The following is a 115,343-nucleotide window of genomic DNA, read 5'->3' as shown; positions in this document are numbered from 1 at the left end:
GGGCCTGAAGGGTGGTTTACTAGAGGCAAGCATCCTGCTGAACCTGGACACTGAGGATGATCGAGAACTGACCATTGGCTGTGCTGGTAGCGTGGATGTAACGGCTAATGGGAAGTATGAGCAGGAGGCTATACCAGCCGGAATGGCTGGCTACAGGCTCACGGTAAAAGGCCTTACCGGCGGCCACTCCGGCATGGACATTATACTTGGCCGTGCCAATGCCAACAAACTCATGAACCGCCTGCTGCACCATGCTGGCAGGCAGTTTGACCTGCGCATCGGAAGTATAGACGGCGGCGGCCTGCGCAACGCCATCCCACGCGAGTCTGCATCTGTGGTAGCCGTGGCAGAGGCTGACAAGGCCGCTTTCGAGCAGTTTGTGGGAGAGCAACGCAACATACTTGCGCAAGAGTATAAAACCACGGACCCGAACCTGCAGCTGCAGCTGGAAAGTATAGCTGCCCCGGCACAGGTAGCCACAAAAGATTTTGCCGCTACCCTGCTGCGCGCCATCTACGCCACACCGAACGGCATCTACCGCATGAGCCCGGAGATAGAGGGACTAGTGCAGACATCGAACAACGTAGCGCGTGTGGAGCTGAAAGACGGCGCCTACAAGATCCTGTGCCTGACCCGCAGTGCGGTGGATACAGAAAAAGATGATCTGGCGGCAGCCGTACAATCGGCGCTGGAACTGGCGGGGGCTGAGGTTGTGGTAAGCGGCTCCTACCCTGGTTGGACGCCAGCCCCGGACGCCTCTATTATTAAGTTGATGAGCGACCTGTACCGCAGCAAGTTTAACAGTGAGCCGGATGTGAGCGCCTGCCATGCCGGATTGGAATGCGGTATCATTGGCGCCAACTACCCGGGTATGGAGATGATTTCCTTCGGACCGAACATCCGCGGCGCCCACTCCCCCGACGAGAAAGTACAGATCAGCTCGGTACAGAAGTACTGGGACTTCCTGCTGGAGACGCTGCAGCACATTCCGGTTAAGTAGTTGCTGGTTTTTAGTTGTTAGTTGTTGGGATGAAGTATACTTGCTTCATCTGCACTCCTCACTTAACTAAGTATAAACAGGAGAGCCGCCCAAAGTATGGGCGGCTTTTTTGGTTTGATGAAGACATTTGTAGCTCCGGGTCCAAGCATCCCTACCCCTCCTTGTCTAAGGAGGGGAGCTTTTCACCCCTCCCCTCCCTCTCCTAAAAACAGGGGAGGGAGTTTCTGAAGGCAATTAACATCCCCCTACCCCCTTCAAAGGGGAACTTTGGTTCCAGTTGCATTAGGAAAGGCTTTGGCTATCGAACTGAACCCAGTCCTTGGGTTGAGCGCCTTGTAGATTTCCGGTTTCGCTTCAGCGAAATTGCGGAGACCGCAGGTCAAGCAAAGGAAATGTACACAGCGCGATGCCCTTCATCGAGGGCCCCTACCCCCAGGACGAGGCCTCCCGGCCTGGGAGGGCAGAAAGGTAGAAATGAAACGATAGGTTGGTGGGAACTAGAGGATCAGCGGTGTTTTGAAAGTATAGCTTGTCTCCAGTTGCGGGAAGCGGTGGCTAGGAAAGTATAAACAGCGAAGGTAAAGTATAACTGAAGTATAAAAGGACACGAGCTGCAAGCTCGCGCCAACGGGGGTATGGCTTGAAGGACACAAACCTGATGATTGTGCCGGAAAGAAAAAAGCCTTCTGCTAGCATAGGCTGCCAGCAAAAGGCTTATACTTCCAACTCTATCTTTGCTCAGACCTAAAAGCCGAGCATCAACTATTAAACAGCTCCTCATAATACTGGTGCGCCATTCGGTTCGACTCGAAGTGCGGCACCACGTTGCGCATACTTTGCTTCATGATGTGGCGCCAGCGCTCCTGGTTATGGTAGTATACCGGCACGATCTCCTTCTCCAGCAGCCTCATCAGGTTACCGTGGTCCTCGTCGTCCTGCGCCTCGTTGGGCTGGCTGGTATCGGCTATCGGCAGCACGAAACTATTTTCGCCGTGGCGGGCGTACTCCGGCAGCCAACCGTCCTGTATCGACACGTTTACGCCACCGTTCATACTTGCCGTCATACCGCTGGTGCCGGAGGCCTCGCGCGGGCGGCGCGGCGTGTTCAGCCACACATCGCAGCCCTGCTTCAGCTTCCGCGACAGCTCAATCTCATAGCCTGTCAGCACGGCCACATTGTCCAGCTGCTGCGATAACTTCACGAGCTTGTTAAACACGTTGATCGCCCCAAAGTCAAACGGGTAAGGCTTTCCGGCCCAGATCACCTGCACCGGCATCTCTTCATTTGTCACCAGGTCTGCGAAGCGCTGTATGTCCCGTACGATGAGGTCGGCACGCTTATAGGCCGCAAAGCGACGGGCCCATACTATCGTGAGCACATCGGGGCGGAAAAGCTTGCCGGCCTGGTTAGCCACCTCCTTGAACAGCTGCCGCTTCAGCTCCTCCTTGCGCTGGCTCAGGGCCTGGTCATCATTGCGCTCCTGCGCCTGCCACAGCTCCATATCGGCCCAGAAATTAAAGTTCTGTGCGTTGGTGATGGCTTTGATCTCGCAAACGCCTTCATTTTCGTACCACATGTCGCGGGCTACCTCGCCGTGCAACTGCGACACGCCGTTGGCTACTTTTGCCAGCCGGAGCGCCGCCAGCGTATGGTCGAACATCTGCCCGTGCATCGCTGTAAGCTCCCGCACCTCCTCCAGCGAGACACTGTTGAAGAAGCTCATCCTGTTCAGCAAATGAATATCGTGCTGCTCGTTGCCGGCCTTCTCGGGGGTATGGGTAGTAAACACCAGGCGCTTGCGCACCTCATCCAGCTTTCCGTAATCTTCAAACAGCTTAAAGGCCAGCGGCAGCGCGTGTCCCTCGTTCATGTGGTAGATCTCAGCCCCACCCAGGGCCTCTACCACTTTAGCGCCTCCCACGCCCAACACGATGCTCTGGGCGATGCGGGCCTGCGGCTCGGGGTCGTAAAGGCGGTGCGTGATGGTGCGGGCCAGGTGGTCGTTGTCCGGTATGTCGGTGGTGAGGAAGTACATGGGCACGGTGCCGAATATCTCAGGTTTGAGCACCATAGCCTTCACCAGCACCGGATGCTCGTTTACCAGCACCCGAACGGTGATGCCTGAATCCTCCAGAAAAGAATAGAACTTCTGCTGGAAGTGGGGCCGCATGGTCTGGTCGTCGTTGCGCTCCTGGTCGTAGTAGCCGTACTTCCAGAGCATGCCGATGCCGATCATGTTCTGCCGCAGCTCGTAGGCGCTGCGCATGTGGGAGCCGGCCAGAAAGCCAAGGCCGCCGGAGTATACTTTCAGTGCCTGGTCAATGCCATACTCCATACAGAAGTAGGCCACGCGTTTCTTGTACTGCTCATTTATCTCGTAGGGGTGAAACCACCTGTTGTATTGTGAAACCATGTTTAGCCAGTATTTTTACTCTATAAAATCTGTTTTGACTCATTCCTCCAGCCTAGAACGATAATGGCCGGAAATATTGATATACCTAAACCAGGTACGCAGGTTTCAAATTAATAGATAGGAATCTTGAGATATGCCTGCACATGAGCATTTTAGTTCTTATTTTTGCGGCTCTTAAATTACAAGAGAGATTTAGTTCTTAAAATTAGGAACCAAAAGAACTATGTTCTACCTTTGTAGTGTTCTTACTCTAGAATCACAGGAACAAAGCAAACTAACATGAACCTAACAGACAAGCAGCGGGCATTGATAGAGCGTATCGGCGTTTTCCAGGAAAAGTTGGGGATGCAACCGGTGGCGGGTCGCATTATGGGCCTGCTTTACGTCTCTGATAAGCCAGAGCTTACGTTCGATGAGATTCGGGAGGCGTTAGGTATTAGCAAGAGTGCCACCAGCAACGCCCTGAGCATGCTGCAGCACCTCAACCGCCTGGAGTACATTACCTACAGCGGCGATCGCAAGCGCTATTTCCGCCTGAAACTGGATAAATGGCGTGACCTGGTACAACAGGGGGTAGAATCTATCACCGACTTTTCTGACACCCTGCAGGAGGTAGTTGCCATGCGCACTGATAGCACGCCGGAGTACAACCAAAACCTGTTGGATATAGCTGACTTCCTGAATTACCTGCACCAGGAGCTTCCTAAGCTGCTGACGCAGTGGGAACAGCAGAAAAGATAATTTTTTTTACCCTATTTAGTTCTTTTAATACAGAACAAACTATAACCAACTACACCATAATAAATAACTAAAAACAACGCAACCGTGATAAAGAAATATTTTTTAATCGGAGTGATGGCGGTTTTCCTGAAGCCGGCTTTTGCCCAGGAACCGGTCGTAACCGGTCAGGTGCAGGAGCTGACGCTGCAGGAAAGTATAAACTATGCCCTGGAGAACAACGAGGACATCCAGAAAGCATCTTTAGACGAGATCGGCTCCAAATACCAGGTAAAAGAGGCACGCAGCGCCGGCCTGCCGCAAGTAGATATAAAAGGAACGGCCGTGAGAACCCTGGAAAAACAAAGGATGGTGCTGCCCGCCGAACTTAACCAGGAAGGCACCGGGCCGGTAATCCTGCCTATTGGCTCAGATTATAATATGCAGGGAGGACTCTCCGTGTCGCAGCTGTTGTTCAGCCAATCCTACTTTGTGGGCTTAAAGGCAGCCAAATCTGCCGAGGACCTCTACCGCATCCGCAAGGAGATGACCGAGGAACAGGTGATCTATAACGTAGGCAGCGCCTATTACCAGGTACTGCAGACCCAGGAGCAGTTCCATAACATCAATGCCAACCTGGACAAGCTTACAAAGCTGGAGCGCATCCTGCAGCTGCAGTACGAGAACGACCTGGTGAAGAAGGTGGATGTGAACCGCATCAAGGTAAACAAGATAAACCTGGAGAACCAGAAGCAAAACCTGCTGACGGCTTACGAGCAGCAGCAAAACGTGCTCAAGTTCTTTATGGGCATGCCGCTGGAGCAACCCATAGCGCTTACCGGCTCAGCCGATGATGTGCTGCTGCCGCAGCAACCAACGCTGGCCGATGCGGCAGAACCGGCGCAGGGCCGTGCCCAGTACCAGGTGCTGCAAAAGCAAAAAGAACTCCGGTCGCTGGAAAAGGAAAGCATCAAATCAGGCTACTATCCTACCCTGTCGGCCTTTGGTAACTACAACTACCAGTCGCAGTACAACGACAAGCTCTTTAACCAGGACGCCATGTGGTTCCCGAACGCACAGGTTGGCCTGCAGTTAAACATCCCGGTGTTCGATGGCTTCCGCAAAAAGGCGCAGGTGCAGCAGCGCGAAGTGGAGTTGCAAAAGCTGGACGTGGATATACAGCAGTACAACAAAAACACCCAGGTGGAGCTAACCAATGCCATCGCGCAGCTGCAAAATAGCCAAAGCTCCATTCTAGCCCAGGAAGAGAATGTGAAGCTGGCACAGGAAGTATACGACACCACCAACGAACTCTACAAAGAAGGCCTCTCGCCGCTCACAGACCTGCTCAACGCCGAAACATCACTTCGCGAAGCGCAGACAAACCTGAATAACGAAAGGCTCAAGTATAAACTGGCCCAGCTGAACTACCTGCAGGCCTCCGGAGATTTAGAATCACTTACAAAATAAGACATACATCAAACACGAACATGAAGAAGGTAATTTATATCGTAGTTGTACTGGTTATCCTGGCTGCCGTTGGCTATAAGCTGATGGCCAATAAAGAGCAGATGGCGGCCAACGCAGCCATAGCAGAGATTAAAAGCGATGCCATTCCGGTAAGTATAACCGAAGTTAAAACAGAACGACTGGATAAGTCATTTACGGCACAGGGTAACTTTGCCCCGATTCAGAGCCTGACGCTTCTATCGGAAACACAGGGCCAGATACAGCGCGTGCTCAAGCGCAAGGGCGAGCAGGTGAAAGCCGGCGAGCTGCTGCTACAGGTAGAGAGTAACACCATGACCGCAGACCTGGCCACCGCCCAGACAAACGCCGAGAAAGCAAAAAAAGACCTGGAACGATTCGAGAAGCTGGCTGCCGGCGATGCGATCACGCAACGACAACTTGAAGACGCCCGTCTGGCTGCCAAGTCCACGCAGGCGCAACTGGTAGCTGCCCGCCAGCGCCTGACCAAAACCCGCATCACAGCCCCTATCAGCGGCGAGATCAATGAGATTTATGTAGAAGTTGGCTCCTACCTGAACATGGGTACTAAGCTGTACGACATCGTGAACGTGGACAAGCTGAAGCTGAAAGTAAAGGCCTCCGAAAGCGAAGTTCTGCTGATCAGCAAAGGTGATAAAGTAACGGTGAGAGCAGATGCCGGTGCAGGTCAGGAGTACGAGGGCGTGGTAACTGCCATCGCCGCGCAAGCCGACCCTACCCTGAAATTTGACGTGGAGGTAGAAGTAAAGAACGCAGCCAACAACAACCTGAGAGCAGGTATGTACGGCACGGCTTACTTCGAGGTAGCCGACCAGCGCGACGCCATGCTGTTGCCCCGCGAGACGATTGTGGGCAGTATTCAGAACCCGAGCGTGTACGTGGTGAAAGACGGCGTTGCTAACATGCGCAAAGTAAAAGTGGGCGTGGTAACACAAGACAAGGTAGAGATTCTGGAAGGTGTGCAACCGGGCGAGCAGATCGTCAGGAGCGGCCAGATCAACCTGCGCGAAGGCATGAAAGTAACCTTGCTGAAGTAAAATCTGCCCCGATTATCATCCCCCTACCCCCTTCCAAGGGGGACTTCTGGCTACTACTCTTCCATTTGTCCTCCTGAAAGGATCTTGGGAAAGGGGGTTTGAGCAAGAGCTATCAAGTAAAAGCTTTAGCCAAAGCAACATCAGAAAAGTCCCCCTTAGAAGGGGGCAGGGGGATGACTCACTTTAGCAAATGCAGCAAAGCAATAACTTCTTTTAAAAGAGAAACTATAAAATGAACATAACCAAATTATCGATACAGCGCTCAACCATAGTGGTGGTGGTCTTCACGGTCCTCACACTACTAGGTGTTGCGAGCTACCAATCGCTCAACTACGAGCTTCTTCCGAAGTTCAACCCGCCGGTACTCACCATCTCCACCATTTATCCGGGCGCCTCTCCTAACGAGGTAGAGAACTCGGTGACCAAGGAGATCGAGGAGGCCCTGTCGTCACTCGAGAACGTGAAAACGATGCGAGGCACCTCCCTGGAGAGTTTCTCGATCATTGTGGTGGAACTGAACCAGGGCACCGACGTGGACCTGGCCCTGCAGGATGCGCAGCGTAAGATCAATACCATCCTGGCCAATCTGCCGGATGATGCAGAATCGCCGACGTTGAACAAGTTTGACCTCGACGACCTCCCGATCATCAAGATGGGTGCCACGGCCAACATGTCGCCGACGGAGTTCTACGACCTGATCGACAAGAAGATCAAGCCGGAGCTGTCGCGCATACCAGGTATGGCCGCCATCAAAATTCTGGGTGGCCAGGAGCGTGAGATCAAAGTGAACATTGACGCCAACAAACTGGAGGCCTATAACCTCTCTATCCTGCAGGTTCAGCAGAAGATACGCAACTCCAACCTCGACTTCCCTACCGGAAAGATCAAGCAGGAAAGCGGCCAGACACAGATCCGCCTGGCAGGAAAATTTGCGTCGCTGGACCAGCTGCGTAACCTGATCATACGCGAAGACCAGAACGGCATTGTGCGCCTGGCGGACGTAGCCGAGGTGCAGGACACGCAGAAAGACATTGAAGTACTGACCCGCGTGAACAGCAACCCATCCGTGGGTATCACCATCCAGAAGCAGTCGGACGCCAACGCCGTAGAGGTAAGCCGTTTGACAAAAGAAGCCCTGGCTGACCTGGAGAAGACGTACGCTGACGTTGGATTGAACTTCAACATCGCCAACGACTCCTCTGACTTTACCCTGGAAGCTGCTGACTCGGTACTCCACGACCTGATGATCGCGATCATCCTGGTAGCGGTGGTGATGCTCCTCTTCCTGCACTCGTTCCGAAACGCGGTGATCGTGATGATCTCTATACCTGCCTCTTTGGTGGCAACCTTTATCTTCATGTACCTGTTTGGCTACTCGCTTAACCTGATGTCCCTGCTGGCTCTCTCGCTCGTGGTCGGTATTCTGGTGGATGACGCCATTGTGGTGATCGAAAACATTCACCGCCACCTGGAGATGGGCAAGAAGCCGGCACAAGCCGCTTACGACGGTATCCGGGAGATCATGGCGACCGTTACATCCATCACCCTGGTAATTACAGTAGTGTTCATACCTATTGCACTTTCCTCGGGACTGGTATCAGACATTCTGCGTCAGTTCGCCGTGGTAGTGGCCGTGTCTACGATGATCTCGCTCTTCGTAGCTTTCACCCTGATTCCGCTGCTGGCTAGCCGTTTCTCACGTTTGGAGCATATCTCGGATAAGAACATCTTCGGACGCTTTATTCTGGCATTCGAGCGCTTTCTGGACCGCATCATCGATGGCTTTACGGCCGCGCTGAAGTGGGCCTTTAACCACAAGTTCATTACACTGGGTGTGACAATGATCTTACTGGTTGCATCTTTTGCGCTGGTACCGCTCGGTTTTATCGGATCGGCCTTTATACCTGCCGGTGACCGTGGTGAGGTGAGCCTGCAGCTGGAGTTGCCTAAAAACTCTACTGTGGAGCAAACCAACTTTGCAACGCGCCAGGTGGAGCAGTACCTGGAGGGTTTCCCGGAAGTGTCAAAAGTGTTTACCACCGTAGGTACTACTTCTTCCGCACAGCAGGGCCAGAACACGGCTTATAAAGCGGAAGTATCTGTTACGCTGGTAGATGTAAAGGAGCGTACGTTCAGCACCGACCAGTTCAGCCGTCAGGCCAAGGCCGACATCGAGAGCAAACTGCCAAACGTGGAAGTGACGCCGGTGCCGGTAGGCCTGGTGGGTAACTCACAGGCCCCTATCCAGCTGATCATTTCGGGCTCTAACTTGGACAGTGTGATGGCATTCTCACAGCGCGTGATGGGTGTGGTAGAAAATGTATCAGGTACGGCCGACGTGGAAATGTCAGTGGAAGGCGGTAACCCGGAAATTGAAGTAGTGGTAGACCGTGACAAGATGGCCAACGTAGGCCTGTCGCTGGAGAACGTAGGTGCGAGCATGCAGCTGGCCTTCAGCGGTAACTCCGACGTAACTTTCCGCTCCGGTACCGAAGACTACGACATCAACATTCGTCTCGACGAGTTCGACCGCCGCAGCGTGACCGACATCGCCAACCTGTCGTTTGTGAACAACCAGGGGCAGCTGGTGCGCCTGGGTCAGTTTGCCGACATCCGTCAGTCAACTGGTCCGTCGCAGCTGGAGCGTTATAACCGCGTAACTTCCGTGAACGTGAACTCACAGGTAATTGGACGTCCGTCTGGCTCGATCGGTGCAGAGATTCAGGAGAAGCTTGCGGAAGTAGAAGCACCCAAAGGAGTAAACTACGAGTTTGGTGGCGACATGAAAAACCAGAGTGAAGGTTTCGGTACGCTGGGTGTTGCCCTGCTGGCCTCGATCATCTTCGTGTACCTGATCATGGTGGCCCTGTACGACTCGTACGTGTACCCACTGGTGGTTCTGTTCTCTATCCCATTGGCGATCATCGGCGCCTTACTTGCCCTGGCGCTTGCATCACAGTCGCTGAGCATTTTCTCTATCCTGGGTATCATCATGATGATCGGTCTGGTAGCCAAGAATGCCATTATGGTGGTGGACTTTACCAACAAGCTGAAGGACGAGGGCGTGGAAGTGAAGGAAGCGTTGATCGAAGCCGTTCGTATTCGTTTCCGTCCGATCCTGATGACGACGCTGGCAATGGTGATTGGCATGTTGCCGATCGCGCTGGCAGGCGGTTCGGTGGCTGCTACCAAGAACGGTCTGGCATGGGCTTTGATCGGTGGTCTGAGCTCTTCGATGTTCCTTACCCTGATCGTGGTGCCGATTATCTACTACGGCTTCGACCGCATCCTTGCTAAATTTGGCCTCGATAAGAAGACCAAGATCGAGTTGGAAGAGAAAACACTGGAAGAACTGGAGCACGAAACCAAAGTACTGGAAGAAAAGAAAATGGCGCACGAGTTCGCCCATTAAGAAAGTACCTGTTTTTCATACTTACCTGTTTAGTGATGATGAGCTTGCGTGGGGCCTTCGGTCCCATGCAAGTTTCTACTCGCCAGGCCAGCTGCTGATACGGCAGACTTTAGTATACCTTTTACCCTTATGCCATGACTAATGTAACTTCAAACACGCAGGCAATCCAGACTGAAGTAGTGAACATCATTACCTCCGTTACTAACATTAACCCTAACCGGCTGCTCAAGGTCCGCGACCTGACCCGGCTGGGCCTCGATATCATTGATGTGGTGGACATCATCCTGAAAGTGGAGAAAACCTACCAGCTTACGATCCCTGACGAGGTGCCGGTGTATACGGTCGATGACTTTGTGAACTACGTGTATACCCATACTTTTAAAGAGGCCAGCTAAGCCACGAAAAGTATAAAACCAGAAAAGGGAGCCGCAAAGTATAATCTTTGCGGCTCCCTTTTTTAGTTTCAGAAGTATAAAAACAGTCAGGATCTATACTTCAAAAATAAAAAACGCCGGGTCGTAGCCTTCTTTCACCAGGATGGGTTTGGAGACGTTGAACACCTTCACGCCCTTGGAGGTTTCGCCCGCCAGCGTGCCGATGTGTGCATGCCCGTGGAAGGCGGCGATCACCTCGCGGCGGTTGATCGGCTCTGCCAGCCTGGAGGAGCCCAGGTAAGGGAAGATCTGCTCCGGCTCCCCCAGCACCGTGGCCTTGATCGGCGCGTAATGGAGCACGGCGATCTTCTTCACATCCACGTTATCGCTGTCGATGCGGGAGAGGGCGCCGTCCAGCTTCAGGGCCTCATCCACCGCCTCCTGAACAAACTGCTTGATCATCGGCTCCCCGAACATGCCCAGCATGGCGTTGTCGAAGCCACCACCAAAGCCCTTCACCCCGGCAAAGCCCACGTCTCCGATCACAATGCTGTCGCCATCCAGCATGTGCACGTTCTGCTTCATGAGGATTTTACGGATAGCTTTCTGATTATCGCGCTCGTAGTCGTGGTTGCCCAGCACGGCCACGACCGGTATGCTACAGGACTTTAGCTCCTCCACCAGTACCTCAGCTTCGGCGGTGCGCCCGGTGTCGGTCAAGTCGCCGCACAGCAGCAGCACGTCCGCCTCTTCCGATGCTTTCGCAAAATAATCCTTCCATTTTCCATTGTCTGTCTCCCGCACATGTATATCGCCAACTGCCGCAATCCTGGTTTTTTTCTCCTTTTTTGTAGCCATGTTTTATACTGATCTGATGGTAACTACTTTAAAGTCCCATTCGGTGATGTCTATTTTGTACTGCGTCTGGTCGATGAGCGGACCGCGGCAGATTTTCTCTTTTGGTGCCGGCATCTCCAGCTCATCCTGCGCCCGTTTAAACAGTTCGTCTACCAGCCACTTCGGGATCATATCACGCTCCGAGGGGTATACGAACTGGAAAGACAGGAACTGGGCCAGCAACAGTTGCCAGTGCGTTTCCATGTGCTGCCACAGCCACTTCCAGTCCAGCCGCTCGCCGTAGCGAAGGATGATGTGGTTAATGTCGGCGCCATCGTAGCGCTCCCTGTTCTGTACGTACAGCTTCGACCAGATCAGGGTTTCGGCGGGGATCACCCTTACCTTCACGCCCAGCAGCTCGCTTAGGGTAGAGCGCTCGAACCAGCTGTCATCCACGGCGCAGTGGTTGCCGGGGTTGTTAAAGATGATGTCCATGAAGTGCTCGCCCTTGATGGCCTTAGCCAGCCAGCGCACGTCAGTCAGCTCCGTCTCAAAGCCGTTCTCTTTGAATGCCTTTAGCAAAGCGGGGGTGTCACTTCCCTTGCAAAATACATCCAGGTCTTTCGTATCGCGCATGATGTCGGTGTAGAGGCGCAGGGCAAAGCCCCCTCCCACCATAAAATCAATGTTGCTTTCTGTCATGATGGTCAGGGCCTCCCGGTAAAAATCGTGCGCAGCCTGGCGGTGAATCCCTTCCTGTAGTTCTATTACTTTAGCCATTATGGTTTTCTTTCTGATAGTAGATTTAAAGCAGCCGCCGGGGCAGGCTGCGGCTGGCTAAGGGGGCTACTGCTTTGGGAGCAGCTGGTTAACGTGTGTCCACCAAAGCAGCGTAAAAATATTGTACTACCTTAAGGCAGCGATGGTTGCCTGCTTTTGAACAAATAATGCGCTTTGGAGGCTATACCAGCGTGAAATAAAGTATAACAAGGAACTAAATTGTACTATAGCAAGTATAATTATTTAAGTGGCTCGTTCGTCACGAAGAAGGGGATGTTGGCCGTGGCCAGGTTGTTTTGCCCGTCGCGCAGGTAGAGGTACAGCCGGTAAGCTCCCTGCTGGCGTGGCGTACGCAGCCATACTTTGGTTCCCTCCTGCTTCACCAGCACATCATCTACGGGCTTTGGTTTTACCTGCTTGTCGGCGTTGCCATCCTGCTGCTCGGCCTCGGGCAGCACCTCCCACTGCACCTCCACCGTATCCTGCTCCGGGTCGAAGGTAAAGGCGGCTCCCTCAAAGGTCTGCTCCGGCTTCAGGTAAATCTGGTCGAAGGCGAACTTGTTGTCGAGAGTAAGATAGGCGATGTAAGGCGGCTTGTTTACGGTATGGGTGGTATCGCCCCAGAGCTGGCGCATCTCGTGCACCAGGCCTGTTTCCTCTCCCTTCTCGTTGATCAGGCTGAACCAGGTGGGCGTGGTTTCCTGCTTGTTGCCCCACATAAACACGTAAGCCCCCAGGCAGCGGCTGGTGTCGGCCAGCACCGACTGCTCATAGCGCGCACGGGCAAACTCGGCCTTCTCCGAACTGGTCTGCTCGATAGGTGCCATCCACCAGGTATAGTATGACTCCCAGTAACCGCGTGCGCCGAACTCCGAAATCACATAGGGTCCTTCCCAGTCTGTGCTGGCCAGTTCCTGCGGCAAGTTGTGCATCGCCCCGAACGAGTTGATGGAGAGGATGTCGAGGGCAGGCGCACGCTTGGCGATCAGGTTCACAACTTTGTGTGGCACGTTCATCACGGTGGTGGTGGTCGGGTGGTCGGGGTCCACCTCGTGGATCATCTCGGCGATCCCGTTCACGGCGTCCCATACTTTCACGTTAGATCCATCGGCATAGAGTTCGTTGCCGATGCCCCACATCAGCAGCGCCGGGTGGTCCTTATACTTCAGCACCACCTCTCGCAACTCCTCCCGTTGTTGGGCCACCAGCTTTTTGTCGTAGTAGTTAAAACCCTCCCGCTCACGGGCCATCCAAAGGCCCAGCGTAACGGTAAGGCCGTGCACATGGGCCGAGTCCAGCACCTGCTGGGCGTCATCCGTGTGCCATACCCGCACCGAATTGCCACCATACTTGCGCAGGCGGTCGTAATACTCGTAGCCGGCGGCGCCTTTGATGAAGTAGGGCTCGCCGTTGCGCATCAGCACGTATGTATCCCCTTTCTTTATCACCTCCACCTTGCGGCCCTGCGGTTTATACTTTTCCGTAATGTCGGGGGTGCTGCTGCAGGAGAACAGCAGCAGGCATAACAAGCCAGGCAGAATGGTACTGGGCAAGAGCTTCCGTAGCAAAGGGTGAAGCATAGGGTATAGGGAGATTTGTAAAAATTATAGACAGTGCTAGGGGTTTACGCAGAACATTTTCCCTTGTTTCAAGTATAAAGACACGTTTGAAGCACAGTCTATACGATCGGCCTACTTCTACCTATACCACCCTAACACTACCTGCAGGTGGCTTAAATGCCCCTTGATAACACCCTAAAAGTATAGATTTAACATGCGACACTTACTGTCTCCTTTTTATACACCCACCCATACTTCAGACCAATCGCCGCTCCGCCGGGATGTGCTTACCATCCGGTTCATGATCTGGATGGGCCTGGTTACAATGGTACTTTTCCTGTACTGGTTTCTGGATGAGGCACACATCGGCTACGAGCCGCTCTATTGGCTGCTGACCACGGCGCTGGTTTTCAAGCTGCTGCGCACGCTCCACGAGTGGTACCACTATTATGCCGTCAGCATACCCGTAAAGCCGGAGTTGCTCTCAGAATATAAAGTGGACATTCTAACCACTTACTGCCCGGGCGAGCCGCACAGCATGGTCATCAACACGCTGGAGGCGATCCAGAACATCCGCTACCCCCACACCACCTACCTCTGCGACGAGGGCGATGACCCGTTGCTGAAGGCGGAGTGCGAGCGGCTGGGGGTGGTGCATGTTACCCGCACCGAGAAGATAAATGCCAAAGCCGGCAACATCAATAACGCCCTGAAGCAGGCCACCGGCGACATCTGCCTTATCCTTGACCCCGACCATGTGCCCGTGCCCGAGTTCCTCGACGAGGTGCTACCTTACTTTGAGGACCCGGAGGTGGGCTTTGTGCAGGTGGTGCAGGGCTACAGCAACCAAAAGGAGAGCCTGGTAGCCTACGGCGCGGCAGAGCAGACCTATAGCTTTTACGGCCCTATGATGATGGGCATGAACAGCTACGGCACGGTACAGGCCATCGGCGCCAACTGTACTTTCCGCCGCAAGGCGCTGGATAGTATAGGTGGGCATGCGCCCGGCCTGGCCGAGGACATGCACACGGCCATGCAGCTGCACGCCAAAGGCTGGACATCGAAGTACGTGCCCAAGATGCTGACCCGCGGCCTGGTGCCGGGCACGCTGGCGGCCTACTACAAGCAGCAGATCAAGTGGGCGCGCGGCACCTTTGAGCTGCTCTTTGCGGTGTACCCCAAGCTGTTCCACCACTTCACGCTGCGCCAGAAGATTCACTACTTCACACTGCCGCTCTACTACCTGTTTGGCGTTTTCAACCTGGTGGATTTCCTGATCCCGGTGCTGGCGCTGGTGCTGGTGGAGTTTCCGTGGTATGTGTCACTTGGTGAGTTTGTGGTGATGTTTGCCCCATTCTTCTGTATCTCCATCTGCATCCGGCAGTTTGCGCAGCGCTGGTACCAGGAGAAGAATGAGAAAGGCTTCCACATGTTCGGCGGCATCCTGCGCACAGGCACCTGGTGGGTCTTCCTGCTCGGGCTGGTGTACTCCATCCTCCGCATTAAAGTACCCTACATCCCCACCCCTAAGGATGATAAACCCAAGAACAACCTGCTGCTGAGCCTGCCAAACATCTTGGTGATACTGCTGAGCTTTGGCGCCATTGCCTACAGCCAGCTGGAGTACGGCCACCTCTACGACAACCCTTATGTGCAGATGATGGCGCTATTTACGCTGACGAACGTGGTGATACTTGGCAGCATCGTGGTGATCGGCCAGGAGCGGTTTATGGAGTGGGTGCGCCGGTATTTGCTGCACGCCTCGCTGCTGCAACCCCTGATCATGCCGCTGCGCTACGCGGTGTGGCGCACCCGGCACGGCTTTTATGACGGCATCCGGCACGTGGCCGTGGTGATGGTGCTGCTGGCCACGGCAGTCTCTGCCAGCTATATTTTTGGCAAGGATGAGCTGATGCACTATTGGCAACAGCAGTCAGTGGAGGCAGCGCCTGCCTCACCGCCACCGGCACAAGCCTATAAGGTGCCCGGTCTTCTGCCTCAGGAGCCTGTAAGGTAATTCGCCTCAACCCCTGCCCCGCCCCTGCGTTAAGAGGATAGAAAGAATCGTTTTTAACCTAAATAGCAAAGCTATGAACACAGATTATTCTAACTACTCCGACAGGAACGGGAGTAGCGGCTACCGTACGCACCGCTCCGACCGCTACCGCTTCCCTGAGAGGGACAGCGGCTACCGCTTCGATGACTACGGCTCTTCAGCCCGCGGCGGCTATGGCAACGAGGGCCATACCGGCACCTGGGGCAACCAAGGCAACGAGATGGGCGGCTCCCGCAACACCAGCAACCAGGATATCTACGGCACCTACAGCACCTCGCGCAACTATGGTAACATGGGCAGCTATGGGGGAGCACAGGGCTTCGGCGACTACAGGGGTGGCCGGCACCCACAAGGAAACGACTACAATTTCTACAGCGGCATGGGCTCCGGAAGCGACAGGGGCAGGAGCTACGGCCAGGATCGTCAGCGCAGCCACGGCTATGAGAGCGATTACGACAGCCATGGCTCGACCTTCCAGAACGACTCCAACTCCAGGCTATACGGCTCCGACACCTCGCGCAGGTTTCAGGGATCAGGCCAGGGGCGCTACGATTTTGACCTCGACAACTACAACCGGGGCAGCGGCAGTTTCCGCGGCTCCGACCGCAACAGAAACAGAAGCTATGGAAGCTCTGAGGGAAGCTACATGGGCAGCGGCTACAGCCGCACTACCCGGGGCGACTACGACACCGGCAACTACGGTTCCATGGGCAGCTACGACCGTGGCAGTTCCAGCATGAACTACGGCACCCCCTACGACAGGGACGATACCATGGGAGGCTTCAGCGGCAGCCGCGGCCCGCAGTATCCCAACGACACCTACGCCCGCGACCGGGAGAATACCCGCATCCAACACCGCAACAGTGACTACGACTACGACCCGGACCGCAGCTTTGACGCCAGCCGCGACCAGGAGTATATCAGGAGCCACAACCGTGGCCGCACCTGGGACCACAGCCACGAAGGCAACCGGGGGTATGACAGATTCTGATTGAATTAGTGTATAAAGCCTGTATAAAGTATAAAAGCGCAGCGGAATAGCTGCGCTTTTATACTTTTGTAGCTACTGAAAATAGCTTTTGCCTGCTGTATTCCTTCTGCTTCTTTGTAGCCGCCGCTTTCTTCAGCCAGAAACAGTTTCGCTGGCGCGGGCTTGCAGCCCGTGTCTTTTTATTCGTTGGGTTTTCAACCCAACTGGCTCGCAGAGCCATGCGTATACTTGAGCTATATTTCATACTTCTCTGGCGCAAGCGTCCGCTTGTGCCTCTCTTTGCAGCTGCTTCCCGTAATTGAAAACAAGCTATACTTTATAGTTACTGCTGATCCTCCAGACTTACAGATCTATCGTTTCATTTCTGGCTTTGATGCTCTCAAGCCCGAGAGGGCTCGTCCTCGGGCATCGCACGGTGTACATTTCCTTTGCTTGACCTGCGGTCTCCGCAATTTCGCTAAAGCGAAACCGTAAATCTACAAGGCGCTCAACCCAAGGACTGGAATCAGTTCGATAGCCACCGCCCTTGCTGTCATCTCGACCTTGGGGAGAGATCTCTTTAGAATTCCCAATAGATCTCTCGCCCTGCTCAAGATGACAGGGAAAGGAGCAAGTATAAACTCCCTCTCCTGTTTTTAGGAGAGGGTTGGGGTGAGGTGAAATTCCCCTCCCGGGAGGGGCTAGGGGTGGGTTTATGCTTATAGGGACAAGTCGCGACCTGTCCGCGCAACGGCAGCTGCTATGAAATTTTTACTTTTAAAGTGGTAATTACAGGCTCCCCTCCTTGGCTAAGGAGGGGTAAGGGTGGTTGGACCCCATAGCGGGAAACCCCATCCCCTGCTCTTAGAGCAAGGTGAGGTTATCACAACTTCTAAGGAATACAGAGACTCTTCAAATCACGCATGCTGCCGTAGAACACGTTGCAGTCTACAGAAGCTTCGATGCCTCCGATGGAGCCGTTGTCGGTGTGCTGCCAGAAGGAGAGCTTGCGGGTGTTGGTCTTATTTATACTTAGCCGGGGCACCTCGTAGTGGGCGATCCAGAGCGGGTAGCTGTCGAAGTGGCCGGCCAGATAATCTTTATAGAAGTGATAGCCGGTATAGATAATGGGTTTGGTGCCGTAGGCGTTCTCCACGTAGTCCAGCCATACTTTCAGGTCTTTGCGCAGCTGCGCGATGGGCTTGCGGCCGCGCACCTCCACATCCAGCACGGGCGGCAGGTCGCCGCTTTGCAGCTGCACCGTGGCCGTAAAGTGCTTTGCCTGCTTCTCAGGGTCCAGGTAGGGCAGGTAGAAATGGTAAGCCCCCCGGATAATGCCCGCCCCGGCCGCTCCTTCCCAGTTCTCCTTGAATTTTCTGTCCTTCAGCGATACGCCTTCCGTGGCCTTCACAAAGGCAAAGGTGATCTCGCTCTCGCGCACTTTGGGCCAGGCGATCTCTTTCTGGTAATGGCTCACATCCACGCCGTAAATTGTATGCCCCTCGGGCCATACGGGCTTCGGCTTCACCACAAAATACTCCACATAAAAAACCAGCAGCGCAATGCCCAGTAACACAGCCACACCAATCCAGAAGCGTTTGGGCGGTTCGTTCACCTGCTGCTTGCGTGGCTGCCTGGGCTTGGTAACACGCTTGGCAGGAACCTTCACAGCAGGGGCTTTCTTAGGAAGGGGTAGTTTGGTAGTGGTGGCCATATCTCTCGCCTGCAAAAGTATAAACCCGGGGGCAATTTGCTATACTTTATACTTAAGAATTCAGCTCCCGCTGCGGCAGGCCCGTCAGGTGCTCGATCGGTTCGCCTTCTGTAGTCAGATAGCCCTGCATCAGGTCGGCGGTGAGGCAGGAGTGCACCGGCAACACGTACATCAGATCGCCTATGTTATACTTTTCAAAATGCTCCGGAGAGGTCCTCACCACCCCGTGCTCCTGCGACAGCGACACCACCTTGATTCCCTCCAGCGGCTCCGACCAACCTTTCTCCGTCAGCTCCACCACCCGTCCGAAGACCGTAGCGCCCTCTTCCTGCAGCAGCACATCCTTAGAGAAGTGCACGCTGCCCCCGTAAAGTATGATCTCGCCGCGATCGGGGTGCTTAGCCACCACCGGGCAGGCCATACACACGGCAATATCTTCAAAAGAGCAGGAGCCGATGTGCTGCTGCGTAAGGTCATAAAATACGAAATTGCCCGGGCGTATCTCATCCAATCCCTGCAACTCCTCCATAATGCTACAGGAAGGCGTGTCGCCGATGGAGCGCTGCAGGTCCGGAAAATCGGCCTTGTAACGCTCGCGCAGCTGGTTGAGCTGAGTCACTGAGTTGTTGAAAATATCCCGGATGGCATCCGTGTTGGTTTGCTTGTAGGTGTGGCCGTCGTGCACCACAAAGCCCACGAACTGCAGCTTCTCCTGCTCCTGAATCAACTGCAGCAGGGCATCCAGCTCGGCAAAATTTGTAGCCGGTATACCCGTGCGGTGATAGCCTGTGTCGATTTTGAGCGAAAGCTGCACCGGGTGCTGCAGGCCTTTCGCCAGCGCCGTTACGGTTTCCGCGTTCACGGCCACCAGGTGCAGTTTTACGCGCGAGGCCAGCTCGTTTATACCTTCCAGCTCGCGCACGTTGGCCGGGAAGGCGACCATGATGTCGCTCCAGCCATGGTTGGCAAAGTAGCGGGCCATCCGTACCGACGACACGGTGATGGCCTCCACCCCAAACTCCCGGAACCACTCCCCCACCTGCACCGACTGGTGCGTTTTGAAATGCGGCCGCAGCCGTACCCCGTTTCGCCGAGCCTTCTCCACCATGCGGCTAATGTTGCGCAGGGCTTTCTCCTTATCTATCAGTAGCGTGGGTGTCGTTATTTTCATCAGTATAAAGTATGCAAAAAGTAGCAGATCCTGTGAATTTAAGCACTTTTTGCAAAGAAACACAGCCTGTTATACTTTAAGGTGATAAATATCATTTCCTGAAACGCCCCTTCTGCTGACATTTGCATAGATCAAAGTAGAAGAGGAGAAAAAAGAATGCAAGACGTACTGAAAACCACCCCCGCCGAACTGCTGGCCAAGTATGATGTGCCATCGCCGCGTTATACCAGCTACCCAACCGTGCCCTACTGGGACGAGAAGCCGCTGACGCAGGCACAGTGGATGCAGCACGTAAAGCAGGCTTTTCAGAAGACAAACAGCTCGGAGGGTATCAGTTTATACCTGCACCTGCCCTTCTGCGAGAACCTGTGCACCTACTGCGGCTGCAACAAGCGCATCACCAAAAACCACGCGGTGGAGGAGCCCTACCTGCAAGCCATGGTGGAGGAGTGGGAGATGTACCTGGCCGAGTTCGATGAGAAGCCGCGCCTGACGGAGATGCACCTGGGAGGCGGCACACCAACCTTTTTTAGCGCACAAAACCTGAAAAAGCTGCTGGAAGCCCTGCTGGAGAAAGTGGAGGTTACGCCTGATGCGGCCTTTAGCATTGAGGTACACCCGAACGCCACCAACGCCGAGCAGTTGCAGGTACTCTATGACCTGGGCTTCAGAAGGCTGAGCGTCGGCATCCAGGACTTTAACCCGCGCGTGCAGTTCGTGATCAACCGCATGCAGACCTTTGAGCGCACCAAGGAGACTTTTGACATTGCCCGCGAGATCGGTTACACTTCCATCAACGCGGATATTATATACGGCCTACCGTTCCAGAACGCGGACTGCGTGCGCCATACCATTGAGCGCGTAAAAGAGCTGCGCCCCGAGCGCATCGCCTTCTACAGCTACGCCCACGTGCCCTGGAAGAGCAAATCGCAGCGCCGCTACTCTGATAAGGACCTTCCGGAGCCATCCGAAAAGCGCGGGCTGTACGAACTAGGCAGAAACATGCTGGAGGAAGCCGGCTACGTGGAGATCGGCCTGGACCACTTCGCCCTGCCGGAGGATGAACTATACATTGCCGCGCAAAACGGTACGCTGCACCGCAACTTTATGGGCTACACGCCGCGCCCCACGGAGCTGCTCATCGGCCTGGGCTGTTCCAGCATCTCCGACACGGGCACGGCCTTTATGCAGAACATCAAGGAGGTGGAGGCCTACGAGGAGGCTATCGAATCAGGTGTGCTGCCACTGCTGAAAGGGCACGAGTTGACCGAGGAAGACCTGATCATTCGCAAGCATATCCTGAACCTGATGTGCCGCCTGTATACTTCCTGGACCGAAGAGGAACTGCCCTACTTTGTGGACGCCCTGATTAGGCTGCAGCCGCTGGAGGAGGATGGCCTGCTGGAATACAGCAACCACGACATACAAGTGCTGGAGGCAGGTCGGCCGTTCCTGCGCAACATCGCCATGTGCTTCGACGCCAGGCTTTGGGAGGCACAGCCTACTACGCCGGTGTTTAGTAAGTCGGTGTAACGAATAGATTTTAGTGATTTGATTGGTTTTGGGATGAAGAGGCGCCGTAACAGGCGTCTCTTTTTTCTTTGCTGGTTTCTTTCCTGGCGCCAGTATCCGACTGGTGACGCTTGGTGTGCAGCGAGTCTGGAGACTCGCTTTGAAGTATGGAAGCACACCGTGTACTATGATCTCACCGCCCCTGCCCCTGCCCCTGCCCTTCCGAGGCTACGATTCGGACACAAGTATAAAAGCCATTTGCTCTTCGGGATTTGTAATCCCGAAGCCCTTACTGTGACGTTTTGCAATCCGGCTTTCAGCTTATAGCCGCAGCTCTACAGCCAGCAAAGTATAAACTTGTATTTAAAACTCTGGCAATAGCATACTTTCAGCATGTAGATCTGAATGAGTGGGGAAGAAAATAACTTATGTCCTAATCGTAGCCGTAGCAAAATAGGGGAGGGAGCTTTATAATACCGGGCCCAACCACCCCTAACCCCTCCTTAGCCAAGGAGGGGAGCCTGTAATTAACACTTTAAAAGTAAAAGTTTCATAGCCGCTGCCTTCGCGCGGACAGGTCTCGACCTGTCCGCGCGAAGTAGAAACCTACCCCTAGCCCTCCAGGGGCGGGAATCATACTTCGCCTCCCGCAATTAAACATTTCGGCTTACCTTTGCAGAAACACAACCTGCTGCTATGAGCTATTTCTATGTAAAGGCACTGCACATCATTTTCGTGGTAACCTGGTTTGCTGGCTTATTCTACATCGTGCGCCTGTTCATTTACTACGCCGAAGCCGCCGAAAAGCCCGAGCCGGAGAAATCGATACTTCAGAAACAGCTGGCCCTGATGCAGAAACGCCTGTGGTATGGCATTACCTGGCCCTCTGCCATCCTCACGCTCATCTTCGGCCTCACCATGCTGTACCTGTATGGCTCCGTACCCGGCTGGCTGATCTGGAAACTCAGCTTTGTAGTGGGCCTGTACGTGTACCACTTCCTCTGTCACGCCATTTTTAAGCAGCAGCAGCAGGGCCTCATCAAGTATACCTCCACCCAACTCCGCATCTGGAACGAGGTGGCCACGCTCTTCCTCATCAGCATCGTCTTCCTGGTGGTGCTCAAAAGCTCGCTTAGCATGCTCTGGGGCATTATCGGACTTATCCTTTTCTCGGCCATACTCATGCTGGCCATACGCATTTATAAAAGGGCGAGGGAAAAGAGTTAGAGAGTTGGGGAGTTTAGGAGTTAGAGAGTTATAGAGTTTAGGATTTAGAGAGTTAGAAAGGTATGCCGCAAGTTTAGCGGTAGCGCAACTGGTGGCTGGCTTTGACGCCAGTTTGCAACTGGCTTTCTGCGTGAGCAAAAATTATAAATTAGCAGAAGGGTTATACTTTCTTAACTATTGCCAAAGTATAAAGTATAGCTTCAGCCATTGTTGGTGTTACTAAAACAAAGCAGCTACATCCACTGCGTAGCAAAAGGCTAAACCTGCAGTATAGCATTAAAGCCCGCAAATTCATCCCTCCAACCCTTTAACGCCCCCACCTTCTAACTTTCTAACTTCCCAATTTTCTAACTTCTAACTATTCCCCTTACCTTTGTACCTATGAACAAAGCACTGAAGGCAAACGAGAGAGAGTTGATTAAACTCACGCGCTTTTTCAGCAAGCGCGCGGAGCAGTTGGCGGTGGATGGAGAGTTGAGCGAGGATCAAAAGCAACTGACACAGGCCTGTGAGAACCTGGAGCGCCAATTGCTGCAGCACGCCGAAAACCGAGAGGCGATTCTGAATAAGCGCACCCGCCTGGAGAAGCTGATCGAAGACAATGCACAGTGCCCCAAGTGCCGCAAAGCCGATATGCTGAAGCAGCAGGGCGTAACCACCAACGAGCACGGCTGGAAGTTGAACACCTACCGCTGCCGCCGCTGTAATACCTCCTTTACCTGGAACCGCCCCAACAACCCCTGGCACATGGTGGAGTTCCTGGAGCTTTACATTAAGGAGTTAGAGGAGTCTTTAAAAGCAGACATGGAGCCAAGCCTGCGCCAGCACACAGAGGCCGCCATCCCGCAACTGCAGGATAGCCTCTTCCGCCTGCGCCCCGTGCTGCAGGACTCTGACGAAGAAATAGAGGCCCTGACGGAGAAAGAGCGGGAGATGGACAAACTCATCCACCAGTTTAAGAACTATTTACTCATCGAGAAGATCAAGCTGGATACGTACCAGGAGGAATAGTTTTTAGTTATTAGTTACTGGTTATTAGTTTTTGTTGCCTACAAATTCCAATAACTAACAACTATTAACCAATAACGAAATTCAAAACCCAGTACCAAAAGGCGAGCGTGATAAAGGATAAGGGGATACCAAAGCCCACCATCATGCTGGCGAGCCGTGGCTTCAGGCCATGGGAAGCCGCAATGATACTGGCCGTGATCATGGGGGCCATGGCTGCCTCCAGCACGCAAATCTGCAGCAACTCTCCCCGGAGGCCAAACACCCCGTAATATAGCCCAAGTATAATGGCCGGTGCAAGTATAAGTTGAAATGTTAGCCCCAGCGCCAGGAAGCCCCAGTGCTTGCTGCGCCACTCGGGCCGCAACTGCAGCCCCACCGACACCAGCGCCAGCGGCGACACCGTGCTGCCCAACCGCTGAAACACCTCTTTGAGATCGGCGGGAAAGTGCAGGTTGAGCACATTAAGCCCTAATGCAAGCAGAAAAGCGATGAACGGCGGAAACAGAAGAATTTTGCGGGCGATAACGCTGGCGCTGGCCGAACCCCTGGAGAAACTCGCCGCCAGCGCGATGCCCGCCGTGGAAAGCACCACAAACGTCCCCGGCTGATCAATCAGAATCACCGTTTCCAGGCTGTCTGGCCCAAAGAGCGCCTCTATCACTGGCAGCCCGACAAAGGAGGTGTTGCCTAGCCCACCCGTAAGTATAAGGCAGCCGACAAGTTTGCGAGACCAGCCAAAGGCTTTGCCCAGGCCCCAGAAGAACAGGGCAGCAGCACCAAAGCAGATCCAGGCCAGCGCCACTGGCAGCAGCACCGTGCTGTTCAGCTTTACCTCAGGTATAAAGTACAGCGCCAGGGCTGGCATCGAAATGTAGATGATGAACTGGTTGAGCACCTGCGCGGAATTCTTCGGAAACTCCTTTACGCGCTGCAACAGCAAGCCCAGCCCCAAACATCCAAACAAAAGTATAAAACTGCTCATCTTAAAGCTTCTGGAAGGTGCAGCAATATGCTGCAACGCGCAAAGGTAAGCCGCCAAATCGGAAGAAGCATGATATGGCACCTGCACGTCATAAAAAAGCAGAGGTACTTCTTCAGCACCTCTGCCCTATCTTTACAAAGCTTTTTTACAGCAACACCACACGCCGCACAACCCTTATATCCCCCGAAATCACACTTAAAAAGTAAACACCTGCTGCCAGTTTATCGGTGTCTAATTGCAGGTTGTGTTCCCCGCTGTGTAAACGCCTGGTTACATCCAGCACGTTGGCCGACTGCGCGTTGGTAAGTATAAACCGTACCTCCGGATGCTTCAGGCCGTTTATTTTCAGTTTCAGGTTGCCGCGGGATGGCACCGGATATACTTGTACCGCCCGCTCCAGCTCCTCTTTTTCGGCAGAAGCCAGCGGCCCCGTGTACGTCAGCTTGTAACTGGCATGCGCGGCATCATCCGAAATAAAGAGGCTGCCCTCCTGGTCCACGGTAACGTCTACGGGGCGGGCATAGGCCTCTGTAGAGTCGCTGTTTAAGAAGCCGCCCACCAAGTCGATCTGCTTGCCTGGCTTATCGCCCTGCCACGGAAAATAGATGATCTTATAACCGGTAGCCTTGGAGCGGTTCCAGGAGCCATGCAGTGCGATCAGCGCCCCGTTGCGGTAAGGCTCAGGCATTTTTGTATCCTGCGTGAACAAAAAGCCCAACGGCGCTGAGTGAGCCTGTATGCCCTTGCTGATGCGGTCTACACTGCCGTTCGGGTTTAGCTGCACATCTTTGATGAAAGGCATGTTGTCCATTCCCTCGCGTTGGTCCGTGTTGCAGTAGGGCCAGCCATAGTTACCGCCGTCGCGCACCAGCGTAAACGCTTCCGGCGGATTGTTATCCACATAGCTCTGCACCACTTTGCCGTAGTTGCCGGTGGCATCCTCGAAAGGGTACGCCACATTATCGCGGTTGTTCACGGTTACCCACAGGTCTTTGGTGCCGGGCACAAAATCCAGCCCCTCCGCATTTCGGATGCCCTCGGCAAAAAGGCGGCCGTTAGAGCCGTCGGCGTTGTACTCGTAAATAGCCCCTCGCTTCGGGTTACTCTGGGTGTCCTCTATACAGGCGTTGCAGGTGGAGGCAATAGACACGTACAGCTTATCATTGCTGTCCAGGGCGATGTTCTTGAGCACGTGCCCATAGTTGCCCTTTAGTTCTGCCAGGCTCTCGTCCGGAAGGTTGTCCACCACAACCTCCAGGTTTTGCCCCTGCAGGTCGCCGTTGCTGTACTTGTAGCGGATGATCCTGTTCTTCTCGGCAATGTAGACGTACTGCTGGTCACCTATTTTGTGAAACACTATGTCGTGCGGCTTCTGCAGCCCGGTGGCAAAATCCCGCTCTTTAGGTGCGCCACCACTAGGTTCTGGGCGGAAGATTTTAACGTAGCCGTTATCTGGCTTCGACACGAGCAGGTCCCCGTTTGGCGCCACCGCCATAAAACGCGCCCCTCTCAGTCGGGTATATACTTCTAACTTGAAATTGGCAGGCACACTGGCAAAACGGTCGACATTGAAAGGCTCCTGTCGCATACTTTCCGTCACTTCTATTTTCACGGTTTCAGTGGCGGCGGGTGGAGCGCCCTGGGAAATAGCCACTGTCGGAGCTGTTAGCGCAGTTGCCAACAGGTATGTTTTGAGTAAATATTTTTAAGGCATTCAGGAAAAGTTTTAAAGTTTGAAAAGCAACTTCTTTTATTGATTTTGACACGAAAGGTTGCACCTCCAATGAAGAATCAATCCGCCTACTTTAGCCGCCATCTCATTTTCGTCTGCGCTTTCTCCGTCTCCTTTAACTGCAGACAAAGGCCCAGCCATAGAGTCCATTCTTCTGAGGAGACAGAGTAGACTATAAAAACACACCTTTCCACTATTAATATAAAACAATAAAATATTGCTTAGGTATAAATAATTACCTGCAGTACAGACTGTTCCATCCCTTTCACCCAGAAGAGATATCCTGTGCCTTGCGCAACACACCCGGCAGGAGGCGATGCATCTCCAGGGTTCGTCTACACCTGCCGCTCCCACTCTTTGCTACTGCCCACCACTACTGTTTTCGCAGTCAAACATACTTCACGACAAGCCTTTCCTATTTTTTACACACTTATAGCTTATACTATGAAAACAACTTTTATATGTTCAGTTGCCGCTACCAGGCAGCACCGCCGCAGCCGATGGCTTCTTTGTCTTGTCATGTTGGTTTCCCTTGCTTTACCTGTCTATGCGCAGGAAGTAGTGTGGGATCGGACGTATGGAGGGGATAATTGGGATCTGTTAAGCGATATGGATACAACCGCCGATGGGGGCTACATTCTTGGAGGCACATCCCTCTCCGGGGAAAGCGCCGACAAAAGCGACACTCTACGGGGAGATACAGACTACTGGATAGTAAAAGTCGACTCTACTGGCGCCAAGGAGTGGGATAAAACTTTCGGGGGCAGTGATCGTGATGAGTTTAGTTCCTTGGAACAAACCAGCGATGGCGGATATATATTAGGGGGTGCCTCACTTTCGGAGAGCAGTGGAGAAAAATCTGAAGACTCACGTGGAGAATTTGATTACTGGGTTATAAAGCTTGATGCACAAGGCAACATAGAGTGGGAGAAAACCTTTGGCGGTGAAAGCTCCGACTGGCTTAGAGACATTATTCAGACCTCAGACGGGGGCTATTTGCTAGGCGGCACTTCCAGTTCGGGAGTTAGCGGTGAAAAAAGTGAGCCTTCAAGAGGAGAAAATGACTTTTGGGTAATAAAGCTTGATGCTGATGGCAATAAGGAATGGGACCACACCTACGGAGGAGATAAATCTGACCTGTTAGCCCAACTTCAGCAGACCAATGACGGAGGCTTTATTTTAGGAGGTTCCTCTGAGTCAGGTATCTCTGGCGAAAAGAGCGAGCCAAGCCGTGGAAGTCAGGATGACTTTGGTATGGGGTACGATTACTGGATTGTAAAAATAGACGAAGAAGGAAATAAGGAATGGGACCGAACTTTTGGAGGACTCCTGGCAGATTATCTCTCTGACGTTATACAGACGGAAGATGGTGGTTATTTGCTTGGTGGATCATCTGGCTCAAGTATAGGAGCAGATAAGAGTGAGGAGTTCCGTGGTGGAGAATTCGGTGATTATTGGATTGTAAAAACAGATAGCAACGGGAACAAAGAATGGGACCGTACCTACGGTGGCACCGATTCAGACGAGTTATCATCCATCCAGCAGACTAGCGACGGAGGGTATGTACTGGGTGGCGTCTCTGAGTCTGATGCCTCTGGTGAGAAGAGTGAGGATAGCAAAGGCAGCACCGACTTTTGGATCGTGAAAACAGACGCAGAAGGAAATATTGAGTGGGATAAAACAATTGGGGGCAGCAGCGGAGAAGGCTTATCGAAAATTATAGAAGTCAATCCAGGTGACTATATAATTGCAGGCACTTCTTCGTCCGGTGTTAGCGGTGATAAAAGTGAGCCCAATCGCGGAGTTGCTATAGACTACTGGATCGTTAAACTCAACGTAGAAGAGCCCTGCACCTCCCCCACCCCTTCCATCTCCGTCGTCCCCACCTCAGATGTCTACACAGGCGGCGATCCTGCCACTCTATACCTGGGCTACGGCCCGCAGAGCGTGCAACTGGTGGCCTCCGGTGCAGAGCGGTATGAATGGAGTCCCGCTGAAGGCTTAAGCGATGCAACTGTTGCTAATCCTATTTTCACGCCCATGGCTGCCGGCAGTTATACCTTCACTGTTACGGCCTACAACGGGGAGTGTGCCGCCACAGCCTCCGTTACTATTACGGTGGTGGACGTGCGTTGCGGCAACGGAAAGGTAATCCTGTGCCACAAGGGCAAAATGCTCTGCATCCCTGCCTCGGCCGTGGCCGCACACCTGCGCAACCACTCTGAGGACCGGCTCGGAGCCTGTGGTGCATGTGCCGTAAATGATAAACCCGTGGCGATGCGCGTTTATCCGAACCCGCTCATTGATTGGGCCAGAGTGGAGCTTTCCCTATCTGCGGGTAAACCTTACCGGCTGGAGCTCTACAGTGCGGGGGGCAAGCTGCTAAAGGTAATTGCAGAAGGCACAGGAAAGAGCGATGAGCTGACGCTCCTGGAGCTACGGGCAGAGCAGCTGCGCAATGGGGTTTACTACCTCCGCCTTATCACGGCTGACGAAGTGCAGACACGCAGGCTCCTGATCGAGCACTAGACTCCCTTACCTTGAAAAAGGAACAGGCTATACCGCTCTAGTGGTATAGCCTGTTTTTTTATCCCAACAAGGAATTCGTGAACTTGAGTTTTATACTTGCCTGGAACTTGCCAATCGTCTTAAAGATCTCCTTCAGGGTTACTTGCTCAATTTTAGTCAGGCTGCGGATATCGATAAAGTTATCGGGGGCTGCCTTGTCCTGGATCATTTGCACAGCCTGCTTCTTCAGGCGCAGGCTCATCAGGTAGTAATAAGAATGCATCAGCTCGTGGAAATCCATGTCGTTGAACTCTCCCAAAGCTTTCAGGGCCTCCAGCCGCTCACCTGTGTTGGTCTTATATACCCTGTTCTTCAAGGCATACACGCGCACCAGGTCCACAATGGGAGTCATGGTTTTCTTGATGTCGAATACCTCCTGGCTCCCTTTGGTAAAGGTTTTGATGTTCTTGAAGAAGGTGAGCGGGGGCACGTACTGCAGCGCATTCTGCGCCATGTGGTAGAGGAAGCGACCTAGCGGTTTCTGCAGTTCCTCGTCCAGGAATACGCGCAGTTCCTCCATGATCGAGGCCTCGCCATAAATGTAGCGGCAGTCGAAGAAGGTGGAGAATTTCATTACCGTCTCCGGGTCGGGTTCCTGCATCCAGCTGCTGTAGTTGCGTTTCCAGTGCGAGAGCGAGTGCGTCCACTTAGGATTTTTGGCCATAAAGCCGCCCTTGCAGTAGCTAAAGCCAATCGTATCCAGTCGCTCCGACACCAGCTCGGCAAACCGGAGGAAATACTTCCGCACCAGTTCCCGCTGCTCGTTCGCCTTGTCTTCGTAAATAATGGCGTTGTCCTGGTCAGTGTTCAGCGTTTGCTCCTTGCGGCCCTCGCTGCCCAGCACCATGAACACGAACTTGGCAGGCGGGGCACCCATCTCCTCTATCACGCCCTCAATCACCTTGGTGGTGATGGTGTCCGACACGGTGGTGATCACCTGGTTCACGATCTCAGGCTTCACGCCGCGGTCCAGGAGTTGGTACACGATCTCGGGCACTTTCTCCCACTTCCGCTTCAGTTCCTCTGCCGACTGGGCCAGCTTTACCGATTGTATAAACACGAACGGTGACTGCGCCTGCTCGCTTAGCAGCTTGTTGCGGCTGATAAAGCCCACGTACTGCCCGTTCTGCTCTATCAACAGGTAGCGGGTCTTCGTACGGAACATCAAAAGTATGGCTTCATACACATAGGCCTGCGTGCTGATGCTCACGATCGGGTTATCCATCACCTGCTGCACCGGCTCCTGTACGTTTACCTGCCTGGCCACTACATTGTCGCGGATGCTGATGTCGGTGAGGTAGCCGATGATCTGCCCCTGCGCATCGTGCACGAACAGGCAGCTGACCTTTTTATCGGCCATCATTCTGGCTGCCACATAAATGGGCGTATCCCCGCTACAGGTAACCAGGTCGCGGTACACGAGCGTTTCAATTTTGCGGGAGTACAGCTGGTCGGAGGCAATGAAATTATCCTGAAAAGCAGAGGGCCGCTTCACAAAATGGGCAAACTCGTCGTTGAGCATACGGCGCCCAAACTCCGCCGTGAAGTGGTGGAAGAAATCCTCGTAGCCCAGGCAAAGCTGCCTGAAATCGCGGCGTGGCAGAAAGTATACTTTCGTGCCTTTTCTAGCGATAACCGACCGCAGCGACCTTTTGCGGTTCAGCAGCACCGAGATACCGCCGTAGCAGTAGCCACTGTGGTGATGCTCCAGCACCCGCTTGTTCTGTTCGCTGTCGTAAAAAAAGCTCTCGTATTCACCCTCCGCAATCAGGTCCACGCCCTTCATCTTGGTTATTTCCTGCAGATAGATGGCGGTGTCTTTGGTGTACTTCACCTCCTGCAGCAGATCAGCCACACTGAGCAGTACCTCTTCGGGCAGCAGGCTAAAGGGCTTTACCGTTTTTAGAAATGCTAGTTTGTCAGTCATAGAAGGGTGATAAGTATAACAGCAAGTATAAACAGTGCAAGCAGGAGCAGCAGAGACTCTTTTGCTTTAAAAAACGACCCCTTCGCCGGTTTCCGCTGCACCTGTTGCTGCTGCAGAATGGTTTCCGGGCTGATGTCGCCCTGCTCCATCAGCTTAAAGAAACAGGCAGCAGTGGCTTTTACGTCCACGGCGGCATCATGTTGGTGCTGCAGCGGCTCCTGAAAAAGGCGCTCATACAGTTCGCCCAGCCTCAGGAAGCTCTGCCTGCGCCCCAGCAGGAAATCGGCCGAGGCGTTCATGGTGCAGAAAGTGGGCAGCTGCGGCAGCGGGTTGGGCATGTTTGCCCGGTGGAAGCCCACCCCCAGCATGTGGAAATCGAGCTGCATAAAGTGGCCCACTACCAGCGGCTGGTACTGTTCCAGATCCTCGGCCAGCAGCGCAAGCACATCCTTTCTGGCTTTGCCATTGTCCTGCAGAAATTGCTTTGTGATGCCGTGAATTCTCTCAGATTCCTCTGAAATCTCCAGCTCCGGCTCATAGACATAATGATTCTCCGCCTTCAGCTCCTGCCCTTCTTTGGTATAAACGGCCCAGGCAATCTGCACAGAGTAGGGCCAGCTTTTCGCATCGGAGTAAGGGGCGTTCCAGTCCAGGGGGATGCCTGTCGTTTCGGTATCGATAAAAAGTATAAACTCCCGCATGGCTTATTCCGCTGTACTTGCGGCTGCCTCAGGAGTAGCTACACTTCCCTCCATCACCACGTAATCTTTCCCGCCCTTCCTGAACGTATGGCTTGTTTCCTGCAACCCGAAGCGCTTGTAAAATTCTGCTTTCTCCTGCCGCGCGTTGCACCAGAGCTGTGTTATACCTTGTGCTGATGCCTCTTTAAGCAGATGATGCAGCAACGCCGTGCCGTAACCTTTGCCCTGGTGCCGCGGCAAGGTGGCCAACTTGCGGAACTGCGCCCGCTGCCCCGCCACAAACAGCGACACCACCGAGACCAACTCACCGGATAAGTATAAACCAAAGTGCTGCCCGCTTTTATCCTCGGGCAGCTGCACATAGTTTATACTTTGCTGCGGCCACATCACGTCGCGCCTGAGCTGCCAGGTGTCTTCGGCTCTAATCTCTTTTATCTGCATCATCCATACTTATTCTTTCAACTTCATGGCGCAAGTCTTCAGGCTTGTGTCATGCTGTGGTATCGAGTTTGCAACTCGACTGGCTTAAAAAGCCATGCTTAATACTTGGGTTATACTTGCTGGTTTATACTTCATACCTATCGCTGGCGCGAGTTTGTAACCCGTGCCTTCTATGATGTCGGGTTTGCAATCTGACTGGCTCGCAGAGCCATGCTTCATACTTGGGCTATACTTTTATACTTACCGGTTTATACTTGCATAGCCTCTGCTTCCTTCAGCGTGAACTAAGGTATCTCTGCTAACTCCTGTTCATCCACGGCTTTACAACCTGCTCGTTTCACCTCTGGCTTTGGTGCTCTCCAGCCCGAGAGGGCCCGCCTTGGGGGTAGGGGCCCTCGATAAGGGTATCGCGCTGGGAGCTTTTCCTTTGCTCCTGACGTCGCAATGCCTCACTTCGTTCAGCACCGGAAAAACTTGCATAGGTGCTCAACCCAAAGACTGGGTTCAGATTCGATAGCCACTGCTATTACGACTGTCCCCTCCTCTGGACTAGCCAAAACGTGAGTTTTGAGGTAGCGAGCGTAGCTCTCAGGGGTGGGTTCATACTTAGTAGGGACAGGTCGCGACCTGTCCGAGCGAAAACAGCGGTTATGCAATTTATACTTCAGCACCAGCAATAACAGGCTCCCCTCCTTAGTCAAGGAGGGGCAGGGGTGGTTGGACCCGGTACAGCAAAAAGCTCCCTCCCCTGTTCTTAGGGGAGGGCTGGGGTTCACCCTAAATCGCTTTCGCTTTCTCTTTCAGCCAGGCCAGTTCATCTTCTGCCAGGTGTGGGCCGAGTTTCTCCACCACTTGCTGGTGGTACTCGTTCAGCCATTTGATCTGGTGCGCCTCCAGCAGCTCTTTCTTCACCGGTGTGGTGTCGATCAGGGTCAGCGTGAGGTGCTCGAACGTATAAAACTCGCCGAAGTCGTTTGTTTCGTCGGGCACGGTGAGCACCAGGTTCTCGATGCGGATGCCGTGCTTGCCCGGGCGGTAAATGCCTGGCTCCACCGAAGAGATCATCCCCAGCTCCAGGTCTACAGCCGTTGGCGTTGGGTTGAGCACGTGCGGACCTTCGTGCACGTTCAGGAAGAAACCCACGCCATGACCGGTGCCGTGGCCGTAGTTGCGGGCATAGTCCCAGAGCGGTTTGCGGGTGATGGCATCGATCTGGTACCCTTTCGTGCCCTTCGGGTAGCGGGCCGTAGAGCCGTCTATCATGCCCTTCAGCACCAAAGTATAATCTGTACTTTCCTCTTCGGTTAAATTGCCCAGCGATACCACGCGCGTAATGTCGGTGGTGCCGGAAGTGTACTGGCCGCCGGAGTCTACCAGCAGCAGGCCCTCTGGCTGCAGCTCCACGTCGCTTTCCTCGGTCACGCGGTAATGCGGCAAAGCACCATGCGCTCGGTAGCCGGAAATCGTATCGAAGCTTTCGCCTACAAAGCCGTCCTGCTGGGCGCGGAACTCGCGCACTTTCTCCACTACCGTCAGCTCCGTGATCCTGGTCTTGCCGATGTTTTCCTCCAGCCACTTAAAGAAGCGGGTCAGCGCCACGCCGTCTTTTACCATCGTCTGGCGGGTGTGCTGCACCTCCACCTCGTTCTTCATGGCTTTAAAGAAGGTGGTTGGGTTGGTATCCTGAATCACGCGCACTTCTTTTGGCAGCTCCTTATACAGGGCATAGCAGTTGCGGCGCGGATCAACCAGGATGCTGTTGCCAGGTATGGCCGACACGGCCCGTTCGATCATATCATAGGTCTCCAGCTCCACGCCCGCTTTTCTTAGCCTGGCCTGGTCTTCTTCCGTGAGTTTGGTTGTATCAATAAACAGCAAGGCTTTGTCCTGGCTGATGAGGGCGAAGCTCAGCACCACCGGGTTACACTTTACATCGGAGCCGCGCATGTTAAAGAGCCAGGCCAAATCGTCCAGCGAGGAGATCAGGTGGTACTCAGCTCTGTGCTTTTTCAGGGCATTACGCAGGCGCTCCAGCTTACTCTCCAGGCTCTCCCCCACTACTTCCTCACCCAGCAAAAAGGCCGGGGCAGCAGGCAAGTTCGGACGGTCCGTCCAGATCGGCTCCAGGTAATCGCGCTCGCTGTTAATTTTAAAACCGATAGGCGTTAGCTGCGACTCCAGCAACTGCGCCAGCGCTACCGAAATCAGCTTTCCGTCGAAAGCCACGGTGGCGCCCTCCGGCAGCCGCTCGGCCAGCCAGCCGATGTATTCCGGGGCGTTCTGCACGTGCAGCTTCGCCAGCTCAAAACCGGTGCCTTCCAGCTGCTCATTGGCCTGCACAAAATAGCGGGCATCCGTCCACAGGTGCGCTGCCTCCTCGGTAATTACCAGTGTGCCTGCCGAACCGGTAAAACCGGAGGCAAACTCAATGCATTTATACCTGTCTGGCACATACTCACTTATATGGGGATCAGCCGATGGAATGATATAGGCACTCACGCCCTCCCCTTTCATCTGGCTTCGGATGGCTGCTAATTTATCTCTGTAGGTCATGTAAAATCTGGTTTTCGGTTCGGGGCAAATTAAGGAAAGATGGGGAGAAATGCTCAGGAAAGCGGTTTTAATATACCTTGATAACCTGGCCGGTACAGATACCAAGTATACTTTTAAGGTAGCCGTTCACCACTCGCTCCATCGGCACCGGGTTATGACCGGGGAAGTAGCTACCGATGGCCTCTGCCGAGTCCTCCACTACGCCGGGGCTCACCACGTTAATGCGGATTCCCTGCTGCAGAAGCTCGCCCGCAGCCCCTATCACAAAGCCATTCACAGCGGAGTTTACCGTACTCAGCACCGCACCCAGCGCAATCGGGTCTTCTGCCAGAATACCGGAGGTAAGGGTTATACTTCCGCCGGGGCTCAGGTGCTTCTGCCCGATGAGGGCCAGGTTTATCTGCCCCATCATTTTGCTGCGGAAGCCTTCCTGGAAATGCTCCTGCGTCAGGTCTTGTACTGGCGCCATGGGCGCACTACCGGCGGCCACCACAAGGGCATCTACCTTGCCTACGGCGTTAAACATTTCCTCAATCGAGCGCGGGTCTGTCATGTCTACCTGCACATCGCCGCTCTTAGAGCCGGCCGTTACGATTTCGTGCTGGTCCTGCAGGCGCCAGTAGATGCGTTTGCCAATGGTGCCGGTGCCGCCGACGAGTAAAATCTTCATAGTTTTTTAGGTTTAGGTTGATGAATAAAGTATACGGTTGTACTTCCGTTTTTATAGGAAGTATAACAGATAGGAAGTATAGAGGTTTTAGATGGTAAGTATAAAGCCGGAACGGTTACCGAAGCTCGAACCGATGCAGCACCTGCACATGCTTTTCGCGCTGGTACCAATCGTTGTAGACCAGCTCCAGGGCCTGTGCCCTGAACGTACCGAAATCATGGTTTCTGTACTTCTCCAGCACCTGCAGGAAAGCTCCCAGGTGGGTGATTTCTTTTCGGAACCGGACAACGGTGGCATGCGCTGTTTGTATGGTATAACGCTTGTCTATACTTTGCTCCAGCCCGGAATGCTTAAAGTTTACCCGCAGGTTTTCCCGCAGCTCGTTCAGCGTAGCATCCAGCATAAAACCCTGCACCATCGCGCAGGATGGGGAAGCCGTAATGCCTTTAAAGCTGATGTTGATCTCCCGCCGAGTAGGTATACTTTCCCGGATTAGCTCCACATAGGCCGGAACAGAAATTTGCCCCAACGCAAAGCCGCTGTAGCAAGAGATGATTGACATAACCGTGATGTGGATGTCTGAGGCCGGGTAATAGTACTGCGCCGGATCTACGGCTTTCAGCTCACCGAGGAATGCCTGGATGTGCTGCTTTGTCTGCTCGTCGGGCCGCAGCAGCAGCGTGATACCGAAACGATTATCGTTGGGCGAATCCAGCAGCGGGTCGAGCTGGTATTGGCCGGAGCTGATTTTCTCTATCGAGGCTTTGTAGAGGGTATCGTAGTGATCCGGGAGATTCATGGGGTGGTGGATCAAATATAAAAAATCAAATCTGGCTTAGAAAAGGTAAAAATCTACATCATCTTGTTCAACATCCTTGAATACTGTATCTGCACAGTGCTGGAGCACCTTACTCTTTTTTGACTCAGACCAAGTACTAAAATGGAGCGGACTGATAAAGAAATTATCTGAGTTTCGAATTATCAATTTAGAAATTTCATAGTTGCGTACAGATACATTATTGCTTCTTAAGCATTTGAATAAGTAGTCATTGACTTGCGAACTCTCATCTTTAGTAGAGGAAAATATCGCATAGGTTAACTTATTGTTAACGGGAAAAATATTCATCAAAACTCTCGGTACAGTGTCTCTAAACTGGAAAGAGTCGATTGAAAATAACTGACTACAAGCAACTGTTGCCCTATCTGTTTCTATTTTGAAAATTTGATGAGTAAGATAGTCATAGTTTCCAGCCAGAAAAGCATTATCAAATCCAATCTTATATTCATAAGTATCGAAAGCATCCATAATGTTTTGCAATGCAAACTCCCCTTCCATTGAAGGTGCGTCTTTTGCACATAAACCTAAATGTGCTTTACTGAAATAGCCTTCTTGTATCTTAATTGCTCTTGTCATACTAGCATGAAGCTCCTTAAGAACAGATCTATATGCTAGCAGAAAAAGTTGTTCTTTATCATCTACTTCAAAATCAGAATCATCAATTGGTTTAAAGAGGCTCTTGTCATGGTGCTGACATAGGCCTTCAAACACTGATGCCTTATTTCGACCGATCAAACCAAATGAAGGTACTGGAGCATGACTTTTATTGGTGATTTGTTGGATACTGACTAGATGATCTTTATCACTGAGTAAATCAAAAACTTTTGAGTTCTGTATTGAATGAGCTCTTATAGGTTTTTCAGAGCATGTCATTCCTGGATATAGGCAGATGAATGCTTTTGTGTTGAAGGAGTTGTAGTAAGATTTCAGCAACCTTTTATCTATCATGGTTTACTTGATAAGGATGACAAACTCACTGATATAGTTATCAAATTTAAGCATAATCTTTGGTAAACCCTCCCCCTCCCAAAACCGAACAAACTGTTCAATACTGAACACATCCAAATGCCTAAAAACCAACAATTTTCAACACAAATACCTGTAAATCAAAATTTTAAATAACTGGCACCTAAATTGGCTATACCCTCACGAGCAAGTATAAAATAAAACTATGGATCGTGAATTATCAGCCGCTACCAAACAAGCTAACCGCCGCAAGCGCATCTGGCAGATAAGTATAGCCGCGGCGCTGGTGCTGGCAGCCATCTTCGGGTTCAGAAGTCTGCTGGCACCCGGCATCAGGCGCAGCGAGGTACGAACCGCTGTGGTGGAGCGGGGGCCAGTAGTAGCTACCCTCACCGCCTCGGGTGTGGTGGTGCCGGAGCATGAGCAGGCCATTACCAGCCCCATTCAGGCGCGCATCGAGCAGGTGGTGCGTAATACCGGCGAGCAGGTGCAACCCGGTGAACAGGTGCTCCTCCTCGATCGCTCCTATACCCAACTCGCCTACGATAAGCTGAAGGACGAGCAGCAACTGAACCAGCACAAGAGCGTGCAGATGCGCCTGGAACTGGAGAAAAAACTGAATAGCCTGGAGTCGCAGCTGGCCATTAAGCGCATGAACGTGAAAAGCCTGGAGGCGCAGCTGGAAGACGAGCAGTACTTGTTAAAGATAGGCGGCGGCACACGCGAGCAGGTAAAGCAGGCAGAGCTGAAACTGAAAATAGCCCAGCAGGAACTGGCACAACTGGAGCAGGACATCGAAAGCGAGCGCAAACTGCTGAAAGCCGACGAGCAGGAGTTAAGTTTTACCCTGGCGATGAACGGCCGCTCGCTGGAAGAACTGGAGCGCAAGATGGAACAGGCCGAAGTACGTGCCACCCGCCCCGGCGTGGTAACCTGGGTGAAGAACGAGATTGGCAGCAGCGTGAACGCCGGCGAGGTGATCGCCCGACTGGCCGACCTGAGCAGCTTCCGGGTACAGGCCAGCATTTCGGATGCCTTTGCAGACCAGTTGCATGTGGGTGGCGAGGCCGTTGCCCGCATCAACAACACCGACCTGAAAGGCAGCATCGTAGCCATTGAGCCTTCGGTAAAGAACGGCACCGTCACCTTTTACGTGGCCCTGCAGGAGAAGAGCCACCAACTGCTGCGCCCCAGCCTCCGCGTGGACCTCTTTGTGACCACCACCACCAAAAACAACACCCTGAGAGTGAAAAACGGCCCCTACTTTAACAGTGGCTCCCTGGATAAACTGTTCGTGCTGCGCGAGGATGAGCTGATACAAGTACCTGCCCGCACCGGCGTCAGCAACACCGATTTTGTAGAGTTGGAAAATGGCGTGGAGCCTGGTGATGTGGTTGTGATCTCAGACATGAAGGACTACGAGCACGTGCAGAAAGTGAGGTTGAAGTAGAGCCCGAATCAAGTATCAAGACACACGTAGCGAGACCTTTCTATACACCTGTTGCTGGCGCGAGTTTGTAACTCGTGCCTATAAGACGCTGAATGACCACCTTCGGATTTATACTTTAAAAGTCGTGATTCCTGATGCGTGCTACCTGATACGCTTAAACTAAAACTATGAAAAAGCATTACCCATACTGTTTGTTGTTTGTACTCTTTGCCCTGCACTGTGGCCAAAGTATAGCACAGCCTGGCACGCGGCAACTGAGCCTGCAGGAGGTGGTAACTTTGGCGCAGGCGCAGTCGGCAGAGGCGCTGCAGGTGGAGACTAGCCGGGAGAACAGTTATTGGAAATGGCGCAGCGTAAAATCGGAGTACCGGCCGCAGCTCAGCCTGGAGGGAACGCTTCCGGATTTCAGCCGCACCATCACCCCGGTTACCCAACCCGACGGCACCACCGAGTTCCGGCCTGTTTCCATCAACAATACAGACCTTGGACTTACGCTAAGCCAGGTGATCAGCCCGACCGGCGGCAAGGTGTTCGTTACTTCTCTGATGCAGCGTTTCGACGATTTTGACCGCGAACAGACCCGCTACAACGGCAACCCGGCCATTATCGGGCTGGAGCAGCCGCTATTTGCCTACAACGCCCTGAGCTGGAACAAGAAGATAGAGCCGCTGCGCTACGAGGAGTCGCAGAAGCAGTATGTGGAGGACCGGGAGGAAATAGCCGTAAAAGCCACCGGTTTATACTTCGACCTGCTGCTGGCCCAGGTAAACCAAGGTATAGCCGCCAAGAACCTGGCCAACAACGACACGCTCTACCAGGTGGCCCAGGAAAAGTATAAACTCGGCCGCCTCTCTAAAAACGACCTGCTGCAGCTGCGCCTGGCAGTGCTTAACTCTGATCTGGCGCTGGCCCAGGCCAACCTGGATGAGCAAACGGCCGCGCTGGCCCTGCGCAATTACATCGGCCTGAAAGACAGTAACCGCTTTAGCCTGCACGTACCGGAAAGTATCCCTAATGCTGCTGTGGCAACAGACCTGGCACTAGCCGAGGCCAGGAAGAACCGCAAGGAAAGTATAAACTTCAGGCGCAGGATGCTGGAGGCTGAGAGTCTGGTGGCCAAAGCCCGTGGCGACAATGGATTTAACGCCAGCCTTTTCGCCACTTTTGGCCTCACAAACCAGGGCGCTGTTTTGAGTGATATCTACAACCGCCCCGATAACCAGCAGCGTGCGCGCATCGGCTTTACCATGCCTATACTCGATTGGGGCCGGCAGCGCTCCGTTACCAAAGTGGCGCAGTTGAACCAGCAGTTGGTGGAGTATACCATCAGCCAAGAAGAAACCAACTTTGAGCAGGCCGTGGTGACGCAGGTGAACCAGTACAACACCCTAAAAAACCGCATCAGAACCACTGCCGAGGCCGATGCCATCGCCGCAGAGCGCTACGAGATCGCGAAGAACACGTTCCTGATTGGCCGCATCAGCATTACCGAACTAAACATCGCTCTAGCTGAGAAAGACCAGGCCCGCCGCGCCTACATCGCCTCGCTCAGCGAGTTCTGGGAAGCCCATTATACTTTGAGACAGCTAACACTTTATGATTTTGAACGACAAGAACCGATTGTGGCGGAGGCGCAGGAGGGGGTATGAGAAATTATACATCTCCCCAACCCTACCCTAAAAACAGGGGAGGGAGTTTTCGGCAGTACCGGGTCTAACCACCCCTACCCCTCCTTGTCAAAGGAGGGGAGCTCTGTTGAAGCTCTGTCAGCGGCGGCTATTGAGATTTGATTCCAGTGCTTGGGTTGAGCGCCTTGTAGATTTACGGTTTCGCTTCAGCGAAATTGCGACAGCAAAGGAAATGTACACCGCGCGATGCCCTTATCGAGGGCCCCTACCCCCAGGACGAGCCCTCTCGGGCTTGAGAGAGCCAAAACTGGAGGTGAAACAACTCATGTTGTAAAGCCAGAGGGAAGAACGGAAACTAGTAAGGATAGCTTGGTTCCAGTGGAAGGAAGCAGTGGCTAAGAAAGGCGCAAGCGGACGCTTGCGCCATGTAAATGAGGAAAGTATAAAGTATGGCTTTTCAAGCCACCCGGATTGCAAAGCCGACATCATAGCAGGGCACGGGTTGCAAACCCGCGCCAGCGATAGGATAGGAAAGCACGAGGTGCAAACTCGCGCCAGCGGTTGGGACTCAAGTCTGAAGACTTGCGCCATGAAGTTAGTAGCAGCTAAAACACTGAATCACCATAAAAACCAAAAGACATTAAATTTAAAACTATGATCACGCTATCAAACATCGAAAAGGTCTACCAAACCAAGTCCATCGAGACGGTAGCCCTGCAGCACGTGAACTTGCGGGTTCCAAAAGGCGAATTCCTCTCCATCATGGGCCCTTCGGGCTGCGGCAAATCCACGCTGCTCAACATCATGGGCCTGCTGGACGTGCCGACCCAAGGCACGGTGGAAATTGATGGACATACCATCACCAGCTATAAAGACAAAGAATTAGCGCACATCCGCAACGAGAAGATCGGCTTTGTTTTCCAGAGTTACCACCTGGTAAACGACCTGAGCGTGCTCGACAACGTGGAGCTGCCCCTGCTCTACCGCAGCGGCATCTCTGCCTCCGAGCGCACCAGGCGCGCCAAAACCGCTCTGGAGAAAGTGGGCCTGAGCGCCCGCACCAAACACTACCCCACGCAGCTCTCGGGCGGACAGCGCCAGCGCGTGGCCATTGCCCGCGCGCTGATCGGCCAGCCGCAGCTTATACTTGCCGACGAGCCCACCGGCAACCTGGACTCGGTGATGGGCGAAGAGATCATGAATATCCTGCTGAACCTAAACCAAGTGGATGGCACCACCATCGTGATGGTGACGCACGACGAGAACATGGCCCAGAAAACCGAGCGCCTGGTGCGCTTCTTCGACGGGCAGCAGGTATCTGACGCCAAGGTGTTCGCGAACCTACAGCAAGTATAGCCATGCTGAAGAACTACCTGAAAATAGCCTGGAAGGTGCTCTTGCGGCGCAAGTTCTTTACCTTCATCAGCCTCTTTGGCATCAGCTTTACCCTGATGGTGCTGGTGGTGGCCACCTCCCTCTTCGACCACGCCTTCGGGCCGCAAATGCCTGAGCGCGACACAGATAAACTGCTTTTCGTAAACATGATGCGCGAGCAGATAAAGGATGGCCATACGAGAGGCGGCCCTCCCAGCTACCACTTCCTCGACCGTAACGTGCGCACGCTGCAAACCCCTGAAAAGGTGTCCATCAACACCATGTTTTTCCAGGTCAACAGCTACATCAATAACCGCAAACTGGCCCTCGACATCAAGTATACCGATCAGGAGTTTTGGGATATCCTGGATTTTAACTTCGTGGAAGGAGGTCCTTTCGGGCAGCAGGAGGTGAAGAGCGCCAGCCGCGTAGCCGTGATTAACGAAAGCACCCGCAAAAATTACTTTGGTGAAGACGAGGCCCTGGGGCAGTACATAGAAGTAGACCAGGTAAAGTATAAAGTAGTGGGTATTGTGGAGAATGTGTCTGTGCTGCGCCTGCACTCCTATGCCGATGTGTGGGTGCCCATCTCGCTCAAAAGCCAGGACTTTAATAAGCCGGGCCTGCATGGTACTTACTTTGCCACCATCAAAGCGGCGAAGGCCTCGGATATCCCTCAGATCAAAAAGGAGTATGCCACGATGATGGCCGAAGTGGAGCGCCAGCACCCTGAAAAAGAAGTAGAGTTAAGTTCTTTCCCCGACACCTTCCTGGAGAGCATTGCCCGCACTTTCCTGGGCAATGGGAAGGAGCCGGGCGTGGGCATCCTGTATGCCCTGCTGATGGCGCTTGCCTTGCTGTTCATGCTGCTGCCTGCCATCAATCTGGTAAACATCAACATCAGCCGCATCATGGAGCGCTCCTCCGAGATAGGGGTGCGCAAGGCCTTCGGCGCCTCTTCCTCCACCATCATCGGGCAGTTTCTGGTAGAGAACATCTTCCTGACGCTGCTGGGTGGTTTACTGGGTTTTGTACTGTCGGCCCTGGTACTGTGGCTCATTAACGATAGCGGCATTATCGTTTACGCAGACCTGAGCCTGAACCTGCGCATATTTGGGGTGGGCTTGCTGCTCTGCCTTGTTTTTGGGTTGGTTTCCGGGGTATACCCCGCTTTTAAGATGTCACGCTTACAAGCCGTAGAGGCACTGAGAGGAGGTTCAAAATGATACGCCATCTGTTTAAACTGATCTGGAACCGGAAGAAAAGCAACTTCCTGCTGATCACTGAAATTTTCATTTGCTTTTTAGTGCTGTTCGGGGTACTTAGCCTGGTAGTTTATAACGTACGCAACTACAACAAACCCTTGGGCTTTGAGCACGAGCAAGTGTGGCTGCTGACCATGCGCCCTGACCTTGACTCCGCCTCGCTAAATCGCCGGAACATGGAGCAAGCACTGCAGCTTGTAAAAAGTATGCCGGAGGTAGAGGCCGCTTCGCTTACCAGCAGCAATGCGCCGTTTTCTTTCAGCCAAATGAACAATGGCGTCTCTTACAACAATAAGCGGATTGAAGCCAATATCTACGAGGTGCAGGATGATTTTAAGGACGTGATGCAGGTACAGGTAAGCGAAGGACGCTGGTTCGGTGCGCAGGACGACGCCTCGCACCATGTGCCGATTGTGATCAACGAGGTGATGCGCCAGCAACTGTTTGGGGATGAGAACCCGCTCGGGAAACTGTTCCCTCAGAACGACAGCACCAACTTTCAGGTGGTGGGGGTTGTGGCCAATTTCCGCCCCGCCAGCGAATATGCGGCCGAGGAACCAGGCTATTTCGAACGTATACTTCTCGCTAAAAAGGAGCACGCGTTCTGGGGAGAGATGCTGATCCGGGTAAAGCCTGGAACCGGGGTAGCCTTCGAGGAGAAGATGATCAGGCAGCTGGGGCAGGTTGCCAAGAACTGGACGCTGGAAGTCTCGACGCTGGAGAAAATGCGGCAGAATAAATCCAAGCTCGCCCTGGTACCTCTTATCGCACTGGGTCTGGTCTGTGGCTTCCTGATCTTTAACGTGGCGTTGGGCTTGTTTGGCGTGCTGTGGCACAACATCAGCCGTCGTAACAGCGAAATCGGCTTGCGCAGGGCCCTGGGGGCAGCTTCTTCTCAGATCTACTGGCAGTTCATCGGCGAGGTACTGGTGCTGGCAACGTTCGGCTTGCTGCTGGGCGTGTTCTTTGCCGTGCAGTTTCCGCTCCTGCAGGTGTTTCAGGTAGAGTCAGAAGTATACTTCATAGCACTTTTCAGTGCTGTGTGCGTCGTGTACCTGCTCACCGCCATCTGCGCCTTTTACCCAAGCCGGCAAGCCGCCAAAATACATCCTGCCGTGGCGTTGCATGAAGAGTAAGTCTCTTGTCAGGGGAGGGAGATTTCACCCCTCTCCTAAACACAGGGGAGGGAGATTTAGCAATGCCGGGTCCAACCACCCCTGGCCCCTCCTTATCCAAGGAGGGGAGTTGTTTGCATACGATTACATCCCCCTACCCCCTTCAAAGAGGGACTTAGTTCATGTTGCATTAGTAGCGGCTATCGAATCTGTTCCCAGCCTTTGGGTTGAGCGCCTTGTAGATTTCCGGTGCCGCAGGCAGCCCGAGGCACGAGGGCAGGAAATGTACACCGCGCGATGCCCGAAGGCGAGGCCTCCCGGCCTAGGAGGGAGCCAAGTTGGCTATAGAAAGGTAGGTTGGTGGGAACTAGAGGATGAACGGAGGTTAGAAAGGATAGCTTGGTTCAAGTGGAAGGAAGCGGTGGCTCAGGGAAGTATAAGCTGCAAAGTATTAAAGGACACGAGCTACAAGCTCGCGCCAGCAAAAGTATAAATCAGCAAGTATAGCTCAAGTATAAAAGCACAGCTAAAGTATAAAGTAAGGCTTTTCAAGCCAGTCGAGGCACAGACTCGATACCATTGTAGGACACAAGTCTGAAGACTTGAGCCAGAAAAGAGAAGTATAAAAGTATAGCCCAAGTATAAAAGCATGATGTATGAGGCCCTGAGAAACCACAGCAAAGAACAAGAAAGAAAAGTATAACCAACAAAACCAACAACCCTTTACACACTACCTATTTATACCTCAAACCCTTATCTTTATACTTCAAACGCAAACCATGATCCTGATAATCGACGATGACGTAGCCGTACGCGCTTCCTTGAGCCTGCTGCTCAAGCAGAACGGGTACAAGACCAACGAGGCTGCCAACCCGAAGGAGGCGCTGCAGCTGGCGGAGCTGCATCCATTCGACCTGGCGATCATGGACATGAATTTCTCTATCAACACCACAGGCCACGACGGCCTGGACCTGCTGAGCAAGTTCAAAAGGCTGTACCCGAAATTGCCTGTTATACTCATCACCGGCTGGGGGTCCATTAATCTGGCCGTAGAGGGCATGCGGCTGGGCGCGGCCGACTTTATCACCAAGCCCTGGAGCAACGACTACCTGGTGCAGGCGGTGCGTACGGCACTGAGCTTGTCGCAGCAGGCGGCAGACGTGGGAGGAGCCCTTACTCGCCAGAAGCTTGACCAGCAGTACGACTTCAGCAACATCATCGGGCAAGACCCGCAGCTGCTACAGATTCTTAAAAAGATCGGGCAGATTGCCCCGACCGATGCCTCAGTGCTGATTGAGGGCGAAAGCGGCACCGGCAAGGAACTCATCGCCGAGGCCATCCACCGCAACAGCCTGCGCAAAAGCCAGCCTTTTGTGAAAGTGAACTTGGGCGGCATTTCCTCCACCCTCTTCGAGAGCGAGATGTTCGGCCACAAGCGCGGCGCCTTCACCGATGCCAAGTCAGACCGCACGGGCCGTTTCGAGATGGCCAACAAGGGTACCATTTTTCTGGATGAGATTGGCGAGCTAGACCTGGGCAGCCAGGTAAAACTGCTGCGCGTGCTGCAGGATCGCACCTATGAGGTACTTGGCGACAGCCGCTCCCGCAAACTCGACATCCGGGTGGTGTGCGCCACCAACCGTGATCTGGCAAAACTGGTGGAGGAAGGAAGGTTCCGGGAGGATTTATACTATAGAATTAACCTGATAAAGGTAAAGCTGCCGGCCCTGCGCGAGCGCGAGGGTGATGTGCCGCTGCTGGTGCAGTACTTTGTTAGCAATCTCAAAAAGACCTATAACCACCCGCAACTGGAGGTGAGCCAGCGGGCGCTGGAGTGGCTCAAGGAGTTGCCCCTGCCCGGCAACATCCGGGAGCTGAAGAACCTGGTGGAGCGCACGGTACTGGTGGCGGAGCGGGATGTGCTGCAGGCCGAGGACTTTCAGGCGCAGGCGCAGCAGAGCCCTGCCAAGCCCGGCGACAAAAACCTGCCCGCCGTGGGCACCATGACGCTGGAGGAGATGGAGGCTTCCATGATTCGCAAGTCGATGGACTTCTACCACAACAACATTAGCAAGGTGGCCCGCGCCCTGGGCCTGAGCCGCGCCGCCCTGTACCGCCGCCTCGACAAGTTCAACATCCCGTATGACGCTGCGGACTAAGTTTATACTTTTCGCCGTGTTTATACATGGCCTGCTGCTGGCATTGGCCTGGTTCCTGCTGCAACAGAACAAGTTCCTGTTCCTGGGCATTGAGCTTCTCATACTTGCTTCCGCCTATATCACCTTTCAGCTTTACCGCTCATTCTTCAAACCCCTGCAGCTGATCCGCTCGGGCATAGAATCCATCCGCGACAAGGACTTCTCCACCAAGTTTATGGCGGTGGGCCAAAAGGACCTGGACGAGCTGGTGAACGTGTACAACCGCATGATAGACCAGCTGCGGCAAGAGCGCGTGGCGCAGGCCGAGAAGCACTTTTTGCTCGACAAACTCATCCAGGCCTCCCCTGCCGGCATCATACTGCTGGGGTTCGATAACCAAGTGGAAAGTATAAACCCCGCAGCAGAGCGTTTTCTGGGGCAACCGGCCGCCACGCTCACCGGCAAGCACGTCAGCCAGCTGCCGGAGGCATGGGCCAAAGAACTGAAGGACCTGCCCACCGGCCAGTCCACCACGTTCCGCATCAGCGGCATCTGGACCTACCGCTGCCACCGCGCTCACTTCCTGGACCGCGGTTTTCAGCATTACTTCATCCTGATCGAGGAGCTGACTAAGGCCATCCTTCAGAACGAGCGCCAAGCCTACGAGAAGGTGATCCGGGTGATGTCGCATGAGGTGAACAACACCACTGGAGCGATCAACTCCATACTGGACTCGCTGGGGTTTTATACGTCGCAGCTGCGGCGCGAGGACCAGGAGGACTTTGCCCATGTGCTGCAGGTAGCCACCGAGCGAAACACCAACCTGAGTCGCTTTATGGCGAACTTTGCCGAGGTAGTGCGCCTGCCGCAGCCTAAAAAAGTACCAACAGACGTACATGCGTTGCTGCACAGCCTGCACCGCCTGCTGCAACCTGAACTGCAGCGGCGCCACATACAGTTGCAGTGGCAGTTGGCGCCCCGTCCGCTGGTGGTACCGCTGGATGCGCAACAGCTGGAGCAGGTGCTGCTCAATATCCTCAAAAACGCCATGGAGGCCATTGATGCAGACGGAGAGATCAGTATAAAGACCAGTGCTGACCCGCCGCAGCTAAGTATAACCGACTCCGGCGGCGGCATTTCGGAGGAGGTGCGGGCTCACCTGTTTACCCCGTTTTACACAACCAAGGCCAGCGGCCAGGGCATTGGCCTTACTATGGTGCGCGACATCCTGGTGAACCACGGTTTCTCCTTTTCCCTCCACTCAGACAACAGCCGCCACACCACCTTTCTCATCAGATTCTAGCCCTGGTTTCCTGCTCCTTATATACTTTTAGGCTGTACTTCATGATGTGGAGCCTACCTGGTTCGTACAACTGCAGCTGCGGGTAATTATAATTAATAAATAGGATTATAACTATAAAACCAGCAGCCTTACCCGCCTAAAACAATACAATTTCAAGCCGAATATTTATTATCAGAAGAATGTAACCTAATTGAAAGTAATTTCGTAGCCGCGCCGTGCGTCCTGTGTTTATTTTTTCTACATTGGACCCTCACTTTTAGCCAAACTAAACACATGGAGTACAACATTATCATCGCGCCAGACCTGGAGGGCCTGGCATCGGAGGTGGCGAGTTTCCTGCCACAGGGATGGAGATTGAAGGGCAGCATTCTGGAGCACGGCGAGGGGTACGCCCAGCAACTGGTGCGCAACACCAAAGACAAGTTCAGGGTACAGCAGCAGCAACAGCAGAATAGAAAGCCTACCAAGCAACGCCGCACCAGGTGGATTGAGTAGCAGCAGCACGTAATTTCTAGAGTGCACCCTTTCAGTTAAAAACCATTTCCGGGGCCTTGCCGAGGCAGCTCCGGAAATGGTTTTTCTTTTTGCCCCTCTCCTTCCCCCTGCACACTTTAAGCTCCAAGCCCCTCTTGCACTATGCCAACCCCCGCCTGCACTTAAAGCAAGCTTTCTGACAAATATCCAAAATTTTGGGGCGATTAGGTATCCTTTTATGCAAGCAGAAGTATATATGCCTGAACCGGAATTCCGGTACGCCTAAGCTTATACTTTAACACACAAATGCAACGCTTACAGATGCAGGATCAAGCTGCAGCCCTGTAAGATCACCCTTAACCCTTTATTATGAGAAATATAGTATACCTTCTCCTGCTTGTGCTAGGTGTCAGTTCCTGCATGACGAAAAAAGAACTCGTATACATCCAGAATTCCAATCTTAAAGAGAACGTCCCCACTGATTTCCAAACAAAGTATGCGGCCTATCAGCTGCAGACAAACGATGTCCTGTCTATAAAGGTGCTGAGCGTGGATCCGGACATGTCCAACCTGTTCAACATCACCAACCCCGTAAATGGCATGGGTATGTCGGAGCCGGCCAGCCTTTACCTGAGCGGCTACGCCATCGACACGGAAGGCTTCATAAACCTGCCCACCGTAGGCAAGCTGAAAGTAGAGGGCCTTACCACCTTGCAAACGCAGGAGATGATCCAGAAAAACCTGGACCGCTACATCACAGATGCTACGGTAGTAGTGAAGCTTATCAGCTTTAAGGTGAGCGTATTGGGCGAGGTCCGTAACCCGGGGTACTTCTACATCTACAACGAGCGCGCCAACCTGCTGGAGGGCCTGAGCATGGCCGGCGACCTAACCTTGGGCGCTGACCGCGAAAACGTCAAGCTCATCAGACAGAAAAAGGATGGATCCTCTGAAGTGGTATTGTTAGACCTCAAAGACCCGAACCTCGTACAATCCCAATACTATTACCTGATGCCCAACGACATGATCTATGTCGAGCCCCGAAATACACAATTAAAGCGCGATAACCTAATCGTATGGAACGCTGTGTTAGGGGTAATTTCCACCGGGGCATTATTGTACAATTTGTTTAAATAACGATGAGAAGAAATAAACAGGAGCACGAAATAGACATTAAGAGCTGGTTGTTCAAGTTCCGGTCTAACTGGTATTGGTTTGCCTTGAGTGCTGTGATCGCCCTGGCTGCGGGGTACGTGTATGTAAAAAGCTCCCCGCGCGTTTTCGAGTTTAAATCCACGCTGCTGCTCGGCGACCAGCAGACCGGCTCTAAAAAGGCGCAGGAACTGCTCGAGGTGCTGGATGTGCAAAGCAGGGGCATCAAGGTGGAGGACGAGATCGGCCTTTTGTCATCTGCCGAGATGATAAAGCAGGCCCTGCAAAAACTGGACTTTACCGTCGCCTACTACCGTGTAACCGATCACTGGCTCAATAAGATAAGCGACCTGGTGGTGGAGGAAGAGTACAAAACAGCCCCATACGAGGTAGACCTGGACACAAGCTCCATTCAGGTGGTGGATGTCCCGATTACGGTGCGCTTGCTGGACCAGAACACCTACGAGCTGGAGATTAACGCCGAGAACGCCCCGCGCTACGACTTCCGTACCAACGCCATCGTGGGCTCTATCCCGCAGCTCAGCTTTAAGAAGACGCTTAAGTTCGGCGAACCCTACAAGGATGAGAACCTGAGCCTGACGCTGGAGCGCAGCGACATGGAGAACCTGCCCCCTGCCAAGAAGTATTACTTCGTGATCAACAGCCTGGAAAGCCTCGTAAAGCAGCAGCAGGCTTCCTTGGGCATTGCCCCGATTGACCGTGAGGCGCGCGTGCTGGTGCTAGGCAGCAAGGGCAGCATTCCGGATAAGCAGGTGGCCTTCCTGAACACGCTGATGGCCGAGTACGTGGCCAACGACCTGAAGGATAAGAACGAGAACGGCATGAAGACGCTGGAGTTCATCGACAGCCAACTGGCGACCCTTTCGGACTCGCTGCGCCAGAGCAAGAACGCACTCTCTTCGTTTCGCTCCAATAACCGCATTGCCAACATCAACGTGCAGTCTAACCTCAACTACGAAAAGCTCTCGCAGCTGGAGGCCGAACGGGCGCGCCTGAACACCGACAAGACATACTATGAGAACATCCTGGACCAGATCAGAAACGGGAATGGTATCGCGCAGTCGGTGTCGCCTACCGTAGGTGGCATCCAGAGCCCGATCCTCAACAACCTGTTCCTGCAACTGGCTGAGCTGAACCAGAAGAAGGCTGGCTATAGAACCACGGCTACAGAAGAAAACCCGATGCTGCGCAAGATCGAGGGCGAGATTGCCAACACACGCGGCGCCATCGAGGCGAACCTGCAGAACCTGGTGGAGTCGGCTAACATCTCTATTGCCAACGTGACCGAGCGTATTAATAAGATTGAAGCCACGCTTGCCTCTTTGCCGGAGAACGAGCGCAGGCTGATGGACCTGCAGAGCCAGTCTGAGTTTATCGACAAGAAGTATGACTTTTTGCTGGAGAAGCGTGCTGAGGCGGCTATTGCCCTGGCCACCAACGCCACCGATAAAAAGATAGTGGATAAGGCCTCCATGGTGGGCACCACGCCGGTTAACGTGAAGCCGAAGATGATCTACCTGCTGGCGCTGATCATCGGCATGGCCATCCCTGCCAGCGTAATTGTGCTGCTGTCTAACGTAGACAACACCATACAGGGCAAGAACGATCTGAGCAACCTCACCAACATACCTTTCCTGGGCGTGGTGGCGCATGGTTCCAAGTCCGAGAAACTGGCCGTGCTGAACAACCAGCGCTCCGCCATCGCCGAGTCGTTCCGGTCGATACGCATTAACCTGCAGTACCTGATGGCGGATCAGGAGTTCAAGGTGATCGGGCTGACATCGTCCATCTCGGGAGAGGGCAAGACGTTCTGCTCCGTGAACCTAAGTTCCGAGATTGCCATGTCAGGCAAGCGCGTGGTGCTGATCGAGTCGGATATGCGCAAGCCTACCTTCAGCAAGTACTTCCCGGTGGCCGAGTCGGTGGGCCTCTCCTCGTACCTGACCCAGGGGTTACCGTTGGAGGAAGTGCTGCAGAAAACCTATATCGATAACCTCGACATCATCCCATGCGGGCCGATTCCGGACAATGCACTGCACCTGCTGGAGGCGCCGCGGATGCAACAGCTGGTAAACCAACTAAAGGAACAGTATGACTACATCGTGATCGACACGCCGCCAGTCGGGTATGTGTCAGAGTACTTCGTGCTCATGCGCCACATGGACGTGAACCTGTATGTGGTGAAGCACAAGTATACGAACAAGGATATGCTGGCGGAGATAAACGAGCTCTATAACGCCAAGCGGATCAAGAATATCTACATGATCATGAACGATCTGAACTACAACAAGACCTACGAGTACGGCTACAAGAAAAACGCCAAGTACTATTACGCCTAACGTCTTTACCAAACCAACAGGCTGGGTGCAGCTCTAACGGCTGCACCCAGCCTGCTTCTACTATCTTAGCGTTTCACACATGAGTAAAAACCTAGCCTCCAAAGCTGTCAGCGGCCTGAAGTGGGGATCCGTCTCTACCATCGCCAACGCAGTGATGCAGATCGGCTATACTTCGGCCATGGCCCGCCTGCTGGCCCCGGAGGCTTTCGGCCTGGTGGCTATTGCAGGTGTTATCATCCGGTTTGGCAGTTACTTCGCCCACCTTGGCCTTTCTCAGGCGATTATACAGAAGGAAGAGTTATCAGAGGATAACATTAGGGCGGCCTTTACATCGTCCACTCTATTAGGGTTAGCATTCACGCTGCTGGTGTGGGCACTGGCTCCTCTTGCTACCATGTTCTTTGACAACGGCACATTCGAGAGCGAGGCCGTCACCCCGATTGTCCGTGTCATGTCGCTTGCTTTTCTGATAGCTGGCCTCTCAGCCACAGCTTTTAGCCTGTCTGAGCGAAACATGCGTTTCAAGGAACTAAGTATCGTCGAGACGCTCTCTTATGTCATTTCGTATTTAGGTGTGGGGGTGCTGCTCGCTTACCTGGGCTATGGAGTTTGGAGCCTCGTTATCGCCACACTCACACAGTCTGCCCTTGTAGCAATTGGGGCTTACGTGATAACAAGGCATAACGTCCTGCCCCATTTTAAGTGGGAGTCTTATAAGCCATTGTTTAGCTATGGCAGCAAAATGTCTGTCATCAGTTTCCTGGAGTTTATCAGCCAGGACATGGCCACCATCCTTATTGGAAAGACACTCGGCCCCTACACGCTTGGCATATACGACAGGGCACACCGGCTGGTGAACCTGCCCATGTATATGCTTACACGCACCATCAGCCGTGTTATTTTCCCATCTTTCAGTAAGTTACAGGCAGAAACAACCAAGCTGGCCAGTGCCTATATTTCCAGCACGACGCTCCTGGCCACCATTATCATCCCCACTTGTCTGGGGTTGTTAGTGGCAGCGCCCGAAGTAGTATATGTCCTTTTAGGAGACCAGTGGGGCGAGTCGATCCCAGTGCTTCAGGTTCTCTGCCTGGCAATACCTTTGAGCTTTATAACCATGTTTGCCGGTATCGTGTGTGACGCCAAGGCCGTGCTCAACGCAAAGATAGTGCTCACACTGCTCTTTATAGGCGTGATCACGGGCTTCTTCTTTCTTTTCAGGGATCAGGGTTTGATAGGTTTCGCCTTTGCCATACTTGCCGGGGAACTGGTCCGTACCCTTTTCTACCAAACGGTACTTAATCGCATCCTGAAACTCAGCTATTCAAAACAACTCCTGGTATATGTGCCAGGTATAGTCAACGGAATGGTGATAGCTGCCGTGATATACGTTCTAAGCACCATGCTGCGAAGCGTTGGCCTGCCTCATCTACTTGTACTTGGCGCCCAGATCAGCACAGGGGCTGTTCTCTTTTTAGTCTTGACATTATTTTTCCCCCACAAGACCCTAAAGAACCAAATCAACGCGCTTCTCTCCAGGCTCGGGTTAGAGGATAACCCGACAAGTTACGTTGGCAGGCTCGTTTTGAAATACAGGAAAACTGTCATAAATAGTACAGAAGGATAAATTTTAGCTTATGGTTATTGGAGTATCAGGACCGGTAGATGTTGAGTTGTTGGAGTGTGACTTTGGAAATGTGCCTATACCCTCCACCAGCACTTTCCCACTGGTATCCTACTACATTAATGGATTAGTAAAAAGAGGGTATCATGTAATAGTGTATACAAACTCTGCGGAGCTGACTGAGCCGACTGTGTTACGTAGCAAGCAAGTAACCTTGTGCATCAGCCCCGCCAGGCCACAGCCTGGCAGAAGGATCTTCAAGTATGAGCGGGAGCAGCTTAAGGCCATCATGTGCCAAAACCCCTCCGATGTTATTTATGCTTTCTGGACCTATGAGTACGCCTGGGCCGCACTCGAAAGCGGCATTCCTACTGTTGTTAGTGTGCACGACAATGCCTTCAAGATCTTACTAACCCAACCAGACATGTTCAGGCTAGTAAGGTATCTGATGAATACGATAGTACTGCACAAAGCGAAATGGATCGTTGCAAACTCAGCCTATACCTACCATAACCTCTCTGCCAGCAGCAAGAAGAAGGCGGTTATTATCGACAACTTTTACACGCCATACTTAGGGGAACTGATACCTGCGGATACTCCCAAGGAAAATTTTATAGTATCAGTAGTAAATGGGTTTACCAAGCGAAAAGGCATTCCCAAGGCGCTTCACGCATTCGCTAAGCTCAGGGAGAAGTTCCCGGCGCTGGAATACCACCTACTGGGCGTAGACATGGAGCCAGGAGGGGCTGCACAGCAATATGCCCAAAAGCATGATCTGCAGGAAGGTGTCCGGTTTATAGGCCCCTCTTCACAAGACGAACTTATGCAACATGTAGCCAAGGCAAAAGTTCTTTTACACCCGTCTGTCGAGGAATCATTCGGGATGGCTGTCCTGGAGTCGATGCTGGCGCATACCCCGGTGGTTGGAGGCAAGAGCAGCGGCTTTGTACCATACCTGCTGAACCACGGCGAAGCAGGGGTGCTTTGCGATGTGGTATCAACAGCAGACATGGCTGCAGCAGTAGAGAAACTCTTGCTTAACCAGGACCTGGCCGATGAGATAACTAAAAAGGCAAACGCTTTCGCGAAAGCGAATTTTTCTGAGGAAGTAGTCATAAATAAGCACTTAGAGTTATTCGACTCGATCCTTAACACAGGGAATGCGAATCCACCTTTGCTAACCAAAGAGAAGGCCGCTGGCACCCTCTTTAACTCCTGAACAATTTCTTGACTGACAACATGAAGGTAAACTACAGCATCATATTCGCAATTCCGCTACTTATGGTCATGTTCCTTGACCCTATGTACCTGGAGTTAATTTCTGGGGATGATGAAAACACGCTGGGCGCCATACTTAGTATCCTGGTGAAGTTGAACACAGGGATAGCTTTCCTGTACAGTGCCTACCGTTTTCAGACCATGTCTCCATTTATGCGGTTTGTGTTTGCGCTGGTTACAATTTACTTATTTGGAATGGTCATGGAGTCCTACTATAAGTATGATAGTTTCTTCATTTACCCCCATGTGTTCCAGCGGATCCTGCTCTTCTACTTTGTGTTTTTTATTTACACCTTTTATAAAAACAACGACTATCTGCAGCTGCGGCATATCATTAACATCATATTGATTGGCTTTGTACTAAATGTCGTCCTAATTCATCCAGAGGCACTTAGCATAGCCTCTTTTACAAACCATGAAAGGGGGGTTAATGCCAGTACGATGTACATGATTGTGATACCGTTCCTGTACTTTGCGAGCAAATATTTATTCGAGGGCGGAGCTTACAACCTGATGATGAGCTTTGTGGTGATACTTGCCATTATATTCTTCCAGCACAGAACCATATGGGTTTGCATGACGGGTATAATTGTAGTTTATGTATACCTGGTCAAATTCAAGGCGGCCAAACCGGTAAACTTCGGAAAGCTTTTGCCTATTGCCTTCGTCATCGCTGTAATGGGTATTGTAAGCAGTGCTTTCCTGTTCTCTATGCACCCTGAGATCCTAACAAAGTTCCAGGAGAACTTTTCTGATATCGAGAATGCCAGCGAGCAGGGGACCGGCGGCTGGAGATATAACCAATTCCTGTCATACCTCCCTTTCATACAGGACAACTTCCTGATGGGGATGCGGTTTGAGGGCTTTGAGTTGCCCATCCAATTTTACCGCGATGATATTGACGCCCCTGTTTTTGAAGATGGCAACGGCCACCATTTCCACAGCTTCTATGTAGATGTTCTATTTTACATTGGCTTTGTAGGCATGGCCTTGTTTATGATGATGAAGATTTATGCCTTAAGGAAAGGTTTTACAAGTAATACACTCGATGAAAAGCAGATTGTAATCCTGGCCTTTATAAGCAGCGGCTTCGTTTACGGCATCTCCTACATTCTACCCTTCTTCTTTTATGCTTTCCTGGGTTTAGCCCTAGCCTACATGGAGCAACACCCAGAGAACTACACGTTTATCCGGGAATCAGGCATGCGGATGAGGGCCCGCCGCAGAGCCCTCCAAAAAACACTGCATTCTGTTTAAATCTTACATAACCTCTTCAACAGAATAGCAGTACATGTATATACCAAAACCCTTATTACTTGTATGAGTACCGCTATACCGCAAGAACCATTGCACACTCCGGTGTTGCTGATCATATTTAACCGCGCCCATACCACCCAGAAAGTATTCGACCGCATCCGGCAAGTAAGGCCCAGCAAGCTCTACGTGGCCGCCGACGGTCCAAGGCCGCACGTGGCCACGGATGCCGAGCGCTGCGCCGAGACACGCCGCATTGTGGAGCAGGTGGATTGGGAGTGTGAGGTGAAGACGCTGTTTCAGGAACAGAACATGGGCTGCGGCGTGGCCCCTTCCCGCGCCATCTCCTGGCTTTTCGAGCACGAGGAGTACGGCATTATCCTGGAGGATGACTGTATTCCGTCGAAAAGCTTTTTCTGGTTCTGCCAGGAGCTGCTGGAGAAGTATAAAAACGACACCCGCGTGATGCACATCAGCGGCAACAACTACCTCGATGGCTGGCGCCGCGACTCCGACTACTCCTACTACTTCTCCGACAAGGTGAACAGCTGGGGCTGGGCCACCTGGCGCCGCGCCTGGCAGCTCTACGACTTCAACCTGGGCAACTATCCGGAGCTGAAGGACAAAGGCTACCTCAACGGTATTTTCCTGAACAAGCTGGAGGAGACGTATCGGTTAAGCAAACTGGAGGAGACCTTCACCAACATCCAGAAAGGCGACGTGTGGGACTACCAGTGGGAGTTCACCGTCTACAGTAACTCCGGCCTCTGCATTGTGCCGGAGGTGAACCTGGTGCGTAACATCGGCTTCGGCGAGGATGCCACCCATACCTTTAACCTGCACGACAAGAAGGCCAAGGTATACGAGGAGGAGATCGCCTTCCCGCTGCGCCACCCCAAGTTCGTGATCCGCGACGTGGAGTCGGACCGCCGCAATTTCAACAAAATGATGCGCGACAAGGCTAGCGCCAAACTCAAAGCCTTGTTCAGCCTTAGTCTTTAATGAGCTTATGAAGTTACTTTTATCTGCATACGCCTGCCAACCAAACCGTGGCACCGAACTGGGCAACGGCTGGAACTGGGCGCTCAACAACGCCAGGCTCGGCCACGAAGTATGGTGCCTGACCACCGTGGAAGGCAGGGAAAGCATTGAGAAGGAAGTTGAAAGACTAGCCCTGCCTAACCTGCACGTAGTTTTTGTGGAGCTTCCGGCCTGGGTAGACAAGCTGTTCGAATACCACCTGGGTTTTTACCCGCACTACATGTACTGGCAGCACCGCGCCTACCTAAAGGCAAAGGAACTCGACAAAGCCATTGATTTCGACCTGGTGCACCACGTAACGATTGGCAGCCTACAGATGGGCACCGCCCTGTGGCGCCTGAACAAGCCGCTCATCTTCGGTCCTACCGGCGGGGGCCAGGAGGCGCCTTCCAGGTTCAAAAAATACTTTTACCGTTGGTGGAGAATGGAGGTTGTGCGCAAGGTTATCAGCGAACTACTGCTGGCCCTGAACCCAAACGCCCGCAGAGCCATGCAACATGCCTCGCTGGTGCTCACCACCAACCAGGACACCTACGACATGGCCCAGCGCATCGGCGCACTCAACCCGAAGATGTTCCTCGACACCAGCCTGCCAGAGGAATTTTACCCAGAGGCTTACCCCGAGCGCATTCCGGAGGAAACACTGAAGATCCTGTGGGTGGGCCGTTTGTTTGCGCGCAAAGGGCTGCCGCTGGTGTTGGAGGCCCTGAGCAAGGTGCGCCCGGATGTAAAGTATGAGCTAACCATATTGGGCGATGGCCCCATGCACGATTACGTCCCGCGCTGGATAGAGGAGTATCAGCTGCACGGCAAGGTGAACTGGAAAGGCCAGGTGCCGTGGGATGAAGTAAAACGCGCCTACACCAGCCATGACCTGTTCCTGTTCTGCAGCCTCCGCGACTCCAGCGCCGCCCAGTTCCTGGAGGCCATGGCCTACGGATTGCCGATCATCACCCTGGACCTGCACGGGGCTCAGAACCTGGTGCCCGACGACGCAGGTATAAAAGTGCCGGTAAGCACACCCGGTCAGACGGTAAAAGCCATAGCCGCTGCCGTGGAGAAATTACATGACCAACCCCTGCTGCGCCGCCAAATGGGCATGAACGGCTATAAATTCTCCAAATCACAAACCTGGACGCTAAAGACACAACACATCAACGAGTTTTACAGTAAGTATACCCAGGCCAAGCCTGCCGAACTAACCGTTCAACCTTAGATTAGCCCTTACTAGAAATGATATACATTGTTATCCCTGTTTTTAACAGAAAGAATTTCACCAGAGAATGCCTGCTTTCGCTAAAGCGGGGCACCAACCAAGACTACAAAGTAATTGTGGTGGACGATGGCTCCACCGACGGCACCGCCGACATGCTGCGCGAGGAGTTCCCGGAAGTAGAGACCCTCTTCGGAGACGGCAACCTTTTCTGGACCGCCAGCGTGAACATGGGTATCAAGCACGCCCTGCAATTGGGCGCTGACTATGTGATGACGCTGAACAACGACCTGGAGGTAGCCGAGGATTACATCGAGAACACCTACAGGTGGATGGCTGAGAAGCCAAACGCCATACTTGGTGCGCTGGAGATGGATGCCGGCACCCGCGAGCCTGCCTTTGGGGGCGAGATCGTGGACTTTAAACTCAACAAGGTGCGCCACCTGCTGCAGGAACTGCCTAAAGAGCAACAGGTAGGACTTCATGCGGTATCACAGCTGCCGGGCCGTGGCCTGCTTATCCCCCGCGCGGTGTTCGAGAAGATCGGCCTGCTGGACCAGGATCGCTTCCCGCACTATGTGGCCGACTACGATTTTACCCACACTGCCCTGCGCAACGGGTTCGAGCTGTACGTGAACTACGACGCCAGGCTCTATACGTACCCGGAGGAAAGCGGAGAGCGCAAGAACCGCCAGAGCAAAACGCTGCAGAACTTCTACAAGCACCTCTTCGATATCAAGGGGGGTGGCAACCTACGTGACTTCACCCGTTTCACCTTAAAGAACTGCCCACCACCGTATATCCCGTACTACCTGGCGAATGGCTATGCCCGCCGTATTTTCGGGTATATGCTGAAATAAATGCAGCTGTTTACAGATAATAAAGCCACCCTCCGGCCCCGCAGCCACACACTGCGGATAGGCAAAGGGTGGCTTTTTGCTGCTGTAGCCGTTCTGCTTGTAGTGCCGGCAGGGCTCAGCCTGTTGCGCGTGCTGAACTTCTCGCCCCGGGCTGCTTCCCCTACTTACCAAGGGCCGCTTATCATCACCAAGGGAGGCACCTATAGCGGCAACTGGGAGTCCCGTGACTCCAACGTGGCGGCAGTAGAGGTACGGACGAAAGAACCGGTCATCATAGAGAACTCGAAAATACGCGCTGCCGGCTTTCTGATCCGCAGCCAGGGCCACGATGCGAACATTACCGTGCGCAACACCAAAGGCTACGGCCTCGCCCCCACCTCCTACAGCGACTATGCCAAGCCACGGCGCTTTCTGGCGGTGGATGTGTTCCGGAATGTGGTAGTAGAGCATTGCTACATGGAAAATACTGCCGGTATCTACCTTGGCGTGGAGTACACCGGCAACGGCAGCCCTGACCAAAGTATAAAGATCCGCTACAACAGGGCCCGCAACATCAACGGCAAGGTATACCAGGGCGTGGAGCCCGTGCAGTTCGTGCAGTTTAACTACCGCGGCGAGGTGCCCCATGCCGAGATCGCCTGGAACGAGGTGATAAACGAGCCGGGTAGATCGGCCGTGGAGGATAACATAAACATCTACAACTCCAGGGGCACGCCGCGGTCCCCCATCCGCATCCACAACAACTACATACAGGGCGCTTTCCCATCCCCGCTGGACTTGCCCGAGTACTCCGGCGGCGGCATTATCATGGATTCCCCGGGCACAGACTCGCTGGAGGCCACCGCGTATGTGAAGGTATACGAGAACCACCTGGTGGGGCTAGGGAACTACTGCCTGGGCATAGCAGGCGGCAACCATATAGAGATGCACCATAACCGTGCTATTGTGGCGGCAGTGTTCCCGGATGGCAAGCCCTTCCACTTTTGGACCAGCGGCATCTGGGCCAAGGACTACTACAAGATGGGCAATACCTTTAGCAACAGCATGCACCACAACACGCTGGCCGTGCTGGGCAAGAACCATAGCTGGCGCAACGAGATTTTCGACAGCACCTTTGCCGCTGCCGACGAATTTGCCAACACTATCCTTCCGGATAGTGTAACCAGAGACCTGGAGGACGCGGAGTACGTTCTCTGGCAGGAGAAGCTCCTCCTGAACGACATCAAGCCTGGCCCCCAGACAACGCTGTAACACAGCATAAATCCACAATGTGTGGAATCCAGATTCCCCCCTATTCATCACAGAGACACTTTTGTTTTAAGCTGCCCTAATGTGTGGAATTATTCCACACTAGAAAAGTACAATCAATGCAACCTTGTAGCATTAGGCAAATTAAATATATCATACACCGCATATTTATATAATTCTCCATTAACTCCTTCACTGGTTCCCGGCAGAAATTTGTAGGATAGAACGCTGGAATTTTACTATATAGTCACTTTTACGGGCAAAACACGGATAGGATTAAAATATGAAAATTCAAAAGTCCGTAACCTTATCAAAAATACACCTACAGCCTATATAGCAACTTTTTAAAGAATTTAACAGCAAATAGGCATATAACTATTTAATGAACTTCATAATTTTTTATGATTTTTTCAAGCCATTTGTATGAAATGTAAATTATTCCCCATTATATTTGCAACAGATTATATATTACGTTTTTAGCCACATCAACCACAACAGAGGTAAAACTCAAAAAACAGAAAAAATCTTATTAACAGTGCATTAGCCAAAGGACACTGTGAGATTTTTAAAGAAAACAAAACATTAAAAAATCTTATTTTCAACTTTTAGCCAAAGGAAATGAACACAAAAGCCTCTAACCTGAGCAAGAGGGCAGGTCGAGCAATCGTAGCTCAACTATTCGCCTACATCTTGTTCGTGCTTCTTCCTGAAACAGTAAACGCACAAACTTACAGCGGTCCCCTGGTTATCACCAAGGGCGGAACGTACAAGGGTAACTGGGAATCCAGAAACTCGGATGTCGCCGCAATAGAGATTAAAACGAGTGAGCCGGTGATTATTGAGCACTCCAACATCCGCAGCGCCGGTCCGCTGATCAGAAGCCTGGGCAACAAGATCAACCTTACTGTTCGCCATACGAATGGATACGGACTTGCGCCAACACCCTACACTGGTTCCAAAAAAGCACGTCGCTTCTTAGGTATAGATGTGTTCAAAAGCGTAGTGGTTGAGAACTGCTATATGGAGAATACAGCAGGTATCTATATCGGCCAAAGTTATGAGGGTAACGGAACTTCCTCAGAAACAATCAAAATCCGTTATAACGTAGCCAAGAACATTGACGGCCGTGTATATGGAGGAACGACTTTTGCACAGTTTGTGCAGTTCAACTTCAAGAAGCCTATCAACCATGCAGAGGTGGCCTGGAACCAGGTAATCAACACCCCCAACAACTCTGCCGTTGAAGATAACATCAATATTCACAACTCCAGGGGCACACAGTCCTCCCCAATCAAAATTCATAACAACTACATCGAAGGTGCTTACCCTGTTCAGGCAGAAAGCAAGTCATACTCCGGTGGCGGTATCATCACTGATGGCGATGGCGATATTAACACCTGCCCTGCCTACATTGAGGCACATGACAACCAGTTGGTTGGCCTTGGCAACTACTCTATGGGTATTGCCGGCGGTAACAACATCCGCTACCACCACAACAGAGCCGTGAACGCAGCCACTTTCGACAATGGCACAAAGTATAACATGTATACGTCCGGCCTTTGGAGCAAAGACTACTACAGAAACAATACAACCTTCTCTAACTCAGTAGACAATAACGTGGTAGGCATCACAGCCTGGGGTTACTCTAACAACCGTAACGATATCTCTGTAGCTGAGAACGCCAGCTTCACGAACAACACGTTCCTGCCACTTACTGCGGCAATCACGAAGCAAATGGAGAAAGATGAGTACAGCATGTGGCAGAGCAAATTAGCTAAGAATGGCATCGTGCTGGGTCCTAACGGATCAGCCAGTGCTGCCCCGACCAACCAGGCGCCATCTGTAGCCATCACTTCCCCAACTGTTAATGCCTCTATCTCTGCAGGCTCTCCCATCGTGATAGATGCGAACGCAACAGACGCTGACGGCTCTGTAACAAAGGTTGAGTTTTACCAGGGATCTGTGAAACTTGGTGAAGACACCAACTCGCCCTTCAGCTACACCTGGACTAACGCCGCCACCGGCACCTACACGCTTACTGCCAAGGCTTACGACAACGCAGGCGCGTCAAAGACATCTGCCGCTGTAGGCATAGTAGTTGTAAACGTATCGGAGCCTGTTGAGACCCCACTTACGCAAACCCCCTCCTCTTCTACAGGATCTGGCACAGGCAAGATTGTGTTGGAGCACTGGAAGGGCGTGCAGAGCGAGAACGTAAACGACATCCCGGTGAACACCACGCCAAGCAGCACCAAGGAGCTGACCCTGTTCGAGGCGCCATCTAACGTGGGCGACAACTACGCCCAGCGCATCCGCGGCTACGTGACAGCGCCGGAGAGCGGCCAGTACACTTTCTGGATCGCAGGCGACAACCACGCCGTGCTCTACCTAAGCACCTCGGAGGACCCGGCCGCCAAGAAGCAGCTGGCCCACGTGAACGGCTGGACCAACCCGCGCGAGTGGACTAAGTACTCCTCCCAGCAGTCGGTGAAGGTGACCCTGGAAGCCGGCAAGCGCTACTACATCGAGGCCCTGCATCTGGAGGGAGCCGGTGGCGACAACCTGGCTGTGGCCTGGCAACTACCAAGCGGCGCCAAGGAAATGCCGATCGCTGGCAACAGATTGTCTGAAATGGGAAGCAAGGCCTCTGAAACTGTAGCCATTGTACCTGCGGCCGGCAAGATTGTGTTGGAGCACTGGAAGGGCGTGCAGAGCGAGAACGTAAACGACATCCCGGTGAACACCACGCCAAGCAGCACCAAGGAGCTGACCCTGTTCGAGGCGCCATCTAACGTGGGCGACAACTACGCCCAGCGCATCCGCGGCTACGTGACGGCGCCGGAGAGCGGCCAGTACACTTTCTGGATCGCAGGCGACAACCACGCCGTGCTCTACCTAAGCACCTCGGAGGACCCGGCCGCCAAGAAGCAGCTGGCCCACGTGAACGGCTGGACCAACCCGCGCGAGTGGACTAAGTACTCCTCCCAGCAGTCGGTGAAGGTGACCCTGGAAGCCGGCAAGCGCTACTACATCGAGGCCCTGCATCTGGAGGGAGCCGGTGGCGACAACCTGGCTGTGGCCTGGCAACTACCAAGCGGTGCCAAGGAAATGCCGATCGCTGGCAAGCACCTGTCGCCTTTCGGGGAGTCTTTCCAAAGCATCTCTGCCATGCAGGTTTCTGAAGTAGCCGACTCAGATCCTTTCTTCGCCCAGACAACCGCTTACCCGAACCCGTTCCGCGATGTGGTAACCCTGGACTTCGGTGATAAGCAGGTAGAACTGGCTGAGCTGAACGTACTGGACCAGACGGGTCGTGTAGTGTACAAGGAGTCAAAGCTGGAGCTGGTTAACAACAAACTGTCTATCGACCTGGCTGAGCTGAAAACCGGATTATACATCCTGAAGTACACTGACAAAGCTGGTAAGTCGGACAGCATCAAAATCGTAAAAGAATAAAAATAAAGAGTCCACAACTTTTAGCCCACTCAAAAGGGGCCTGCAAAACTGCAGGCCCCTTTTTTTATCAGGTATCAATCTTTACTTCCTCACCACCAGCTTACGGCTCACGATACGCTTGCTTGATGTCACGGTGAGCATATAGATACCCGGCCTGTAGTCTGCGGTAATAGGCACCTGTACCTGCAGCTGTCCAAACTCATCGACCTGGAGCTGTTCCCGCAGCAGCACCTTTCCACGGAGGTCGGTGATGGAGAACTGCACCTGCTCGCTCGCCGGCAGACCATAAACCGAAGCGGTTACCTCGCCCTCATCTACCGGGTTAGGGTATATTTTAAAGGAGGTGGCCGTAAGGCTCTTGTTTTCGATGGCGATAATATTGGAGTACGTATACTTGCCGTCCTGCTTCACAATCCTGAGCCGGTAGTACCCTACGCCTGAGAGCGGGTCCACATCCGTGAATGCATAGGTGAGGGGCACGTTGCTGTTGCCAGCGGCCGCAACATCTCCCAGTTTCTCAAAGGCCTCCATATCCGATGCGCGTTCTACCTCGAAGTGCGAGAGGTTCGCCTCCGCGGCAGTCTCCCAGGCAAGCTGCACGGCTCCGCTCACATACTCCCCCTCAAAGCGCACCAGCTCAGTGATGGCGTCATACACATCGTGATACCTTTGTTTGATCTCAGCGGCGGATAGCACACGGCCAAAGAGTTTTACTTCATCCAGAATGCCCTCGTAGTGATACCCACCCCCATCTTTCAGGTAACCGATGTTTACCGGCGACCTGCTGGCAAAGCCGTTGGAATACGTATGGGTAATGGAATTCACCCGCTCGCCGTCCACGTATACTTCCGTCAGGCCCGAGCCACCATTCCGTACGGCTACCACCTGGTGCCACTTGTCATCCGTTAGCTTAGGGCCGCTGCCGTTATCAAACTTCGGCCCGGCCCAATCCAGGTCCAGCAGCTTGAACATGGCGCGCCCCTCGCTATCCAGGCCTAACCACCAGTGGGCCTCCGAGTCCTTGGCGTCGCGGCCGATCAGCACGCGATTGCCGGCGGTGCTGGCCGCGCTGCGCATCCAGAGCTCTATACTAAAGCTCTCATTAGCGGCCCAGTTAAAGTTCCGGGTCTCCACCACGTCCAGGCCATCATCAAGGCCATCAAACTCCTGCCCGCCGGACACCACCCCACTTACTGCCTTAGGCTGGCTGTCGCTGCTACCGGAGGCGTGGCTTGGGGTATAATAATCGTGGTAGGTAGGGCCGCGCATCTCGTGCAGCATCCAGTGGTGCAACATTCCCGCCTTCTCCCCCACGCCGGGCTTCACCGTGATGGTGAAGTCCTGCCGGTCGGTGCCGGCGCCATTGGTGGCTGTAACGCTCACCTTAAAGCTGCCCGCCGCAGTGGGTGTCCAGCGGATCTCCCCTGTGGCGGCATTGATCGTCATTCCTGCAGGGGCTCCGACCAGCGCAAACGCAGGCCTGCCGTTGCCCACTGCCTTCACATCATATTTGTACTGCTGCTCCACCACCCCGTGGGTAACGGCCTCAGACATGATGACTGGCTTTACCTGCTGCGGACCGCAGTAGCTGCCGGCCCCGTTGTTGTACCGTGCCCGCACCTCGTTCTCCGTCAGATCGCGGTTGTACACCATCAGCTCATCCAGCAGACCGTTGTAGCCATAGCCGTTGTTCAGGTCCAGGAAGCCGATGTTCACCGGGGATCCGCTCTCAAAGCTGTGGGTGTAATCATACTGGAAATTACCCACTGAGTAGCCATCCACATACAGCTTGTTGAGGCGCAGGCGGCCATCGCGCACCACCACAATGTGGTGCCATTTGTTGTCGTTTACCTTAATCCCCTTGCCTACCAGGCTAAAGCCCCCCTTGCTGCGGTCAGGGTTGCTGTCAAAGAGGTCGAACTGCGGATACCCCTCCGTGTTCATGCCCAGCCACCAAAGCATGTTATTATCCTTAGCATCGCGGCCGATGAACACTTGGTTGTCGGAGGCGGTGCCGGAGGCTTTCATCCAGAGCTCTATGGTAAAGCTGCTGTTGGGCCCCCACTCAAAATGCTCTAGCCCCTTTAGGGTGAGGGCGGGTTTCCGGCCATTGAATTTCTGCGCCCCGGCGAAGAGGCCCATCTCAGGGGAAGGGCAGGTCGAGCAGGTGGTCAAGGCATCAGAAACGTAGTCCTCATAGGTGCCGGCAGAGGCTTCATCGAAACCGAAGTGATGCACCAGCCCATCGGGGCACTTCGCCTGTGCTTTCACCACGGATGCAGTCGCTGCCTGCAATAGCAGCAAGCATAGGAGCCAAAGTATGACTTGCACCCAGCCTGTCGTTCGGCCCGTGTGCGATGGTATATGATCTATCATGGATTAATGCTTATCGGTTGGCCGCTGAACCGGAGCGCAGCAGCCCTGTGCAATCTTATTCCGGAGGCTGAAATCGCGAATCCCTTAAGGGCTAAGGAATTATCTCACAATCGACTAAGCAATCACTTCATCTCCTGAGTATAGTACGCCAAAAATATAGCAAGGTTTAATTTTAGAGGGCCCGGCCACGGAGCTATACTTTACAGATGATCTTCGCTTGCTATCAGGGGATTATACTTATTGGGGGAGGGCCTGTGGCACTTACCAGACCAGCACGCGCTTCGTCTGTCTCCTGCCGTTTCCGTTGCCGCCCTGGGCACCGGAAAGGTGGTAGCTGAGTGATACCTCATTGGTGGCTTTATCAATGGCCTTTGCCTCCTGGGTGGGGGTTTCGTACGTATAGCCGATGGCCAGCTGGTTCAGGCGCAGGCCGGCCCCCAACGTATAGGCCAGATTGTTGCGGTAGCCGCCGCTTACCCAGAAAAGGTTGTCATACACAGCCTTCACCTGCCCCTCCAGGGTGGACTTATAGATGTTGTCGTGCTGATAGATGCCGTTCACGGTCAAGCCTAACACATCCGTTATACCTTGGCGGTAGCCAATCTGCCCCACATGGCGTCGGGCGTAGAAATCGTTCAGGTAATCCCCTCCGGACGAGGCCAGCTTGCCTTCCGTTACATCCAGCATCGCGTAGCCCACGTAAAAGTTGGCCGCCGTGAGCGAGAGGCCAAGGGCAATGTCTGCCCTGCCGCTGCGGTTCTCCCCGCCCAGTAAGTGGCTGAACCGGGGGTCGTTTTCCTGGTCCACCGTCAGGCTGTTGCCATCGAGGCGGTGAAAAGTATAGCTTAACGCCGTTCCCCAACGCAGGCTCAACCCCTCCGACAGCCGCACCGCGGCGCCATAGCTTAAGGCGGCCTGGGTTTCCCTGGCCGGGCCGAACTGATCATGGAACAGGGTGAGGCCAAGGCCGTGCCTGGCGCTTATCTCCGTCCCCGCTTCCCGGGGGGCAGACCGGCCATTGAAGAAAGTATTGCTGCTTTTGCCGAGCTTCTGCAAATCCAGCTCCGCCGAGGCCATGATGGTTTTGGGCGCGTCCTCGAAGCCCGTCCACTGGTTACGGTAAATGCTTCGGAGCACCGACCCCTCATGGCCGGTAAGCGATGGGTTAAAGTAGTGTTTGTATTGCGGGAAGTTAGCCAGTTGCTTCCTGTTCTGAGCCTGTGCCCCGCCAACGATCATCACCAGGCAAACCCAAAGTATGAATCTTGTCATCTCTGCTAGTTAAGTACTGTTAAAACCCCTTTCTGCACCAGGTTGATGTCTTTTACCTGGATGACGTAGAAGTATGAGCCGGCCACCACGCGGCCATCTTTACCCCTGCCGTCCCAGCCTTTTTCAGGGTCAGAGGTATGGAACAGGAGCACGCCCGAGCGATCGAATACCTGCACCTCTATGCTGTTATAGTAGCGCAGTTCCGGTACCAGCCAGGTGTCGTTTATGTTGTCCCCGTCCGGGGAGAAGGCGTTTACCAGCTCTATCCCCCCCTCCGGGTAGTAGAGTGATTTGGTGAGGGCAAAGGTCTTCTCGATCACGTTACCGTAAGGATCTGTGCTGCGCACGCGGATGTTAAAGACGGATTTACCCGAAAGTCCCCTGTTGGATTTCAGGTACAGCTCGTTGTTGTTCCTAAGACCGAACAGGCTGTTGTCTTCATCCCCCTGCCCACTAATTAAAGTGTAGGTAAACTCCTCGTCATCGGGGTCGGTGGTGGAGAAGGTGCCGATCATCGTATCCGGATCAATGTCCGGCCTGAACCTGTCTGTGCTGAGGGTGAGGCCGGTCGGTGGCTGGTTCGGCTCTACCACTACGGTCACGCGGGCTGCCATGTGCTTGCTGTTGCTTGTGTTCTCCTTCAACTCCATCTGCCCTATGATCACGTAACTGCCCGGCACCTCGCTGTTGTAGTCGCCCTGGGCCCACGCCACCTGCAGCTCTTCATCATCGCCATAGGTATAGCTTACCTTCACTTTATCCGGCAGGCCAATGGCGTCGAATCCGGTTTTGAACTTTACCGTGATATCAGCAGGGTGGTGCACCGTAGTGATATCCTTGGTGAGCTTCTCTACCTGCGCCGTCACTTCCTCTCCACGATTTCCAACTTCATCCACTAAGTATAAAGTAGCTGTCAGGGTGCCATCGGCCAGGCCACTCAGGTTTAGGGCTTCAATCCTGAAGGCTGTGGCTCCCACTACAGCCGACCCCGCTATCTCCTCGCCGCCATTGTTGCTACTTATATTATAAAAATAGGTGGTGCCTTTCTCCGCCCCGCTTACCTCGAGGGCCACGGCAGCCTGATTATCCACGTCCACTTTCTCCGGAACAAACCGCACAGCATAGCCCTGCGGCGCGGAGGCATCATAGGTGGCCTCCAACAGGTTCGAGGCTGTGTTCAGATTGCCCGCAAGATCTGTTAGCTTTCCTGCAGGCAGTCTGATGCGCACCGCTCCATCCGCAGCAGGCACAACCGTGGCCGTATAGCTTGCTCTGTCAATGGATTTAAAATCCTCTAGCGTAGCATTTGTCACGTCAAGATCTGAGGCTGCCAGCCCGTACACCTCCTCCGTGAAAGTTATGCTGATAGGGAAGGCTTTGTTTACCACTGAGCTGCTGATGGTGGTGATTGCTGCTTTCGGCGCGGTCAGGTCGATGGTCACGGCAAAGCCTTTGCTGGGATCACTCGTGTTGCCGGCGGCATCGGTGGCTGTGGCGGTGAACGTGTACTCCCCCTGCTTCAGGGCTATGCTTTCGTGGCTATACTCCCAGGTGCCGTCCTGCCGGGCTGTTGCCTTACCCAGCACGTTTCCCTGCTCCAGCACCGCCACCACTGCCCCTGCCTCTGCCCTGCCGCGCAGCCTTAACGTATTATCCGCCGTGACCTGGTCATCCTCCACAGGGCCACGATCTTCTGTAATGCCTGCAAAGGTCGGTGTCTCCGGGGCCTTGGTATCTATCTCCCAGGTATGGGTGGCCGGGCTGGGGTCGGTGTTGCCAGCGGCATCGGTGGCACGCACGGCCAGCGTATGCTTTCCTTCGGCTAAGCCCCTGGCCGTATAGCTGCTGCCGGTCTCCTGGTACTCCCCCCCGTCCAGGCTCACCTCATAGGTGACATGCTGCTCGTTGCTGCTAAAGCCGAACTTTGCCTCAGAGCTGTTGCTTACAGCGCCCGGATGTGAGGCAATGGTGGTTTGAGGGGCTTTGGTATCGATGGTAAAGTTCCTGGTGCTGCTGGCGTTGCTGGTATTGCCGGCGGCGTCCGTGGCTGTTGCCGTCAGTTGCTGCGCCCCTTCTGCCAGTGCGGTGGCAGGAACCAGACTCCACTTTCCATCTTTCCCTGCTGTGATTAATCCTATTTTGGTGCTGCCGATAAACACGTTTACCGTACTGCCCGCCTCCGCCGTGCCGTTTATACCGGGCTTGTTGTTGTTCAGCATTTTCCCTTCCTCCGGAGCCGACACGATGGGTGCGGCCGGTGCCTTGGTATCGATGGTCCAGGTGTAGCTGGCGGGCGTGGCGTCTATGTTTCCGGCGGCATCAATGGCTCTTACCCTGATGGTATGCTCCCCGTCGGCCAGGGCGTTTGTCGTATACGGAGTGGCTGCGTTGGTGAAGCCGGCCCCGTTTATACTTACCTGATAGGTCACGCCGCTCTCGTTGCTGCTGAACTCAAACCGTGCGGTGCCGGCGTTAGAGAGCTCCTTGGGCTTCGCGGCAATGGTGGTTTCCGGGGCTACGGTGTCCGTCGGCTTTAGCTCCCGGTTCAGCAGCGGATCCAGCGCCTTAAACCAGACAGGGGCCATTTTGTCGTAGCCTTTCTGAGTGGGGTGAAGATGATCGTTCATGTCGCCGCCGTCCATTTCATACTTGTACACCAGGCCGGCGCCGTCCTGCATATCCACCAAGTGCAGCCTATCGCCTGTGCCGATACGCTCCTTCACATACGTTTCCAGCATGTTGTTATACTTGATGGTATTCTCTGCCTCGGCAGGTGTCGGGCAGTGCTTGGTTCCGTCGGAACCGGTATAGCAAACGCGCCTGATAATCCTGGCCACGATGACCGTCACCTCTTTATTGGCGCGGCTTTCATACTTGTCCACCTCATCCAGAATGTCGCGCACATCGTCCATGGCCGTTGCGCTGCCGCTCACCCAGTTGGTGCCGATGTGCAGCAAAATAATGTCGGGGTTATACCTGTCCAGGTAAGGACCGCCACCAGGCCCACGGTACTCGCCGGTATCGTAGAATTCAAACCGTCCATCCCGCAGAAGCAGCGCAATGTCCTCGTCTCTTGCCCCGCCAAAGCCGGCGTGGTCAGTGTCCGAGACAAGGCTTCCGCCCGTGGATTCGCTGCCCACATAATCAAACTTTATACTTTTGCCGTTCAGCAGGTCCTCTAACTTAGCCCTATAGGAGGCCCTGAGGTTTGCCGGGTCGTTCGGGGTGCCCCCTTCTGTGTTGGAGTCGCCGAGCGGCATGATGGCGAACTTTTTATTTTCGGCGTGGGTGGTGGCGCTGGCAACGTTGCTGTAGGGCGTGGCGCCGCTCCCGGTTGCCTTAACCCGGTAATAGGCCGTCTGGCTGTAGTAGAGCTCCGTGTCGCGGAAGGAGGTTTCTGCGGCGCCCAGGGTCTTGAGCGGGGTAAAACTGGCGGCCTCCCCGGTGCCGGATCTTTCCAGCACATAGCCGGTGGCGCCGTCAACTTTTGTCCATGTCACCGTGATGGCTCCTACCAGCGACGCCTTGGCACTCACGCTCGGGGCGGAAAGAAAAGAAGGAGTACCGACAGCCGCCACCGCGGCCAGGGGTATAGTACAAAGCGCTGATATACAAATAAGTGGCAGCAACCAGGCAAGCCGCTGTCTGAAGTAAAAGTATAAGGGCATATAGTAAGGGTAGCGGTTAAGCTCTCAGTTGAACTCACTATATAACGTCAAACCTATACCTTGGTTGCCAATTATTCCTGGCGCTCTGGTTAAAAGTATATTTTTTATTTTTCTCCCTGATAGGCCTTCGTATCACTACATTGCAAAAAGGGGCCAGAGAACATCCCAGGGCACTGCTGTGCCGAGTTCTCCAAGTATTAAAAAAAATATATGCTGAAATACACAACTTTTTAGTGCAACTTCTATATAATATCAGAGAAGGTCTCTCCCGAGACTTTGTTTAACCGACCCCTGTACCAGTGCTTGAAGTAAGTGAACTTTTGATACTACCAGCGACAGCCACCCTTACAAACTGGAGAAAGTATGCTCTTTAACTCTACTGAATTCTTCATTTTCTTTCCGGTAGTAGTTACCTTATACTTCCTGACGCCCTTCAAACGCCGTTGGCTCATCCTGCTGCTTGCCAGTTACTACTTTTACATGTCGTGGAAGCCGGCCTATGCCCTTATACTGATGGTTTCCACCTTGGTGGATTTCTTCTGCGGCCAGATGATGGGACGCCAGGAGGACAAGGCAAAGCGCATGCCCTGGTTGTGGCTGAGCCTCTGCACGAACCTGGGTATCCTGCTCCTCTTTAAATACTATAACTTCTTCAACGAAAGCGCCCGCGACATTGCCCTCGCCCTCGACATGCCCTATGCCATGCCGGCCTTTGAGTTGCTGCTGCCCATGGGCATCTCCTTCTATACGTTCCAGACCATGAGCTACTCGATAGACGTGTATAACGGGCGTATCAGGCCGGAGCGGCACCTGGGCATCTTTGCGCTGTTCGTCACTTTTTTCCCGCAGTTGGTGGCAGGCCCCATAGAGCGGGCGGGTAACCTGCTGGGGCAGCTGCGCCAGTACCACGCCTTTAGCTACGGGCGCGTGGTGGCCGGCCTTCGCCGCATGGCCTGGGGCTTCTTTAAAAAGATTGTGATTGCCGATAACCTGGCCCTGATGGTGAACCAGGTCTACAACAACCCTACCGAGTACGAGGGCATCTCGCACATCATCGCCACGATATTCTTTGCTTTCCAGATCTACTGCGACTTCTCGGGCTACTCCGACATCGCCATCGGGGCGGCGCAGGTGATGGGCTTCCGCCTGATGGAGAACTTCCGCAGCCCCTACTTCGCCAAGACCATCCCCGAGTTCTGGAGCCGCTGGCACATCTCCCTCTCCACCTGGTTCAGAGACTACCTCTACATCCCCTTGGGGGGCAACCGGGTGGTGAAGTGGCGCTGGTACTATAACCTCTTCCTTGTGTTTATGGTGAGCGGGCTGTGGCACGGGGCCAACTGGACCTTTATTGTGTGGGGGGCGCTGCACGGGGTGTACCAGGTATTCGGTATCCTGACCAAAGAGAGACGCAACGCGCTCGCGCAACGGATCGGCCTAAGCTCGCACCCACAAGTATACAAGTGGGTGCAGGTGCTCACGGTGTTCTTCCTCGTGTGCTTCAGCTGGATCTTTTTCCGGGCAAACAGTATAACCGACGCCTTTTACATTATTGGCCAGAGCGCCTCTGTGCTCACCAACCCGGCACAGGCCCTGGCCCTCGACTGGAGCCACGATGTGTTCATGGACCAGGGCTTTAAGGTATTTGCCGTCTCGGTAGTGGCCATCGCGATCATGGAAACTGTACATCTCATTCAGCGCAACGGAAGCGTGTCGCAGCTTATTATGCAACGCCCTGCGTGGGTGCGCTGGGGTATTTACTACGCCGCCATCATCACCGTGCTGCTCTTCGGGCAGTTCGGGCACCAGGAGTTTATCTATTTTCAGTTTTAAGGAAGTATGGCAAGCAACGTGAAAGACAACAAAGGAGTAAAAAGGCTGCTGAGCAAGCTAGCCCTGTTAGCGCTGCCGTTCATGCTTTGGCCATTGATAGAGGTGTTTGTGCTGCCGATGAACTTCTTCACGTTCCGTATCTGGGAAACGATCTCCGTAAACACCATGCGCGTAATGTCGGGCCCTTTTTACCCAAACGTGCACATGCAGATGGAGGAGGAAGGCGAACTGGCCCCGCGCACGCCCTTTGCGCAGAAGCGTAAGGTGGAGTGGTACACCGACAAGTATGGCTACCGCAACCGCGACACCAAAAACGACGTGCTCCTGATCGGCGACTCCAATATCACGGGGGCCAAGCTCTCGCAGGAGGAGACACTGGCCGAGGTGCTGGAGCGGCAGTTGGGCCGCGATGTATACTCGTTCGCGCCGGCCACCATGAACCGCTTCCTGGCCACCGACCGCTTCCAGGAAAACCCGCCCCAGCTGGTGATCGTCTCGAGCATCGAGCGCCGCATACCGGAGCTGCCTGCCATGGGCGACAACGGCCTTGGCTCCAGAATCAGGAACTATACGGGCAACCTTATCAACTCCTCTCCTTTCCTCACCTCCCTGGCCGTTTCCGCCGACCGTATCTCCAAGTTGGCGCTTTACCGCCGCACCCTCGCCGAGATAGACCGCGCCCTGGGCAAAAAAGAGTACATCAGCTACAACAACGAATTTTTTATGGAGGGGGAATACGCCAACCGCGAGTTCTCGGAGGAGGAGCTGGATCACATGGCCGATGTGCTGGCGGGTTACCGCGATGCGCTGCAGGAGCGGGGCATACACTTTGTCTTCCTGCCCATCCCTAACAAGGAAAATATATACTATAAGCTTTTGCCCAACCAGAAGGAAGCCACCTTCCTGCCCCGGCTTTTAAGTCGGCTAAGCGAGCGTGGCGTGGAGTTTGTGGACATACAGCCGGCCTTCAGGGAACTGTATCAGCAGCAGCAGGTGCAACTTTACCCGGTTGACGACGCCCATTGGAACGAAGTAGCCGTAAAAGTAGCTGCACAACTGCTAACCCGCCATTCCACGGTGGCACAGTTGCGGGCAACCCCGTCCGGAAAGGACGAACGACTGCTGGTTAATTTAAAGGAAGAGTAGCCAGAAACGGATTTTACACGAATAAGCCTAACTATACCCATGAAACTAAAAGCTTACTATACGAAGGGAACGAAAAAGTTAAAGAAGATACTGGGTCGATACGTACCGCACAACACCCACTATCGCCCCGGTGATGTGTGCCGCATCAATCTGGAGCAACTCACGGCCAATAACCCCCGCGAGATCAGAGTCCACCCTATTTACCCGGGCCTCACCACCGAACTCAACATATCGGAAGACCTGTACGAGGCCTGTTCGGAGTACTGGAAGCCGAAGAAGAAAGTACAGACAGACTACATGGTGGTGGAAGTGCCCAACGGACGCATTTACACCGACAACGAAAGCAGCGTGGCGGTGGTGTCGCAGTATAACCGCCTGGTAGAGAACGTATCGCTGAGCCTGACCAGCGGCAAGGTATCGGAGCCGAATCTCAACAATATTTTTGAGCAGCGCTACTTTAACCCGCCTGTAAAGTATAACGGCACCGTCTTCTCGCTGCTTACGGGAGGTGCCGGCCTCAACAACATCAGCCACTGGTTTGTAGATGTGCTGCCACGCCTGCACCTGCTGCGCGAGAGCGGCCTGTACGACAAGGTGGACTGGTTCTACGTGCCAAGCACGCGCTATGACTTTCAGCGGGAGACGCTAGAGCTGCTGGGCATTCCGCAGGAGAAGATCATAGCGGGCGACAAGTTTCCGCACATCGCCGCCGACTGCATCATAGCCTCCACAGCCCCGCGCGGCAACCATACGCTGGTGCCCAAATGGCTCTGCGATTACCTGCAGGAGGCCTTCCTGCCGTACGCCGAGGAGGAGAACGAACTCATCACCCCGGACACGCCCTACCTGTACATCAGCCGATCAGACTCCAAGATACGCAATATCCTGAACGAGAAGGAGCTGCTGGAGGCACTCGAGCCCTACGGCTTCAGGAGCATTGTATCAAGCGGGCTTAATATCAAAGAGAAGATCAGGCTGTTCTCCAGGGCCAAAGTGGTGCTGGGCGCTACCGGTGCTGGTCTGATCAGTATGATCTTCTGCAAGCCGGGCACCAAGATGATCGAGATCTTTAACGAGGGCTTTGTGATTGAGCCCTTCTACGACATCGCCACCAAGATCGACCTGGACTACGACTACATCATCTGCCAGGGCAACAAACGCGTTCGCAATGCCGACCAAGGTCAGCGTGAGCACCTGGTAGTGGAAACCGACAAGGTGGTGGAGATCCTGGAGCGGATGAAGACCGATAAATCGAAGAAGGTGAAAGTGGCCTGAAGCGCTACGAAACGCCAAGAGTAAATTAGAGGCCTGCCTCAGCAGCTACGGTTGCAGAGGCAGGCTTTTCTGTTGCCCCGATCGCCTGCCCGTAAATCTGCAGCAGCCTGGCATAGTTTGCCTCCGGCGTGTAGTGTTGCTCGTAGCTCTGGCGTGCATGCTGCCCCAGCTTCTTGGCTAGGTCAGGCAACTGCTCTAGCAACCCGACCTGGCTTGCCAGTTCCTGCGCATCTGCGGGGGAAAAGTGCAGCCCGTTTTGCTGGTGCTGCACAATGTAGGCCCCGCCGCCAATATTAGAGGCAATCACCGGTGTGCCCGTGGCAAAGGCTTCCACGGCCGTCATGCCAAAGGTTTCCAGCCACTCCGACGGAAAGATAAGTGCACGGGCCCTTTTCAGCTGCTCCATGGCCTCTTCGCGGGGCCGGAAGCCTAGGTACTCCACTAACGGATTTTTGGCCGCATACTCCTCTACCAGCGCCTGCAGCGGCCCGGTGCCGATGATCTTCAACGGGAACGGCTTTATGCTATGCGCCTTCAGCAGTGTCCGGATGCCCTTCTCTTCCGTCAGCCTGCCCAGGTACAAAAAGTAAGCCTCACGGGTGGCGGCGCCCAGCCCCGGGTCGGCCGTGAAGTTAGGTTTTATACTAAGCTGCTCCGGCCTCAGGCGGAGGGATGAGTTCTGGAAAAGGTCTGCCGCGCCTGGTGTCAGGGCGATAAACTTGCTCACCTTTTCGCGCCAGGTGCCCAGCAGCTTATGCACGCCAGTGGCCAGCACCACCGAGGCCGTCTCTATTTTAGAGCCGCGGTAAACGCCCTGCAGAATCGGTTTGATCGGGAAGGTCTGCTGCACGTTCTCCAGCTGCACCCTGCCGTCGTAGTATAGCACCGCGCTCGGGCACAGCAGGCGGTAATTGTGCAGGGTCATCACCACGGGCACCTTATACTTGCGGCACACCCAAAACACCCCCGGCGACACCAGCGGAAAAAAGTTATGCACGTGCACCACGTCCGGCTTAAACCGTTTTATACTTTGGCTGATGATGCCTGCGCTCTGCGGGTTATACACCACCCCCAGCGCCGCCTGCAGCTTGGCCTTTGTACTTGTAACATCATTGTTGGAGAAGGTAAGCTGCTCCACGGTATGGCCATGCGCCCGCAGCAGCTGCGCCTCCTGCTCAAAAACAGTGTCCTCGCCGCCGGCCTGCTTGTAAAAATTGTGGATCTGAAGTATGCGCATAAAGTATAAATTCTAATCAGGATAAGCTACGGATGGCCGTTTGCAGGTCTTCCGGGGTGCCCACATCCAGGCAGTTGCCGTTCTCGAACACCTCGCTCTGCACCAACAACCCCTCGTATATGGCGGCCTGCACCACCTCGCCCACGCTCAGTTCTCTGCCCGAAGCATACAGTTGCTCCTCCACCTGCAGCAGGTAAGTGTGCATGAACTCCGTGAAGCGCGGCCCCCAGCAGGCAATGGCCCAGCCGTGGGTAAGCTCTGATGTGGCGGGCTTTGGAAGTATGGTTTTCACCTCGCCGCTCTCCTGCAGCTCCACCATGTCCCACTTGTGCGGGCAGGGCACTTTAAAACAACCCAACACCACATCGGCACCGGTTTGCTCCTGCCGTTGTAGCAGCCGCTCAAAGGCATTCTCCGGCTCAAAAAGGATATCCGGGAAGCCGAATACCACCCGCTGCTGCCGCACGAAAGGATACGCCTGGTCGGCCGAGAAGGGGCTGCCGTATGGCTTCTGCATGATGAGGTAAGTCAGCTGCAATCCCAGTTGGCTGCCGTCGCCGTAGTAAGTGGGGATATCCCATTTACCTTTCCGAAGTATAAGGTATACTTTCCCGGCCCCGGCACGCTGCATGTGCTCCAGCAGGTACTGCGACACCACCTTGGGCCGCTGCCCGCCATGCTCCGGGTGCGCCTCAAAGCCCACCGGGAACAGCTCTTTGCTGCACGGGAGCGGCGAGAGCCTGGAGCCGTAGCCTGCAGCTGGTACGATGCCTACTATTTCCTTTATCATCCTGCATAAAAAACGCGCACCGCTACCTAGGGCTTGCGATGCGCGGCACTGTTGGTTTAGTTTGGGTGTGTATCGTTAAACGGGGGTTTCCGCCTGGTGCTGGTGCCTCAGTGCTTTGTTGCGGCTTTCTTCGTCGGTAGCGGCAAAGTATGCGTTCTGCTCCTCGCGCAGCGCATCCACCAGGCGCCCCTCCGGCAGCACCACATCATCGTAAGTCAGCACCTGGTCCTTCGGGATGTCGCGCTTCAGCACGCAGCCCTCGGCCAGCCCCATGGGCAAGAGCCGCTCCTTTGCGGTCACGTCGGCGTTCTCGCAAAGGCCGTAGGTCATGTAGTGGCCGATGCCGTCGATGGTCTGCCCTGCTTTCAGGTCGGTTTTGGCAGCGGCTACCACCTCTACGTACGGTTTGTCCAGCGGCGCCAGCGCGGCATCCTGGAATAGCACGGCACGGGCAATGGTGAGCGGCACCTCCAGGTGGCACAGGTGGTACGGAGTATAGAAGCAGTACAGCGGCCCCTCGCCCATTTTATAGTAGTTGAGGTAGTGCTGCTGCGTTGGGTTATCCTGCGTGGCCAGCACAAACACGCCGCCCGCAGGCTCGGCAATGCCCACCACGTAGTCCACAATGCCCGGTCCCTCCGTCAGTTCCTCCAGCGGGAACAGGTTCACCGACTCCCGGATATTCGCTCCCTGCGGCGCATGCGGCCCAAGCATGCCGCGCCTGGCCACGCGCATACCGGTGCCGTTAGCCACGATCGCCTGCTCAAACGAGATCTTGGTGCCGTCGGCAAAGGAAGTCACCATGGCCGGGTTCTGCCCCCAGCGCTTGGCAAAGCCCTCCTGCGTGGTGGGGTTTCGGTACGGGTCGTGCAGGCCCTTGATGTTGCCGCACAGCACCGGCTTCATGCCGATCGACTTCACGTAGCGGTACAAGTTCATGATCACGCCCGGCTGGTCGCCGTCCACGTTGGTGAACACCACACCGGCCTTGTCGGCGTATACTTTCAGGATCGGGCCGATGGTGCCGTCCACCTCCGCGTTCATCATGATGACGTGCTTGCCGTAATGGATAGCCTCCATGGCTACGTGCGCGCCCAACTCCACGGCTCCGGTTACCTCCAGGATAGCGTCTATCCCTTCGGCCTGGCACAGCTGCATGGCATCACTCGTAATGCTATACTTGCCCTGGCGGATATTCTCCTCAAGTTGCGCTGCGCTCTCCACCTCCACGACATCCGGTATGCCCGCCTCGGCATAGACCTCACGGGCGTTACCCAAGGTGCGGTTGGCAATGGCCACCAACTCCATGCCGGGTGTGTGGTGCTTTATCTGGAGGGCAACGCCTTTGGCCATAAAGCCCGCTCCCACCATGCCTACCCGCACAGGTTTTCCGGCGGCGGCACGCTTGGCTAAGGCTGTATCAACTATGATCATACTTCTGCTTCTGAATTAGGTATACTAGTAACGCTCAGCCTACACAGCTGACTTCTCGGGGGTAGCCTCCAGCAGCGGGTGGCTCCGGTCCTTCTCGGAGATGAGCTGCGGCTCCAGCGGCCACTGAATGTTGAAGGCTGGGTCGTTCCAGCGGTGGCCGCGCTCAGCACTGGCCTCGTAAAAGGCCGTTACCTGGTACGTCACGTCGGTGTTGTCCTCCAGGGTGATGTAGCCGTGGGCAAAGCCCTCGGGCACGTACAGCATGCGGTAATTGTCCGCCGTCAGCTCCACCCCGACCCACTGCTTATATGTATCGGAGTCCGGGCGCAGGTCCACGATCACATCGTAGATGGCGCCGCGGGTGCAGCGTACCAGCTTGGTCTCGGCGTGCGGGGCCTGCTGCATGTGCATGCCGCGCAGGGTCGCTTTTTTCTTGTTGAAGCTCACGTTCGTCTGCACCAGGTTGGTATTCAGGCCGTATTCCTCAAACTCCCGCTGGCAGTAGGCGCGCCCGAAAAAACCGCGGTCATCCTCCAGCTTTTTTATGTCGATGATGTAGGCTCCTTTTAGTTTTGTCTCTGTGAAGATCATGTTTTATACTTTTAAGTATGCTTAGCCCTCCTGGTACACCGGCATTTCATCCGCCAGGAACTCCTCGATTTGGCTAAGTGTATACGCCTTGATACGTTCAGGTTGCTCGTGATAGGTTTTATACCAGGAGATAGTGCGCTCAATGGCCTGCGCGGAATTATACTTGGGGTTCCAGCCCAGCAGGTTCTGCGCCTTGCTGATGTCGAGCTTGAGCAGGCCCGCCTCGTGCGGCTGGTTCTTCAGCTCCGGTTTGTCGTAGTTGCCACCGCCCCATACGCTCAGGGCACTCTGCACCAGCTCCTCCACCCTGCTATTGTCGCCGGCCAGCGGGCCGAAGTTCCAGGCGCCGCCAAAGCTTGTGTGATCCTCCGCCAGTCTTGCCCCCAGTAACAGGTACCCGGCCACCGGCTCCAGCACGTGCTGCCAGGGGCGCACGGCATTCGGGTTACGCACCGTAACAGGCTCGCCCGACCGCAGGGCCCGCACGATATCCGGTATAATGCGGTCTTTGGCCCAGTCGCCGCCGCCGATCACGTTACCAGCACGGGTACTGGCAACAGCTTTCTGGTGCTGCGTAAACTTATCCGGGTGAAAAAAAGAGCGGGTGTAGGACGAGATCACCAACTCGGCGCAGGCCTTGCTGGCGCTGTAGGGGTCGTAGCCCCCCAACTGGTCGGTTTCGCGGTAGGGGTATACCCACTCCTTGTTCTCGTATACTTTGTCAGTCGTGATGAGCACCACCGTGCAGGGTTTCTCCAGCAGCCGCACGGCATCCAGCACATGAGCCGTGCCAATGGCGTTCACAGCAAAGGTTTCGGACGGGAACTCATACGACAGCCTCACCAGCGGCTGCGCCGCCAGGTGGAAGACAAAATCCGGCTGAAAGCTAAGTATGGCTTCCTCTAAAGCTGCCTTGTCGCGGATATCGGCTATCACCGAGTCGCAGAGCACATCGCCGTTCATGAGGTGGTACAGGTCTTCGCCTGTTTCAGGTGCCAGGGCGTAGCCTTTCACCTCCGCCCCCAGCAGGTGCAGTATTTGCAGCATCCAGGAGCCTTTAAAGCCGGTATGGCCGGTCAGGAAAACTTTCTTACCTCTGTAAGTATGCTGCAGAGCGTCTTTCTTCATCTGGTAAAACTTATGCCAGGTATGGTAAAGGATAGGGTATAGGTTGGGATACAGGGTAATACCGGGCAGTGGCAACCACAAAAATACAAGGCTGCCCCTGCAGCCTACAGTACAGCATTGCTGATCTCCTGTTGCTTGGTGCTGCTGATCATGTTGTACCACGGGGCCTTACCGGCCAGCAGCAGGTCCTCGAGCACGTTCTTGTCGCGGAGGGTATCCATGGGCTGCCAGAAGCCGGTATGCTTGTAGGCGGATAGCTCGCCTGCCTTGGCCAGCCGCTCCATGGGCTCGCGCTCCCACGTGGTGTGGTCACCCTCAATATAGTCGATCACGGCGGGCTCCAGCACAAAGAAACCACCATTGATCCAGGGCTGGTCGCCCCCGTTCGGCTTCTCCTGGAAGTGGCGCACGTGCGTGTCTCCGCCGGCAAGCGTGAAGGCGCCGAAACGACCCGGCTGCTGCACGGCCGTGAGGGTAGCCAATGTGCCCTGCTGCCTGTGAAACTCAATAGACTCGGCAATGTTAATGTCGCTTACCCCGTCCCCGTAGGTCATGCAGAAGGTTTCGTCGCCCAGGTACTCGCGCACGCGCTTCAGGCGCCCGCCCGTCAGAGTGCCCTCCCCGGTATCCACCAGCGTCACCTTCCACGACTCGGTATTGTTTTGGTGCACCTCCATTTTGTTGGTGCGCATGTCAAACGTTACGTCGGAGTTGTGCAGGAAGTAGTTAGCGAAGTATTCCTTGATGATATGGCCTTTGTACCCGCAGCAGATGATGAACTCGTCGATGCCGTAGTGGGAGTAGATTTTCATGATGTGCCACAGGATCGGCTTACCACCAATTTCTACCATGGGCTTCGGGCGAACGCCGCTTTCTTCGCTTATTCTTGTACCGAAACCGCCGGCAAGTATAACAGCTTTCATGTATATAGTAAGGGTTAAAGGGTTAAAAAGTTGGGTTAAGACCAAAGCAGAAGCACACACTGCCCCTGCAACATTGGCCGGTAATAGATACGGAGATTCCTATATTTGGATTTACCTGAAGGGATTTTTTCTAAAGAAGATAACCCCAGGCACGTGCTGCCTATGCATCATTACTGGCGTGGGCGGTCTTTATGCCGGCATACCTTGTAAAGCAGTCCTGTTTGGAAGAGAGCTGAAGGGTCTGGGCTCGTTTTCTGGCGCACCTCACCTTGCTGTAGAATTGTACAACAGCCCGCCGGTACTGGCTATATGCCTGTCGTTGACGGTAGTGGTGCTCGATAAACCTTCTCCATCTCATCCTGCTTCTCCAGCATCGAACTTATACTTGCTAGTTGGTAAGCTGCATACTGCGCTTGCGCCTGAATAACATCACTTTAGCTACCTCATACAGAAACTTACTGTTGGTAACCAGGTAGCGTTTCCAGAGGCGACCCGGCTCCTGCCATAAGCGGTAGGTCCACTCCAGGCTCAGATCACGGGCCCACTTCGGCAGGCGTTTCTCCAGCCCGGCATAGGTCATATAAGCCTGCCCCACGCCCAGCATACAGGCCTTCACCTGCCCTTTGTGGTCTGCCATCCAGCGCTCCTGCTTGGGGCACCCAAGGGCCACAAACACGATGTCGGCCCCGGAGTCGTTGATCATGTTGGTGATGGCGGTATCCTCTATATGAGTGAGCTTGCGGAAAGGCGGCGAGTAGTACCCGGCCACGCGCAGGTTCGGCAGGTCAGTTTTGGTTTTCGCTACCACCGCCTCCAGCACCTGGTCCGTGGAGCCGTAGAAAAAGACCGATTTCCCCCTCTTCTCGGCCTCCTGCAGCAGTCTCGGCATCAGGTCCATGCCTGGCACGCGATCCTGGTGCTGGCCGTAAAGCAGTTTCATGAGCTTGGACACAGGTCCGCCGTCCGGCGAGGCGATGTCTGCGTTGTTGAGCAGGCGCTGGAAATCCTTGTCCTGCTTTGCCTCCATCAGCATGTGCACATTGGTAAAGCACACGTAGGAGGAGTCTTTATGGTCGGTGAGCCAGAAAACATGGTTCACAAAGTCATTGAAGGAGCCTGCCGAGATAAGGGAGCCGAGAAGCTGGCGCTTCTCTTTTATGGGTGGCTCGGCGGCAACAGGTTGTTCTTGTATCGTCTCAGTAAGCATTCTTTTCGCCTTTAATCATGTTCCAGACAGTAAGGAAGATAATTTTCATGTCCATCATCAAGCTCCATTTGGCCATGTACATCACATCGTACTCCACGCGCTTCTCCATCAGGTGCACCTCTTTGGTCTCACCACGGAAACCGCTTACCTGGGCGTAACCCGTAATGCCCGGGGTCACAAAGTGGCGTGTTTTATACTTGGAGATCACTTTGGAGTACTGGTCCAGCTGCGACACCAGATTCGGGCGCGGCCCTACTACTGACATGTCCCCTAACAGTACGTTGAAGAACTGCGGCAGCTCATCTAGGCTCGTCTTGCGCATGATGGCGCCGAAACGGGTGATCCGCGGGTCGTTCTTCGTGGCCTGGAGCTCCGTATCTTTGTTCACACGCATGGTCCGGAACTTATAGCACACGAACAGCCTGTTCTTCTTGCCCGGGCGCAGCTGCTTGAAAAAGATCGGCCCCTTCGACTCCAGTTTGATCAGCAGGGCGATGATCGGGAACAGGATCGGGAAGATCAGCAGGATCACCGCCAGGGAGAACGCCACGTCGAAGATGCGCTTCACCACGCGGTTAGAGGCAAGCTCCAGCGGCTCGTTGCGCACGCTCAGCATAGGGATGTTGTGGTAGAAGTACACATTCACATCCTTCTTCACCATCGCGCTGAAATCCGGCACCAGGCGCAGGTAGATAAAGTTGTCGTTAGCGAATTCCGTAAGTTCATCGATTTGCGCTGCATCGGTCAGCGGCTTGGTGTAATAGATCTCATCAATGCTGTGCTGCAGGCAGTAATCCTTCAGGTCTTCCATGCTACCCTGCAACTGGCCACTGTACGGGCTGCTCATGTCGGCTTCGTCATCGAAGAAACCCATGAACTTGGTGCCTATCTCGTCGTTGTTGCTCAGGGTCTGGTGCAGGGAGGCCGCCGCAGGGCCCGTACCAACGATAACATAACGCGTGTGCGCCATATCAGAGTTGGTAAAGTAGCGGTTCACCTGAAACAGAATCAGGCGACTAAAGCCGATCAGCAGGGCTGTAGACAGGTAAGTGTACAGCAGCAGCAACCGGGATAGCTCCTCCAGGTTGAATATAACGATACAGCTGGCCAGGATGAGCGCGTGCATCACAAACACATTGATCAGATTGCTAAAGCGCTTGTCTATCGGCAGGAAGCTGTCGACCCTCACCACAAAATTCGAGAAACCAGATACGATCCACCACACCAGGGCGAACAGCACAAAGAAGATATTGTACTGGTGGTCGAGTTCCAGGCTGCCGTAGCGAATCAGGTTCGACAACTTGAACGCAAAGGCGATGAGGGTAACGTCAAGGAATAACAGGAGAACCCTGTTAAAGCTGTAGTAATGTCTATATTTATTCATTTGGTTGCGTACTTTTTGGGGTCATAAGTAAACTTTGGGATTCTACACTGCCTCACACTTACCCTCTTCACAAACTACCTTTTCAGGTCTAACCGCTGTGCCTTTATACTTATAACAGTCGTTAAGCTGGGCCGGCGTCTCCGGCTTCACCTGAACCTTCGTCAAAGATCCAGTATTTGTCTTGTTCACTGTAGCATTCAAGCTGCAGCCATAGGTCTTGTGTGTTTAGTGAGAAATACGGCCTTACCGACAGGAAGGTTTATGATTTTATCAAGTTCTATTAAAAAAGAACGATTTAATAATATACCTAAATTCATATACCTATATATTAAAAATGGCCTATTTTGAGCCACATACCTATACCCTAGTTATTTAGCTTTTGGCATACCCAAAAATCACCTTCAAGCCGATATATGACATAATTAATATAAACAGTGGTAACTAATACTATAATCTGATAGGAGGGAATGGTGGCAGTTCCAAAACACTGGCCTACCTATAAATTTGAATTTTTTTTATAATTATATAAATAAAATCAACAATACAAGAATATATCGGAAGTAAAACTTTTCTGGAGAGCCAACAGACGGACCTGAGGCCACAGCAACAGGAAAGAGTGCAATAGGCTTGTTGCCGTAGGCTATAGAAGAGGAATGCTGCGAACGTGACCCGCCGCAAAAAAACCTGGCCCACTCCTTCTCTTCCCGCTTCACAGAGCAAGAAAGCCTAAGACTCAAAAAATCAACCTTATACGAAATGCAAAAAGAAAAGGTTTAGAGCAGCAGCAAGTATTTTCAAAAAAACCGCCCGCTCATTGAACTTTAGCCCCTCAAAATGCACTTACTCTTTGAATGCCTGCCCCAACGGCTTTTGGATTTATACCTGAAACACCCAAAAGCAAGGCAGGCTTCGGTTTACAGATTTTTATAAAGTTCCCGGCGGGGCATTGTTGAGGCACAGCAGAAACGGGCTAGGCCACCTAAAGGACTTTAGAAACTGATGTAACATTAAAAACTGAACTATATAAAGAAAATTTACAGCCAAAGTATATGCGATTACCTGCCCAGGGCGTTTTATGTCTGCTACTGCTGCAGCTTTGGAGTGCCTTCTCAAACTTAGCCTACGCCCAAGCCTGTACCCCCACTGTTTCTACTTCCGGCAGCCTCTGCAGCGCTGGCAAAGTTGTACTTTCCTCCAGTGAGGCAGCGGCATACCTGTGGTCCAACGGCGCTACCACCCAAAGCATAACCGTTTCAGATGCCGGCACTTACAGTGTAAAAACCTTGCAGGCTGATGGCTGCGAGGCCACCTCAGAAGAAGTGGCCGTAGCTAACGGACCGGATGCTACGGTAGTGGACCCGCTAAGCTTCTTCACCTCCTGTAGCTATGCCGGCAATGTGGCCACCTTCGAGCTTACGATCGAGAACGCCTCCACCACCAAAGAGACGAACACCCGCTACGAGATAAACTGGGGCGATGGCAAAACCGCCACCCTGGGCCCTGAATTTGAGACAGCCACCCACACCTATAAATCAGGAGGCTCTTTTAGCCTACGCGTGACGGCTTATGACGCCCATGGCTGCAAGAGCACGCACGAAGAGCGCGTGTTCATCGGCAGTAACCCCAGCCTAGGTATTTCCAGCCGTGGTAACACGAACGATTGTGCTCCCGCTACGTTCATCTTCGACATCGATAAGGAGATCGTAAAAAACAACTCCCCGCAAACGGTTTATACTTTCCAGTTCGACGACGGGTCGGCCCCAATGGTGTTTTCGCATGCCAACCTGCCCAATACCATCGAGCATACTTTCACGGAGTCGTCGATGAGCAAGCCAGGTCGTGCCTTCACCCTGACAGCCACCGCCACCAATCCCTGCGGTACCACCCCTGCCACTGTAGGTGGTATAAAGGTTTCCAAAGGGCCTATTGCCGATTTTGCCTTCGGCAAAGCCTGCCTGAATACCCCAATCAAACTGACGGACAAAACCATTGAGGGCTTTAACGCCAATGCCACCACTGGTACCAACGCCGGCAGTTACATAGTAGACTGGGAAATCTCCCCGGCGCAGGGCTGGGAGTACACCTCCGGCAACAGCAAGACCAAGAGTCCATCGGTTAAGTTTACCCAACCGGGTACCTATACCATTCAGATGACAGCCACCCCTACGGGGCTTAACACGAAGTGTACTTCCAGTACTGTCAATAAGGTTATCGTCATAGAGGAGCCTCCGGTGGCCGATTTTACCCTGAGCGGCGACAACACCTGTGCTTCGGCCGTTTTCGCGGCCACCAATACCTCTACCGGCCCGGAAGCCTCTTATACCTGGCGCGTGAGCCCAGCTGAAGGCTGGGAATTTACGCAGGGGACGAAATCAACATCCAGAGACGCCGCCTTCCAGTTCAGTAAGTCCGGCACCTACACCATTTCCCTGACGGCCAGCAACAGCTGCCAGACCACGCTGAAGGAGACAACCATCACCATAAAGGCGAAGCCGCAGGTAAAGCTGCCGGCACAGCAGGTATACTGTGGCCCGCAGACCCTTTCCTTTACAGCCGAGAACGCTGCGCACGCACCAGCTTACGATGCCCAACTGGGTACCATCAGCCAGTATGCCTGGTCTGTTTCGGGCCCGGGTGCAGCTACGTTTGAGAACGGAACCGATGCAGGCTCGGCCTACCCACGTATACACTTTACCCAGGCAGGCACCTACACTGTCAGTGTAGTGGCTACAAATGAGTGCGGCAGCTCTGAGACAGCCACGCAGCGGGTTATCATTAAACCCTTGCCAGAACTAAAGGTAACTTCTACCGAACCGGCGCTCTGCATGGGCGGCACCACCACCCTTACAGCGGATGGCGCTGATTCGTATACCTGGGCACCAGCCAAGGGGCTAAGCGCCACTACGGGAGCCAAGGTGGTTGCCAACCCAACTGAAACCACCACCTATACCATTACCGGCACCAACGCCGAGACCGGCTGTACCAGCACCACCACCTTCACCGTGGAGGTAAACCCGCTGCCAGAGGTAAAAGTAGCTGCCACGGCACAGGAGATCTGCCAGGGTCAAGGCTCGGCCATACTTTCTGCCAGCGGTGCCGATACCTATACCTGGGCACCAGCTACTGGCCTGAGCGCTACTACAGGAGCGGAGGTATCGGCCTCGCCTCTGGAAACCACGACGTATACTGTTACCGGCTACAACAGCACCACCGGCTGCAGCAACACAGCAACCGTAACCGTAACCGTTAACCCGCTGCCGGAGGTAAATGCCGGCCCGGACCTCACCGTCTGCGACGACCCTACCCCACTGCAGCTGCAGGCCAGCCCGGCAGGAGGCGTATGGAGCGGGGAGCATGTGAGCGCCGAAGGCACCTTTGTTCCAAACGGTAAAGGCTCCTATACCCTGACGTATACTTACACGAACGCCAAAGGCTGCACCAACTCCGACCAGATGACGGTGGAGGTAACTGACGTGGCGCAGGCAGCGGTAGCGCAAAAGCAAGTGGAGGTCTGCCTGAACGATGGCAAGTTTATACTTGGCGCCAGCCCGATGGGTGGCAAGTGGAGCGGCTCCAGGTATGTTTCGGTGGATGGCACCTTCACCCCTTCCGAGGCGGGTACTTACACGTTAACGTATACTGTCTACACCGGTACCTGCTTCACCACAGACCAGATGACCGTAACGGTTAAGCCGCTTCCGGCAGCTCCGGCCGTCACAGGAGTAAAGGATATCTGCTTTAACACCTCCACCACGCTTCAGGCAGAAGTGAACGCCGGCACCGTGAACTGGTACGACCAGCTGAACGGCGGCAAACTGCTGGGCACTACCCCTGCAGGAACAGGTTTTAAGACAGGCCAGCTTACCAAAACCACTGATTTCTACGCCGAGCATGTTGGCGAGAACCAGTGCGCCGGCCCACGCACCCGCGTCACCGTGATCGTTCGCCCGGAAATCGCTGCGCCAGTGGTGGCTCCTGTCATCATCTGCGGAGCAGGCAAGGCTACTTTGGTTGCACAAGGATCAGCCAGTAAGTATAACTGGTACGACGCCAGCGGCAACCTGCTGGTAAAGGAAGGCGGCAAAGTATACGAACCAACCGTAGCGCAAACCACTGTTTTCTTTGCTGAGGCAGTGGTAGGAAACTGCGCCGGCCCACGCACGCAGGCCCAGGTAAGGGTAAACCCTATACTTGACAAGAACACCATCACAGCCCCGGAAATAGTATGTGAGGCTGCCCCATTCAGCATCACGGGCTCAGAGCCAATAGGTGGCAGCGGGGTAGGCACGTATACGTACCAGTGGATGAGCAGCCTCAACGGCACGACCTTCACCAACATTCCGGGTGCCACGGGCAAAGTATACCAGTCGCAGGAAGGGCTGGCGCTGCCAACTTCCTTTAAGCGCGTGGTATACTCGGATGGCTGTATGCTGGCGTCTGAGGCAGTGCGGGTAAACGTGATCCCGGCTATCACTAAAAACGAGCTGCGCGAGGTGCCAACGATCTGCCATGGCCAGGTGCCGGAGGAGATACAGGGCGTACTGGCAGGAGGCGCTGAGCCCTACACCTATACCTGGTACGTTAGCAAGGACAACACCAACTTCACGAAGATCGAGAACAGCAACTCAGCTAGTTATAAGTCAACCACGCCACTCACAGGCAATACTTGGTACAAGCGTGTGGTACAGTCCGGCTCCTGCACGGCCAGCACCAGCAACACCATCCTGGTGCGGGTGATGCCGCCTATCAGCAAGAACATCATCTCCGGCACCCAAACCGTTTGTGAGGGCGATGCGGCCATACTTACGGGCCAGGCGCCAGAGGGCGGTTACGGCGCAGGCAGCTATACGTTCTATTGGGAGTCTAAAACAACTGGTGGCGAATACCGCGAGATTCCGAACAGCCGCGGCGGCAACAAGGACTGGACAGCCCAGAATCTGACTGAAACAACCACTTTCAGAAGAGTGGTGCAGTCCGGCTCCTGCACCGTGAGCACCAGCGACCCGGTGACGGTGACGGTGAACCCGAAGCTCCTGAACATTATTACAGGTAGCCAGGAAGTATGCCAGGGCGGCACTCCAACCCTGCTTTCCAGCCTCACCCCTACCACAGGTGGCGAAGCAGGCAAGTATACCTATACCTGGGAGTATAAACTGGAAGGCGACGCCAACTTTATGCCGGCACCGGGCCAAAACAACCGTGCCGACGGTAGCTATCAGCCACAAAGCCTGAGCAGGACCGCGCTGTTCCGCCGCAAGGTTATCTCCGGCGGTTGCACCAGCTTCTCTGAGCCAGTAAAGGTAACGGTGAACCCTGCTATCGAGAACTATAACATCAAGGCCTCCCAGAGCATTTATGCAGGCACCAAGCCAGCCGTACTTACCGGCCTGAACACAGCCCCAATAAAGGGAGGCAACGGCAAGTATACTTACCGCTGGGAGTTCAGCACGGACGAGGTAAACTTTGATCCGGCCGAGGGTAACAACCAGAGTGCCGACTATACCTTCCCGAGGGGACTGTACAAAGACACCTGGTACCGCCGCGTGGTGCTGTCCGGTGGCTGCGAAGTGACCTCCAACCTAGTGAAGATCACGGTGATTGGGGAAATCGCCAACAACGTCATCAAATCAGACCAGACCATTTGTATCGGCAGCGTGCCGGCAAGGCTGGAGGGCGAGCTGCCAAGAGGCGGCGAAGGCAACTTTAACTACCGCTGGGAGAGCAGCACCAAAGGCGATAAAACCGGCTTCGTGACGGCGCAAGGCCACAACGGCTCCCCTAACGATGCGCAAAGCTTCCAGCCTGGCCCGGTTAGCCAGGATACCTGGTTCCGCCGCGTGACCACCTCCGGCGCCTATACCGACCTCAGCAACCCGGTTCTGATCACGGTGAAGCCGGAGCTGAGCAACAACGCGGTGCTGTCGGGTACGCAAACAGTCTGCTCCGGCGAGGCCCCGGCCACCCTGGCTGGCTCTGAACCTGCCGGTGGCAGCGGCAAGCCTGCTTACCTGTGGGAGCAAAGCACTACCCGCGATGGCATCTATACCCCGGCACCTGGCCAGAACGACAGAAAAGATTACACGCCGTACCCGCTCACCGAAAACACCTGGTTCCGCCGTGTGGTAACCTCCGCCTCGTGTGGCTCTATCACCAGCAATGCGGTGGAGGTAAAGGTAACGCCGCTGCCGGATATGCCGGTGGCGCAGGGGGCCAGCATCTGCGCCGGCCTGAGCACGACCCTCAGCGCAAAGGGCAAAGGCGGCAGGCTGGAGTGGTATGCCAGTGCGGCAGGCGGCACACCGCTTGCCACAGGCAGCACCTTCAAAACACCGGTGCTGCTCCATACCACCACCTACTATGTGCAGGAGGTGCAGAGCTGCGCCAGCAAGCGCCTGGCCGTAACCGTGAAGGTAACCGAACCAGAGCTTAGCGCCGGCCCGGATGTAACGGTGGTGAGTGGCAGAGGAACACAGTTGCGCGCCAGTGGCGGCCTTACCTACAGCTGGTCCCCGGCCGAGGGCATGGACAACCCAAACATCGCTAACCCGACCGTAACACCGGAGAAAACCACGGTTTACACGGTAACGGCCACCACAGAGGGCGGCTGTACCTTCACCGACGAGGTGGTGGTGGTTGTGCTGCCGTTCGTCGATATCCCGAACACGTTCACGCCGAACCAGGATGGCATTAACGACACCTGGGAGATCGAGAACATTGAAAAGTACGGCAACTGCAAGGTGCAGATCTATAACCAGTGGGGTACTATGGTGTTCAACTCGGATGGGTATAAGCAACCGTGGGATGGACGCCAGAACGGCAAGCCGCTGCCAATGGCTACTTATTATTACATCATAAAGTTAGATCAAAACGAAAAGCCCTTGACCGGCAGTGTGACCATCGTTAAATAAGCCATTCTATGAACAAACTTTTAGCCCTAGGAGTGATATGGCTGTTGGCGGCAGGCAGTGCCTTTGCCCAGCAGCGGCCTCAATACACTCAGTATACTTTAAATAATTACCTCGCCAACCCCGCTATCACGGGCATAGAGGACTACGCCGACTTGAAGCTTGGCACACGCCACCAGTGGAGCGGCCTGGAGGGAGCGCCGCAGTCGTACTATGCTACCCTGCACATGCCAATTAACAAGCCTGGCGGCAGCACGTACGGCGGCGGCAGGGGCATGGCGAAGGAGGGCAGCATGAAACCATCCAGCATTTACCGCAGGTCGCGCCCGCACCATGGCTTTGGCCTGATGGCAATGTCCACGGAGACGGGCCCGCTGAAGCGTGGCAGCGTTTCAGCCAGCTATGCGTATCACCAGCCGCTTTCACGCACCCTCAAAGTATCGGCAGGTGTGCAGCCGGGCATTATCCAGTATAGCCTGGACCCAGGTAAGGTAAAGTTAGCCCACAACAGCCTCCACGACCCAGCCATTTACGACGGTCGGGCTAACGAGGTAAAGTTTGACCTGAGCATGGGCCTGTGGCTCTACTCCCGCAATTTCTACGCAGGTGTGGCCGGGGCGCAGTTGGTACCCAGTAAGCGCCAGTTCCTGACTGACAATACCCCATCGGACACAGATGGCGCACTGCAGCAGCACTACTACGTTACGGGTGGCTACCGCCTGGATGTAGCGCCTTACATTTCGCTGATCCCTTCGGTGATGGTGAAAATGGCGCAGCCAAGCCCGGCATCGGTGGATGCTACGATGAAGGTTGTCTATGGTGACAGGCTTTGGGCAGGCGTTACGTACAGGCACGAGGAGTCAGTAGCAGCCATGGCAGGCATCAACATCAATCACCTGCTGGACCTGGCTTACTCCTACGACGCCACTACCTCGCCGCTGGGGCAGGCAAGCGCCGGAAGCCATGAGGTGGTGCTTGGGTTTAAGCTGCGCAACACACGTAAGGTTATTTGCCCGGAATGGGCATGGTAGATATTAAATAATGGTTTAGTTTGAGAGTACAGAAACGGGGCAGCTATTTTAGCTGCCCTTTTCTTTTTAGGCTGATGGCAAAGTATAAAAAAGTCTCCGCCCGGCCCCTCCCCCACTTCCAACGCCCTACGCTATACTTATCACAAACAGAAAAAGGCTAACAGGTCAGCAACCTGTTAGCCTTTACATACAGCTTTAACTTTATACTTGCTTAGATCTGCTCGGCCTCAAAACCAGCTTTCTTCACCGTGTTTTTAATCGTCTCAGCGTCTGCGGCATCTGCTTTTACTTCCAGTACCTTGTTTGGATTGTCAGTATCTACTTTCCACTCCTGCACGCCCTCCAGCTTGTTGAGGTGAGGCGTAACAGCGCGCACACAGTTTCCGCAGTTGATGTTGGTCTTAAATTTATAGGTTTCCATACTTTTCTGAATTTATTTAGTTAACATATTTAATACACTTTACAATTTCTTAGCCCGAAGGCGCAGGCTGTTAGTCACCACCGACACAGAACTCAGGGCCATGGCCGCGCCCGCAATCATCGGGTTGAGCAGGAAACCGGTGAAGGGGAACAGTATGCCAGCCGCCACCGGAATACAGATCACATTGTAGATGAACGCCCAGAACAGGTTCTGGTGGATCGTCTGCACCGTGGCCCGCGACAGTTTTACGGCTCTGGCCACCTGCGTCAGGTCGGAGCGCATGAGCGTGATGCCGGCTACTTCCATAGCAATATCGGTGCCCTGCCCCATGGCGATGCTGACGTCGGCGGTGGCAAGGGCCTGCGCATCGTTTATACCGTCGCCCACCATGGCAACTACTTTCCCTTCCGCCTGCAGCTTTTTCACAAAGTCGGACTTATCTGTTGGCAGCAGCTCCGCCTGGTAATGCGCCACACCCACCTGCCGGGCTACGGCCTCGGCCGTTTGGCTGTTGTCGCCGGTGAGCATGTATACTTCCAGCCCGGCCTCGTGCATGGCTTTTATACCTTTGGCGGCGGCAGGCTTGATTGGGTCACTCACGGCGAAGACAGCCAGCGCCTGCGCTGAGTCTGCAAAGAAGATGGCTGTTTTAGCGTCTTCCTGCAGCTGCCTTGCCGCCTGCAGCAGGTGCTCCGGCAGCTCCACGCCCTGCTGGCGCAGCAGTTTCTCGTTACCGGCCAGGTAGCGGGTGCCGTCAAACCCGGCCTCTATCCCCAAACCGGTGAGGCTGTTAAAGGTGTCCGGTTGCACGGCCTGTTGCCCCTGTTCCTTGTAGAAAGTATAGATGGCCTGTGCGATCGGGTGCTCCGACTGTGCCTCCATAGAGAAGAACAGCGTCTCCAGCCGCGCCTGTTCCAATGTGTCCTGCGCCCACACCACATCCGTAACAGAGGGCTTACCTAAAGTGATGGTACCGGTCTTATCCAGGAGGACGGCATTTACCTTGTGGGCATGCTCCAGACTTTCCGCGTCTTTTATCAGGATGCCGTTCTCGGCACCACGGCCCACGCCCACCATAATTGCCGTTGGGGTGGCCAGGCCAAGTGCACACGGGCAGGCGATCACCAGCACCGAAATGGTAGATAGCAGCGCCTCCGTCAGGTAGGCCTCGCCACCGAACACCAGCCAGGCAGCAAACGTAAGGACGGCAATTACCAACACCACCGGTACGAAGATGCCCGCGATCTTATCCACCAGCTTCTGCACCGGGGCTTTGCTGCCCTGCGCCTCCTGCACCAGCTTGATGATATGGGCCAACATGGTTTCGCCGCCGGTCTTCTGTGCGATGATCTGTACACTTCCCTTCTGGTTGATGGTGCCGGCATAAAGGGCATCGCCAGGCTGTTTCTGCACCGGCAGCGGCTCCCCGCTCAGCATACTTTCGTCCACGTACGTTGTTCCGGAGGCTACCTCACCGTCTACCGGCACGCGCTCACCAGGCAGCAGCACGACCCTGTCGCCCAGTTGTACTTCCTCTATCTTCAGCTCCAGTTCGGTGCCGTTGCGCAGCACCCGTACCGTCTTCGGCTGCAGGCCCATCAGCTTTTTAATAGCCGAGGAACTACGGTCTTTCGCGCCTTCCTCCAGGTACTTCCCCAAAAGTATAAACGCAATGATCACGGCCACCGCCTCGAAGTAGACGTGCGGCATCAACCCCCTATCCAGGAAGAACCCCGGGTAAACTGTGTTGAACACACTGAAGATAAAGGCGATCCCCGTGCTCAGCGCCACCAGCGTATCCATGTTGGCGCGGCCGTGTTTGGCCTGTGCCCAAGCCCCTACAAAGAAGCGCTGCCCCGCCCAAAGCAGGACAGGCGCGGTAAGTATAAGCATGGCCCAGTTGCCCCAGGCGAAAGTGTCGTGGAAGAACATGCCCAGTATAAACACCGGCAGGGCCAGCACACCGGCTATAATGGTTTTGCGCCTCAGGTTAGAGAGCGCCGTTGCCTGCCGCTCCTCCAGCTCCTCCTGGGTTGTTTCCTCTATCAGTATATCAAAGCCGATTTCCTGCACCGTCTCGCGCAGTTGAGCTGGGTTTACCTCCTGCTCATCGTAGGCCACCTGCAGAGTTTTACCGGCGAAGTTCACGTTTGCCTCTGCCACTCCCTCACGGGCGTTCAGCATGCTCTGTATACTGTTGGCGCAGGAGGCACAGGTCATGCCCTCTACCGGAAAGGTGGCTTTGGTAAGCTTTCTATCTTTTACAGTTGCCATTTTTTTCATTGTTTTATCTGTTACAAAGATACGCCCCCTTGCCCGCTAGTGTGTTACACAATTCTGGCGATGCATTACATGTTTTCATACTCTCCCCTCCTCCCATCCCTGCCCTGTACCTACGGCTATTTTGTACTTTAAAAGTATAACAAACAGACAATGGTTTAACATTATTTATACTTGATGGAGAAAAATCATCAATAATATATGTTTATCCGAATCTCCATTGTTTTATTCGTGTCTCTCCTTATTTTAGAAGGCTAATGCTTATTGCAACTATTTTATACACCGCACCTTAAACTTTACTGACGGAGACAGGCTTTTTGGAATCGAAGGATATACAACAGGAGTATAATCGCATTATACGGTATATTGGAATCGCTTTTCTGAGCATGCTGGCAACCCTGTTGCTGGTGTGCGTGTTCTTCTACATGCAGACCAGGGAGTTCCAGGACAAATACACGACCAGCATGCAGCACACCTATAGACGGCTGGAGCTGGTCAACAAGCTATTCGAGAACAAGGAACGCACACAGGCTTTAGTAAGAGCCCACATTATGGCTGAGCGTGCGGCTGCCAAGGACAGCTTGCGGAGGGAGTTAGCCTTGGCCTACAAAGCGAATGAGGCTACCATACTGGAACTGCACCAGTTACTGGAAGGGCATGGGCACCTGCAGCAACTACACCGCCTGAGTGATGATCTTAAGAACTATCACGCGCATGTAGACAGCCTCCTTAGGCTGTCCTATGAGCGGCAAAGGGAGGCGGCGCTACGCTATGATGCTGCCCACCTGGCCCCCTTTTACACGCAACACCACGCTCACCTCATCAGTCTGAACAGTGAACTGACCAACGCAGCGCGCACTTATACCGATCAGTTTTCCCCCGCTTTCTCGAACCTGGTGGATGAGTACATTCTCCTCCTGCTGCTGGTAGTGCCGTTTATATTTTGGGCTTCCTTTGCCTTTAACCAGATTACAAAGCGCCTGCAGCAGGAGAACCAGCGCCTCAACAAGGAGATAAAGGAGCGGGAGGCACTGCAGCAGAACCTGAAGTTTACACAACGGCACTTCAGACGCCTTTTTGAGCAGAACCCGATCCCGATGTTCGTGTATGATCAGCATACGTTCAGAATTTTGGAAGTGAATGAGGCGGCGGTGCAGGAGTATGGGTTTACGCAGGAGGAGTTTCTGCGGCTTACTGTTTTCGACATCTTGCCGGAAGAAGAAAAAGAGGCGGTCAGGAGCCGTATCAGCCAAATGGACAAAGCCGCAGACACGAACAACGTGGGTGTAAGCCACATGCGCAAGGATGGCTCCATATTCCGGGTTATGCTGCGGTCGCATGCGTTTAAGGAAAGGAACGGCGTGTACCCCCGGCTCGTTACCTCCGAGAACATACAGAAGCAGGAGGAGTTTATTGCCACATTGGCAAAGAGCGAGAAGCAGCTGCGCGAGGTGAGTTCCAGCATACCAGGCGCGGTGTACCAGTTCCGGGTGGACGAGCATAACAACACCAGCTTCCCGTTTGTAAGTGACGGCATAAAAGATGTGGTTGGCGTTACCCCTGAGGAAGTATACCAAAATCCGAACCTGCTTTTCGAAGCCGTACATCCAGACGACCTCGAGGAAGTGTCCAAAAGCATTCAGGCTGCCACACAAAGCTTTTTGCCGTGGGTGCAGGACCTGCGGGTCTGGAACAAGGTGCAGCAAGAGTGGAATTGGATCCGGGGGCATAGCTTACCGTCTTCCAAGGAGAACGGCGTACTGCTTTACAACGGCACTTTCATTGATATTACCGACCAGAAAGAGGCACAAGCGCAACTCACAGCCAGCGAGGCAAACCTGCGCGCCCTGCTCGACAGCTCCCCGCAGGCCGTTTACCTGCTCGACAAAGAGCTGAATGTACTGCTCTTTAACGCTGTAGCCGCCGAAGAAGTGAAGAAACTGACGCTAAGGGAGCTGCAACCAGGCCAAAACATACTAGAACTGACCTCCGATGACCAGAAAAACATCCTGATCGATAGCCACGCGCGCGCTTTGCAGGGCAAACCCACCCAGTTCGAGACCGGTAGCGGCGAATTGTGGTTTGAGATAGCGTTCCGTCCGGTGCTCACCCACGACAGGCAGGTTATCTCCGTAGCCCTGAGCATTCATGATATCTCGGAGCAGCGCAACATTATAAGTGCTATTAAAAATAGTGAGGCGCAACTAGCACGCGCCCAGAGCCTGGCAAAGATCGGTAGTTGGGAGTATGACCTGCTGCGCGACAGTTTGAGGATATCTGATAACCTGTACACCATCTACGGTGTCTCTCCTGAGACGTTCGCGGTCACGTTAAACAGCCTGCAAGCCTTCTTCCACCCCGAGGACAGAGACAAAGCACTGCAGGACTACCAGCGCGTGATAGAGGAGAAAACAGTCGTATCCGCGGAGCACCGCATCCGGCTACACGATGGGTCGGAGAAATACCTGCACCAGACCATGGAGCCCCTGATGAATTATGAGGGCCAGGTACTGAAGGTGCTCGGAACCACACAGGATATAACCGAGCAAAAGGCAAGGGAACGGGAGATCAGGGAGGCCAAGGACCGCTTCCAGTCTACGATTGAGAATATACCTGAAGTTATTTTCTCAGCCGATGCTAATTTCCGGATTTTCTACATCAGCCCGCAGTGTGTCCGGATTACAGGCTACACCGAGGAGGAGTTCACGCAGGAGCACCTCTGGCCTAGGATTACGCATGAGGAGGACCTGCCAGGCCTGCTAAGCAAGCTTAAGCAGGAAGTACCGCTTGGCAAAAAGATCCAGCACGAAATGCGCATCATTGCCCGGGACGGAAAGGAGAAGTGGTTTATGCTGCGCCTGTCGCCTATGTTGGGAGAGAATGGTGAAGTACAGCGCCTGGATGCCTCTGTGGCCGACGTGACAGAGCGCAAGCTGGAGGAAGCCAAGCGCACCCTGCTCACCGAGCAGCTACAGGTGCAGAACCAGAACCTGCAGCAGTTCGCCTATATTGTGTCCCACAACCTGCGCGCGCCTATCGCCAACATCATGGGTCTTACCACCATCTACGACCGTGCCCGTCCGGAGGCAGACCTGAACAAACACATTATTGACAGCCTGGCCCAGTCGGCGCGGCTCCTGGACCACACCATCCGCGACCTAAACCATATCCTGACAGTGCGCGGCCAGATGTTGGACGTATCAGAGCAGGTTTACTTCGAGGAGCTGCTCCAGGATATCCTCAAAAGCATATCCATTGAGCTGGAAAACACCCAAGCCAACGTTGCATACGACTTCAGCCATGCCCCCAGTATTGTATCGCTGAGGAGCTACATTCATAGTATTCTCCAGAACCTGCTGACAAACGCCCTCAAGTACAGAGACCCGCAAAGGAAGCCCGAGATTTGTATAAGAAGTTATAAGCAAAAGGACTATATTTGCATCGAAATCTCCGATAACGGGCTCGGAATTGATCTTGCAAAGGTAAAAGGCAATCTTTTTGGCCTCTATAAGCGCTTTCATCAGCACATCGAGGGCAGGGGCTTAGGTTTGCACCTGGTAAAAACACAGGTCGATCTTCTGGGCGGCAAAATTGAGGTAGACAGCCGGGTAGGCGCAGGTACTACGTTTAAAGTCTACATTTAAATCAGGCTTAGGTAATGGAAATGTTAAAAAAGGTAGTTCTTATTGATGATGATCAGATCAACAACTTTGTGTGCGAGACGATTATCAGAAGTGAAAACTTTGCGGAACGGGTCATAAGCTTTGAATGGGCGGAGGATGCGCTGAATAACCTGAAACAGGTGGCGGTGCAGAACCCAGACGACTTCCCGGATCTTATCTTCCTGGATATTAACATGCCGGGCATGGATGGCTGGAAGTTTCTGGAGGAGTACCGGAAGCTGCCGGAGCAGGCCACTAAGAAGTGTAGCCTGTTTATGCTGTCCTCGGCAGTGGATAGAGAGGACATCATTTGCGCCAAAACACATGCCGAAGTAAGGGACTTCTTCTCAAAGCCGCTTTCACCCGAGATTCTGAACCTGATCCGGGAGGATTATATTTCTTAGCCTCCTGCCACCACACGTTATACCTGGCCACTGCTTTGCAGTGGCTTTTTTTTTACTTGCCCCACCCTTGCGGCCGTTCTTGCGTACATAAACTTGAATGTAGATTACTATATATTAAGATATAAATATTCAAATTATTATTTTCACTTTCCTTAATAAATTTAATATTTAAGATAAATAATACACAACCTATTTTTTTAGGGGAGCGTAATGTTAAATAACTTCCAAGGGCACTATATAGCTATATAGCAGCCTTTTCTGGAAGCCTCGGTTTAACTTATAATTTAGCTTACTATCCCTATGAAAAATGTTTTACTAATTATTGCCGCTTTTCTTATCAGTACCGCCTCCTTTGCCCAGTCCCCGTTTAAACTTAGCCGTGAAGCCGAAGAGCGCTGCACCCAGATTACCCGCTCCATGGCACAGGAACTTCGCCTGAACGAGATCGGCTACATCAAACTCAAAGAGCTGAACCGCGAGCGCATGCTTGCCACACAGGAGATCCTGAGCACACACAGCAACGATACGCACCTTATAGAGCAGAAACTGGAAGAGTTGGCTGCCTCCTACGACAAGAACGTGACCTCGTTCCTAAACCCTAACCAGCTGCAGGCCTACGCCAATTACAAAAACCAGCCAACGCCTGCTGCCCGCTTTGTGGCCGCAACCAACGAGGAGTAAACCCGCAACACCCCAAGATGAAGAAGGCCGCCACACCTGTCGGCCTTCTTCGAACGGAATAGCCATAAAAGCAGGAGGGGGAGCCGATATCGGCTCCCCCTCCTGCTTTTAAAGTATAGCCGTGCAGCAATTACCTGCGGCTGTAATCTGCGTCGTCAGGCCTTTTCTCGTCTTCTCCCAGGGGCTGGTCGCCGCGGCGGATACCTGCCACGTCATCGTCCATGCCAGTGTCGCTTCCTTCAAACTCAAAACCAGGCCCTTGTGCGGTGGCCTCGTGGTTCTCGGGATCGTTGGCGCCGTAGCCAGTGGTTTCGTTTCCGCCAATGTGGAGGTTCTTGAGTTTATCCTTCTGGCCTGCGCGCTCGGTGTATCCCTCGGGTCCAATGTTTCGCTTGGCCGACGGATCGGGGCTATTGCCCATGCCTACGCGCTCGTTATAGTCGCTGTGCACATTTTTCTCCTCCGAGGGAGCCTTCTTCTTATCTTCTTCTCTATTATTCATCGTTGAAGTCTGGTTAGTTTATACACAGGTATACGCTACGGAGTATGGCTGGTTGGCTGACACCTACCTATACTTTACATAATAAATCAACCAGACATCATCTATTCAACCCCATTCAGTTGCCGGTCATACTTTGGTAGTTGAGGCCTTTTGCGGAAGCGGCTGCTGTAGGCACAAATGGCAGGGCCGTTACGTGCATGCTTTTTCATCGGGGGGAGTATAAAGTATAAACTGCGGCAAGTATGGGTTCTTCCTTTATCTTTGCCTAAAGTTAGCCTTTAGGGCACCTCTCCTGCCTAAAAAGCGTTAGCAAGACATTAAACCATTAAGAGCAGCGCATGAAGCATTCCAAGATTTACGACCCGAGGGAGATGAACTCTTACCAGTTTGTGGCCACCACAGGCCTGGTGATGACCCTGGTGGCCAACCTGATCCTGCTGTTGCTGGGCAAGAACGTGGAGAACTTCAACGCGCTCTATATCTGCTGGCTGGTATTCTTCATCCTTGGCACCATTGCTAATTTCAACAGCAAGCCCGGCGACGACGATCACCACCATCATCATTAACAGCCCTACCTCAGAAACTGCAGCAGCTCCCTGTGGAACCGTTCCGTGGCCTCCAGGTGCGGAATATGGCCCACTTTTTCCAGTTCTACCAGTTTAGCCCCGGGGATGGCCTTAGCCGTTTGCTTGCCCAACTGCGGGTACTGCCCATGCTCCTTTAGCTTTTGCTTGTCCTCAATAAACCCTTTGCCCACAATGGTGCGATCCTCCTGCCCTATCAAAACAAGAGTAGGCGCCTTTATTTGCCCGAACTCATACACCACCGGCTGCTGGTAAATCATGTCATAAGTTAGCGCGGATACTTTGGCCACCTTCGGGAAATCAGGATGGTTGGTCTGGGCGGCCGGCACCTGCACCCACTCCTCGTAGGCAGGTTTCCAGGAAGTATAGTAGGTCTGGTGATAATTTTTGATAGCTTCCGCCGTCTGCTTCTGCTCCGACTGGTATAGCTCCTGCAGGTTCTTGTAAGGCACAAACAAGCGGTAATCCTCCAGCCCGATCGGGTTCTCCAGCACCAGTTTTGTGGTCATGCCGGGATACATGAGCGCGAAGCGCGTAGCCAGCATACCGCCCATCGAGTGGCCCACCACCGCCACCTGCCGCACCCCGAGCTGCTGTAAGAGCCGCTGCGTGTTCTGGGCCAGCTGATGAAACGTATAGCTTATCTCCGGCTTCTCAGACTTGCCAAAGCCCAGTTGGTCCGGCACAATCACCCTGAACCCGTTATCCGACAGGAACTGGATCGTCTGACGCCAATAAGCGCCCATAAAGTTTTTGCCGTGCAAAAGCAGCACTGCCTGCGGGTTTTGCACCTGCCTGGCCGGCGCCACATCCATGTAAGCCATTTTATACTTCTGTCCCTCTACCTCCGCCTCAAAGTATTTTACCTCATGCGGGTATTGGTATCCTTCCAGGGTGGCGTTGAGGGAGGAAGGTACTTGTTGGGCCTGCGCGGCCCAGACGAAGGCCAGCAAACTTAGCAGCAGTAAGTGTAGGTGTTTCATGAAAAAGTGTTTGGTACAGCTTTTTTAACTGCTTCAACGGACAATTGTTCCCAAGCCGTCGCATCGGACCCTTGCGGGGCCGGAGATGTAAAAAAATATAGTTGTGTGTTTTGTATTATAGTATGTTTAATTACCTATATTTATAGCTGATTTTTCAATTAAAATCTAATCAATCATCTTTTAAGACAAACTTACAGTTATGAGAAAAATTTACTTTTTCGCCATTCTTTGCCTGAGCCTTGCCATCCACAGCTGCGGGCCCAAGATTTACAAGGCTGCTTCTTTCGAGCAGGTAAAGCAGAACCACAAAGTGCTGGCTATCATGCCGTTTGATGTTACTATTGAGTCCAGAAGGCTGCCGAAAGGTGTAACGGCCGAGATGATGCAAGACCAGCAGCGCGATTACGGCTACGGGATGCAAGGCGACGTATATGGCTATTTCCTGCGCCAGATGAGCAAGGACAAGTATACGGTCTCCTTTCAGGATGTGAATAAAACCAACGCGCTGCTGAATGAGGCTGGCCTGACGTACGAGGACCTGCGCACCGCTTCCAAGGAGAAGCTTTGCCAGATACTGGGCGTAGACGCCGTTGTATCGGGTAGCGCGGTGATGTCGAAGCCGATGTCGGATGGAGCTGCGGTAGCTGTTGGCCTGCTGGTAGGCGCCTGGGGGCCTACCAACTCTGTGAACACCTCTATTACGGTGCATGAGGCGCAGGCCGGTGACCTGATGTGGAAGTATGACTACGAGGCTTCGGGCAGCGTTTTCAGCAGCCGCCAGTCGCTTTCTAACGCCTTGATGAAAAACTCCTCCAAGAAATTCCCCTACAAGAAATCTTCTTAAAGTATAGACTCCTACATCCTTAATAAAAAGCCCGTTGCGATGTATAGTAACGGGCTTTTTGGATTAAACAGGGTACTGGTATGCTTGCAGCTTATACTTGGCTTACCTGAAAGTATAAAAAAACCCACCGCAGCTGCGGTGGGCCTTGTGTAAATTACCAAACACTAAACTTTAATCTTATACTTAGAAGGTAAAACCGACAGATGCCTTGATCACCCGGTTGAACGTATCGAAGTTGTTTCTGCTGTCAATGGAGTTGAGGCCGTAGTCATAGCCGGCGCTGATGTTAAGGCCGCTAGCGAACTTATAGCCCAGGCCGCCTGTCACGGCCACATCCACTTCCCGGAAGCCGCTCTTCATGTCCCACTCCTGGTTCAGGGCCTTAAAGCCGAAGGCGCCCGCCTCAGCCGACACTTTATTAGACAACAGGTAAGACACCTGCGGACCGGCAAAAATATGGAACCCCTCCCCTACGTATACTTTCGCCAGCACGGGCAGGTCCAGGTATTCGGCCTTGTTGGTCAGGGTAACGTTCGCGTTCACGAAATCAAACTGCTCCAGCGGAATCTTGCCCCGCAGCACCATGCCTTTCTGTGAGTACTGCAGCCCCGGCTCAATCTCGAAGCCCGGCGCCACCGGTATGTTCAGGTACGTACCCACATGAAAGCCGGGGCGCATCTCACGGCTGGCATACCCCGCCGACATATCGATCAGGTCCTGCACGCTTTGCATGGTCTCGCCCTCCCAGTCGGCCAGGTTTACGCCGGCCTTAATGCCAAAACGGAGCTGGCTCGGGCTATTATGATACGTTGATTGCTTGTTGTATCGAACAGGCTGCTGCTGGGCCTCAGCGCTCGCGGCGGCCAGCCCTATAGCGACAGCTATAAGTAGAAAAATCCTTTTCATGGTAGTAGTGGTTAAGTTTCCTCATTCTTTTCCGGTAAGCTGGCCTGCTTAATTCGGTTGAATGAAAGAACCGTGCCAAAAAGGGGACTTTTATACCACAAGCCGCATCACACAAAGTATAAAATATTAATAATCAGTAAATTAAAATTTTAATCTTCCTATACTTCCTATCTTTTAAGAGATGAGAAAGTATAAAGGAGCGCTGGTAAAAGCCAGTAATTGCTTAGCTTTGCCCCCTCAACTTGAAGCCGAAACACAGATGAAAGACAGAACGCAGGTGCGCCTGAAGCGACTGGCCGTGCACAGGGTAGGAAACAAAGCAAAGGAAGAGGGTGTGGTGGCCAGCAAGGAGCTGGTGGACCTGCGTGACGAGCAGCTCTACGACCTGCTGGTGAACTATTTCCTGTCGCCGTTTAAGCAGGAGGAGTTTTTCCGCTTCACCCATACGTCGGATGTCGCCCTGAACGAGATGTTTGCCTACTCGGCCCTGATCTTTGCCGAACCGCACAACTTCCATGCGTACTCGGTGCATATCCTGAACCACCTCTACCAACAGTCGGACCACCCGAAGGTAAAAAGCGGTGAGCTGTACGTGGTGCACTTTGAGGGCTGCCTGATGGAGGAAGAGGTAGTGGACGCGATCGGCATCTTTAAGTCTGAGAACAAGGACACATTCCTGACTTTTCAGGATGAGGCGGATGACCTGAACGTGAACTACCACTTCGGCGTGAACCTGAAAGGCGTGGACAAAGGCTGTATGATCTATAACACGCAGGCCGAGGACGGCTTTCGGGTGAAGTTGGTGGACGCCAACAGTTACGATGCGGTTTTCTGGAAAGATGATTTTCTGAATGTGGCCGAGCTACAGGATACGAACTACAACACCAAAACCGTTCTGAACCTGTGCAAGGATTTCTCAGAGGAAGTGTTCGCCCGCACCGAGAGCAAAAAGGCACAGGTAGACTTCATCAGCCGCTCCGTGGACTACTTCTCGAAAAGCGAGACTTTTGATCTGGAGGAGTTCACCAGCAGCGTGATTGACGAGCCGGAGACGAAAGAGCGCTTTAAAGACTATAGCCAGGCCTTTGCCGAGGAGCGCGACATAGAGGGCTTCACCGACTTTGCCATCAACAAGAATACGGTGCGCAACATGAAGCGCAAGTTCCGTAACTTCATCAAGCTCGACACGCAGATCGAGATCAAGTTCAGCGGCTATAACCCGGAGCAGAGCGAGCAGTATGTGGAGCGCGGCTTCGACCAGGAGCGGGGCATGCACTTCTACAAAGTATACTTTTACAGCGAAAGCTAGCCGAAACTATAGTTAGCGAAAAGCTGTTTTATACTTTTTGTTTGATTCGGAACGATAATTGCCTGCTACAACAGGAGAAAGAAACGATACCCTATATGAAGAAGATTGTCTTTGCCATCGCTTTTGCCCTGGCCGCCCCGGCCGCTTTCGCGCAGGCCCAACAGCCGCAAGCCAAGGCTGCCCAGTCCGGGCAGAGCCTGGAGCAGCGTGCCGAGGCCATCACCGCCGGTTTTTCCAAGAACCTGCGCCTCTCGCCCCAGCAAACCCAGAAAGTATACACCATCAACCTCACCAGCCTTAAAAATGCGGAGGAGGCTAAGGTAAAGTATAAAAACAACCCTAAAAAGCTGGTCAGCCAGATGGATATGATCAGCCAGACGCGCCTCTCGCAACTGAAGGACGTGCTGACGCCGCAACAGTTCCAACAGTACCAGCAGCGCCGCGAGGAGAAAATGGGCGTGCCGAGCCAGATGCTAAGCAACCCGGCGGCAAGGCAGCAAAACGCAGCCTACCAGGACAGTTACTAATATCAGAAGCATGGCCCGCGAGCCATGCTTATTTCATTTCCCCTCCCTTTTTGCTCTTTCAATTCTCTTCTCTCTAGTTTCTTTCGCCACCCGTAGGCATCCGTTCGTCCTATAAATTTGGTGGTTTTAAAATCTAGTGCTTAAATCTGCTAACTATTTTCGCCTGAATAGAATATAAATCCATAGTTTTCAACCTCTTAGCCATAGATAAAAAAGCAGGTTTCAGGGATTTATGCAGCACAGATGGAAGCGGGGGAGAAAGAGAAAGTAATTGTTGTGAAGGAGACCGATGTCTGCACCATCAAGGTAGATCTGTCGCTTTCGCTGCTGACGGTATACTGCAAGCAGCATATGGAGGGCCACGAAGTGCGGCAGAACATGACGGACATGCTGGTGATTGTGGATACCTATAAGCTCAGGTACCTGCTCGGTAACGTTCGGGCCCTGCACTACCTGAAGCTAGAAGACGCCAACTGGCTCTGGAACACCCTACTACCTACCTTAAGAGCATCTACCGTCCTTAAATGGGCCCGCGTGGAGGACCCTTTCTCTATGGTGGAGCTTAACTCGCTGCAGGTAAAGAAAAGGCTGGAGACAGAAGGCGTGGCTAAAAGCGAACTTCAGTTTGAGTCGTTTGTAGATGAGGAAAGCGCCCTGCACTGGCTCCTGTACAGCGATGAATAGACCTTTTATACTTTAGGCGGCCCCAGCCGCGTCTGTTGCCAGGCGTACCACCTGCTCCTGCGCTCTGCCAGCCTGCACCGGCTGCTCCTGCTGCTGGCTCTTCCGCTGATGCTCGGTTACCACAGCCCCGGGCGGCCTGTAAAGTATGAGGAACTTCTCCTTCCAGGTTTTCGCGTGTTTCATATCCTCCCAAATATCCATCCACTCATGAAACACCAGGTACACCGGGTTAAAGGAGGTGACGGGCTTGGTGAGACCATACTTTACCTGCTCCCGCTCCGGCTCAAAGGTACCGAACATCCTGTCCCAGATAATAAAGGTGGAGCCGTAGTTCTTATCGATGTAGCCGGGGTTGGAGCCGTGGTGCACGCGGTGGTGCGAGGGTGTGACAAAGAGATACTCAATTGGTTTAGGCAGCCTGCGCACTAGTTCTGTGTGCACGAAAAACTGGTATAGCACGGCCACCTGGTGGCAGATAAAGAAGGTGAACGGGTCGAAGCCCAGCAGGGGCACAGGTATGAAAAAGATGAACTTGATGTGCTGCGTCCAGCCCGTACGGAACGACACGGAGAAGTTCATGCGCTCCGAGGAATGGTGCGTTACGTGTGTGGCCCACCAGAACCGCTGCTCATGCGCCACCCGGTGCGCCCAGTACCGGCAGAGGTCAATGGCCACAAAGCAGACGATAAACATCCACCATTCCCGGGGCACGGCCCATGGCACCTTGTTGTATATAACCAGGGCGATACCGAAGAGCCATATCTTCAGCAGCGCCCCCAACACGGCATTCACGGCCCCTATCGTCAGTGCTGACACAAACTCTGTTTTATGGTAGGTGTTCCGGTTTCTGTAGATGCCGTACAGCCACTCCCCCACCACCGACAGCACGATAACCGGCGCAGCATAGTGCATAATGGTAAGGTCGTTTAACCGTTCAAGCTCCTCAAAGGTGTATAACTCTTTCTCCATACTGACAGTGGCTAAAACCTGATGTAGCCTATTAGAACGGCCAAAGCCGGAAAGAGTTAAGCCAGCCATTACGCCCGCAAGTATAAACCTGATATAATTCCCATAAGCAAGCCCTGCCGGAGGATATACACGGCGACTGCACTGGTACTATTTGCCAGGGACTTCGTAAATTGAGGCAAAAATTACGTCATGCGCATCCGAAAGAAAGTTAAAGCAACCATATCTGCACAAGGCTCCCGCTTTGCCGCCCTCGACACATTTGTAAAAGCCGCTGAAAAGGAGAACTGGACAGAGCAGGAAATTCAGTTTGTGATTAACGAGGTAGTAGAGGCAAAAGATGATAAAGAAGGGTTCGAGATTTTAAGGGAGTATACTTTGTAGCGGCAGTTATACTTATACTTCCCGCTTTCTGGCGCAAGTCTCCGGACTTGTGACCAATGATAGTAACGAGTCTGTAACTAGATTGGCTTGAAAAGCCATACTTATACTTGTCTGAATCAGGATTTTCAGGATGAGGGATGAGCAGGATTTTATACTTGGGCTATACTTCCATCCTTCACTCACATCTCTCGCTGGCGCGGGTTTGCAACCCGTGCCTTCTTATTCGTTGGGTTTGCAACCCGACTGGCTCGCAGAGCCATGCGTATACTTGAGTTTTACTTTATACTTCACTGGCGCAAGCGTCCGCTTGTGCCTCTCTTAGCCCCTGCTTTCTGCAATTGAAAACAAGCTATACTTTATAGTTACTGCTGATCCCCCAGACTTACAGATCTATCGTTTCATTTCTGGCTTTGGTGCTCTCCAGCCCGAGAGGGCTCGTCCTTTGGCATCGCGCGGTGTACATTTCCTTTGCTTGACCTGCGGTCTCAGCAATTTCGCTAAAGCGAAACCGGAAATCTACAAGGCGCTCAACCCAAGGACTGGGATCAGATTCGATAGCCACTGTAATTTGTCATCTCAACCTTTGGGAGAGATCTCTTTAGAATTTTGGATAGATCTCTCGCCCTGCTCGAGATGGCAATAAAGTAAAGTAAGTATAATTCCCCTCCTCTGGACTAGCCAAAACGCGAGTTTTGAGCTAGCGAGCATAGCTCTCAGGGGTGGGTTTATACTTGTAGGGACAGGTCGCGACCTGTCCGCGCAATACCAACAAAACGGAGTTCATACTTTAGCCACAGTAGGTAGTTACAGGCTACCCTTCTTAGCCAAGGAGGGGCAGGGGTGGTTGGACACATTAGCATGCTAACGCCCCCGAACATAAAAGCGGCAGCCACTCTACCAGCAGCTGCCGCTTCCCTTTTATACTTTGTCCTGTTCTACGCCTGCTCCTCCACCGGCTGCAGTTGCAGTTCCTGCTGGTGTTGCTGCAGTACTTCGATGATAAAGCTGACATGCTCCTTCAGGTCCACGCCAAACATCTCGGCGCCCAGCCTTACCTCTTCCCGGTCCACGGAGGCGGCAAAGCTTTTCTGGCCCAGCTTCTTTAACACCGACTTCGCCTCCAGCCCCTGCAACCTGGTTGGCCGCACCTGGGCGCAGGCTACCACAAACCCGGTTACCTCATCGCAGGCCACCAGTGCCTTGTCCAGCAGCGAGTTGTAAGGCACGCCCCACTTGGTATAATGTGCCGAGATGGCATGGGCTATCTCCTCCTCGCCCCGCTCGCGCAGCTGACCCACGATCACGCCGGGGTGCTGGCTGGGGTAAGCCTCGTAGTCTGCGTCGTGTAGCAGGCCCGTGATGCCCCATTGTTCCTCGTCCTCCCCCAGTTTGGCGGCGTAGGCACGCATTACTAATTCTACGGTGCGGGCATGGCGCAGCAGGCTATCGCTTTTGGTTATGCTTTCCAGTATGGTTCTGGCTTCCTGGTGTGTTATCATCGCTTCTTATGCTTGATTTCCGAAAAACCTAAAATAACGATTATCCCACAGCTGCCAAAGCCCTTTTCATATTTGTGGAAGCCAACTCCATTACGTAGTGGCTCAATCCAGCCGGGCAATCTGCACGTTGTTCCAATGCCCCATTACCTTGTCGTGTTTGCCTACCAGGATGTCGATTTTCCGTTGCATGCGCTTGTTCATAATATCACGCACGATGTACAGGCCATCCAGCTCCTCAGAAATACCCGTTACCCACAGGGAATCCCCAAATTCCACTTCGCCGCCCCATCTGCTATGCAAGTCGCGCGATACGGCAATCCAGCGGTGTTGTTTGGGGTTTTTGGGGTTGATGCGGGAGCCGTCGGCAGTGATGAAGGGCGTGCTGTCTGTTTGGCCTGGCTCGGGATGATATATGGATGCAGAAACGGTAATCGTGGGGGTCGGTTCGGGAAGTGCTGCCAGTTCGTCGGCTTGTTCTTCTGTTTCCAGCGGGGACCATTCGAGAGGCAGTTCGGATAGCGATTCTTCGACTTTCGGCGCGGAGGATTCAGCCTCAAAGAAGGATAATTCTTCAGCCAGTGCTATAACAACATAGAACACAGCCGCGAGTAATTTAACCCTAAACATATGCAGTCCTTTTCGTGAAACATCGATTTTCTAATAACAACCCGCTTAAACGACGCTTTCAGGGAAGGGTTTTGCAATGTTGCAGGAAAAGTATGGGAGGGCCGATTTAGAGATAAATCACTGTCGTTATACTTTTTATATATAAACTAGTATAATAAGAAGCACCTAATGCTATTTGATCCTCTCCGAATGGGGGCACATGCACCTGCTCATAAGGCTAGTAGAAGTATAACGCTGCGCTGTGGCTACTGCCCCCCTTCGGCGGGTTAACGTATAAAACGGGCTGCAGAAGTATAGGGCTGTTTATTTTTTCCGGACGTACTTTTCGTAGGCAATGTAGCCGATAAAGGCGACGAGGCTGAGGGCGGAAACCCAGATAAGGCCGCTTTGGAGGCGGTCGTTATTTTCCCCGAGCCAGGCAAGAAGTATGGTCAGTGGCAAAATGCCCGCTAGCGTGGCCCCTATAAACTTAAAGTAGCCCATCCCGGCCAGGCCCGCCACTAAGCTGATGGCATCATTGGAGAGGAACGGGGAAATGCGCGCAATGATGATGGCCCAGATGCCGTACTTGTCCATGAAGCCCGCCACCTTCCGCTCCGACTTCTGCCCAATGATTTTGCTCACGGTTGCCTCGCCCAGGCCCCGGCCAATCCAGTAACCCACCGTAGAGGCCACCGCCACGGCAGTAACGGCAATCACAGAGCCCCATACAGGCCCATAGGCAATAATGGCCACCAGCATCAGCGCCACCACGTTTATCACCAGCAGGAACATCTGCGCCACCATGGCCGCTACGATAAAGAAAGGGCCCCAGAAGCCGAACTGGCTCACCCATTCCGAAATCCGGTTCTTATCGCCGCTCGTGAGAACCTCCCAACCGGTATTGACTTCCTCCTGAAAGCCCGGGAACACGAAGTAGGAGGCCACCAGGCCCCCGATCAGCAGGGCTGTCACGACCAGCGGCCACTTGCTTTGCTTCACCTCCCCCTGTTGCTGCGCCGCCTCGTGCCGCTGCCGGCTTACCTGCTTTGGATCCATGTGTTTCTGGCTTTCCTTTACCCGGACATGGTGCTTCTTGATGTCTTGCTGTTCTCCGCTCATACTTTTGTCTTTGGCTTCGTCTGTATTTTAGACGAGCCAGCCGCCGCATTGGTTGAGATTTTTACCGAGATGTGGGCTGCATCGAAAGTATACGTATATACCTTCTGCACAGTGTCTGTCTGGACGCTGTAGCTGATGAACATGTGCTGGTAGTGGCGCCCCACGGTGCTGCTTACGTGCCGCTGCACCACATTCGGCTCCAGGGGCCTGTTTGCCGGCTGCACCGCATCGCCCTCGCCAAAGGCGATGGCCGCCACCAGCCCGCTCAGCAGCCCCGCCACGTGCCCCTCCCACGACACCCGCTCCTCCCCCGGAAACAACCCGTAGAACAGGCCGCTGTACAGAAACAGCACCGCCAGCGACACGGCCATGGCTCCCCGGTTCTGGCGCAGGAAGCCGTTAAAGAGCAGGAAACCCGCCAAGCCATACACTACTCCGCTCGCCCCAATGTGGTACGCTTGCCGCCCGATAAGCCAGGTCAGCAGTCCGCTCAACACGTAGACTAGCACGATAACTTTTAGCGCCACCTTGCGGTGCATGTAAAGGATGAGCCCCGAGAGCAGCACCAGCGGAAAGGTGTTGGAAAGCAGGTGCAGCAGCCCCCCATGGATCAGAGGGCCAAAGAACACGCCTACCAGCCCGAGGATATTGCGCGGAAGAATGCCCAGAAAAGCCAGGTCGGCCCCGGTGAGGTAACTGAGCAGGGCCACGAGCCAAAGCAGCGCCGCAAAGAGCAGCCCCGGCAGAAAGCTATAGCCAAAATGAGGAGCATCCTCTGCTAAGGTATGCGTATGATCTCTCGGGGTGAAAAAGGACATAACTGAATGTGCGTTTCTTTAAAGATAAGCCAAAATGAACAAAAACTCCTTCCAGTTACTTTACCCTATAAGCATTCTTTAACGTAGACAGACAGTTACGACCCCAAGTAAAGGTATATTTTTACCCGGTTACAGCCCTGTCGGCACCAGACAAAGGCAAGAAAGTACAAATTGGTGCGTTATTTAGAGTATCATGCAAAGGATCCTACACAAAGCGAATCTCCTCAAAGCCTGTCGTTTATGGTTGCTGCCCCTGCTGGCCGTGGTGCTGTGCTCCTGCGAGGGCTCCGACGCACAGCGCAGGAGCTTTTCGGAAGAGCAGCGGCAGTTTTATCCGGTAGAGCGCCCCGCTACCTATAACCGCCCTTCCTCGCTTATTGCCGCGCTGGAGGATAGTTCCTCTTACTGGGTGGATTCAGTCTTCAATACGCTTACACCAGAGGAGCGTATCGCGCAGCTAATCATAATTGAGGCTTTCTCAAACAAAGGAGAAAAGTATGAAGCCGATGTGATGCGGCTGATAAAACAGTATAAAGTAGGTGGTATCATCTTCTTCCAGGGAGGCCCGGTGCGGCAGGCAAGACTTACGAACGCGTACCAGGCGGCCTCCAAAGTGCCTTTGTGGATTTCGATGGATGCCGAGACCGGGGTGGGCATGCGCCTGGACTCTACCGTGGAATACCCTTCGCAGCAGATGCTGGGCGCCTTAACCGATAACGACCTGATCTACCGCATGGGCGTGGAAGTGGCGCAGGAGTTTAAGCGGCTGGGCATGCACATTAACTTCGCGCCGGTGGCCGACGTGAACAACAACCCCAGGAACCCAGTCATCAGTTACCGCTCTTTCGGCGAGGACAAGTATGAGGTGGCGGCGAAGAGCATAGCCTACATGCAGGGCATGCAGGACGGCGGCATTATGGCGGTGGCCAAGCACTTCCCCGGCCACGGCGACACGGATGTGGACTCGCACTACGACCTGCCCGTGATACCTTTCGGCCGCGAACGGCTGGACTCGCTCGAGTTGTACCCTTTCCGGGAGATGATAAAGCATGGCTTAGGCGGCATGATGGTGGCCCACATGCACATCCCGCAGCTCGACCCGGCCGAGAACGTGCCCTCTACCCTTTCGGAACCCATCGTGACCGGCCTGCTGAAGCAGCAGCTCAACTACAAGGGCCTCATCTTTACGGATGCCATGGTGATGAAAGGCGTAACCAAGTATTTTGAGCCCGGTGAGGCGGAGGCCCGCGCCCTGATGGCCGGCAACGATGTGCTGGAGCGCCTGAACAGCGTGCCCAAGGCCATCAGCGCCGTGAAAGAGGCTATCGAGAACGGCGACCTGACACAGGAGGAGATTGACAGGCGCTGCAAGCGCGTACTGGCGGCCAAGCAGTGGCTGGGGCTGGATAAGTATAAGCCTGTTGCGGAAGAGAACCTGTACGAGGACCTGAACCCACCTATCGCCGATCTGATCAACAAGCACATTGCAGAAAACGCGGTCACTTTGCTCAACAATAAGAAGAAGATGCTCCCGCTGCAGCAGACGCCGCGTATGTCCATCGCCACGCTCTCTGTAGGCACCGACCGCGTTACGGCCTTTCAGCGCCAGGTGAAGCATCTTACCAGCAAGACCGACGACTTCTTTATCTCCCGAAAAGCCAACGGCAAGGAGACCCGGAAAATGTGGAAGCAGTTGAAAAAGTACGATGTGGTGCTGGTGGCGCTTTACGGCCCCAGCATCCGCCCCACCAATAAGCTGGGTTATTCCGACGATGCCACCAAACTGGTGCAGCAGCTGGCAAAGTCGAACAAGGCCGTGATTACGCTTTTTAACAATGCCTATGCCTTAAACCAGTTCCCAGATATAGAGAACAGCAGGGCGCTGCTGGTGGGGTACCAGGGGTATTTTCATGCGCAAGCAGCGGCGGCCGAAGTAATCTTCGGCAAGGTGCCCGCCCGGGGCAAGTTGGCCGTCACCGTGAACAAGCATTATACTTTCGGCGATGGCATTTACCTCAATAAGCCGTTTATGGCTGGCCCTCCAGTGCCATAAGCATCCTGAACCGGCAAGTTTCGTACTATAGCATCAAACACGATAGATAAGAAACATGCTGATGAAAAAGGCCCCTTATACCCTTAGAATAACCTTTATACTTTCTGCCATTACCTTGCTCTGGAGTTGCGATGGCCGCCGAGAGGTGGAGGGCGATGAAACAGTAGTAACCAACACCGAAGAAAGAGACACCGCCACCGTGGTAAAATCGGGGGAGACGGCGGAGCAGGAACTGGAGGAATTCAGGGGGTGGCTGAACAAGCAGGCCGAAAAAGGCGATACCGCCATCCGCAAAGAGTGGCCGCAGGTGAAAGAGGAACTGCGCCGCCGAAACGCCCAGCTGGAGAGTAAGTTCGACAGCCTCTCCGAGAAATCGAAGGCGGAGTACAGAGACCTGCAAGACCGCTACCGAAGCTGGGAAGAGCGCCAGGAGCGCCGTATGCAGCAGCCGCTGGATGCTAAGAAAGTAACAGCCTGGCAGGAGCAGTTGCTCCGCGAGTACGATGACCTGGCACAATTGCAGCCGTCCCAGATGCGCGAGGCCTACCTTACCTTTATGGGCACCGTACGCGCCAAGCGCAAAAACTGGACACAGAGCGATTGGGGTTACGTGGACCACGTATATGGTAAACTAAATGAGCGTCGCGGCCAGTTGGAGAGCCAGATCAGCACCTCCGATAAACTTAAGATACGTACGCTGCAGGCAGAATACCTAACCCTGGAAGGAGCTGCCGACACAAAGGATATGTTCAGGAACGTAGAGGAGTAGTGAGAGAGGCGAAAGTCTTGTCGCATACTAATACCAGTATAAATTCATTTGTGCGTATCAGGACCACTTGTCCGGCAACCCAAACTCTCTTCCCAGGAAGTAGAAGCTACCTACGATTAGGCTTCAAGTTCACTATACAGCTACCCTCCCGCAAGTTTTCAACTCGTGGTTCTCCGAGCTGGCAAGCCTCCAGCTTGCGATGCCCGGCAGCAGGTAACGTTTATACTTGTGCAAGCTGAAAGCTTGCTTCATTAAAGGCCATAAGATGCAATCTTGCGGCAGGAATATTATGTCTCCTACTGGTAGCCTTGGAGGGGTTGGGGTGGCTTAATGTTTTTTTAGGCGCACGACCCACTCAATTCTGGTATCAGCAACGGGTTATAGGCGAAGTATAATTTTCTACCATGCCCGCCATTATCTTCTCCGGGACCTGCCTTTCGGTGGTGCAGTGGTTGAGGGATTCCGTGAGCTATGCGGGTATTCCAAGGTCTCAGTAAATCAATTCTGCAGCAACAATAACAGTAACCAGCGCTAGAAAATTCGTGATTGTCATCCCCAGGAACTGGTATTTGAAGGCATTCTTGTGGTTGAGTCCTGTCAACGCAAACATGGTTAGGATGACACCGGAATGCGGCATGACCGTGAAAACTGACGAGGCAATGGCGGCAACACGGTGGATGACATCCGGGTGAATACCCAGCGCCAGGTAATTCTCAGCGAAAGCCTGTAACACGATGCTCAAAGCTCCGGAGGAGGAACCGGTGATGCCGCCAAAGGCAGCTGATGCCAGGGACAAACTAATGAGCGGGTTGCCGGGAATTCCAAGTATAAAATCTGAGATAAAGCGGAACCCGGGAGCCAGCGTAATGACAAAACCAAAAGCAACCGAAGACGAGGTGAGCAGGATGGGCATGACCGAACCGCTGGCGCCTTCGTTCAGCACCGGTATCTGACCGGGAATCTACTTCCGGAAAGCAATGGCTGATACCACGATAGCAGCGGCCAACCCTATCAGGATGATATACTCAATTTCCAGAAAACTGCCGATCAGGATAATGATAATTGGGATCACGATAGGTAATACTGCTGCCAGGAAGGGCGGGATTTTCTCTTTCAGCTTTTCAGAGGAAAGCGCCGTGATCAGAAAAAGCCCCACCAGCACCGGATAGGGCTTCTCCGTGCCTGTTAAGGCCAAAATCTGATCCGCTATGGATTGGGCGCCCCGCTCTCTTCGATGTATTTGGCCAGGATGGCACCGAGCGCAAACACCGCAAAAAAGTTGATGACAAAATCCGCCAGGCCACTCATGTAGGAGTGCTTCTCCACCAGAGACCCGAAGAAGGGCATCTGATTCGTGACGATAACGATGACGGTACACAAAGGAGCCAGAATAAGGATGCTGATGCCTTTCATGGCGCCATAAATGATACAGACAATGGCCAGGATGACACCTGCTATCTGTACGATCTCCACTGGCTCCATCGGCGCTTGTTTACTGTGCGTCTGCCCGTTTCCAGGTTAAATAGGAGTTAACCTTTTTACCCTTCGAAACGATTGGCGCTGCCGTACTCAAATGCAACAGGTCGCCCTCCACTTTTACCACACGGGGTTGGGTCTGGCCGGTCCAGTTTGGGAAAAGGGAAACATACATGGAGTGGGTCAGCGTTTGCTTTTCTTCGCCTACATGAAACGGTCCGGAATAGGCAATGTAAGTAGAAGCCTCCTGTTTATACTCTTCATCGGTGCCATCAAACCAGTCGCCCGATTCAAAGTTCTCCCGATCGGGGTGCATCAGTTGCGCGGACATATAGCCATCGGGTGTGTATAGGATGATCCCCATCGGTTTTTCGCTCATCGGGTAGAACGTGTCTGATCCATCCACAGGCTGCTCTTCATAGGATTCATAGGAGACAAGCTTCCACGCACCAATCAGCTGATCTCTTAATTTACCTGCCATCTTAATCTGGTTAAAGGTTATGAACTTAGTTAACTACGAAGCAGCTTGCGCATCGCCATCTATAGGCAGCATTTGCCCGGAAATCATCTTGCCACTGTCAGAAGCAAGAAAGACACATAGCGCCGCGATATCTTTCGGGTCTACAAAGGATTTGATGGACTGCATGGACATAGCGCTTTCCTTTTCTTCTTCCAGGGTGGTGCCATTCGCATCTGCTCTACCCTGCAGCACCTTTTCAATTCTAGGCCCCGCTACCGCACCAGGAAGTATG

At 53.7% G+C, this 115,343-nt stretch carries 87 protein-coding genes (2 of these 87 cut by a window edge); 46 read left to right on the top strand and 41 right to left on the bottom strand.

The window, feature by feature from the left end; translation table 11 throughout:
* A protein-coding gene (locus tag OH144_RS03230) for an aminoacyl-histidine dipeptidase (protein WP_266204855.1) crosses the window boundary here: on the top strand, positions 1-1,000 show its 3' portion. 461 nt of this gene lie to the left of the window's left edge; the window shows 1,000 of its 1,461 coding nt (coding positions 462-1,461); its start codon lies off the left edge, out of view; its stop codon occupies positions 998-1,000.
* 758 nt (positions 1,001-1,758) lie between these two features.
* On the opposite strand, the gene glgP is transcribed toward OH144_RS03230, so the two are convergent.
* Complete coding sequence (gene glgP, locus OH144_RS03225) at positions 1,759-3,414, bottom strand: alpha-glucan family phosphorylase (protein WP_266204854.1); 1,656 nt, start codon at positions 3,412-3,414, stop codon at positions 1,759-1,761.
* Between the two features lie 279 nt (positions 3,415-3,693).
* On the opposite strand from glgP, the gene OH144_RS03220 reads away from it, so the two are divergent.
* The 5 genes from OH144_RS03220 to OH144_RS03200 all read left to right on the top strand — a co-directional run bounded on the left by OH144_RS03220 (position 3,694) and on the right by OH144_RS03200 (position 10,484).
* A complete protein-coding gene (locus OH144_RS03220; protein ID WP_266204853.1) occupies positions 3,694-4,155 on the top strand; it encodes a GbsR/MarR family transcriptional regulator in 462 nt (153 codons plus the stop codon).
* An 84-nt stretch (positions 4,156-4,239) separates the two neighbouring features.
* A complete protein-coding gene (locus OH144_RS03215) occupies positions 4,240-5,601 on the top strand; it encodes a TolC family protein (RefSeq protein WP_266204852.1) in 1,362 nt (453 codons plus the stop codon).
* A gap of 20 nt (positions 5,602-5,621) precedes the next feature.
* Entirely contained in the window at positions 5,622-6,677 is a 1,056-nt protein-coding gene (locus tag OH144_RS03210; protein ID WP_266204851.1) for an efflux RND transporter periplasmic adaptor subunit, read from the top strand.
* A 232-nt stretch (positions 6,678-6,909) separates the two neighbouring features.
* Positions 6,910-10,089, top strand: coding sequence for an efflux RND transporter permease subunit (locus tag OH144_RS03205; protein WP_266204850.1), 3,180 nt, complete (start codon positions 6,910-6,912; stop codon positions 10,087-10,089).
* Between the two features lie 134 nt (positions 10,090-10,223).
* Positions 10,224-10,484 (top strand): acyl carrier protein, encoded by a 261-nt coding sequence (locus OH144_RS03200; protein WP_266204849.1) that lies wholly within the window; start codon positions 10,224-10,226, stop codon positions 10,482-10,484.
* A 93-nt stretch (positions 10,485-10,577) separates the two neighbouring features.
* On the opposite strand, the gene OH144_RS03195 is transcribed toward OH144_RS03200, so the two are convergent.
* The 3 genes from OH144_RS03195 to OH144_RS03185 all read right to left on the bottom strand — a co-directional run bounded on the left by OH144_RS03195 (position 10,578) and on the right by OH144_RS03185 (position 13,660).
* The gene (locus tag OH144_RS03195) at positions 10,578-11,321 is read right to left on the bottom strand and encodes a metallophosphoesterase family protein (RefSeq protein ID WP_266204848.1); all 744 of its coding nucleotides are present in this window, start codon (positions 11,319-11,321) and stop codon (positions 10,578-10,580) included.
* A gap of 3 nt (positions 11,322-11,324) precedes the next feature.
* Entirely contained in the window at positions 11,325-12,080 is a 756-nt protein-coding gene (locus OH144_RS03190) for a nucleotidyltransferase (protein ID WP_266204847.1), read from the bottom strand.
* A gap of 239 nt (positions 12,081-12,319) precedes the next feature.
* Positions 12,320-13,660, bottom strand: a complete 1,341-nt coding sequence (locus OH144_RS03185; protein ID WP_266204846.1) for a glycoside hydrolase family 2 TIM barrel-domain containing protein — start codon at positions 13,658-13,660, stop codon at positions 12,320-12,322.
* 193 nt (positions 13,661-13,853) lie between these two features.
* Here OH144_RS03185 and OH144_RS03180 point away from each other — a divergent pair, with 193 nt between their 5' ends.
* Both OH144_RS03180 and OH144_RS03175 read left to right on the top strand, forming a co-directional pair.
* Positions 13,854-15,656 (top strand): glycosyltransferase, encoded by a 1,803-nt coding sequence (locus OH144_RS03180; protein WP_266204845.1) that lies wholly within the window; start codon positions 13,854-13,856, stop codon positions 15,654-15,656.
* A gap of 73 nt (positions 15,657-15,729) precedes the next feature.
* A complete protein-coding gene (locus OH144_RS03175; protein WP_266204844.1) occupies positions 15,730-16,686 on the top strand; it encodes a hypothetical protein in 957 nt (318 codons plus the stop codon).
* A gap of 871 nt (positions 16,687-17,557) precedes the next feature.
* Here the strand turns inward: OH144_RS03175 and OH144_RS03170 are convergent.
* Positions 17,558-18,394 carry a glycoside hydrolase family 25 protein gene (locus OH144_RS03170; RefSeq protein ID WP_266204843.1) on the bottom strand — a complete coding sequence of 279 codons (837 nt, stop codon included), beginning with the start codon at positions 18,392-18,394 and terminating at the stop codon, positions 17,558-17,560.
* Positions 18,395-18,431: 37 nt separating this feature from the next.
* Positions 18,432-19,550 carry an alanine racemase gene (locus tag OH144_RS03165; RefSeq protein WP_266204842.1) on the bottom strand — a complete coding sequence of 373 codons (1,119 nt, stop codon included), beginning with the start codon at positions 19,548-19,550 and terminating at the stop codon, positions 18,432-18,434.
* A gap of 156 nt (positions 19,551-19,706) precedes the next feature.
* Between OH144_RS03165 and hemN the strand changes: the two genes are divergently transcribed.
* From hemN to OH144_RS03150, 3 genes are all read left to right on the top strand, one after another.
* Positions 19,707-21,083: an oxygen-independent coproporphyrinogen III oxidase gene (hemN, locus tag OH144_RS03160; RefSeq protein ID WP_266204841.1), complete on the top strand. Its 1,377-nt coding sequence runs from the start codon at positions 19,707-19,709 to the stop codon at positions 21,081-21,083.
* Between the two features lie 675 nt (positions 21,084-21,758).
* Positions 21,759-22,289 carry a CopD family protein gene (locus OH144_RS03155; RefSeq protein WP_266204840.1) on the top strand — a complete coding sequence of 177 codons (531 nt, stop codon included), beginning with the start codon at positions 21,759-21,761 and terminating at the stop codon, positions 22,287-22,289.
* 381 nt (positions 22,290-22,670) lie between these two features.
* Positions 22,671-23,300, top strand: coding sequence for a hypothetical protein (locus OH144_RS03150; RefSeq protein ID WP_266204839.1), 630 nt, complete (start codon positions 22,671-22,673; stop codon positions 23,298-23,300).
* Positions 23,301-23,364: 64 nt separating this feature from the next.
* On the opposite strand, the gene OH144_RS03145 is transcribed toward OH144_RS03150, so the two are convergent.
* Positions 23,365-24,282, bottom strand: a complete 918-nt coding sequence (locus OH144_RS03145; RefSeq protein ID WP_266204838.1) for an AEC family transporter — start codon at positions 24,280-24,282, stop codon at positions 23,365-23,367.
* A gap of 145 nt (positions 24,283-24,427) precedes the next feature.
* Positions 24,428-25,963 (bottom strand): T9SS type A sorting domain-containing protein, encoded by a 1,536-nt coding sequence (locus OH144_RS03140; protein WP_266204837.1) that lies wholly within the window; start codon positions 25,961-25,963, stop codon positions 24,428-24,430.
* Positions 25,964-26,623: 660 nt separating this feature from the next.
* Here OH144_RS03140 and OH144_RS03135 point away from each other — a divergent pair.
* The gene (locus tag OH144_RS03135; RefSeq protein ID WP_266204836.1) at positions 26,624-28,543 is read left to right on the top strand and encodes a T9SS type A sorting domain-containing protein; all 1,920 of its coding nucleotides are present in this window, start codon (positions 26,624-26,626) and stop codon (positions 28,541-28,543) included.
* A gap of 58 nt (positions 28,544-28,601) precedes the next feature.
* Here OH144_RS03135 and OH144_RS03130 read toward each other — a convergent pair whose 3' ends face one another.
* The 7 genes from OH144_RS03130 to OH144_RS03100 all read right to left on the bottom strand — a co-directional run bounded on the left by OH144_RS03130 (position 28,602) and on the right by OH144_RS03100 (position 36,660).
* Entirely contained in the window at positions 28,602-30,509 is a 1,908-nt protein-coding gene (locus OH144_RS03130) for a DUF294 nucleotidyltransferase-like domain-containing protein (RefSeq protein ID WP_266204835.1), read from the bottom strand.
* Positions 30,506-31,210: a 3'-5' exonuclease gene (locus OH144_RS03125; protein WP_266204834.1), complete on the bottom strand. Its 705-nt coding sequence runs from the start codon at positions 31,208-31,210 to the stop codon at positions 30,506-30,508. The genes OH144_RS03130 and OH144_RS03125 overlap by 4 nt, the downstream gene beginning before the upstream one ends.
* Before the next feature lie 3 nt (positions 31,211-31,213).
* Positions 31,214-31,654 carry a GNAT family N-acetyltransferase gene (locus OH144_RS03120; protein ID WP_266204833.1) on the bottom strand — a complete coding sequence of 147 codons (441 nt, stop codon included), beginning with the start codon at positions 31,652-31,654 and terminating at the stop codon, positions 31,214-31,216.
* Between the two features lie 774 nt (positions 31,655-32,428).
* Positions 32,429-34,204 (bottom strand): aminopeptidase P family protein, encoded by a 1,776-nt coding sequence (locus OH144_RS03115; protein ID WP_266204832.1) that lies wholly within the window; start codon positions 34,202-34,204, stop codon positions 32,429-32,431.
* A 67-nt stretch (positions 34,205-34,271) separates the two neighbouring features.
* Entirely contained in the window at positions 34,272-34,874 is a 603-nt protein-coding gene (locus OH144_RS03110; RefSeq protein ID WP_266204831.1) for a short chain dehydrogenase, read from the bottom strand.
* A gap of 115 nt (positions 34,875-34,989) precedes the next feature.
* Positions 34,990-35,673 (bottom strand): 2'-5' RNA ligase family protein, encoded by a 684-nt coding sequence (locus OH144_RS03105; RefSeq protein ID WP_266204830.1) that lies wholly within the window; start codon positions 35,671-35,673, stop codon positions 34,990-34,992.
* Between the two features lie 36 nt (positions 35,674-35,709).
* The gene (locus OH144_RS03100) at positions 35,710-36,660 is read right to left on the bottom strand and encodes a hypothetical protein (protein WP_266204829.1); all 951 of its coding nucleotides are present in this window, start codon (positions 36,658-36,660) and stop codon (positions 35,710-35,712) included.
* Between the two features lie 223 nt (positions 36,661-36,883).
* Between OH144_RS03100 and OH144_RS03095 the strand changes: the two genes are divergently transcribed.
* The 18 genes from OH144_RS03095 (at position 36,884) to OH144_RS03010 (ending at position 62,911) form a co-directional block, all read left to right on the top strand.
* Positions 36,884-38,128: an efflux RND transporter periplasmic adaptor subunit gene (locus OH144_RS03095; protein ID WP_266204828.1), complete on the top strand. Its 1,245-nt coding sequence runs from the start codon at positions 36,884-36,886 to the stop codon at positions 38,126-38,128.
* 167 nt (positions 38,129-38,295) lie between these two features.
* Positions 38,296-39,777 carry a TolC family protein gene (locus tag OH144_RS03090; RefSeq protein ID WP_266204827.1) on the top strand — a complete coding sequence of 494 codons (1,482 nt, stop codon included), beginning with the start codon at positions 38,296-38,298 and terminating at the stop codon, positions 39,775-39,777.
* A gap of 633 nt (positions 39,778-40,410) precedes the next feature.
* Complete coding sequence (locus tag OH144_RS03085) at positions 40,411-41,112, top strand: ABC transporter ATP-binding protein (RefSeq protein WP_266204826.1); 702 nt, start codon at positions 40,411-40,413, stop codon at positions 41,110-41,112.
* A 2-nt stretch (positions 41,113-41,114) separates the two neighbouring features.
* A complete protein-coding gene (locus OH144_RS03080; RefSeq protein WP_266204825.1) occupies positions 41,115-42,356 on the top strand; it encodes an ABC transporter permease in 1,242 nt (413 codons plus the stop codon).
* The gene (locus tag OH144_RS03075; protein WP_266204824.1) at positions 42,353-43,531 is read left to right on the top strand and encodes an ABC transporter permease; all 1,179 of its coding nucleotides are present in this window, start codon (positions 42,353-42,355) and stop codon (positions 43,529-43,531) included. Before OH144_RS03080 ends, OH144_RS03075 begins: the two co-directional genes overlap by 4 nt.
* A gap of 758 nt (positions 43,532-44,289) precedes the next feature.
* Positions 44,290-45,669: a sigma-54-dependent transcriptional regulator gene (locus tag OH144_RS03070; RefSeq protein WP_266204823.1), complete on the top strand. Its 1,380-nt coding sequence runs from the start codon at positions 44,290-44,292 to the stop codon at positions 45,667-45,669.
* Positions 45,653-46,951: a sensor histidine kinase gene (locus OH144_RS03065; protein ID WP_266204822.1), complete on the top strand. Its 1,299-nt coding sequence runs from the start codon at positions 45,653-45,655 to the stop codon at positions 46,949-46,951. The genes OH144_RS03070 and OH144_RS03065 overlap by 17 nt, the downstream gene beginning before the upstream one ends.
* A 273-nt stretch (positions 46,952-47,224) precedes the next feature.
* Positions 47,225-47,446, top strand: coding sequence for a hypothetical protein (locus OH144_RS03060; RefSeq protein ID WP_266204821.1), 222 nt, complete (start codon positions 47,225-47,227; stop codon positions 47,444-47,446).
* 348 nt (positions 47,447-47,794) lie between these two features.
* The gene (locus tag OH144_RS03055) at positions 47,795-48,562 is read left to right on the top strand and encodes a polysaccharide biosynthesis/export family protein (protein ID WP_266204820.1); all 768 of its coding nucleotides are present in this window, start codon (positions 47,795-47,797) and stop codon (positions 48,560-48,562) included.
* 2 nt (positions 48,563-48,564) lie between these two features.
* Positions 48,565-50,937 carry a GumC family protein gene (locus OH144_RS03050; RefSeq protein ID WP_266204819.1) on the top strand — a complete coding sequence of 791 codons (2,373 nt, stop codon included), beginning with the start codon at positions 48,565-48,567 and terminating at the stop codon, positions 50,935-50,937.
* A gap of 79 nt (positions 50,938-51,016) precedes the next feature.
* Positions 51,017-52,564 (top strand): lipopolysaccharide biosynthesis protein, encoded by a 1,548-nt coding sequence (locus OH144_RS03045; RefSeq protein ID WP_266204818.1) that lies wholly within the window; start codon positions 51,017-51,019, stop codon positions 52,562-52,564.
* Between the two features lie 10 nt (positions 52,565-52,574).
* Positions 52,575-53,780 carry a glycosyltransferase family 4 protein gene (locus OH144_RS03040; protein WP_266204817.1) on the top strand — a complete coding sequence of 402 codons (1,206 nt, stop codon included), beginning with the start codon at positions 52,575-52,577 and terminating at the stop codon, positions 53,778-53,780.
* Positions 53,781-53,800: 20 nt separating this feature from the next.
* Positions 53,801-55,096, top strand: coding sequence for an O-antigen ligase family protein (locus OH144_RS03035; protein WP_266204816.1), 1,296 nt, complete (start codon positions 53,801-53,803; stop codon positions 55,094-55,096).
* Between the two features lie 63 nt (positions 55,097-55,159).
* Positions 55,160-56,095 (top strand): nucleotide-diphospho-sugar transferase, encoded by a 936-nt coding sequence (locus OH144_RS03030; protein WP_266204815.1) that lies wholly within the window; start codon positions 55,160-55,162, stop codon positions 56,093-56,095.
* A gap of 7 nt (positions 56,096-56,102) precedes the next feature.
* On the top strand, positions 56,103-57,350 hold the full coding sequence (locus OH144_RS03025; RefSeq protein ID WP_266204814.1) for a glycosyltransferase: 1,248 nt from the start codon (positions 56,103-56,105) through the stop codon (positions 57,348-57,350).
* A 17-nt stretch (positions 57,351-57,367) separates the two neighbouring features.
* A complete protein-coding gene (locus OH144_RS03020) occupies positions 57,368-58,207 on the top strand; it encodes a glycosyltransferase family 2 protein (RefSeq protein ID WP_266204813.1) in 840 nt (279 codons plus the stop codon).
* Entirely contained in the window at positions 58,208-59,458 is a 1,251-nt protein-coding gene (locus OH144_RS03015; protein WP_266204812.1) for a glycosyl hydrolase, read from the top strand.
* Between the two features lie 615 nt (positions 59,459-60,073).
* Positions 60,074-62,911 carry a PA14 domain-containing protein gene (locus OH144_RS03010; protein WP_266204811.1) on the top strand — a complete coding sequence of 946 codons (2,838 nt, stop codon included), beginning with the start codon at positions 60,074-60,076 and terminating at the stop codon, positions 62,909-62,911.
* Positions 62,912-62,992: 81 nt separating this feature from the next.
* Here OH144_RS03010 and OH144_RS03005 read toward each other — a convergent pair whose 3' ends face one another.
* From OH144_RS03005 to OH144_RS02995, 3 genes are all read right to left on the bottom strand, one after another.
* Positions 62,993-65,287: a LamG-like jellyroll fold domain-containing protein gene (locus OH144_RS03005; RefSeq protein WP_266204810.1), complete on the bottom strand. Its 2,295-nt coding sequence runs from the start codon at positions 65,285-65,287 to the stop codon at positions 62,993-62,995.
* A 261-nt stretch (positions 65,288-65,548) separates the two neighbouring features.
* A complete protein-coding gene (locus OH144_RS03000; protein ID WP_266204809.1) occupies positions 65,549-66,559 on the bottom strand; it encodes a PorP/SprF family type IX secretion system membrane protein in 1,011 nt (336 codons plus the stop codon).
* Between the two features lie 5 nt (positions 66,560-66,564).
* Positions 66,565-70,095, bottom strand: a complete 3,531-nt coding sequence (locus tag OH144_RS02995; RefSeq protein ID WP_266204808.1) for an Ig-like domain-containing protein — start codon at positions 70,093-70,095, stop codon at positions 66,565-66,567.
* Between the two features lie 495 nt (positions 70,096-70,590).
* Here OH144_RS02995 and OH144_RS02990 point away from each other — a divergent pair, with 495 nt between their 5' ends.
* Genes OH144_RS02990 through OH144_RS02980 form a run of 3 tightly spaced genes read left to right on the top strand, consistent with a single transcriptional unit; the run spans position 70,591 to position 74,481 of the window.
* Positions 70,591-72,060, top strand: a complete 1,470-nt coding sequence (locus tag OH144_RS02990) for an MBOAT family O-acyltransferase (protein ID WP_266204807.1) — start codon at positions 70,591-70,593, stop codon at positions 72,058-72,060.
* 6 nt (positions 72,061-72,066) lie between these two features.
* On the top strand, positions 72,067-73,206 hold the full coding sequence (locus OH144_RS02985) for an alginate O-acetyltransferase AlgX-related protein (RefSeq protein WP_266204806.1): 1,140 nt from the start codon (positions 72,067-72,069) through the stop codon (positions 73,204-73,206).
* A 39-nt stretch (positions 73,207-73,245) separates the two neighbouring features.
* Positions 73,246-74,481, top strand: a complete 1,236-nt coding sequence (locus OH144_RS02980; protein WP_266204805.1) for a glycosyltransferase family 61 protein — start codon at positions 73,246-73,248, stop codon at positions 74,479-74,481.
* Between the two features lie 25 nt (positions 74,482-74,506).
* On the opposite strand, the gene OH144_RS02975 is transcribed toward OH144_RS02980, so the two are convergent.
* The 8 genes from OH144_RS02975 to OH144_RS02940 form a co-directional block, all read right to left on the bottom strand.
* Entirely contained in the window at positions 74,507-75,718 is a 1,212-nt protein-coding gene (locus OH144_RS02975) for a glycosyltransferase family 4 protein (protein ID WP_266204804.1), read from the bottom strand.
* Between the two features lie 16 nt (positions 75,719-75,734).
* Positions 75,735-76,508 carry a nucleotidyltransferase family protein gene (locus tag OH144_RS02970; RefSeq protein ID WP_266204803.1) on the bottom strand — a complete coding sequence of 258 codons (774 nt, stop codon included), beginning with the start codon at positions 76,506-76,508 and terminating at the stop codon, positions 75,735-75,737.
* Positions 76,509-76,583: 75 nt separating this feature from the next.
* The gene (locus tag OH144_RS02965) at positions 76,584-77,942 is read right to left on the bottom strand and encodes an NAD(P)H-dependent oxidoreductase (RefSeq protein ID WP_266204802.1); all 1,359 of its coding nucleotides are present in this window, start codon (positions 77,940-77,942) and stop codon (positions 76,584-76,586) included.
* Between the two features lie 39 nt (positions 77,943-77,981).
* Positions 77,982-78,533 (bottom strand): dTDP-4-dehydrorhamnose 3,5-epimerase, encoded by a 552-nt coding sequence (gene rfbC, locus OH144_RS02960; protein ID WP_266204801.1) that lies wholly within the window; start codon positions 78,531-78,533, stop codon positions 77,982-77,984.
* 21 nt (positions 78,534-78,554) lie between these two features.
* Complete coding sequence (gene rfbG / locus OH144_RS02955) at positions 78,555-79,661, bottom strand: CDP-glucose 4,6-dehydratase (protein ID WP_266204800.1); 1,107 nt, start codon at positions 79,659-79,661, stop codon at positions 78,555-78,557.
* A 104-nt stretch (positions 79,662-79,765) separates the two neighbouring features.
* Positions 79,766-80,584, bottom strand: a complete 819-nt coding sequence (rfbF, locus tag OH144_RS02950) for a glucose-1-phosphate cytidylyltransferase (RefSeq protein WP_266204799.1) — start codon at positions 80,582-80,584, stop codon at positions 79,766-79,768.
* Between the two features lie 388 nt (positions 80,585-80,972).
* Positions 80,973-81,791 (bottom strand): WecB/TagA/CpsF family glycosyltransferase, encoded by an 819-nt coding sequence (locus OH144_RS02945; protein ID WP_266204798.1) that lies wholly within the window; start codon positions 81,789-81,791, stop codon positions 80,973-80,975.
* A complete protein-coding gene (locus OH144_RS02940) occupies positions 81,781-83,175 on the bottom strand; it encodes an undecaprenyl-phosphate glucose phosphotransferase (protein ID WP_266204797.1) in 1,395 nt (464 codons plus the stop codon). The genes OH144_RS02945 and OH144_RS02940 overlap by 11 nt, the downstream gene beginning before the upstream one ends.
* Before the next feature lie 1,049 nt (positions 83,176-84,224).
* Between OH144_RS02940 and OH144_RS02935 the strand changes: the two genes are divergently transcribed.
* Both OH144_RS02935 and OH144_RS02930 read left to right on the top strand, forming a co-directional pair.
* The gene (locus OH144_RS02935; RefSeq protein WP_266204796.1) at positions 84,225-90,083 is read left to right on the top strand and encodes a gliding motility-associated C-terminal domain-containing protein; all 5,859 of its coding nucleotides are present in this window, start codon (positions 84,225-84,227) and stop codon (positions 90,081-90,083) included.
* 8 nt (positions 90,084-90,091) lie between these two features.
* Positions 90,092-91,111: a PorP/SprF family type IX secretion system membrane protein gene (locus OH144_RS02930; RefSeq protein ID WP_266204795.1), complete on the top strand. Its 1,020-nt coding sequence runs from the start codon at positions 90,092-90,094 to the stop codon at positions 91,109-91,111.
* Between the two features lie 211 nt (positions 91,112-91,322).
* Here OH144_RS02930 and OH144_RS02925 read toward each other — a convergent pair whose 3' ends face one another.
* Positions 91,323-91,532, bottom strand: coding sequence for a heavy-metal-associated domain-containing protein (locus tag OH144_RS02925; protein WP_266204794.1), 210 nt, complete (start codon positions 91,530-91,532; stop codon positions 91,323-91,325).
* 39 nt (positions 91,533-91,571) lie between these two features.
* The gene (locus OH144_RS02920; protein ID WP_266204793.1) at positions 91,572-93,806 is read right to left on the bottom strand and encodes a heavy metal translocating P-type ATPase; all 2,235 of its coding nucleotides are present in this window, start codon (positions 93,804-93,806) and stop codon (positions 91,572-91,574) included.
* Positions 93,807-94,198: 392 nt separating this feature from the next.
* Between OH144_RS02920 and OH144_RS02915 the strand changes: the two genes are divergently transcribed.
* From OH144_RS02915 to OH144_RS02905, 3 genes are all read left to right on the top strand, one after another.
* Entirely contained in the window at positions 94,199-97,456 is a 3,258-nt protein-coding gene (locus OH144_RS02915) for a PAS domain S-box protein (protein ID WP_266204792.1), read from the top strand.
* Between the two features lie 14 nt (positions 97,457-97,470).
* The gene (locus OH144_RS02910) at positions 97,471-97,878 is read left to right on the top strand and encodes a response regulator (RefSeq protein WP_266204791.1); all 408 of its coding nucleotides are present in this window, start codon (positions 97,471-97,473) and stop codon (positions 97,876-97,878) included.
* 300 nt (positions 97,879-98,178) lie between these two features.
* Positions 98,179-98,559 (top strand): hypothetical protein, encoded by a 381-nt coding sequence (locus OH144_RS02905; RefSeq protein WP_266204790.1) that lies wholly within the window; start codon positions 98,179-98,181, stop codon positions 98,557-98,559.
* A 130-nt stretch (positions 98,560-98,689) separates the two neighbouring features.
* On the opposite strand, the gene OH144_RS02900 is transcribed toward OH144_RS02905, so the two are convergent.
* The gene (locus OH144_RS02900; protein WP_266204789.1) at positions 98,690-99,061 is read right to left on the bottom strand and encodes a hypothetical protein; all 372 of its coding nucleotides are present in this window, start codon (positions 99,059-99,061) and stop codon (positions 98,690-98,692) included.
* Between the two features lie 338 nt (positions 99,062-99,399).
* Here OH144_RS02900 and OH144_RS02895 point away from each other — a divergent pair, with 338 nt between their 5' ends.
* Positions 99,400-99,627 (top strand): hypothetical protein, encoded by a 228-nt coding sequence (locus OH144_RS02895; RefSeq protein WP_266204788.1) that lies wholly within the window; start codon positions 99,400-99,402, stop codon positions 99,625-99,627.
* A gap of 5 nt (positions 99,628-99,632) precedes the next feature.
* On the opposite strand, the gene OH144_RS02890 is transcribed toward OH144_RS02895, so the two are convergent.
* A complete protein-coding gene (locus OH144_RS02890; protein WP_266204787.1) occupies positions 99,633-100,628 on the bottom strand; it encodes an alpha/beta fold hydrolase in 996 nt (331 codons plus the stop codon).
* 199 nt (positions 100,629-100,827) lie between these two features.
* On the opposite strand from OH144_RS02890, the gene OH144_RS02885 reads away from it, so the two are divergent.
* Positions 100,828-101,472: a hypothetical protein gene (locus tag OH144_RS02885; protein WP_266204786.1), complete on the top strand. Its 645-nt coding sequence runs from the start codon at positions 100,828-100,830 to the stop codon at positions 101,470-101,472.
* Positions 101,473-101,655: 183 nt separating this feature from the next.
* On the opposite strand, the gene OH144_RS02880 is transcribed toward OH144_RS02885, so the two are convergent.
* Entirely contained in the window at positions 101,656-102,378 is a 723-nt protein-coding gene (locus tag OH144_RS02880) for a porin family protein (RefSeq protein ID WP_266204785.1), read from the bottom strand.
* Between the two features lie 259 nt (positions 102,379-102,637).
* On the opposite strand from OH144_RS02880, the gene OH144_RS02875 reads away from it, so the two are divergent.
* From OH144_RS02875 to OH144_RS02865, 3 genes are all read left to right on the top strand, one after another.
* Positions 102,638-103,687 carry a nucleoid-associated protein gene (locus OH144_RS02875; RefSeq protein ID WP_266204784.1) on the top strand — a complete coding sequence of 350 codons (1,050 nt, stop codon included), beginning with the start codon at positions 102,638-102,640 and terminating at the stop codon, positions 103,685-103,687.
* A 95-nt stretch (positions 103,688-103,782) separates the two neighbouring features.
* Positions 103,783-104,214 (top strand): hypothetical protein, encoded by a 432-nt coding sequence (locus OH144_RS02870; RefSeq protein ID WP_266204783.1) that lies wholly within the window; start codon positions 103,783-103,785, stop codon positions 104,212-104,214.
* A gap of 243 nt (positions 104,215-104,457) precedes the next feature.
* Positions 104,458-104,898 (top strand): hypothetical protein, encoded by a 441-nt coding sequence (locus tag OH144_RS02865; RefSeq protein ID WP_266204782.1) that lies wholly within the window; start codon positions 104,458-104,460, stop codon positions 104,896-104,898.
* A 12-nt stretch (positions 104,899-104,910) separates the two neighbouring features.
* Here OH144_RS02865 and OH144_RS02860 read toward each other — a convergent pair whose 3' ends face one another.
* On the bottom strand, positions 104,911-105,867 hold the full coding sequence (locus OH144_RS02860) for a sterol desaturase family protein (protein WP_266204781.1): 957 nt from the start codon (positions 105,865-105,867) through the stop codon (positions 104,911-104,913).
* A 189-nt stretch (positions 105,868-106,056) separates the two neighbouring features.
* Here OH144_RS02860 and OH144_RS02855 point away from each other — a divergent pair, with 189 nt between their 5' ends.
* On the top strand, positions 106,057-106,248 hold the full coding sequence (locus OH144_RS02855; protein ID WP_266204780.1) for a hypothetical protein: 192 nt from the start codon (positions 106,057-106,059) through the stop codon (positions 106,246-106,248).
* Between the two features lie 935 nt (positions 106,249-107,183).
* On the opposite strand, the gene OH144_RS02850 is transcribed toward OH144_RS02855, so the two are convergent.
* The 4 genes from OH144_RS02850 to OH144_RS02835 form a co-directional block, all read right to left on the bottom strand.
* Complete coding sequence (locus tag OH144_RS02850) at positions 107,184-107,747, bottom strand: HD domain-containing protein (protein WP_266204779.1); 564 nt, start codon at positions 107,745-107,747, stop codon at positions 107,184-107,186.
* 102 nt (positions 107,748-107,849) lie between these two features.
* Positions 107,850-108,374, bottom strand: a complete 525-nt coding sequence (locus OH144_RS02845; RefSeq protein WP_266204778.1) for an RlpA-like double-psi beta-barrel domain-containing protein — start codon at positions 108,372-108,374, stop codon at positions 107,850-107,852.
* 303 nt (positions 108,375-108,677) lie between these two features.
* On the bottom strand, positions 108,678-109,475 hold the full coding sequence (locus OH144_RS02840; RefSeq protein WP_266204777.1) for a TVP38/TMEM64 family protein: 798 nt from the start codon (positions 109,473-109,475) through the stop codon (positions 108,678-108,680).
* A complete protein-coding gene (locus OH144_RS02835; RefSeq protein ID WP_266204776.1) occupies positions 109,472-110,293 on the bottom strand; it encodes a rhomboid family intramembrane serine protease in 822 nt (273 codons plus the stop codon). The genes OH144_RS02840 and OH144_RS02835 overlap by 4 nt, the downstream gene beginning before the upstream one ends.
* Before the next feature lie 193 nt (positions 110,294-110,486).
* Here OH144_RS02835 and OH144_RS02830 point away from each other — a divergent pair, with 193 nt between their 5' ends.
* Both OH144_RS02830 and OH144_RS02825 read left to right on the top strand, forming a co-directional pair.
* Positions 110,487-112,346, top strand: coding sequence for a glycoside hydrolase family 3 protein (locus tag OH144_RS02830; protein WP_266204775.1), 1,860 nt, complete (start codon positions 110,487-110,489; stop codon positions 112,344-112,346).
* A 55-nt stretch (positions 112,347-112,401) separates the two neighbouring features.
* Entirely contained in the window at positions 112,402-113,115 is a 714-nt protein-coding gene (locus OH144_RS02825; RefSeq protein WP_266204774.1) for a hypothetical protein, read from the top strand.
* A gap of 490 nt (positions 113,116-113,605) precedes the next feature.
* Here OH144_RS02825 and OH144_RS02820 read toward each other — a convergent pair whose 3' ends face one another.
* The 5 genes in view from OH144_RS02820 to OH144_RS02800 are tightly spaced (at most 33 nt apart) and all read right to left on the bottom strand, a layout consistent with a single transcriptional unit that may run on beyond the window.
* A complete protein-coding gene (locus tag OH144_RS02820; RefSeq protein WP_266204773.1) occupies positions 113,606-114,058 on the bottom strand; it encodes a hypothetical protein in 453 nt (150 codons plus the stop codon).
* A gap of 18 nt (positions 114,059-114,076) precedes the next feature.
* The gene (locus OH144_RS02815; RefSeq protein ID WP_266204772.1) at positions 114,077-114,310 is read right to left on the bottom strand and encodes a hypothetical protein; all 234 of its coding nucleotides are present in this window, start codon (positions 114,308-114,310) and stop codon (positions 114,077-114,079) included.
* Positions 114,311-114,321: 11 nt separating this feature from the next.
* Positions 114,322-114,597 (bottom strand): hypothetical protein, encoded by a 276-nt coding sequence (locus OH144_RS02810; protein ID WP_266204771.1) that lies wholly within the window; start codon positions 114,595-114,597, stop codon positions 114,322-114,324.
* Between the two features lie 10 nt (positions 114,598-114,607).
* Positions 114,608-115,072: a lipocalin-like domain-containing protein gene (locus OH144_RS02805; protein WP_266204770.1), complete on the bottom strand. Its 465-nt coding sequence runs from the start codon at positions 115,070-115,072 to the stop codon at positions 114,608-114,610.
* 33 nt (positions 115,073-115,105) lie between these two features.
* A protein-coding gene (locus tag OH144_RS02800; protein WP_266204769.1) for an SDR family oxidoreductase crosses the window boundary here: on the bottom strand, positions 115,106-115,343 show its end. It continues 530 nt past the right edge of the window; 238 of the gene's 768 nt are visible here — the last part of the coding sequence; its start codon lies beyond the right edge, outside the window; its stop codon occupies positions 115,106-115,108.

This window comes from Pontibacter kalidii (assembly GCF_026278245.1).
GTDB classification, from domain to species: Bacteria; Bacteroidota; Bacteroidia; order Cytophagales; family Hymenobacteraceae; genus Pontibacter; species Pontibacter kalidii.
This window is presented reverse-complemented; position numbering and strand designations above follow the sequence as displayed.

What these genes read in the sequence shown, in the direction of transcription:
- glgP (WP_266204854.1), bottom strand. Translation starts at nt 3,414, where the DNA reads ATGGTTTCACAATACAACAGGTGGTTTCACCCCTACGAGATAAATGAG.
- OH144_RS03220 (WP_266204853.1), top strand. Translation starts at nt 3,694, where the DNA reads ATGAACCTAACAGACAAGCAGCGGGCATTGATAGAGCGTATCGGCGTT.
- OH144_RS03210 (WP_266204851.1), top strand. Translation starts at nt 5,622, where the DNA reads ATGAAGAAGGTAATTTATATCGTAGTTGTACTGGTTATCCTGGCTGCC.
- OH144_RS03205 (WP_266204850.1), top strand. Translation starts at nt 6,910, where the DNA reads ATGAACATAACCAAATTATCGATACAGCGCTCAACCATAGTGGTGGTG.
- OH144_RS03200 (WP_266204849.1), top strand. Translation starts at nt 10,224, where the DNA reads ATGACTAATGTAACTTCAAACACGCAGGCAATCCAGACTGAAGTAGTG.
- OH144_RS03195 (WP_266204848.1), bottom strand. Translation starts at nt 11,321, where the DNA reads ATGGCTACAAAAAAGGAGAAAAAAACCAGGATTGCGGCAGTTGGCGAT.
- OH144_RS03190 (WP_266204847.1), bottom strand. Translation starts at nt 12,080, where the DNA reads ATGGCTAAAGTAATAGAACTACAGGAAGGGATTCACCGCCAGGCTGCG.
- OH144_RS03185 (WP_266204846.1), bottom strand. Translation starts at nt 13,660, where the DNA reads ATGCTTCACCCTTTGCTACGGAAGCTCTTGCCCAGTACCATTCTGCCT.
- OH144_RS03180 (WP_266204845.1), top strand. Translation starts at nt 13,854, where the DNA reads ATGCGACACTTACTGTCTCCTTTTTATACACCCACCCATACTTCAGAC.
- OH144_RS03175 (WP_266204844.1), top strand. Translation starts at nt 15,730, where the DNA reads ATGAACACAGATTATTCTAACTACTCCGACAGGAACGGGAGTAGCGGC.
- OH144_RS03165 (WP_266204842.1), bottom strand. Translation starts at nt 19,550, where the DNA reads ATGAAAATAACGACACCCACGCTACTGATAGATAAGGAGAAAGCCCTG.
- hemN (WP_266204841.1), top strand. Translation starts at nt 19,707, where the DNA reads ATGCAAGACGTACTGAAAACCACCCCCGCCGAACTGCTGGCCAAGTAT.
- OH144_RS03155 (WP_266204840.1), top strand. Translation starts at nt 21,759, where the DNA reads ATGAGCTATTTCTATGTAAAGGCACTGCACATCATTTTCGTGGTAACC.
- OH144_RS03150 (WP_266204839.1), top strand. Translation starts at nt 22,671, where the DNA reads ATGAACAAAGCACTGAAGGCAAACGAGAGAGAGTTGATTAAACTCACG.
- OH144_RS03145 (WP_266204838.1), bottom strand. Translation starts at nt 24,282, where the DNA reads ATGAGCAGTTTTATACTTTTGTTTGGATGTTTGGGGCTGGGCTTGCTG.
- OH144_RS03135 (WP_266204836.1), top strand. Translation starts at nt 26,624, where the DNA reads ATGGATACAACCGCCGATGGGGGCTACATTCTTGGAGGCACATCCCTC.
- OH144_RS03130 (WP_266204835.1), bottom strand. Translation starts at nt 30,509, where the DNA reads ATGACTGACAAACTAGCATTTCTAAAAACGGTAAAGCCCTTTAGCCTG.
- OH144_RS03125 (WP_266204834.1), bottom strand. Translation starts at nt 31,210, where the DNA reads ATGCGGGAGTTTATACTTTTTATCGATACCGAAACGACAGGCATCCCC.
- OH144_RS03120 (WP_266204833.1), bottom strand. Translation starts at nt 31,654, where the DNA reads ATGATGCAGATAAAAGAGATTAGAGCCGAAGACACCTGGCAGCTCAGG.
- OH144_RS03115 (WP_266204832.1), bottom strand. Translation starts at nt 34,204, where the DNA reads ATGACCTACAGAGATAAATTAGCAGCCATCCGAAGCCAGATGAAAGGG.
- OH144_RS03110 (WP_266204831.1), bottom strand. Translation starts at nt 34,874, where the DNA reads ATGAAGATTTTACTCGTCGGCGGCACCGGCACCATTGGCAAACGCATC.
- OH144_RS03105 (WP_266204830.1), bottom strand. Translation starts at nt 35,673, where the DNA reads ATGAATCTCCCGGATCACTACGATACCCTCTACAAAGCCTCGATAGAG.
- OH144_RS03100 (WP_266204829.1), bottom strand. Translation starts at nt 36,660, where the DNA reads ATGATAGATAAAAGGTTGCTGAAATCTTACTACAACTCCTTCAACACA.
- OH144_RS03095 (WP_266204828.1), top strand. Translation starts at nt 36,884, where the DNA reads ATGGATCGTGAATTATCAGCCGCTACCAAACAAGCTAACCGCCGCAAG.
- OH144_RS03090 (WP_266204827.1), top strand. Translation starts at nt 38,296, where the DNA reads ATGAAAAAGCATTACCCATACTGTTTGTTGTTTGTACTCTTTGCCCTG.
- OH144_RS03085 (WP_266204826.1), top strand. Translation starts at nt 40,411, where the DNA reads ATGATCACGCTATCAAACATCGAAAAGGTCTACCAAACCAAGTCCATC.
- OH144_RS03080 (WP_266204825.1), top strand. Translation starts at nt 41,115, where the DNA reads ATGCTGAAGAACTACCTGAAAATAGCCTGGAAGGTGCTCTTGCGGCGC.
- OH144_RS03075 (WP_266204824.1), top strand. Translation starts at nt 42,353, where the DNA reads ATGATACGCCATCTGTTTAAACTGATCTGGAACCGGAAGAAAAGCAAC.
- OH144_RS03070 (WP_266204823.1), top strand. Translation starts at nt 44,290, where the DNA reads ATGATCCTGATAATCGACGATGACGTAGCCGTACGCGCTTCCTTGAGC.
- OH144_RS03065 (WP_266204822.1), top strand. Translation starts at nt 45,653, where the DNA reads ATGACGCTGCGGACTAAGTTTATACTTTTCGCCGTGTTTATACATGGC.
- OH144_RS03060 (WP_266204821.1), top strand. Translation starts at nt 47,225, where the DNA reads ATGGAGTACAACATTATCATCGCGCCAGACCTGGAGGGCCTGGCATCG.
- OH144_RS03055 (WP_266204820.1), top strand. Translation starts at nt 47,795, where the DNA reads ATGAGAAATATAGTATACCTTCTCCTGCTTGTGCTAGGTGTCAGTTCC.
- OH144_RS03050 (WP_266204819.1), top strand. Translation starts at nt 48,565, where the DNA reads ATGAGAAGAAATAAACAGGAGCACGAAATAGACATTAAGAGCTGGTTG.
- OH144_RS03045 (WP_266204818.1), top strand. Translation starts at nt 51,017, where the DNA reads ATGAGTAAAAACCTAGCCTCCAAAGCTGTCAGCGGCCTGAAGTGGGGA.
- OH144_RS03040 (WP_266204817.1), top strand. Translation starts at nt 52,575, where the DNA reads ATGGTTATTGGAGTATCAGGACCGGTAGATGTTGAGTTGTTGGAGTGT.
- OH144_RS03035 (WP_266204816.1), top strand. Translation starts at nt 53,801, where the DNA reads ATGAAGGTAAACTACAGCATCATATTCGCAATTCCGCTACTTATGGTC.
- OH144_RS03030 (WP_266204815.1), top strand. Translation starts at nt 55,160, where the DNA reads ATGAGTACCGCTATACCGCAAGAACCATTGCACACTCCGGTGTTGCTG.
- OH144_RS03025 (WP_266204814.1), top strand. Translation starts at nt 56,103, where the DNA reads ATGAAGTTACTTTTATCTGCATACGCCTGCCAACCAAACCGTGGCACC.
- OH144_RS03020 (WP_266204813.1), top strand. Translation starts at nt 57,368, where the DNA reads ATGATATACATTGTTATCCCTGTTTTTAACAGAAAGAATTTCACCAGA.
- OH144_RS03015 (WP_266204812.1), top strand. Translation starts at nt 58,208, where the DNA reads ATGCAGCTGTTTACAGATAATAAAGCCACCCTCCGGCCCCGCAGCCAC.
- OH144_RS03010 (WP_266204811.1), top strand. Translation starts at nt 60,074, where the DNA reads ATGAACACAAAAGCCTCTAACCTGAGCAAGAGGGCAGGTCGAGCAATC.
- OH144_RS03005 (WP_266204810.1), bottom strand. Translation starts at nt 65,287, where the DNA reads ATGATAGATCATATACCATCGCACACGGGCCGAACGACAGGCTGGGTG.
- OH144_RS03000 (WP_266204809.1), bottom strand. Translation starts at nt 66,559, where the DNA reads ATGACAAGATTCATACTTTGGGTTTGCCTGGTGATGATCGTTGGCGGG.
- OH144_RS02990 (WP_266204807.1), top strand. Translation starts at nt 70,591, where the DNA reads ATGCTCTTTAACTCTACTGAATTCTTCATTTTCTTTCCGGTAGTAGTT.
- OH144_RS02985 (WP_266204806.1), top strand. Translation starts at nt 72,067, where the DNA reads ATGGCAAGCAACGTGAAAGACAACAAAGGAGTAAAAAGGCTGCTGAGC.
- OH144_RS02980 (WP_266204805.1), top strand. Translation starts at nt 73,246, where the DNA reads ATGAAACTAAAAGCTTACTATACGAAGGGAACGAAAAAGTTAAAGAAG.
- OH144_RS02975 (WP_266204804.1), bottom strand. Translation starts at nt 75,718, where the DNA reads ATGCGCATACTTCAGATCCACAATTTTTACAAGCAGGCCGGCGGCGAG.
- OH144_RS02970 (WP_266204803.1), bottom strand. Translation starts at nt 76,508, where the DNA reads ATGATAAAGGAAATAGTAGGCATCGTACCAGCTGCAGGCTACGGCTCC.
- OH144_RS02965 (WP_266204802.1), bottom strand. Translation starts at nt 77,942, where the DNA reads ATGATCATAGTTGATACAGCCTTAGCCAAGCGTGCCGCCGCCGGAAAA.
- rfbC (WP_266204801.1), bottom strand. Translation starts at nt 78,533, where the DNA reads ATGATCTTCACAGAGACAAAACTAAAAGGAGCCTACATCATCGACATA.
- rfbG (WP_266204800.1), bottom strand. Translation starts at nt 79,661, where the DNA reads ATGAAGAAAGACGCTCTGCAGCATACTTACAGAGGTAAGAAAGTTTTC.
- rfbF (WP_266204799.1), bottom strand. Translation starts at nt 80,584, where the DNA reads ATGAAAGCTGTTATACTTGCCGGCGGTTTCGGTACAAGAATAAGCGAA.
- OH144_RS02945 (WP_266204798.1), bottom strand. Translation starts at nt 81,791, where the DNA reads ATGCTTACTGAGACGATACAAGAACAACCTGTTGCCGCCGAGCCACCC.
- OH144_RS02940 (WP_266204797.1), bottom strand. Translation starts at nt 83,175, where the DNA reads ATGAATAAATATAGACATTACTACAGCTTTAACAGGGTTCTCCTGTTA.
- OH144_RS02935 (WP_266204796.1), top strand. Translation starts at nt 84,225, where the DNA reads ATGCGATTACCTGCCCAGGGCGTTTTATGTCTGCTACTGCTGCAGCTT.
- OH144_RS02930 (WP_266204795.1), top strand. Translation starts at nt 90,092, where the DNA reads ATGAACAAACTTTTAGCCCTAGGAGTGATATGGCTGTTGGCGGCAGGC.
- OH144_RS02925 (WP_266204794.1), bottom strand. Translation starts at nt 91,532, where the DNA reads ATGGAAACCTATAAATTTAAGACCAACATCAACTGCGGAAACTGTGTG.
- OH144_RS02920 (WP_266204793.1), bottom strand. Translation starts at nt 93,806, where the DNA reads ATGGCAACTGTAAAAGATAGAAAGCTTACCAAAGCCACCTTTCCGGTA.
- OH144_RS02915 (WP_266204792.1), top strand. Translation starts at nt 94,199, where the DNA reads ATGCTGGCAACCCTGTTGCTGGTGTGCGTGTTCTTCTACATGCAGACC.
- OH144_RS02910 (WP_266204791.1), top strand. Translation starts at nt 97,471, where the DNA reads ATGGAAATGTTAAAAAAGGTAGTTCTTATTGATGATGATCAGATCAAC.
- OH144_RS02905 (WP_266204790.1), top strand. Translation starts at nt 98,179, where the DNA reads ATGAAAAATGTTTTACTAATTATTGCCGCTTTTCTTATCAGTACCGCC.
- OH144_RS02900 (WP_266204789.1), bottom strand. Translation starts at nt 99,061, where the DNA reads ATGAATAATAGAGAAGAAGATAAGAAGAAGGCTCCCTCGGAGGAGAAA.
- OH144_RS02895 (WP_266204788.1), top strand. Translation starts at nt 99,400, where the DNA reads ATGAAGCATTCCAAGATTTACGACCCGAGGGAGATGAACTCTTACCAG.
- OH144_RS02890 (WP_266204787.1), bottom strand. Translation starts at nt 100,628, where the DNA reads ATGAAACACCTACACTTACTGCTGCTAAGTTTGCTGGCCTTCGTCTGG.
- OH144_RS02885 (WP_266204786.1), top strand. Translation starts at nt 100,828, where the DNA reads ATGAGAAAAATTTACTTTTTCGCCATTCTTTGCCTGAGCCTTGCCATC.
- OH144_RS02880 (WP_266204785.1), bottom strand. Translation starts at nt 102,378, where the DNA reads ATGAAAAGGATTTTTCTACTTATAGCTGTCGCTATAGGGCTGGCCGCC.
- OH144_RS02875 (WP_266204784.1), top strand. Translation starts at nt 102,638, where the DNA reads ATGAAAGACAGAACGCAGGTGCGCCTGAAGCGACTGGCCGTGCACAGG.
- OH144_RS02870 (WP_266204783.1), top strand. Translation starts at nt 103,783, where the DNA reads ATGAAGAAGATTGTCTTTGCCATCGCTTTTGCCCTGGCCGCCCCGGCC.
- OH144_RS02865 (WP_266204782.1), top strand. Translation starts at nt 104,458, where the DNA reads ATGGAAGCGGGGGAGAAAGAGAAAGTAATTGTTGTGAAGGAGACCGAT.
- OH144_RS02860 (WP_266204781.1), bottom strand. Translation starts at nt 105,867, where the DNA reads ATGGAGAAAGAGTTATACACCTTTGAGGAGCTTGAACGGTTAAACGAC.
- OH144_RS02855 (WP_266204780.1), top strand. Translation starts at nt 106,057, where the DNA reads ATGCGCATCCGAAAGAAAGTTAAAGCAACCATATCTGCACAAGGCTCC.
- OH144_RS02850 (WP_266204779.1), bottom strand. Translation starts at nt 107,747, where the DNA reads ATGATAACACACCAGGAAGCCAGAACCATACTGGAAAGCATAACCAAA.
- OH144_RS02845 (WP_266204778.1), bottom strand. Translation starts at nt 108,374, where the DNA reads ATGTTTAGGGTTAAATTACTCGCGGCTGTGTTCTATGTTGTTATAGCA.
- OH144_RS02840 (WP_266204777.1), bottom strand. Translation starts at nt 109,475, where the DNA reads ATGAGCGGAGAACAGCAAGACATCAAGAAGCACCATGTCCGGGTAAAG.
- OH144_RS02835 (WP_266204776.1), bottom strand. Translation starts at nt 110,293, where the DNA reads ATGTCCTTTTTCACCCCGAGAGATCATACGCATACCTTAGCAGAGGAT.
- OH144_RS02830 (WP_266204775.1), top strand. Translation starts at nt 110,487, where the DNA reads ATGCAAAGGATCCTACACAAAGCGAATCTCCTCAAAGCCTGTCGTTTA.
- OH144_RS02825 (WP_266204774.1), top strand. Translation starts at nt 112,402, where the DNA reads ATGCTGATGAAAAAGGCCCCTTATACCCTTAGAATAACCTTTATACTT.
- OH144_RS02810 (WP_266204771.1), bottom strand. Translation starts at nt 114,597, where the DNA reads ATGGAGCCAGTGGAGATCGTACAGATAGCAGGTGTCATCCTGGCCATT.
- OH144_RS02805 (WP_266204770.1), bottom strand. Translation starts at nt 115,072, where the DNA reads ATGGCAGGTAAATTAAGAGATCAGCTGATTGGTGCGTGGAAGCTTGTC.